Genomic DNA, 113421 nt, shown 5'->3' with positions numbered 1-113421 from the left:
CGCCCGCACCCTCGTCCAGCAGGCCCATGGCCGTGTGCACGGCGTCGACGTGGCCGAGCAGCCCGGCCGCCGCCTCGTCGTCCAGCCGGGTCACCGCGACGGGCAGGCCCACGCAGATCCGGTCGAGCATCGACCGCACGATCACCGTCAGCCCTTCGGCCGAGGTCCCGCGCACGTCGCCGTACCGATGCGCGCGCACCATCGCCGGCAGCGCCGCCATCAGCCGGGTGACGTCGGTGTCGAGCGCCGCCTTGGCGGACAGCGCGGCCAGCACGTCGGGCAGCGCCTCGGGCAGGTCGGCCAGCAGGCACTGCTCCACCAGCCCGGTCAGCTCCGCCAACGACACCCCGCCGGACCCACCGCCCTGCGACACCCCGCCGGACCCACCGCCCTGCGACACCCCGCCGGACCCACCGCCCTGCGACACCCCGCCCGGCCCACCACCGGACCCGGGAGAACCCCCTGCCGTCCCGCCGGGCCCCGGCGAGCCACCGGGCATCGGTCCGGGAACTGGCGTGCCGGTGGCGCGGTCGCGGGCGTGGCGGGTGGCGGCGGTCTCGACCGTGGTGCCGAGAGCCGCCCGCTCGATCAGCGCCAGGTCGAACTCCGGCTCCCACCGCAGCCGCCACGTCTCCCTGAACGTGCCCTTGCCCCGTGCCTCCCCCGGCTCCCCCCAGCCGACCCCGAGCAGCCGCAGCCGGTGCAGCAGATGGCTGCGCGCCAGGTCGAGCGGCTTGCGCAGGTCGAGATCGAGCTCACGGTCGAGGGCCTCGGGCTTGAGCCGCACCTTGCGCTGCTGGTCGCGCAGGTCACGCTGGAGCGGCACCATCGGCGTGCCGTCGGTGACCAGCCCCAGCCGGTCGCCGACGACCAGCCGCCGGTGGATCAGCTCGACGGCCAGGTCGTCGCCCTCGCACAGCACCGCCCGGGCCGCCTCGGTCACCTCGCCCAGCCCCGCCAGCGGCCGGCCGCGCAGCGCCGCCAGCCCGTGGGCGAGCCGCGACGCCTCGATCACGTGCGCCGGCGACACCGCCAGCCCTTCGTCGCGCAGCACCCCCGCCGCCCCGGTCAGCCACCGCTCGATCGGCCGGTCGGGGGCCGTGAACAGGTGGTCGTACCAGCCGGGCGAGGTGATGCCCGCCCCGTAGCCGCTCCACCAGGCCAGCCGCCCGTACGTCCACGGCACCCAGGTCAGCTCCGCCTTCACCCTGGGCATCCCGCGCAGCACCGCGTTGTCGTCCTTGACCGGCGGCAGCGGCCCGGACAGCGCTGGGACGTGCCAGGCCCCGCAGATCACGGCGATCCGCCCGTGCCCTTCCTTGATCGCCGCACGCAGGGTCTTGCGCATGTACGCCTCGCGCCTGGCCTCCCGCCCGGCCGGCACGTACCCTTCCCGGACGGCGGCCACGGCCTCGGCGATCACCTCGAACGGCGTGTCGCCCCGGTGCTCGACCACGTCCTCCCACCACCGCTCCGGGTCGTCGTATCCGGCGGCGTGGGCCAGCGCCCCGATGGGATCGAGCCGCGTCGTCTCCTCCGCGGACTCCGGAGCGGGCTCGGCGGGCTCACGGGGCTCCGCGAGGGTGTGGGCGGCGGGAAGGTCGCAGAAGCGGACCGGGACGCCCGCCCCGACCCCGTACAGGATCGCCTGCCATTCCGGGGAGAAGCGGGCGAACGGCCAGAAGGCGGCGCTGGACGCGCTGCCGGGGACGTGGGCCAGCAGCGCGACCGGCGGCTCCAGGTCAGGGGCGAGGCGGACGAGGGAGTCGGCCTCCGGCGGGCCCTCGACGAGGATGACGTCGGGGCGCAGGCGTTCGAGCTCGGCCCGGACGGCGCGGGCCGAGCCGGGGCCGTGGTGGCGGACGCCCAGGACGGAGACGCCGCTCATGAGACCTCGCGGCAGGCGCGGTAGAAGTCGCGCCAGTCGGACCGCTCGCGCACGACCGTCTCCAGGTACTCGCGCCACACCACCCGGTCGGACACCGGCTCCTGAACCACCGCGCCGACGATGCCGGCGGCCACGTCGGCGGGCCGCAGCACGCCGTCGCCGAAGTGGGCGGCCAGGGCGATGCCGCTGGTCAGCACCGAGATCGCCTCGGCGGTGGACAGCGTGGCGCTGGGCGACTTGACCTTGGTGCGGCCGTCCTCGGTCAGGCCGGCGCGCAGCTCGCGGAAGACGGTCACGACGCGGCGGATCTCGGACAGCGCGGTCGCCGTCTCGGGCAGCTCCAGCGAGCGGCCGAGCTGGGCGACGCGGCGGGCGACGATGTCGACCTCCTCCTCGGCCGTGGCGGGCACCGGCAGCACGACCGTGTTGAAGCGGCGGCGCAGCGCGCTGGACAGCTCGTTGACGCCGCGGTCGCGGTCGTTGGCGGTGGCGATGACGTTGAAGCCGCGTTCGGCCTGCACCTCGCGGTTGAGCTCCGGGATGGGCAGCGTCTTCTCCGACAGCACGGTGATCAGCGCGTCCTGCACGTCGGACGGCATGCGGGTGAGCTCCTCGACCCTGGCCACCCGCCCCTCGGCCATCGCCCGCATCACCGGGGACGGCGTCAGCGCGTCCAGGGACGGGCCCTCGGCCAGCAGCCGCGCGTAGTTCCACCCGTACCGGATGGCCTCCTCGGCGGTGCCGGCGGTGCCCTGGACGAGCAGCGTCGAGTCGCCGCTGACGGCGGCGGCGAGGTGCTCCGACAGCCAGGTCTTGGCGGTGCCGGGCACGCCGAGCAGCAGCAGCGCCCGGTCGGTCGCCAGGGTGGCGACGGCGACCTCGACGATGCGGCGGGCGCCGACGTACTTGGGGGTGACGCGGTCGCCGTCGCCGAGGATGTAGGTGGTGACCGCCCACGGCGAGAGCTTCCAGCCGGGCGGGCGCGCCCGGTCGTCCTCCTTGGCGAGCAGGGCCAGCTCGTCGGCGTACTGGTCTTCCGCGTGGGGACGCAGAACGGTCATGACAACTCCTTGAACATGTCGGCGCGGAAGCGCAGCGAGGCGGCCACCCGCTGGACGGCCGGCGCGGGCGAGTAGCTCTCGGCCAGCGGGGCCAGGCCGGGGTCGAGGCGTTCGCCGGCCAGCCGGACCAGCTCGTCGAGGTTCCACGGCTGGCTGGCGGCCACCTTGACGATCTTGTGCAGGACGGCCGAGGCGAGCGGCTCCCGCCAGTAGGGCGACACCCCGCCGAGCACCATGATCAGCTGGCTGTCGAGGTCGTGGCCCAAGGTGAACCCGGCGGCGAGCTCCTGCTGCTCGTCAGGGCCGAGCGCCTCCAGCAGGTCGGCGATCGGATCCCAGGCGAACATCGCCCGCGCCCACGCCGGGTCGCGCTGCAGCACCGCGGCGCGCACCCAACCGGCCTTCACCTCGCCGTCCCACTCGGGGATGCGGCGGGCGAGCAGGCTCTCGGGCGGCTCGCCCCACATCGTCAGCGGCGCGCGGGCGATCACCTGCTGCAGCCACCAGGCCCGCTCGCCGAACCCGCGCGGCGGCTTGGCCCTGATGCCGTCGCGCTCCATCACGCCGTCGCAGCCCGCGGGCGGCTCGACGAGGATCGCGGCGGGCGTGACGGTCAGGCAGGCGCGGGCACGTTCGGCCATCCGCCGCGACAGCCGGGACCCCGGCAGGCGGGTGAGCAGGTTGGCGGCCTCCTGGCGCACCTCGCGCCGCCGGTCGTCGAGCGCCGACTCCAGGAACGGCTCGTCGTCCATGGACAGCCCGTCGGCCAGCATCTCCGTGAACGCGGCCCGGTCGTCGGGCGTCTCGCGCTCCCACGTGGTCTCCAGCAGCCGCCGTGCCCCGGCGGGGTCCTGCTTCCTGAGCCGCCGCAGGTGGGCGCGCCGGTCCGCGGCGCTGCCCAGCTCCCACGTCTCGCCGGTCGGCTCGTCCAGGAGGTAGGCCCACGCGGGGTTGCGCGCGGCGAGCCACCGGCCGCGCCGTCCGGCGATCACCCCGAGGTGGGCACGCACGGATCGGTCCCACCGGCCGCGTTCGAGCAGCTCGGGCAGCACATAAGGGGGCACCCTGCGGCCCGTCGCGGCGGCGACGGCCAGCCATTCGGGCAGCAGCCTCTCGTGCTCGCCGCCCACGATGCGCGCCAGCCGCTCGGCGGCGCGCCTGCCGACCGGCTCCTGCTCCTCCCCGGGCGCGGCCTCCTCGCCCTCGGGCTCCACGGGCCGCCGCCCGGCGCGCCGCCGCACCGTCTCGACGGCGGCGGCGCCGAGCAGGTCTCCGGGGTACGGTCTGCGGTCGGTCCCGACGAGGGCCGTCGAGGCCAGCTCCTCCCAGTCGTTCGCCGTCGCCCGGAGGGCCGCCGAAGAGTCGCCGGTCTTCACAGGATCACCACCGTCCCGTCCTCGTCCCAGGTCGTCAGGGGGCGCAGGCCGCGCGGCGTCCACTCGGCGGCCACCGTCACCGGCCGCCCGCCGGACACGGCGAGCAGCCGCCACACCCCGCGCCACGAGGCCAGCAGCGGGAACCCGGCCAGCGTGGCCTCCCCCGGCACCACACCGGTCAGCACCAGCGGCCACGACTCGGTCCACGGGTCGGCGGCCAGCGCCGCGGCGACCTCCCCCATCGCGTCGTCTGCACTCATCCCCGGCACGACCCCGCCCGCTTCCGAAGAAGCCCCGTGCGCATCCCCCGCAGACGACCCCGTCTCAGCGCCCGATCCGCCCGTCAGAGGCGCCTCTGGGGCGTCGGCGCGCACGCCCGTACGAGGAGAGCCGGCTCCCGAAAGGGACGGCGACGCATGCCCCGCGAGCGTTCCCGAAGGAGCCGAGGGCTGCGGCGCGTGTTCTGCGACGGCTTCCCGAAGGGCGGGTGGGTGGCGGTGGGCGACGAGGGCGCGGAGGGGGGCGGCGCCGGGGTAGAAGGCGAGGTCGGCGTCGATGGCGGTGCCCGTCACCAGGGAGGCGTCGAGGGGCTGGCCGGAGGGGGCGAAGGACAGGATGAGCGCGGCGCGGCCGGTCGAGCGGCCGCGCAGCCAGACGCGGCGGGCCGTGAGCCGGTCCTGCTCCTCGTCGCGCCGGCCGAGGACGTCCCATCGGTCGCGCACCACCGGACGGGCCAGCACCTCCTCCCGGGTGACCGGGAACCCGACCCGCATCAGCACCGTCTCGGCCAGCTCCGGTGGCAGCTCGGCGCGCCTGCGGTAGGCGACGGCGAGGAGGTGGAGCAGGGCGTGCTCCTCCAGCAGCCGGCCCGGCCACTCGTCCTCGTCCCTGACCCGGGCGAGCCTGGTCACCATGCCCGCCGCCCCCGGCGCCTGGGCGTCGATGAGCCGTTTGGCCAGACCTTCCCAGTCGTGCGGCGCGGCCGCGGCCAGGCCCTGGCGGATCTGGTCGGCCAGCCACCGCTCCAGCTCCGCCAGCCCGGCCGCGACCCGCCCGTGCCGCAACGACTCGCCGTTGCGGGGCGGTGGGGACGGCGCGGCCTCGGGGCGGGCGGCCGAGCGGACGGCGCGGGCCTCGCGCTGGGCCAGCCACTCCCCCGCCCACGCGGGCAGCCCGTCCGCATGCGGGACGCCGTCAGAGGACCACAGGAGCAGCAGCCCCAGGGCGTGCTTGCAGGGGAACTTGCGGCTCGGGCAGCTGCACCGGTAGGCGGGCTCGCCCAGGTCGACGCAGGCCTGGTAGGGCGTGGCGCCGCTGCCCTCGCACTCGCCGAACAGGACCTCGCCCGTCAGGCCGCGCACCGGCCACCTGCCCGGCGCGGCGACCCCCTGGGCAGCCTTCCGTGAGGACGCGTCGGGGGCGAGGGAGAGGACCTGATCACGGCTCCACCGTTCGATCACTCGCCGCACATTAGCCAGGCCGACCGACATTCCGCGACCGTGCGAAGACGATCGACCGCGCCCCCGTAAAATCTGCCGGATGGAGCTGATGATCTATCCGGACGGGCCGGTGTTCGAGGTGGCCGGCGAGGAGGATGCGCTGGCGCGGGGGCTGGAGGGGCAGCTCGTGCTCGACGGGACGCGGTTCCTGCGGCGGGACGTGACCGGGGCGCCGGTGGGGTTCGAGCCGCGGCCGCCGGTCGCGCGGGCGCTCGACCTGCTGCCGCATCCTGAGGGTGGGTGGTTCAGGGAGACGTGGCGGGCCGGGGTGACGTTCCGGCCCGACGGGTACGAGGGCGCCCGGGCCTCCGCGACCGGGATCTACTTCCTGTTGCGGCCGGGCGAGGAGTCGGTGCCGCACATGGTGCGCTCCGACGAGGTGTGGCTGTGGCACCGGGGCGGTCCGCTGCGGCTGACGATCGGCGACGAGAGCGTGATCCTGGGGCCGGACGTCGAGCGCGGGCAGGTGCCGCAGGCCGTGGTGCCCGGCGGCGTGTGGCAGTCGGCCAGGCCCGCGGAAGACCGGGAGGTCCTGGTCAGTTGCGTGGTGTCGCCGGGATTCGACTTCGCCGACTTCACGGCGCTGCCGCCGGGCCGTCGGTGACCACCAGGTCGCGCGGCACCTGGCCGGCCGAGCCGAGGCCGCACAGGGTGAGCGCGTTGGCCAGTTCGGCGCGGAGCAGCGCCAGCACGTGAGCGACGCCGTCGGCGCCCGCCACCGACAGCCCCCACACCACGGGCCGGCCGATCGCGACGGCGCGGGCGCCCAGGGCGAGCGCCTTGACGACGTCGGTGCCGCGCCGCACGCCGCCGTCCAGCAGGACGGGCACGCGGCCGTCCACCGCGTCGGCGACCGCCGGGAGGCGGTCGATGGTGGCGGCGGCGGAGTCGAGCTGGCGTCCGCCGTGGTTGGACACGATGATCGCGTCGGCGCCGTGCGCGACCGCCAGGGCAGCGTCGGCCGGGTGCAGGATGCCTTTCAGGACGATCGGCAACGAGGTGGTCCTGCGCAGCCGGTCCACGTGCTCCCACGAGATCTCCGGTGAGAGCGTCACCTGCCGGATGTCACCGTCGCCGCCCAGGTTGGGGCACGACAGTCCCGCCGGCAGTTCCAGCAGCGCGCTCCTGGCCCGCTCCCCTGTCCGCAGCGCCGGTGAGTCGACGGTGATCACCAGCGCCCGGCATCCCGCCGCCTCCGCCCGCCGCACCAGGTGCTCGGTGTAGCCGGGGTCCGGCTGCAGGTAGAACTGGAACCAGAGCTCGGCGCCGGTGGCCGCCACCTCCTCCATCGCCACCGTCGACAGCATCGCGGTGATCATGATGCCCCCGGCTGCGGCGACCGCCCGCCCGGTGGCCAGCTCCCCTTCCGGGTGCGCCAGCCGGTGGAAGGCGGTGGGCGCCACCAGCACCGGCATCGACGCCGTCCGTCCCAGGATCGTGACGTCCAGCGCGGGCTCGCCGGCGCCGGTCAGCACCCGGGGCACCAGCATCAGCCGCCGGAACGCCGCCTCGTTGGCACGCAGCGTCACCTCGTCCTGGGCTCCGCCGGCGAAATAGTCGTAGAGATCGGGGTCTAATCTGTCCTTGGCCGCTTGCTCGTACTCGCGCAGGTTGACCGGATCCATGCGCTCAATGTGCCCGTACGATGCCGGGGCTGGCAATCGTGGCTTGCAGGACGTACGCTCCAGTAGCGCTGAGTCACATCGTTGACGCGCAGCGGCGAGATTAACGGGACTCGGCGCATGTTGGCGTTGTTTCTTGGGTACTGCCTGGATTCATTGCATTGTGCAATGGTGAGCTCAAGGGTGAAATGTCACACTTTAGGAGGGCGGAGACATGCAGCCCGGCTTCTCCTGGATCATCACCCCCAACGGCGGCGCCGCCGTCCTCAGCCTGTCGGGTGAGCTCGACATCGCTACGGCGGCCGAGTGCGGCCGCTGCATGGCCGAGGCCATCGCGAGCACCGAGCCCGCGAAGGTCGTCGTCGACATGAAAGGCGTCGAGTTCTGCGACTCGTCGGGGCTCAGCGTCCTGATCGCGGCGGCGAGCGGGGCCGAGGCGTCCGGCGGCGTCCTGGTCCTCTGCGAGCTCCATCCCCGCGTCCAGCGGGTGCTCGACGTCACGGGCCTGACCAAGCGGTTCAGGTCGTACGGCACGGTCCAGGAGGCGATCGCCGCCCTGCCCAAACCGATCACGTCCTAGCCCTCGGGCCAGCCCAGCGGGTGCGGGCCCTCCCCGGGAGGCTCACCGGCCGCCGTGTTGAAGGCGTTCATGGCCGCGACCAGCGCGCGGCACTGCTCCGGCGACATGCGCGCCACGATCGTGCCGATCTCGGCGCGGCGGCGGGCGGTCACCTCGTCCACGACGTGCAGGCCTTCCGGGGTGAGCCGCATCAGGCTCTCCCTGCGGTTGAGCGGGTTGACCTCGCGCACGATCAGGTCGGCGGCGGCCAGCCGGTCGGCCATCCGCATGGCCGTGGAGGGGTTGACGCTCAGCAGGTCGGCCATCGTGACGAGCTTGGTCTCCCCCTGGGTGGCCAGCACCACCAGCATCCTGAACTGCGACAGCGTGACCCGGTCCGCCACCGCGCCGAGCGAGCGGGCGGCGATGCCGACGAGCAGGCGGGTGCCCGTCAGCACCGCCGAGATCACCGCGGAGAGATCGTCCGCCCGCTCTGGCATAGCCCTCTTTGTACACGCTTCACATCACGGGCTGCCGAATGATGCGATATTTCACACAAGGCTGCGCTGGTGGCGGTAGGTCCTGCGGAACGTGTGCCGCTTCTTCCCCGAGCGGAAGGCCGCCGACCCGGTGACCAGGCCGCGCCCGGGAACCCGGAAGGTCGCGCTGGTCTCCTCGCCCGGCAGCAGCTCGGCCACCTCCTTGCGGGCCGTCACCTTGCCCCCGCGCGGCAGGGTCAGCCCGAGCCGCACCTTGCGCCACGTGACGGCCGAGCCGTTGACGAGCGTCACGGTGACGCGGTCGCCCGAGGCCGTCACCCTGAGCCCGTACGGGCGGCGCGGGTCGGGGCCGATCGACCGGTCGAGCAGGTCCATCAGCTCGGAGACCACGTCCGGCCTGATGGCGGCCAGGTCCTTCCGCTCGCCGAGGTCGTCGTCGAGGTCGTACAGCTCGATCCTGCCGTCGGGGCCCGCGCCCTCGACGCCGGGCGCGAACCTGATCGCCTTCCAGCGGCCTCGGCGGATCGCCTGCGCCTTGCGCGGCCGGTTCCAGATCAGGTGGTCGTGGTCGGGCCCGGCACCGCCGCTGAGCATGCCGCGGAACGAGCGGCCGTCGATCCCGTCGGGCACCGGCACCCCTGCCAGGTCGGCCAGCGTCGGCATCAGGTCCCAGTAGGCCACCGGCCGCGTCTCCACCCGGGAGCGCATCTTCGGCGACCAGGCGATCAGCGGCACCCGGATGCCGCCCTCGTACAGATCGCGCTTGTCGGCGCGGAACGGGCCGTTGGAGTCGAACAGCCGGGGCGTCACGCCCTTCTCACGGTGCGGGCCGTTGTCGCTCATGAACAGCACGATCGTGTCGTCGGCGACCCCGGCCTCGCGCAGCGCGCCCACGAGCTCGCCCACGTACGAGTCGAGCAGCGTGACCTGGGCGGCGTGGCGCCGGTTGGCGCGGCTCCACGGCTTGTCCTTGTAGCGGCCGGCGTTGCCGGGGACCTCGCTCGGCGAGTGCGGCAGGTTCGTCGGGAAGAAGAGCAGGAACGGCCGGTCGGACGGCTTCTTGATGAAGTCGACGGCCTGCCGCAGGAACAGGTCGGGCGCGTACTTCTTCCCGGTGATCGCCACCTTGCCGCCGTTGCGCCACAGGTAGCTGGGGAAGTACTGGTGGGCGTGGCGGTGGCTGATGTAGCCGAAGAACTCGTCGAAGCCGCGCTCGTTCGGATGCGACGGCTGGCCGGGCAGCTCGGGGCCGAACCCCCACTTGCCGATGCACGCCGTGCGGTAGCCGGCCAGCTGGAGCAGCTCGGCGAAGGTCAGGTCGCCCTCCCGCAGCGCGCGCTGGGGGCCGCCCTCCGGGTTCTCCCGTACGGTGGAGTGGCCGGCGTGCAGACCGGTGAGCAGCGAGCAGCGCGACGGCGCGCACAGCGGCGCCCCCGCGTAGGCGGCCTCGAACCGCACCCCGTCGGCCGCCAGCCGGTCGATGTTCGGCGTGACGATCTTCTTCTGCCCGTTGATGCCGATCTCACCCCACCCCAGGTCGTCGGCGAGGATGACCAGGAAGTTGGGCCGGGAGACGAGCGCGGCCTGCGCCGGCGACGCGGCGGCGGGGACGGACAGGCCGGCCAGCGCACCCGCCAGGAGGGTGCGACGTGAGGGAGCGGGGATCATGCAGGACACCTTTGGTGCAGTGTGAGATCGGGGTGCGAACCACGGGAGAACGGCAAGCGAACTCTGCCGGAGCCGGATAACGAAATGGCCGCGCTCGTCAGCAGTAGTCCCAGAGCCTGCAGATCTCCTCGAGCTCGGGAGGCAGCTCGTCGTTTGGGGGCAACGGGCGGCCAGCGACGACCGTACCGCTCTTGATCTTGTCGCGCCAGTCGCCCACCCCTTTCTGGAACGTCCCGTGATCCTTGTCTCCATAGTTGAGCATTCCGGGCTCCCAGGACACGCCGAGGAAGGCGCAGAGGTCCTTCAGCGTCCCTTCCGGCTCTGCTACCAGGTCCTCGTAGCGCAGGGTGTGGCCCTCCACCTGGGTGCGGGCCTCCTGGAGGTAGTTCATGTACGCGAGAGTCCGCGGCACGGCCTCCGCCATGGGCCGCTTGACGGGGTCGGCCTCGTGCCAGGACTGCACGATCGACATCGGGTGCCGCAGCAGGAAGATGAACCTGGCGTCCGGCCAGCACGTCCTGAGGCGCTTCCACACGAACACGTTGCTCGGCGTCTTCTCCACCAGGATCGGTTTGCCGCTGCGCGACAGCTCCCGGTGCAGCAGCCGGTCCCAGACGAGGTGCTCGACGTCCGCGTGCGTGTGGCCGAGCAGGCGCATCGCCTGCCGTACGGGGTCGGTGCCGAACGCCACGGTCATGCGGCGGAAGTGCGTCTCGATGGGCGAGTGGATCTGGCTGTGGGAGTTCAGGATCACCCGCAGCAGGGTCGAGCCGGACCGGACCGACGACAGCAGGAAGACGGGCTCGCGGAGCAGCCGGTCGTGCGCCGGGTCCACCGGCTCGCGCACCACGTCGTCGGGCAGCCGCTGCGTCTCCGGCGCCGGCCTGGGCGCGGGCCTCGGCTCGGGCGCCTTCGCCGCCCGCCGCCTCCCGGCGCGGGTGATCGTGTAACCGGTCAGTCCTTCTAGCGTCGCGTTGGCCCTGTACTTCCAGCTCATGGCCCGTCAACGTACGGGTGACCGGTGAACCCCCGGTTAACCCGCCCTGTGAGGTTCGGCCTGACCTTCCGGGTCCTCCCAGACCGCCAGGGTCCGGGCGGGTCCGCCTATGCGCTGCCAGGCGCCGGTGTCGCGGGTCCAGCGGAGGATCCGCGAACGATCCCGGGTCAGGACGTACACCGCCCGGCCGCCCACCCGCGTCTCCGCGCCCGCCGGGCCGATGTCCTGCCAGACCCCCGGTCCCGGCTCCGGCAGGACGCGCAGCCGCGCGCCCGGCGGGTCGGTGGAGAACAGGCCCGCGGCGCCTCCGTACAGCTCGCCCGCGGGGCCCGCCGCGTGGACCCATCGCCGCCGTGACGCCGGCGGCTCCCCCTCGGTCCAGCGGTTCACCGCGCCGCGATCCGGGGTGAGGCCGTACAGGCCCTGGCCGGTGACCGCGAACGAGGCGCCCTCGGTTCCGGCGAAGTCCCAGTGGCCGGGTCTGCCCCGGTAGAACCAGATCCAGCCGGTGCCTGGGGCGACGGCGAACAGGCCTCGCGTGCCGCCGTACAGGCGTGTCGCCGGCGCGCCGATCCAGGTCCAGGAGGTGCCCTTCCCGTCCCAGACGTGGACGGACTGGCGGTCCGCGGCCAGCCGGTGCAACCGTGGACCGGCTACGGCGAAGTCGGCGCCCGGCTCGCTGATGGGTGACCAGACGCCGGGACTCCCGCCGTACACGTAGAGCCGGTCGTCCATGCCCGTCGCGAACAGGCCCGCGGGACCGGCCCAGAGGCGTTTCGCGGCGTCCCCGATCTTCGTCCACTCCTCGCCGCCGTCCCACCGGAAGACGCCCCGGCCGCCCGGCCCGACGGAGAACACCCCGGCGCCCGAGGCAGGCTGGGCCGTCACGACGCCGCTCGCCGGGACGCCGGGCGCGCTCGGCGGCTCCCACCCGGCCAGGGCGACGAGCACGGCGAGCACCACGATCCCGGCGACGCCGATGAACAGCAGAGGACGCCGCCTACGCCGTCCCACCGGCACCCCACCGGACGCCGCCACGGGAACGATCGGCTCGACGGGCGCGGGTGAGGCGGGGGGCGGAGCCAGTTCGGCGGATGTGGGAGGGCCGGCGGGCAGGGCTGGCTCGGCAGACGTGGGATGGCCGGCGGACAGGGCCGCCTCGACGGACGAGGGAGAGGCGGGGGGCGGTTCCGTGAGGGCGGTGGAGGGCTGGGGAGTTGTGGCGAGGGCTGCCGCGTGCAGGCGCTCGGCGGTCTCCAGGCGCGTCCGGCGGGTGCGCTCGTCTGGAGTGCGGTCGCGTACCAGCCGCCGCAGCAACTCCAGCGGGATGATCTTCTCACCGGAACGGTACTCACCCCAGAGCGTCTTGCTCACGTGGTAACGCCCGGCCAGCTCGCGGAGAGTCGTCCCGCCGGTGAGCCCGAGCAGGAACTCCGCCAGCGCGTTGGCCTGCTCCGTGCTTCCTCTCGGCCGGCCCTGGGGTCTGCCCGCCCTGCGTTCCATCGCGACCGCCCCCTTCCCACCCCCTCTCCGATGATCATCTGACGAGAACCGGTTTGTCCACGGACAACTCGTTGTCCGCACTTCACGCCGGACGGTTCCGGACAATCGCTCCGCCCCGCACTCTCGTGATCACCGTCCACGACTCGGGAGGACATCTCATGATGAGCAGAACCACGGCAGGACTCGTCTCGGCGGCCCTGCTCGCCACCGCCCTGACCGCCTCACCGGCCGCCGCGCACGGCGGGCACACCCCCGAGCAGGTGTGCGGTCCCGGCTTCGGGAAGGTGGCGAACGGCACCCGGCCGGTGACCGACCGCGAGGGCGTCGTCTGGGCCCACGTCCACCTGCTCTACAGCGCGCGTACGGGAGAGAACTGCGTCGTCACCATCAAGTCGAGGCACGCGGGAGTGCCCACCTGGACCACCGCCACCCTCTGGGTCGAGACCCCCGACCGGACCTACCAGGACAAGAGTGACTACAAGTACTACGCGGGACCGGTGAAGGCCTACGCCAAGGACAAGTGCGTCGCCTTCGAGGGGACGACGCGGACCGGCAGGACCGGCCGGCACGTGTTCTTCGACGACCGGGCCACCGGCGGCTCCGACGGCTACGGCAACTGCGGCGCCCGGGCCAAGCGCCGGGGCGGCGGCTGACCCGCCGCCGGCTACGGCCGCACCGAAAGGGCGTGGCGGAAGACGTCGCGGGGGTCGTAGCGGCGCTTGACCCGCTGGAGGCGGGCGTAGTTCCCGTCGTAGTAGATCGTGGACCAGGGGACGCCGGAGGTGTTCCAGGCCGGGTCGGCGTGGTCGCTGTCGGGGTAGTTGATGTAGGCGCCGCCGCAGTTGCCGCCGGGGACCGGGACACCGCCGGTGCGCGCGAACGTGTCCCTGTGCAGGCCGCGCACCCACGCCACGCGGGCGTCGCCGTCCTGGCCCTCGTCCCAGGTGACGAGGTGCAGCGCCTTGAGCACCGACCGGCGTTCCGCGGTGGCGGTGGCCTCCGGCGGCACGGTGTTGACCTTCCCGCCGTACGACAGCAGCCAGAGCATGCCCTGGGAGGAGATCTCGCCCGGTTCGCCGAGATGGTCGTAGGCCACGTCGGCCTGCTCGTCGGTGAACCGCTCCCGCAGGTAGGCCGACTTGCCCTTGTACCGGCCCCGTTCGGCGTCCGCGCCGAGTGAGAGCTCCCGTACGGCCTCGTACCAGGGCTGGCGGACCAGCGGCGGGACGTACTGCGGCGGCGCGACCCCGTCGGCGACGAACGCGAAGTGGTCGCGCAGCAGCTTCTCGGCGCCGGGCAGGTCGCCGTCGATCTGGGTGGGCATGATCATCCCGCCCGGGTCGTCGCCCGCCTGCCTGCCGGGGATCATCAGGGAGCCCCACAGCGACAGGTTCGGGCTGCCGGGCTCGCTGTTGCGTACGTGCCAGTCGGCGTAGTTGCGCAGCAGCCTGCGGAACGAGGCGCGGTCCATCCCCTGCCACGACCAGATCGCCACTCCGGACAGGACGGTGCGGGGCGGCCTGGGCAGCAGCTGGGCCGGGTCGTTCCCGCGGGCGCGCGGGTCGCGCATCCAGTAACGGGTGACGACGCCGAAGTTGCCTCCGCCGCCGCCGGTGTGCGCCCACCACAGGTCGTGGTGCGGATCGCCGGGGTCCCGGGTGGCGACGACGGCGCGGGCGCGGCCGTCCCGGTCGACGACCACGACCTCGACGGCGTGCAGGTGGTCGACGGTCAGCCCGTCGCGGCGGGACAGCGGCCCGTACCCACCGCCCGCGATGTGCCCCCCGGCGGCCACGCCCCCGCATTGGCCGCCGGGGATTGTGACGCCCCAGCCCAGGTAGAGCGTCCGGTACGCGTCCATCAGCGTGGCTCCGGCCTCGATGACGAACGCGCCGCGCCTGGCGTCGAAGTACACGCCGGACATCTCACACAGGTCGATGACGACCTCGGTGCCGTCGCCGACGAAGTTCTCGTAGCAGTGGCCGCCGCTGCGCACGGCGATCCTGCGGCCGGCCCGCACCGCCTCCTGCACCGCCTTGACGACCTGCTCGGTGGAGCCGGCCAGGTGGAAGTACTCGGGCTCGTGCCGGAAGCGCAGGTTGGTCCTGCGGACCGCCAGGTACTCGTAGCGCGGGTCCCCCGGCCGCACCACGACGGGTCCTGACAGCGGTGCCTCCCGGGCGGGCGGCGCGACCCCGCCGGCCGCCGCCACGCCCCCGGCCGCAGCCCCGGCCCCGATGAACAGCCGCCGCGTGATCTCGCTCATGACCGGTCCCCCGTCTCGTCGAAGCCCTCGCTGACGACGCTAGGGATCGCGGCCCGCCCCGTGAATGGATTCAGGTGCACGACGGGGGTGGAGATGGCTCCACCCCTTGATCTCGGAGGGTCCAGCGGGTATGGTTTCGGCGTCCTTGTCGCCGACCCCTGAGGTGATCCTGTTGGAGATCTGAGGCCGAGACGCCGCGCCATTTCGCTGTGCGCATGCCCGACCTCAGACGATCGCCTCTCTTTCGGCCATCTCCTTTCCGGTCTTCCCGGTCTGCGCGCGCGGTGTCTCCACGTGTCCCGAAATTTCTAGACACGTCAGGGAGCCGCCCTTATGTCTTTTTCCATCGTCTGTGACGCCATCTCGTTCGAGTGGACCGACGGCACGCCCGTCCTGTCGGACCTCGACGTCGCCTTCGGCCCCGGCCGCACCGGCCTGATGGGCGTCAACGGGTCGGGCAAGTCGACCCTCCTCCGGCTGATCGCCGGCGAACTGCGCCCGTCCTCGGGCACGATCAGCGTGGCCGGCGAGATCGGTTACCTCCCGCAGAACCTCCCGCTGGCCACCGGTAGCACGGTCGCCGACCTGCTCGGCATCACCGCGCAGCGGGCCGCCCTGCACGCCATCGAGAACGGGGACGTCGCCGCCGAGCACTTCACCGTGATCGGCGACGACTGGGACGTCGAGGAGCGCGCCCGCGCCGAACTCGACCGGCTCGGCCTCGGCCACCTGGACCTGGACCGCACCGCCGCCACGCTGTCCGGCGGCGAGGTGGTCATGACCGGGCTGGCCGCGCTCCTCGTACGCCGCCCCGAGGTGCTGCTGCTCGACGAGCCCACCAACAACCTGGACCTGGACGCGCGCCGCCGGCTCTACGCCGCCGTCCGCTCCTGGTCCGGGGTGCTGGTGGTCGTCAGCCACGACCGTGCCCTGCTCGACCTCGTGGACCAGGTGGCCGACCTGCGGGACGGCGCCGTACGGATGTTCGGCGGCAACCTCACCGCGTACGAGGAGGCGCTGGAGACCGAGCAGGAGGCCGCCGAGCGCACGGTCCGCGCGGCCGAGGGCGACGTCCGGCGGCAGAGACGCGAGCTGGAGGAGGCGCAGACCAAGCTGGACAGGAGGGCCCGGTACGGCAACAAGATGAACGCGACCAAACGCGAGCCCAAGATCGTCATGGGCGGCCGCAAGCGGGCGGCGCAGGTCTCGGCGGGCAAGCACCGCACGATGCACGCGGAGAAGCTGGACCAGGCCCGCGACCGCCTCACCGAGGCCGAGCAGGCGCTGCGCGAGGACGACGAGATCAGGGTCACCCTGCCGGAGACGGCGGTCCCGGCCGGCCGCACGGTGCTCACCCTGCCGGACCTGACGGGCCTGTACGAGCTGCGCGGCGGGCCTGAGGAGGACGGCGAGCCGATCGCGGAGCTGGTCGTCCGCGGCCCTGAGCGGATCGCCCTGGTCGGCCCGAACGGGTCCGGCAAGACGACCCTGCTGCGGAGCGTCGCGGACGGCGACCACCCGGTCCCGACCGGCTATCTGCCGCAGCGGCTCGACCTGCTGGACGACTCGCTGAGCGTGCTCGGCAACGTCCGCCGCTTCGCGCCGTCAGCGCCGGTGAACGAGGTGCGGGCGCGGCTGGCGCGCTTCCTGTTCAGGGGCGAGCGGGCGGAGCGGGCGGCGGGCACGCTGTCGGGCGGCGAACGGTTCCGCGCGGTGCTCGCGGCGCTGCTGTCGGCCGAGCCCCCGCCGCACCTGCTCCTCCTGGACGAGCCCACGAACAACCTCGACATGTCCAGCGTCCGCCAGCTCTCCCAGGCGCTGTCGGCCTACCGGGGGGCGCTCATCGTGGTCAGCCACGACCTGCCGTTCCTGGAGACGCTGGGCATCACCCGCTGGCTGCGGAAGGAGCGGTGAACGCCGGGGCCTCGGTGATCATGCATGCGTCCTACGTGCCGGCGAACATGTCGTAGTGGTCCACGGTCAGCTCCTTGTCGACCAGGAAACGCTCGTCCTCGGGGTAGAAGACGGCCACGGACGGGTCCTCACCGGCGAACGCCTTCACCGCCTCCCACGAGTCCCACATGGTGATCAGGAAGAACTCGGTGCGGTCCCCGGCGTCGCGGCGGGTGAAGTAGGCGCCCTTGTTGCCGGGGGTGGCGGTGTACTCGGCGTATCCGGTGCGCATCAGGTAGGCCTCGTAGTCGGCCGCGTCGGCCGCCCGCGTCCAGCCTCTCCAGGTACGGATGATCATAAGCAGCACGCTAGCGCGACCGGCGCACGCCCGTGGCGAACCGGCGGGCCAGAGCCGGTGCTGAAAGTTTCACCCGCACCGCCGCGCGGACGCGACCGCGACGACACCGTCGCTCCCCGTCACGAGGCCCGCGACCGGCCGGTTGATCCGCCGGGCGAGGTCGCCGGGCGGATACGGGCCGCCCGGAAGCCGCGATACGACCACCAGGGCGCCGGTCACCACCCGAAATGGGCCTGTCCGGACCCGCGGTCGTCGTGTGACTCTCGCCCAAGAACCCCCCGCCCCAGCGGCAGTAGGGAGAGATGACTTCTTGAAACCTCACCATGCAAGGCGCGCCCTCGCACTCGGCGCGGCAGCCGCCCTGGCGCTCGGCGTGTCACCCGCCCAGGCGGCGAACGCGGCCAGCGCCTCGGCCCTGAGCTGCACCATCACCATCACCAACCCGACCCAGTTGTACACGACGAACGTGTACGCCTACGTCGAGGTCTCGTGCAACCAGAAGGTCTCGTTCATCGGCGGCTACCTCTCCCTGTACCGGGACGGCACCTTCCTGAACTACGCCGAGATCTACCAGTACAACCTCGCCTACGTCTACAAGCTCAACATGGTGTCCTGCGTGCCGGGGAACTACCACGTCATGGGTTACGGCTTCGCCAACCTGGACGGCGGGGCGCCCGACTTCTCCCAGCGCGTCGCCACTACGCCGATCGCCATCACCTGCACCTGAAGCACCCGAGCCCGTACCGGCTCAGCCGCCGGAGCTCACAGGGGCGGTTCGGAGCCGGTCCGGCCAGACCATGGCGTGCGCGAACAGAGCCGCCCCACCTGCTGCTCACCTCACGGGCCACGTCAAGGCGTACGTGGACGATGTCGTATCTGTACTCGCCACGCGGACGTGATCTGAAACTCCTGGCCGAGGCGTGAGCAACAAATCGCTGACGAGGGCAGACATCAGCGCGCACCCTGCGCCCGCACGACACCCGCCGTACCGTGCACGGTTGGGGGTCAGTCGAGATGACTGTCGCCGAGCGACGTCAAGCGGGCGGCCGCGTCGGGGTCCGCCTGGCCGATGCGGTCCAGCAGGCGGTGCAGGAGGCCGCGGAGGGTCTCGAACTCCTCGGGACTGGTCAGTTCGGCCCACCGCTGTTCGATCCTGTCTCCCATGCCCGCCGCCAGCGGCCGTACCGCCCTTCCCCGTTCCGTGAGGACGATCAACCGTGACCGGCCATCGCGGGGATTCGTGCGGCGTTCCAGATAACCGGCACGTTCGAGCTGGTCGACCGACTGTGCCATGGTCTGCTTGCGCACGCCGGCCTGGACGGCGAGCTCGCGTATCGCTATTCCCTCGGGCGGGACGAACGGGAAGACCTTGGCATCCCCCGAGCGAATGTCGCCGAAGCCCGCCTCTGCGAGGGACGCCTCGATGTCATGGGCGTATTCGCGGTGGAGGAGGCGCAGGAGGAGGGCGAGCCGCAGGCGCTTGGCGGACGGATCTCGGCTCATATTGACAGCCACCTGTCTAGTTCTAGTATGGTCAGGTACCTGTCTAGTATGCCATCTTCGCAGAGAGACCTGCCATGCCCGCTGCCCATGTTCTTGATTCCACGATCTTCTACCGGGAGGCCGGCGCGGGGACGCCGATGGTCTTCCTGCACGGCAACCCCACCTCGTCCTACCTGTGGCGGCACATCTTGCCCACCGTCAGCCAGTACGGCCGGTGCCTGGCACCCGACCTCGTCGGCATGGGTGAGTCGGGCAAGCCCGACATCGCCTACACCTTCCACGATCACGCCCGCTACCTCGACGCGTGGTTCGACGCGCTCGGTCTCGATCAGGTCGTGCTGGTCGGTCACGACTGGGGCGGCGCCCTGGCCTTCGACTGGGCCGCCCGCAATCCCGGACGGGTCCGGGGCATCGCGTTCACTGAGACGATCATCAGGCCGATGTCCTGGGCAGACTTCCCCACCGGTGCCCGCCCGCTGTTCGAGTCCATGCGCACGCCCGGTGTGGGCGAGGCCATGGTCCTGGACCAGAACGCGTTCATCGAAAAGGCGCTTCCTGCCACCATCGCCGGCGGGCTGAGCGAGGAGGACCACGAGGTCTACCGCCGCCCCTACCCGACCAGGCAGAGCCGGCTGCCGCTGCTGCAGTGGCCGCGGGCGATGCCCCTGGAGGGGGAGCCGGCCGACGTCGTGGCCAGGGTCGCCGCCTACGACGAGTGGCTGGCCGACAGCGCGGAGGTGCCCAAGCTCCTGCTCACCTTCGAGCCCGGACCGGGCACGATGACGGGTAAGGAGACCATCGACTGGTGCGCCGCCCACGTGTCCGCCCTGGAGATCGTGACGCACGGGCCCGCCGGCCATCACACCCCCGAGGACCAGCCCGAGGCCATCGCCGCCTCGCTGCTCGCCTGGCTGGTCAAGCACAACCTGCGCGGCGAGGGCTGAGCACGATGCGAGCGATCAGGCAGCACGCGTTCGGCGGCCCCGGGGAACTCCGGTTGGAGGAGGTGCCCGATCCCCATCCCTCCGACGGCGAGGTGCGGATCCGGGTCGAGTCGGCCGGTGTTCATCTCCTGGACACGGTGATCCGCCAAGGAGGAGGCGGGCCGCGGGTCGCGCCCCGCCTGCCCATGACTCCGGGCCGGGAGGTCGCCGGACTCGTCGACGAGATAGGCTCCGGCGCGGACGCGCACCTCATCGGCCGCCGCGTCGTCGCCGATCTCGGCTTGGCCAGTGGCGGGTACGCCGAGCTCGCGCTGGCCCCGTCGGCGGCCCTCCACGTCCTGCCTGACGACGTCGACGCCGACTCCGCCGTGGCCATGATCGGCACCGGCCGGACGACCATGGCGATCCTCGAACTCGCGAGCCCGGTCGCCGGCGACGTCGTCCTGGTCACCGCAGCCGCCGGAGGAATCGGAACCCTGCTGCTCCAGGCAGCGTTGGCCGTCGGCGCGACGGTCGTCGGCGTCGCGGGCGGCCCCGACAAGGTGGCGCTCATCCGCGGGCTGGGCGCCGACTACGCCATCGACTACAACCGGCCCGGCTGGCCCGACGCTGTGCGCGAGGCGTTGGCGGGCAGGCCGGTGACGCTGGTCCTCGACGGAGTCGGGAGCCAGATCGGCCGGGACGCGCTGGAACTGCTCGAGGTGGCCGGACGCCTGGTGATGTTCGGTTCCGCTTCGGGATCCCTGACCGAGTTGTCGGCCCACGACCTGTTCGCCCGAGGGATCAGCGCCGCCTCCGCCGTCGGGGCCCGAATCCTTCAGCGCCCAGGAGGCACCCGGGCGTTGGAGCTCAGCGCCATGGAAGCGCTGATCAGCAAGCGACTCATCCCCGTGATCGGCCGGCGGTTCGCCCTGGCGGACGCCGCCGCCGCGCACCTCGCTCTGCAATCGCGCGCCACCACCGGAAAGACGGTCCTGCGACCGTGACCCCTCTTCCCACGAAAGGGACCCTTGTGCTCCACCGCATCCTTCTCGCGGCCACCGCGGCCGGCCTGCTGGCTGGTCTGGTGACCGCTGCCCCTGCCGGCGCCGACACGTCCACGCCCACCGCGCGCTGCCGGGACGTCACCGTACCCGTGTCGATCGCCGCTGGGCAGCCACGGAGCTATCACATCTGGGGGCGACTGTGCACGCCTGCGGGCCGTGCCGCCTCAACGGTCCAGGTCCTGATCCATGGCCTGAACTACAGCCATGTCTACTGGGATTTCCCCTTCCGCGCCCACCGGTACTCCTACGTCAAGCGGGCGAACCAGACCGGTTACGCGACGTTCAACCTGGACCGCATCGGAGTCGGACGCAGTTCACACCCGGCGAGCAAGGAGGTGACGTTGCAGTCCAACGCGCTGACCATCGCACAGGTGGTGGCGGCGCTGCGGACGGGCAAGGTGGGCCCTCGGGCGTTCGCCGATGTGGTGCTCGTCGGGCACTCTTTCGGCTCTGAAGTGGCGAAGTTCGCCGCGTCGCGCTTCCAGGCCGCGGACGCGCTGATCCTGACGGGCAACGCGCACCGTGTGTCGCCGAGCGGTGCGGAGCTTGCCGGACGGTACGGCCAGCCGGTGAGCGAGGTTCCACGGTTGGCCGCGCAGGTTCCTCCGGGTGACGACGGCTACGTGACGGTCAAGGACGAGCAGCGGCCCGCGGTCATGTACTACGTGCCGGGCGCCGACCCTCAGGTCATCGCGCGCGACAGCGCCGGGAAAGAAACGAATACGATGAGCGAGATCTTCTCGCTCGGCGATGCCGGCGCACCCGGCGTGACAGAGGCGATTCGCGTGCCGGTGCTGTTCGTCGTCGGCAACCGGGACCGGCTGGTCTGCGCCGCCGACGCCAACGACTGCACCTCGCCGGCTGCTCTCGCGGCGGACGAACGGCCGCTCTACCCGGCCGCGCCCCGAGTGGATGCCGTGGTGCTGGACGACGTCGGCCACGCGATCAACCTGCACCGTCGCGCTCCTGCTGCCTACGCCAACGTACTGAACTGGCTCGACCGGAGTATGTGAACAACGGATCCCGGCAGCGACGGCGCAGGAAGCTCAAGGCGGCGGCGCAGTTCCAGGTTCTCCCCTTGAGCCACCTCCAATGCTCTGCTCTTCCTCAAGCTCGCGCGAGAGCACTCTCACGGCAGCCGAGGACGAGACACCGGGCTCGGCGAGCCTTGTCGGTCGGCTGCTGCTGTTCGCGCAACAGCCGATTGCCTCAGATGCCCGGGCAGGCTGTTCACTGCGTCGCGCCGTGGAGCTGGGCGTGAACCACATCGACACGGCGGGCTTCTACGGCCGGGGCGCGGTGCGGGCCAACGAACTGATCCGTACGGCCTTGACCCCCTACCGTGACGACCTGGTGATCGCCACGAAGGTCGGGCCGCTGCGCGGACCCAACGGTGTGCCGAGCGAGCAGGCGACGCCTGATCAGTTGCGCGGCCCGGTCGAGGCGGATCTGCGCTCTCTCGGCCTGGACCGGCTCGAGCTGGCATATCTGCGGGTCGGCGGGATGGGCGAGTCGATCGCCGAACGGTTCGCGGTAGTGGCCGAGCTCCGCGCGGAAGGGCTGCTCCGGCACCTGGGCGTCAGCGACGTTGACGCCGCGCAGTTCGCCGAAGCTCAGGCGATCGCGCCCGTCGCGGCGGTGCAGAACCGGCACACCGGTGACACCGCGCTTGGGAGGTTGTCCCTCGTGGGTTGGGGATTTTCCGGGGAGATGATTGTCTGTCCGGAGAAGCTACGAGGAGGGCACCCGTGACCCGTCAGATTGTTTCCGTCGTGGGTGGCAAAGATGCCGCCGGCTCGGACACGTACACGTCTGCCAACCCCGCGCGGCTCGACGAGGCGGTGGCCCGGGTGGGGCTGGCCGACGCCGGCACGTTCGCCGCCGCCTGCCGTACCGCCAAGGACGCCCAGCGGGAGTGGGCGAAGGTGCCGGCTCCGGTGCGCGGCCGGGTGATCGCGTCGATCGGCCGGCTGGTGGAGGCCAACGCGGAGAGCCTGGCCGCGCTGGTGACCGAGGAGATCGGCAAGCCGTACGCGGAGGCGCTCGGCGAGGTGCGGGAGATCGTCGACACGTGCGACTTCTTCCTGGGCGAGGGGCGCAGGCTGTACGGCCAGACGGTCCCGTCGGAGATGCCGGACAAGAATCTGTTCACCTTCCGCAACCCGGTCGGCGTGGCCACGGTGATCACGGCGGGCAACTTCCCGGTGGCGGTCCCGTCGTGGTACCTGGTGCCGGCCCTGCTGTGCGGCAACGCGGTGGTGTGGAAGCCGGCCGAGTACGCCGCCGCGTCGGCGCACGCGATGTACCGGCTGTTCGCGGCCGCCGGGCTCCCCGACGGCGTGCTGAACGTGGTCTTCGCCGACGGCGCGCAGACCTTCGAGGGCCTGGAGCGGGCGCTCACCGAGAGCACGGTCGACAAGATCGGGTTCACCGGTTCGAGCGAGGTCGGCAGGAAGATCGGCGAGCTGGCGGGACGTCACCTGCAGTCGCCCTGCCTGGAGCTGGGCGGCAAGAACCCGATGGTGATCATGCCGGACGCCGACCTGGACCTGGCGGTGGAGGGCGCGCTGTTCGCCGGGTTCGGCACGGCCGGCCAGCGCTGCACGAGCCTGGGCACGGCCATCGTGCACGAGAGCGTCCACCAGGACTTCACCGACCGTTTCGTACGGGCGCTGAAGGCGGCCCGCGTCGGCGACCCGCGCGAGGACGTGCTGGCGGGCCCGCTGCTCGACCGGAAGTTCGCCGACCGGTACGAGGAGTACCTGACTTGGATCCAGCCCCACCACCGGGTCGTCTCGGGCCCGACGGGGCGGATCACCGAGGACAACCCGCGCGACGGCTTCACCGGCGAGGGCGGGCTCTACTACCACCCGGTGGTGGTCGACGGGGTCCGGCCGGACGACCGGATCTTCCTGGAGGAGACGTTCGGCCCGATCGTCGGCGTCACCACGTTCTCGACCATGGCCGAGGCGGTCGAGCTGGCCAACCGGCCGGGATACGGCCTGTCCAGCTCGATCTACACGACGAACCCGAAGCACGCGTTCGCCTTCCGCGAGGGCGTCTCGGCGGGCATGGTCAGCATCAACAACTCCACCTCCGGGGCCGAGGCGCACCTGCCGTTCGGCGGCAACGGCAAGTCGGGCAACGGCAGCCGCCAGTCGGGGATGTGGGTGCTCGACCAGTTCACCCGCTGGCAGTCGATGAACTGGGATCACTCCGGCCGCCTGCAGAAGGCGCAGATGGACGTGGCGGAGATTACTCCCGATCACGGGTTCCGGCTCTAGTTCCTTCATACCGGGTGTAAAAGAAGCCACCCCGCCGAGAAGGGGGCCCTTCCCGGCGGGTGATGGCCGTGTCACGATGACGGCGCCTTCGATCACGGGGAGAAGCCGATGCGTGACTATCCGAGACCGTTACCTGGTCAGCCGGTCCTCCGCCTGCGGGCCGGCGTCCCATGCCGCTGGAGCGTCCGCACCCTCGACGGGCGCGGCTGGTGCCCGCCCGGCACGCCCCCGGCGCGCGATCTCGACGGCCTGCCGTACTTCCACGGCGACGATCTCGTCCTGCCGGTGCCCCGCGAGCCGGTCCAGGTCCGGGCGGCGCGAGGCGTGGAGCACGGGTGCGCGGAGACCACGCTGCTGCCGGGCGAAGGAGAGACGCTGGTGGAGCTGGCCCCGCCCCGCCTGTACGACGCGGCGGCGCGCGGCTGGTACGGCGCCGACCTGCACGTGCCGCTGAACCGGCCGCCCCGGTGGGTGGCCTCCGCCCAGCACGGCGAGGACCTGCACGTCGTCAACGTGCCGCCCGGCGACGGCGACACGCTGGCGCGGTGGTCGGGCCGCGACCTGCCGTGGTCGGACGGCGCGCACCTGGCCCGGGTGGACCTGGTCCACCAGGTGCTGGGCCTGGACTCGTGGCCGCTGTCCACCGTCGCGCTGAGCGAGCTGCACCGCCGGGGCACGCTGGTGTGTTACGCGAACTCCTGCTGCGGGCCGGCGGAGACGGCCGACCAGCTGATGAGCGGCGGCGATCCGGGGTTCGACGCGCGGCTGGCCGTGGTGGACGCGGCGCTGGGGCTGGTCGACGGCTTCCCGTCGGTGATCGGCTCGCCCTGCGCGTACCGCCGGCTGATCGGCGCGGGCAACCGGGTCGCGGCGACGGGCGGCCGCACGCACCGGCTGGGCCCGATCGGGCGCGAACGCACGTACGCGCACGTCGAGGGGCGGCTGACCGCCGGCGCGTACGCGGAGGCGGTGCGGCGGGGCCGCACGTTCGTCACCACCGGCCCGTTCCTGGAGCTGGAGGTGGACGGCCGGGGCCCGGGCGACACACTCGACCTCGCGCCGGGCGAGACGGTCCGGGTGTCGGCGCGGGTGCTAGGCGACGGGGCGGAGCGGGTGCGGCTGCTGACGGCCGACGGCGAGCTGGCGTCGGGGCCGCCCGGCGAGCTGGCCGCGCGCCTGTCCGTGGTGTGGCCGACGTACGTCGTCGCGGTCGCCGAGGGCCGCGGGCGGGTGCTCGCCCACACCAGCCCGGTCCACCTGGACGTGTGCCACCGGCGGGTGGCCAGGGAGGAGGACGTGACGTTCTGCCTGCGCTGGCTCGACCTGCTGGAGAAGCAGATCAGGGACCGGGTCGACGAGGACGGCCTGGAGGTGCTGGAGGAGGCGCGGCGCGTCTACCAGTCCCGGCTGCGCTGAAGAGGAGAACGCGGGCCTCAGGGGTGCCCGCGTTCTCTCCCCTCCTCGAACCCGGGTCAGACCTGGCCGGCCTTCTCCAGGGCGGTGCAGCAGGTGTCGACCAGGAGGCGGGCGACCACGTACGGGTCGACGTTGGCGTTCGGGCGGCGGTCCTCGATGTAGCCCTTCTTGTCGACCTCGACCTGCCACGGGATGCGGACGGACGCGCCGCGGTCGGAGACGCCGTAGGTGTACCTGTTCCACGGGGCGGTCTCGTGCGCGCCGGTCAGGCGGCTCTCGATGTCGGCGCCGTAGTGCCTGACGTGCTCCATCGGCTTGTCGCCGTCGCCGAGGGCCTCGCAGGCGGTGATGATCGCGTCGTAGCCCTCGCGCATGGCCTTGGTGGAGAAGTTGGTGTGCGCGCCGGCGCCGTTCCAGTCGCCGCGGGCGGGCTTGGCGTCGAGCGTGGCCTCCACGCCGAACTCCTCGGCGGTGCGGTAGAGCAGCCAGCGGGCGATCCACAGGTGGTCGCCGACCTCCAGCGGACCGGCGGGGCCGATCTGGAACTCCCACTGGCCGGGCATGACCTCGGCGTTGATGCCGGACACCTTCAGCCCGGCGGCGAGGCAGCGGTCGAGGTGGAGTTCGACGATCTCACGGCCGAACACGGCCTCGGCGCCGACGCCGCAGTAGTAGTGGCCCTGCGGGGCGGGGAAGCCGCCCTCGGGGAAGCCGAGCGGGCGGCTGCCCTTGAAGAACGTGTACTCCTGCTCGATGCCGAACCACGAGTCCTGCTCGGCGAACTGCTCGGCCACCGGGCGGAGCTGGGCGCGGGTGTTGCTCTTGTGCGGGTCGCCGCTGACCTCCTCGACCTCGCACAGCACGAGCACGTGGTCGCCGCCGCGGATCGGGTCGGGGCAGGTGAGCACGGGGCGGAGCACGAGGTCCGACTTGAAGCCCTTCGCCTGGTTGGTGCTGGAGCCGTCGAAGCCCCAGACCGGAGGCTCGGCCCCGTCGGCGAGGATCTTGGTCTTCGAGCGCAGCAGAGCGGTGGGCTCGGTGCCGTCGATCCAGATGTACTCAGCCTTGTAGCTCACAGCGGGTCCCTTTCCCATGTTCATCAGCCACGCCGAGTCTTATGGACCGCCGTTTCCCGGTTTTTGCCCTTATGTGAACGCCGTGTTAAGGCCGTCGCTTCTTGTCACCCGTCGTGAGGCGGTATTCCTGGCCGAGCTCGCGCCGTCCGTTCCCGTCGTAGCCGAGCAGCCGCATCGCGGTGTCCGGGTCCAGCGCCGCCGCCAGGAGCTGGGCGCGGGCGTGCGCCTCGTCCCGGTCCCGTTCCGCCTTGGCCTGGGCCACCCGGACGCCTTTGACGGCCACGGTGGTGAGCCCGACGCCGACGACCACCGCGACCACCACCACGAAGAGCGCGATCAGCAGCCACGGCGAGGCGATGCCCGGCGCGGGGCCGGGGGCGGCGGCCGCGCCGGTCTCCGTCCCCGAGGCTGGGCCTGCGGTCAGCACGCCGGTCAGCGCGAGCGCGAGGATGATCGCCAGCCCGACGAGCATGAACAGGCTGGCCGCGACCACCCACAACCGTCCGGTACGACCCCGCGGCGGCGGCTGCTCGACCGTGTCGTCCACGATCAGCGGCACTGCCCTCGGCGGTGGCGGCGGCTGCTCCGAACCCCACGGCACGATCTCGGGCCGCCCCTCGTCACCCTCACCCGCCGCCAGAGGGAGGGGCGCCGGACCCCTCACCACAGGAGACGCGCCGGACCAGCCAGCATCCGGAGGCGACGCACCGACCCCGGCGTGCGCCGCGGGCCAGGCCGGATCCGACCCGGAAGTGTCGCCGCCGGAGGCGCCGGGCCAGGCGGGATCCGACCCGGGGGTGTCGCCGCCGGAGGCGCCGGGCCAGGCGGGGGCCGTCCCAAGGGCTCCCGGCCAGGCGGGGGCCGTCCCAGGGGCTCCCGGCCAGGCCGGGGCCGTGCCGGGGGCGCCGATCCAGTCGGGATCCGTGCCGGGGGCCGCGAAGGCGAGGGGGGTCGCCGTTTCCGGGGCCGGCACCGTGGAGCCGTCGCCTGGTGGGACGGGGGTGATGGTCTCCGCCGCGCCGGGCAGGTCGCGCGCCACCGGGCGGTGTTCGCGGTGTGCGAGGGCGGCCTCCGCGTGGTACTCCTCCAGGTCCCGGTAGAACTCGTCGGAGGCGTACATCGTGCCGTCGACGACCGGCCCCCGACGCCGCCGGAGGATCGCCACCACGTCGTCGCCGTCCAGCGTCCGGTGCGTCTCCAGGGCGTGCGCGAGGCACAGCACGTCGCGGCGGTGCTCCGCGAGCAGGTCCCCGGTCTTGGCCAGCAGCCGCGCCAGGTTGTCCTCGACCCGCTCCCCCAGCACGCCGGGTCGTCCGCCCGTGATCCCCAGCTCCCGGAGGGCGGGCAGCGAGGTGACGCCCGAGCCCATCCCCCAGGACGACTCCATGAGCGCGCTCAGGCAGGTCGCCGCGTGCAGGTCCCCGCGGACGCCCGACGAGCTGTCCTCGCCGAAGAACATCCGCTCCCCCGCCAGGGAGGCGAGCGAGACCATGATGTCCGCCTCGTACTCCGACTTCCAGCGGGTGGACCCGTTCGACGGGCCGAGGTCGCCGGCGCCCTTCTCGATGGTGGCGAGGCCGATCTCCTGGTGGGAGCGCGTCACGTACGCGACCACCGCGTGACAGGCCTCGTGCACGGCCACGGCGTGGCGCTCGCGCTCGACGTGCTCGTCCGGGCCGAGCCGCTGCCGCCTGGCGCTCAGCACGTCCGGCCAGGTGATGGTCTCCCGCCCGTCGCGCACGGCGCTGATCAGCGACTCGTTGACCAGGTCCTTGATGGTGGCGCCGGTCGCGTACGGGGTGATGGCGGCGAGCCTGCCGATCTGTTCCGCGGTCAGCTCGTGCGCCACCTCGGCGAAGTACCCCTGGTAGGTGCGGAGCCGCCCGGCCCTGGACGGGTGGCCGACCCGGTGGACGCGGTCGACGCGCCCGGGCCCCAGCAGCGCCCGGTCCAGCGCGTCCGGCCGCTCGGTGGCCAGGATGACGAGGACGCGGTACGGGGGCGGCGGCTTGGGCCGCATCCCGAGCAGCCGCCTGACCGTCCGGTTGAAGAGCCCGCGCGGCTCCTTCAGCCCGGACAGCTCGGTGAGCAGCGCCCGCTGCGTGCGGGCGTCGCCGCCGCCTCCGCCGAGGGGCTCGCCGGGGAAGGCGAGCACCGAGCGGCTCTCCTCCGACAGGTAGTCCGGTCCGTGGCAGCCGGAGAGGCCGCCGCCCTCGGCGGGCGGTCCCGGCCGGCCGCGCCCGCCCAGCGCGTCGGCGTCGTCGAAGAGGATGACCACGCCTCCGTAGCGGAGCGCGAGCCTGCGCAGCTTCCTGAAGAGCGTCCTGACCTTCAGGACGCCGACGCCCGCGAACGTGCCGGTGAACGCGCCCGAGTCCACGACCACGTACGGCTTGCCGGTCTCCCCCGCGACGGCCTCGGCAATCAGCGTCTTGCCGGTGCCCGGCGGCCCCCACAGCAGCAGACCGCCCGGCACGTACCCCCCGCGCCGCTCGATCTCCCCGGGTCTCTCCAGGAGGACAAGGCTCTGCCTGATCCGCTCGACCACGTGGTCCTGCCCCCACACGTCGGCGAAGCGGGTCGTGACGTCGCCGGGGAAGTACGTCTCGACGCCGCTCCGGGACAGGAACCAGAGCAGACCGGCGAACACGACGATGATCACGACGAGCGGAACGGCGATCTGGACCACGAGCGGCAGCGCCCGGGACAGCAGCGCCGGAGCCTCGAACAGCGCGACCGCCGGGCTGGTGCCGAGCACCGCCGCGAGCACCAGGGCCAGCAGCGCCACCCAGACAGCGATCTTCGCCAGGCGGGCCACGCGGAACCTGGTCCAGTCGTCGAGACGCCGGTGCGACCAGCGCTCCCACCCGCCGAAGACCCGCCGGCGCCAGAACCGCCGGTAGCCCGGCAGGCGCTCGGCGGCCAGGAGGTGGAGCTGCCGTGCCGCCTCCGCGCCGAGCAGCCAGAAGATCCACTGATGGTCCCTGGCCACCACCCGGACCGCGTCGGCGAACGGCACGATGCCCGGGTGATCCGCCATCACCTTCAGGGCGAGCACCAGATAGACGGCCGTCAGGCCGGCCAGGAACCTGCTCCGGTCCCAGAGCCGCCGCCTCTCCGCCGTGGCGGCGTCCGGGTCGGCGGGCCCGCTTCCGGGGGCGCGCAGCCCTGCGTGGGGCGTGGTCTTCACGGGGTGCTCCCTCATCCGGGCAGCCTGAGCAGGTTGAAGGAACCCGCGATCTGGTCGAACTCGGCGGCGCGCCGGGTGAAGCAGGTCGCCTCGCACGCGAGGAACATCACCGACAGGCTCGTTCCCTGGCCGTCGAGGATGACCGTCTGGTCGAACGTCTGGATCTCGCCGCCGATCCGGTAGTTGTAGCGGACCCGGACCCCCCTGGCCCCGTCGCCGAGGGTGAGCTCCCTGTCCATGAGCGGCTCGAAGTGGCTGAACGCCGGCGCCCGCCCCGCCCGCAGCACGGACATCAGGTACGCCGTGCGCGTCTGCTCGGTCACCGGCAGGAGGAAGTCGCGCATCCGGTTGAGCGAGATCTCGTTGCGCTGCCCGTCGGTCAGCTTGCGCACGGTCACGTACACGAACGGGTCCCGCGAGCCGAACAGGTGCTCCACGGCGGGCCGGGCCGCCTGGTCGTAGGCCGTCGACCAGACCTGTTGCCTGCGCAACTGCGCCGCCGCCGAGCTCGGGTGGTCGTCCGACAGCAGCCGTTCGAGCGGGGACGCGTCGAGCCGGGAGAAGGAGGACGGCACCTTGAAGTAGGTGGTGCCGTCCCGGTCGCGCACGTAGTGGAACTCGGGCTGCCCGCAAGCGGACATGGTCGCCGCCGCGGCGATGAGCGCGATCCACGCCCGCGTCGTCTTCACCAGGGATTACCTCCGCATGACGAGGCACCGCAGTTGTTGTGCCCGTTTTCTCCCGACTGAGCCGTGCGCGGCATGAGAAATCTTGACCAAAACTTGGCCGTGCGTTGGTCTCACTTGTTACAGATCAACAGGTCTTCCTGTCGTCCAGGTCTGACTTCCGGCCGGGCCTCTTGGTCATCGCGCGGTGGGTGGCCGAAGATGAAGCCACCCCCCTCACGCGACCGGAGCGCACGATGACAGAACCGGCCGGACCGGCCACGGAGATCGTCGACTCGTACGGGATGACGGCGGAGCGCGCCTTCGCCGACCTCTGGTCGCGGGAGACGCTCACCCTCAGAGAACGCCGCCTGCTCCTGCTCGGCCTGCTCGTCGGGCAGGGCATCGACGACCAGGTGGAGCTGCAGCTCGACGCGGCGCTGCGCACGGGCGACCTGGACGAGGCCGAGCTGCGGGAGCTCGTCGTCTTCCTCACCCACTACGCGGGCTGGACGCGGGGGACCCGGCTCGGCAAGCAGGTCGAGGACCTGATCGAGCTGGTCAGGCGGGATCGATCCGGTAGACGGGGCCGGCCAGGCTGAGCGCGTACAGCTCGCCGTCGTGGTCCTCGCCGAACGAGGACAGCTGCTCCACCTCGCCCACGCGCCGGTCGCGTGCCGGCTCGTCGACGGGCGCCGCCCTGATCCACCCCGCGCAGAAGTCGCCGTAGAGGAACTGGCCCCGCAGCCACGGGATCTTCGCGCCGTGGTAGACGAACCCGGCGATCACCGAGCAGTTGCCGCCCTCGTTCAGCGGGTAGACGATCACCGGGTCGGTCAGCTTCCCGGCCGGGCCCTGGCGGAAGCGCTCCCTGCCCTCACGCAGGTTCCAGCCGTAGTTCTCGCCGCCTTCGGAGCCGGCCGGCTGGTAGTCGACCTCCTCCCACGCGTTCTGGCCGACGTCGCCGATCCACAGGTCGCCGTTGGCCCGGTCGAAGCCGAACCGCCACGGGTTGCGCAGCCCGTAGGCCCAGATCTCGGTCCGCGCGCCCTCCTTGCCGACGAACGGGTTGTCCTCCGGCACCGCGTAGGGTTTCCCGTCGCGCGGGTCGATGCGCAGGATCTTGCCCAGCAGCGTGCCCAGGTCCTGGCCGTTGCCCTCCGGGTCGCCACCGCCGCCGCCGTCGCCGAGCGCGATGTAGAGGTAGCCGTCGGGGCCGAAGGCGAGCTGGCCGCCGTTGTGGTTGGCGAACGGCTGCTCCTGCGTCAGCACGTCACGCCTGCGGGTGGCGCGGGCGCCGTCGTAGGCCCATTCGGTGACGTGGGTGGTGCCGGCCTTGTCGGTCCAGTCGAGGTAGAGCCAGCGGCCGGACGGGTGGAAGGCGACGCCGAGCAGGCCCTGCTCGTTGCCGCCGCTCACCTCTCCGGACAGGTCGACGACCGTGTCACCGTCGGTGGTGCGCAACCTGCCGCCCTGCTCGGCCACGTACAGCCGCCGATCCCCGCTCCGGACGGCGAACGCCACCGGCCGCTCCAGCTCGGCGATCCGCGTGAACCGCAGCCCGCCCTGCGCGGGCGTACTCTCCGCGGGCGAACCGGACGGACTCGCCGCCTCAGCGTCGGCCGGAACGGACGCGGACGGACTCGCCGCCTCAGCGTCGGCCGGAACGGACGCGGACGGACTCACCGCCTCAGTGCCGGCCGGAACGGACGCGGACGGCGGGACGGGGGCCCCTTCCGGCGGCGCGGCGGAGCAGGCGGTCAGGACGACGGCGAGCACGGCCACAGCGAGGCGCACGCCGCCCATCCTCGCACGCCCCAACCCCCCTCACCACCGCCCAACGCCACCACCCGCCCCAACCCGCAGTTTGCCACCACCACGCCGTTCCAGCCTGTAGTTCACCACCACGCCGTCCCAACCGCGCTCTTCGCCACCGCCGCGCCGTCCCCGCGCGCTCTTCGCGACCCGGCGCCACTACCCACGTGGTGCGGAGGGTACGTGGCCTCCCGCTTCTCCATGGCGAGCAGCCCGAACCCGGTCAGGCTCCGCGACCCGGACATGCACCCTCCCCACTCCGTTTTCCGGAGCTACGGCGGGCTGAGCGGGCCGTAAGGCACGCATGACGGCGCCCAGCCCGAGGGGGTTCCCGAAAAAGGTTGTCGATGTTCATTCTCCGGTCGCCGCCGGTCCGCCGCGAACGAACCGGAACGATCGGCTCCAGCGATCGCGCACCCCCGCCGCGTTAGGGTTCTTGGCATGCCTACCGCATTGATCACCGGCGCCACGGCCGGCATCGGCGCCGCCTTCGCCCGCCGGCTGGCAGCCGACGGTTTCACCCTGGTCCTGGTGGCGCGCGACGAGCGGCGGCTCGGCGAGGCCGCCGCTCAGCTGGAGCTGAGGTACGGGGTCGCGGTCGAGGTCCTGCCCGCCGACCTGGCGACCGACGACGGCCTGGCCCTGGTGGAGGCGCGCTGCCGTGCCGGGGTCGATCTGCTGGTCAACAACGCCGGGTTCGCGCAGCGGCACGACTTCCTCGACACGCCGGTGGAGGACGAACTGCGGATGCTCAAAGTCCACTGCGAGGCGGTGCTGCGGCTGACCCTGGCGGCGCTGCCGGGGATGCGCAAGCGCGGCAAGGGCGCGGTGGTCAACGTCGGTTCGGTGGCGGGCTTCTTCACCCGCGGCACCTACAGCGCGTCCAAGGCCTGGGTGGCCAATTTCAGCGAGTCCGCCGCGGCCGAGATCAGCGAGCCCGGCGTCAAGGTCATGGCGCTCTGCCCGGGTTTCGTGCGGACGGAGTTCCACCAGCGCGCTTCGATCGACATGTCCGGCATGCCGGGGTTCATGTGGCTGGACGCCGACAAGCTCGTCGCCGAGGCGCTGCGCGATCTGGCGCTGGGCAAGTGGGTCTCGGTGCCGAGCCTGCGCTACAAGGCGGTCGTCGCGGTCGGCAGGTTCGTACCGCGCCGCCTGGTCGCGGAGGTCTCCGCCCGCATCGGCCGCCGCTGACGGACGCCCCGGGAAACGGGTCGGGCCCTCTTCGCGGGAGGGGGTCGCGATGAGGGCCCGGACGGCCGCGGGCGGGCCCGCGGCCGGGAATCGGTAGCCGGAGTACGGCTGCGGTCAGCGGCCGACGTTGGCCGGGTGGCCGACGGCCAGGCCGGAGGCCGGGTCGAAGAAGTGCAGGTTGTGCGTGTCGACGACCAGGTCGATGGTCTGGCCGTGGCGCACGTGGCTGCGGGCGTTGACCCGGGCGGTCCACAGAGACTTGTCGCCGGCCAGCGGCAGCGTGGCCTCCTCGTCGTCGCCGGTGTCGGCCGCGGCCACGGTGTCCTTGTGCTCCACCGGCGGGGCGTCGATCAGGAACAGCACGTTGATCTCGGAGCCGAGCTCCTCGGTGACCTCCGCCTTGGCGGACAGCGTCGCCCAGCCGTTGTCGGCGTGGGCGCCGGCGGAGGCGGCGTCCTCGAAGTCGGACGGGCGGATGCCGAGGATGAGCTTCTTGCCGATGTACTGGTCGAGGCCGGGCTTCTCGGTGAACGTGGACTCGGGGATCGGCAGCTTGTAGCCGGCGAAGGCCACGGCGGCGCCGCCGTCGCGGACCAGCTCGGCGTTGACGAAGTTCATCGACGGCGAGCCCATGAACCCGGCGACGAACAGGTTGACCGGCTTGTCGAAGAGGTTCTGCGGGGTGTCGACCTGCTGGAGCAGACCGTCGCGGAGCACGCAGACGCGGTCGCCGAGGGTCATGGCCTCGACCTGGTCGTGGGTGACGTAGACGGTGGTGACGCCGAGGCGCTCGTGCATCTGGTTGAGCGAGGCGCGCATGGAGACGCGGAGCTTGGCGTCGAGGTTGGACAGCGGCTCGTCCATGAGGAAGGCCTGCGGCTCGCGGACGATGGCGCGGCCCATGGCGACACGCTGGCGCTGACCACCGGACAGGGCGGCCGGCTTGCGCTTGAGGTAGGTCTCGAGGCCGAGCATCTTGGCCGCGTCCTGGACCCGCTGCTGGATCTCGGCCTTGGGCATCTTGCGCAGCTTGAGGCCGAAGGCGAGGTTCTCCTCGACCGTCATGTGCGGGTAGAGCGCGTAGTTCTGGAAGACCATCGCGATGTCGCGGTCCTTCGGCGGCAGGTGGTTGACCACCTTGTCGCCGATGGCGATCTCGCCGCCGCTGATGTCCTCGAGGCCGGCGATCATCCGGAGGGCGGTCGACTTGCCGCAACCGGAGGGGCCGACCAGCACCATGAACTCGCCATCCTTGATCTCAAGGTTGAGCCCGTTCACAGCCTTGACGCCACCGGCGTAGATCTTGTCGACGTCGGTCAAAACGATGGATGCCATGACAGTCCTTCGCGCAGGGCGATGGCCCCGATAGTCGATGTTGCGTATGTGGATACGTTTTCAAGCATCTCATCGTGAAACGGATATCCCTGTCAAGGGTTCCCCTATGAACAGCCATCGCGGGACCGGCGGTCTTCCGGAAATCGGGAAAGCATGATGGAATCGTTTCCATGGATAAGCGGGCGACGATCAAGGACGTGGCCGAGGCCGCGGGCGTGGGCATCGCCACCGTGTCCCGGGTGCTGTCAGGCGGCTCGGCCAGCCCTCAGACCAGGGAGCGGGTGCTGGCGGTCGCGGCCCAGCTCGACTACCGCCCCAGCGCCGTCGGCCGCAACCTGCGCCAGCGCCGCACCGGCGGGCTCGGGCTGCTGGTCCCCGACCTGACCGACACGTTCTTCGGCCAGCTCGCCGAGGGGGCGCTCGCGTACGCGCGGTCGGCCGGCGAGCCGGTCGTGCTGGGCTCCACCGGCGACGACCCGGAGCAGGAGTCGGAGATGATCGGCATGCTGCTGGAGCAGAGCGTGGACCGGGTGGTCGCGGTGCCGTCCGGCGACGCCGAGACCTGGCAGCCGGCCCTCAGGGCGGGCATGACGGTGGTCTTCGCCGACCGCCTGCCGGTCGAGGGCGCCGATCCGGCCGGCGAGGGCCCCGACCGCGACCTCATGCTCCTCGACGGCCTGCCGCCGGCCCGGCCGTCGCGCCCGCTGGACGTGCCCGCGGTCCTCGCCGACGACCGGTCGGGCATCCGTACGGCGGTGCGCTACCTGAGAGGGCTCGGCCACCGGCGCATCGCCTATCTCGGCGGCCCCGGGCACGACCGGCGGGCGGAGGCGTTCCGCGAGGCGGTGGGGGCGCCGGCAGACGAGGAGCTGATCGTGTTCGCCACCGGGAGCCGCGACTCCGCCTACGCGGCCGCCTCCGGCCTGTTCCAGAGCCGTCCGGACCTGTCGGCGGTGGTGGCCGGGGGCAACGTGCTCGGCGAGGCCGCCGTCCTCGCCGCCCGCGAACTCGATCTGCGGGTGCCGAGGGACGTGTCGCTCGTGATGTACGACGACGTCCCCTGGGCGGAGCTCTGCTCGCCTCCCCTGACGGTGATCGCCCAGCCGGGGCGCGACATCGGCTACCGGGCGGCCGAGCTCGTCCTGCGCACGGGCGCCCGCCGCCCGCGCACGGTGGTGCTGCCCACGGAGCTGATCGTCCGGGGCAGCTGCGGGCCGTACCCCGGCCGGCCCGGGGCCGGGGTCAGGGCTTGAGGGTGCGGGCGGCGACGAGCCGCCCGGACTGGAAGCCCTCCACGCGGACGACCTGCGCGGCGGCGAGGCCGGGGACGGTCACGGTGACCGTCTCCTGGGTCAGGTCGACGGTGAGCCGCGGCCTGCCGTCCAGGTAGACGTCCGCCCGGTCCAGGAGGCCGGTCCGCAGGGTCAGCTCGTCCGCCGCCCCCGCGACGCGCACGTCCAGGCGGCGGGCCGGAAGGGCCGCGAGGAGCTCGCCCGCGCGGTCGAGCAGGTCCTGGTTGCCGGCCAGGATGTCCCGGCGGGTCAGGCGGTGGCGGTGGCCTGGCCGTACGCCGAGGTCCTCGACGGGCGTGCCGGCCAGCTCGTGGACGCGCAGCGTGCGGCGGACCGACACGCGCATGCCCGCTCCGCCGGGCAGCGGCCGGTACGGCGAGCCGGGCGCCGGGCTGGGCAGTTCGAGCAGGAGCTTGAGCAGCTCGTGCGTCCAGACGTTGGCGCCGCCCGCGCCGGTGTTGTCGTCCACGCCGAGGACGGGGCCGATCCCGTGGTCCTGGAAGCCGGCGGCGAAGATGTCCGTCGCCGAATAGCAGCGCGCGTCGGTGATCAGCACGACCGGGCCGTGATAGCACTGGCCGATGGCGTTGGCCCCGGCCTCGGGGGTGATGGCGAAGCCGGCCGAGTGGACGGCGCCGATCTCCAGGGCCTGGTTCATGGACGGGCACCACGGCCCGAGGTCGATCTGCCCGGTCGGGTTCTCCTCGTGCTGCGCGCAGATCCGCACGTTCAGCGGCGTGGTGACGAACTGGGTCGGCTCGGGCGTGATCCGGTGCGGCGTCAGCGTCTGCAGCAGGAACTCGGCGGCGTGGATGTGCCCGCCGCCGTTGCCCCGCACGTCCACCACGAGCCCGTCCCGCGGCAGCAGGCCGGCGAGCCGGACGAACTCGCCGACGAACGCGCCGGGGTCGTTGGTGTTGAAGGTGAACACGCGGATGTGGCCGAAGGTCCCCGACGGGGTCTCCACGGCCCGCGCCTTGAAGAACGCCGGCATGGACGTCGGAAGGTCCGCTCCCGGGGCGTCGGTCCCGGCGGCGTCGACGATCTCCGCCGTGAGCGTCCGGGGGACGTACAGCATCCTGAGCGCGCGGGAGATCGCGTCCGTGCCCAGGTCCAGCCCCTGCGACACGGCGGCCTCGGTGAGCGCCCCGGCGTCGACGAACGGCGGCGGGTTGTCCGTCACCCGCCACGGCTCCCGCAGCTCGTGGGCTATCCCGTCCCGGCCCAGATAGCCGAGCGTCACCCAGGACTCGTCGGGCGGCAGGTGGATCACCAGCGGCCGGATGGTCAGCGACTGCAGCCCGCGCGAGTGCCGCGCCGCCGGGTTGCCGCCGGCGTACCGTGCGGCGTTGGCGTCCACCGCGGCGCCGATCGGGGTCCCGTTCCAGTGGGTGACCTCGGCGCCCGGCTCCAGCCCCGGCGCGGAGAACCCCTCCACGAGCCTGGTCACCAGGTAGCGGGGTCTGCTGTCCTCGTGGCACTCCTCGACCAGGAACGGGAGGTAGGCGACCTTGCTCGCGTACGGCTGCGGGAGCAGGTAGTTCGTGTGCAGGTCGCGTACCGAGTGGAAGATCTCCGACAGCTCCGCGTGGAAGCGCGGCTCGGGGTCGGCGGTCGCGGCGGTCTGCCGGCTGAGCCTCAGGGCCAGCAGCCGGAGCCGCTGCACCGGGTTGACCGCGTACATCGCGATCTTCAGCGGGAGGTGCGCGTAGTTCTGCTCGATCAGCACCAGCGCCTGCTCCACGAGCGTGCGCCGGTCGGCGAGCGTGAGCGTGCCCGCCGTGTCCAGGAAGTCCCGCAGGTCCACGGCGTCGGCCAGCCGCTTGGCCTGCCCGGTCGCGCCCTCGCTGATCCCCATGCCGCCTCCCGGTCCGCGCGCCTGCCCGACAGGGGACAAGCTCTCAGAGCACGGCGGCGGCCGCGTCAGGAGGCGCCCCAGGGATTTCCCTAGGGCGCCTGCTCCCGAGCGGTCAGAGGACCTTCTCGATGGCGGCCAGGACCGCCGGGTCCGTCGGCACGGTGCGGGGGCGGAAGCGGGCCACCACCCGGCCGTCGCGGTCGACGAGGAACTTCTCGAAGTTCCACTGCACGTCGCCGCTCTCGCCCTCGGCGTCCGGCGCCTGCACGAGGCGCTCGTACAGGGCGTGCCGGTCGGGGCCGTTCACGTCGGCCTTGGCCAGCAGCGGGAAGTCGACCCCGTACGTGGTCGAGCAGAACTCCTGGATCTCCTCGGCGCTCCCCGGCTCCTGCCCCATGAACTGGTTGCACGGCATGCCGACCACGCTGAACCCGCGCGGGCCGTACTCCTGGTGGAGCTTGACGAGGTCGGTGTACTGCGGCGTGAGTCCGCACTTGGAGGCCACGTTGACGATGAGCAGGGCCTTGTCGCCGGCCACGCCGGCGAGGGTGGTGGGTTCGTCCGTCAGGGTGCGGACCGGGATCTCTCGAACGTTCATGGTCCGACCTTACGAGATGCCTGTCAGCCCCAAAACGTGACCTAATCCACATTTATCCCCTGAAGGCCCAGTAACAGGCATATATCGAGATCTTTACTGACGATCTACATTTCCATGGTCAATTCGCAGTAAAGGTGACAAGTCCGGCAGGGTGGCGCGGTCCCCGATTCCTGCGAAAGGGAACCCGAATGCCCATGCTCCGCCGTACCAGCGTCCTGCTCATGAGCGCCTCGCTCATGGTTGCGGGCGGCGCCACGGCCGCACAGGCGCAGAGCTCCCAGACGAGTGCGACCAGCACGAGCAGCAAGAACAAGTCCATGGCGAAGAAGATGGTGAACAAGCGCGGCTGGGCCGCCACCCAGTTCAGATGCCTGGTCAAGCTCTGGGAACGCGAGAGCGGCTGGAACCACCGGGCCGGCAACCGCTACTCCGGCGCCTACGGCATCCCCCAGGCGCTGCCCGCCGGCAAGATGGCCTCGCACGGGAGCGACTGGCGCACCAACCCCAGGACGCAGATCGCCTGGGGGCTGAGCTACATCAAGAAGAGGTACGGCACGCCGTGTCGCGCCTGGGGCCACTTCCAATCCCACCACTGGTACTGATCCAAACCTCAGGCTTGCGCGAGTTTCGCGGAAAGCGCCGGCCATCGAGGCGCCGGGCCGATCAATCCGGGCCCAACGAGAGCGCCCTTTATCCGCATCGATCCCGCAAACACCTGTCCTTGGCGTGTCCCGGGTTCTGACCGCGCGCGGTCGCGCGTACTAGAAACCGGCTCAGAGGACATGTCGTGGAGCCCTCCGGGCCGTCCGGCGAGAAGCCGGGCGGATCAAGGATCCCGGAGGGCCGCGCGGACCCTTCTCGTCCGAGCCACGGACGCGGACCGGCAGGGGCGCCGGGGAAGCGAGAGCGCCCGTCCGCACGCGACCCGACCGCGAGGATCGACTTGAACAGCAAGCGCACGCTACGCAGCACGATCGTGACCCTGGCCGCGCTCACCGCCGCACTCGGCGGGATGGAGGTCGCGGCCACGGCCGAGACGGAGGGCGCCGACGACGCGCCCATGGTGGTCCGTACGTGGCGGACCAGCGCGGAACCGCGCGTCCCCGCCCACCGTCCGAGAAGCACCAGCAAGCGTTTCGCCCTCGACCAGGTGGTGCGCAGGTCATGGGGCCTGCGCGAGTTCCACTGCCTGGACAACCTGTGGACCAGGGAGAGCGGCTGGAACCACCGCGCCGTGAACCGTTCGTCGGGCGCCTACGGCATCCCGCAGGCGCTGCCCGGCGGCAAGATGCGGGGAGCGGGCAAGGACTGGCGGCACAACCCGAGGACCCAGATCCGCTGGGGGCTGTCCTACATCAAGGGGAGGTACGGCAAGCCGTGCGGCGCCTGGGGGCACTTCAGGTCGCACAACTGGTACTAGCCGGATGCCGGAGGGCATCCGCGGGTCACCGGGTGCCCTCCCTCCTCGCCGGGTGCACCGCGATCGCCTGGACGAACAGCTCCACCCCGAACGCGAACTCCGCCTCGTGGTCGCAGGAGCCCAGCAGCTCGGACAGCGCGCTCACCTCGGGGAACAGCTCGGGATCCACCTCCTCGGGGTCGATCGTCGAGCTGCGGCCGGGGGCGAAGGCGGGCGTCACGCCGACCTCGCGCAGCAGCGAGCCGACGATGAACGCGATGAACAGCCGCAGCACCCGCACCGCGTCGGCGCCGTCGAACCCGGCGCTGCGCAGCGTGGCCAGGGCCCGCTCGACGGGCAGCAGCCCGGCGTGGCTGTGGAGCTGGCGGCTGACGACGAGCATGGTGCAGCGCGGGTAGTGGTGGGCGATCTGGCGGAAGGCGCACGCCTGCATGCGGACCCGGTCGGCCCAGTGGGCCTCCGGGTCGTCGGTGAACTCGATCTCGCTGAGCACGCTCTCGGCCACGCCGTCGAGCAGGGCGCCCTTGTTGGGCACGTGGTTGTAGAGCGACATCACGCCGACCCCCAGCTCGGAGGCGATGCGCCGCATGGAGACGGCGTCGGCGCCCTCGCGCTCGATCAGCTCGACCGCGGCGGCGACGATCCGGGCCCGGGACAGCGGCTGGGTGGTCACACTGCATTCTATTGACGCGCGTACAGCGTACGTGCAAGCCTCCAAGGAACGTACGGTGTACGTCACCCCCCTCCGGAGGTCCGATGTCGACCCACGAGCTCTACACCATCCCCGCAGGCCTGGCCACGTGGAACGTGGAAATGGCCGGAACCACGAAGTTCACCTGGGAGTACGACGACGGCAGGGACCGCATGCTGGCCTTGTACCAGAAGGGCAAGGACAAGCAGTGGGACTCCACCAAGCGGATCGACTGGGACCTCGAAGTCGATCCGTACGACATCCTCGGCATCCCCGACCAGACCATCGCCATCTACGGCACTCCCCTGTGGGAGCGGATGGACGACAAGCAGCGCAAGGACGTGCGGCTGCACAACGCGTCCTGGCAGTTCTCCCAGTTCCTGCACGGTGAGCAGGGCGCGATGATCTGCTCGGCCAAGATCGTGGAATCGGTGCCGGACCTCGACTCCAAGTTCTACGCGGCCACCCAGACGATGGACGAGGCCCGCCACGCCGAGACCTACGCCCGCTTCCTCCAGGAGAAGGTCGGCCTCGCCTACCCGATCAACCCGTACCTGAAGTCCCTGCTGGACTCGACGCTGAGCGACTCCCGCTGGGACATGCCCTACCTGGGGATGCAGGTGCTGATCGAAGGTCTCGCCCTCGCGGCCTTCGGCGTGATGCGCGACATCACCACCAAGCCGCTGCCCAAGCAGATCCTCGCCTACGTCATGCAGGACGAGGCCCGGCACGTCGCCTTCGGCCGGATGGCGCTGCGCGACTACTACCGGCAGCTGTCGGAGGCCGAGCTGCGCGAGCGCGAGGACTTCGTCATCGAGGGCTGCTACCTCATGCGCGACCGCCTGCGCGGCCGGGAGACCTGGGAGAACCTCGGCCTGACCAGGACCGAGGTGGACGAGGCCATGGTCGCGGTGGACCAGTCGGAGTACCTCCGGCTGTTCCGGTCCCTGCTGTTCAGCCGCATCGTGCCGTGCGTCAAGGACATCGGGCTGTGGAGCCCGCGGCTGCAGCAGGCGTACGCGGACATGGGCGTGCTGGAGATGGCCGGCCAGTCGCTGGAGGCGCTGATGAAGCAGGACGAGGAGATCGCCGACAAACTGGACGAAGCCCGCTTCGCGGAGGAGGAGGCCGAACGGCACGCCGAGGTGTCGCAGACCATCGCCATGGGCTCCGACGGCTGACCCCTCCAGGTGCTCTCCGCGTCGGTCCGGTCCGGAGTCAGGTAGCGATGAGGAGTTCGGCCTGGGCGGTCAACCGTGGTGGGAGCGGCTTGCGGCTCGCACTCTGCTGGGCGCGCCGGGCCAGACGAGCCGCTTCCAGGTCCTGCCCGGCTTTCTTCATGACGCGTGCGGTCCGCAGCAGGGTTGTGGCGTCGCTGTCCGCGTCCAGTCGTGGCAGCGCCCGGACCGCCGCGACCACGTCCCCGCTCAGCGCCAGGGCGAGCGCGTAGGCGGCGCGTGTCGAGGCCAGCTCATGAGGCCGGACCCGATCGAGATCGCGCAGCGCGGACTGAGGCGCGATGTCCGAGAGGATCTCGCCCCGGACCCGCAGCGCCTCGGCCGGGTTGTTCCCGGAGCGGAGCGCCGCGTCCAGCATGTCGACCGCGCCGCTTTCGTGCCCGATGTACCACAACGCCCAAGCCAGCTCCGTCAGGATCACGGGTTCCGGACTCCGCTTCACCGCCGCCCGCAGTTCCCTGATCGCTTCCTGGTAGGCGCCTTGATCGACCAGGATCCGGCCGATGGCGGCCAGAAAGGTGGCGACGATACGGTCGGTGCCGCGCATCGTGGCGTACATCATCGCCGCCTCGCGATAGTGCGCGATAGCCCCGTCGAAGTCATCCAGCAGGTAGGCGGCATCTCCGGCCAAGGACTCGGCACGAGCCCGTGATCTGCCGTCGGCGGAGTTCCGGAGAGCCCTCTCCGCCTGCTTCGCGGCGAACTCGAACCAGCCTCGCTGCAACGCGGCTTCGATGGTCGAAACGTGGTTGGGCGGTTCGGGCTGCTGCCGCCCGAACGAGGTGCTCAAGAAGGGTCCTACGAGGCGTGCGGGCATCTCGTAGCGCCCTTTCTCCCCGCGGCGCAGGATTCGGCCTCGTGTCAGCGCCTGCGCGACCCGGGGAGGAAGGTCCTCGCCATCCGTCCCGTTCGTCACGATCGGGCGCAGCAAGGCGACCAGCTGGTCCACATCCCCGTCCAGCAGGTCCCGCGCCACCTCCTGGATGGTCCGGTCGCAGTGGTCGGCCAGCACCTTGTCCACGTCCACCAGGTCGGCGTCGCCGATGGGGGTGTCCTTCTCGTTCGTGGACTTCCAGAGTGCCTCGCAGACCAGTTGCAGGTGAGCCGGTTCCACCGTGGTGGAGCGGTCGGCCCGCAACTCGTCGACGAGCTTCTCGGCCACCCCTGGAGCGAGGTCCCGGCCGCAGCTCACGAGTGGCCGTCGGCATGCCTCCAGCGCCGCGTCCACGGCGAAGGGCTCCAGCCGGATGAACGACTCAGAGGTCATGTGCGTGCGCATCCCCTCATGGCGCTGCAGCGGCTCGAGGTGCTCATCGGCGATGACGATGAGGAGGTGGAGCGGGGGATCGCCGCTGAGCGCGTCGCTCAACTGGTCGAGAAGATGGATGTGGCCGTCAGGATGCCGGCGGTGGGCGGTGAAGAGTTCCTCGGCGTGGTCGAAGACGGCCATGACCGTTCCGCCATCCGGGTTCCAGTGATGCCAGCGCAGGTAGGTGCTGATCGTGAGGCCGGAGAGCCGGAGAGGGTGCTCGTGCGGCGACCATGACGACATCAGCGCGAAGGCGTGTGGGTCGCTGTCGTCGAGGATGGCGGCAGCCGGTAAGACGGAGGGCCGCCGCACACTTCCCAAGGGCAGTACGTCAGAACCTGCGAGAAGAGGCAGCACACCGGCCGTCACCAGCGACGTCTTGCCCACGCCCGAGGGGCCGTGCAGGATCGTCACCCGGTGATTCCGCCACAGGTGCGCGAGAGCGGCGGCCTCGGCCTCGCGGCCGAAGAATCTCGTCGCGTCCTCCCGGCGATAGGCACTCAGGCCGACGTACGGCTCGAAGCCGCTGCCGCTGGAAGGCATTGCCACACCCGCCCGCAGATGTAATCGCACCAGTACGTCGTTCGTCATCACCGCTCATGACGAAGATCCCGCACCCAAGTTGCAGGGAGTTGCGGTGACTCAACCATACTTGGCCGGAGCACGCGAGTTGCGAAACGCGCAACCAGAAAGAGCACTCAGGCCGCATTCGATCGCCGGCCCGCGGCGGCCTCGGAGTCCCCTTACAGGTGATCACGGAATGTTGCCTTCATTCAAACCGGACAGTGCCCGAAGCGTGAGCCGGGTGTGGGGATGGTCGCTGCCCAGGACTTGCTGTTGCTGCTTCAACAGTTGGCGGAAAAGGCGTTCGGCTTCGGCCCGGTCTCCCTGCTTCACCAACACCCTGGCGATCTCATAACGCGTGGCCAATGTCGCCGGATGCTGGGGTTTCAGCCACGCTTCCTGGTCCCGGAGCACATCCCGGAAGCGATTCTCGGCCTCGGCGAAATCCCCCCGCCCCGCCAAGGTCCGTGCGATCTCGTACCGAGTGGCCAGCGTACGCTCGTCATCGGCGCCCAACGCCGACTCCTGGTCCCGCAGCAACTCCTGGAGAAGATTCTCGGCCTCGGCGAACCTCTTCTGCTCCGCCACCACCACCGCGAGATCAGCTCGTATCTCCAATGATTCCATGCTGTTGCCGTCCGACGCCGTGGACAACAACTCACGATAGATGCGATCGGCCTCGGCCAATCTGTTGACGAACTGGTACGCGCCTGCCTGTACGCGCCGCAACGGCCGCGTGACAGGGTGATCAGGGCCGAGACGGGTCAGGCGTTTCAGCGCGGCCTCCGAGATCTTCACAGAGGCGTTGTACGAACCGGCCCACAGCAGCATCGTCGCGGTGACGCATGCGGTGCAGACCAGGTTCGCCAAGACGGGTTCACGAACCAGTGGGCCGGCGGCGTTCAGCATTTCTTCAAGATGGGCCCACCATTTCTGCCAGGCCGGCCAATGCGCGGGCTTGTCCACCTGTAAATCCGCGGTCGCGTGTATCAGCAGTTCGGTGGCGGCGGATACGGCACGGTCGGTTTCCACGTGGTCGAGATCCTCACGGACCGTCTCGGCGACCAGCGGATGCACCATCACCCCGGCGATCGCCTCCGCCGTCGCGCCTTCTGCCGCGGGCAGCGAGGTCTGGATCAGCCCCACCGAGAGCAGGGCTTCCAGCCCTGCCACCACGCCGGCCGGATCAGGACTGTCACAGGCCCGGCCGAGTATCTCGTGATCCAAACCGCTGATCGGGATGGGAACGGCGGGCGCGAACCAGGCCAGCACCCGCAGCAGCCCTCGCGCCTGCCCCACACCCGCGGCGTCCAGCTGAGCCAGCGACAGTTCCCATGTCCGGCCCACCACGGCGCGATCGTCCACGTCGCCTGCCGTGCCGCCCAGCACGGCTGTTCCCTTGGACTCCAGGACCTGTTGGTAGCCGGAGAAGGATTGCCGCTGGGCGAACGGGGACGCCAGCTGCGATCCGGCGTGATGCAACGCGAGTGCGAGACCGCCCAGCCGCTCTGCCAGTGCTTCGGCCTCGGTGATGTCGCCGGCCCAGGGAACCAGGTCCACCAGCACCTGGCCGCCCTGCTCTTTGCTCAGCCAACCCACGGGATGGAGCTCGGCCCCACGGCCCCAGTGCCGCGGATCGCCGTCGCGCGTGCTGACCACCACCAGCCCGGACCTCGACCCGCGCACCCACCCGTTGCCGTCGCGCACCGTGCGACCTGCTGTCTCCAGCTCCGCGACGTCGTCGGCGTCGTCGATCACGAGCAGCCAGTCGCGATGGCGTTCCAACGCCTGCCACAGCACGTCGCATGCGGCCAAGCGGCCGGTACGCGCCGCGTCCACCTGCGCGTCGTCGGCTCCCAACGCCTGCGCCAGCACCAGCAGCGAGTCGGACAGGGCCGCCGCGTCCACCGCCGAGGCCCACCAGACCGGCCGGCGGGCCTGTACCGCTATATCGGCCAATTGCAGGGCCACAGTGGATTTGCCCGTGCCGCCCAGCCCCGCCAGCACGTGCACCCGGCCGTCCGGCGCCCCCAGCAACGTCCTCAGCTGCTCCAGCAGAGGTTCGCGACCCCGTACACGCTTCGGCAGGCGCCCCAGCGGAGGCCACAGCACCCCGTGCCCGCCCGGGACCACCGGCGTGCCCTCGTCGGCGGAGCGGTACGTGATGTGCAGGTCACGGCCGGCACTCAGCGCATCCCGCAGTGCGGCGATACCTTGCCGCACCCTGGTTTCATCTGCTGGGAAAGGCTCGTCAGTCATCTGGCGACGGCTTCGCGTCAGGACGCTGCTGCACGGTCATGTCCCGACCTGCCGTATACGCGTCCCGGCCGGCGCGCACGTTCTGCACGACCTTCCCGGAGGAAGCAGTCTGCCGAGCCCATTCGGCCATTTCATCGGCGAACGCCCGATCGCGCTCGGCATACCAGCGCAATGCCTCGGCCAGTTCATGAAGCGCGCTTTCGTCCTCAGGTGTCGCCACGGCGCGCTCCAGCGCGTCCGCCGACCGCGGGTCCCCGCCGAAAACGATGCGAATGCGTTCCCGGATCTTCGCCACCAGGCTCAGAAGCCCGCGACCCCGAGATGCGCGTACGTGCCCTGCAGCAGCCCCGCCAGCGGGCGGGGGTCGGGCCGCCAGGGCGCGTAGTACCTGCCGTCGTCGGGCTCCAGCAGTTCGACCGTGTCGAGCACCGCGCCGAGCTTGGCGTGCTGGACCTCGTGCGCGAACGTGGACGCCATCCAGCGCCAGTCCCGCGGCGTGGAGATCCCGATGGCGCCGAACCTGTCCCTGGCCGTGGCGCTGTTCATGCGGTAGGCCGGGCCGGTGATGGGCGTGAGCACGGAGATGATCGAGGCGGTCTCGCCGGCGAGCGTCCAGTGCCGGGCCTTCATGACCTGCCAGGAAATCCGGAGGTGCTCGCGCCAGACGTCCAGCTCGGCCGGAGGCAGCCGCCCGTCCGGCGCCTCGTCGGGAGACCAGCGGCACGGGTCCAGGTCGTCCACGCACAGGCTGAAGCCGTCCGCCGTGATGCGTCGCAGCGGAAGCCAGCCCGGTTCCTCCCGCTCTTCCGCCTGCCGTCCGGCCGTCCGCTCCGCCGCGCGTACGCGGCGGCCGCCCGCCTCCAGGGTCCCGTCGGAGTGGACGCGGAGGTCCACCAGGTCGGCCGGGTCGGCGGTCACGATCTGGCCGAGCGAGGGCAGCGTGATCCGGCCGTCCGGAGCGGGCGCCTCGACCCGGGCCGGAAGCCGGGCCAGGATCGCCGCCGCGGCGGCCAGCGCGCCGAGTTGGGTGGCGGTCCCCCGCGACCGGATGACGTGCGCCGCCCACGCGCCCACCGCCGGATGGCCCAGCACGGTCTCCACGGCCTCCGGCGCCTTCTTCTCGATCCAGGCGAGCAGGTCGTAGGCATGGCCCACGGCCGGGTGGGAGCCCGCGAGCCGGACGACGCCCAGCACGAGGAGCCGATGCTTGCTGCGCTCGGCGGCCACCAGATGGCGCGCGGCCTCCGCCCCGCCGCCACCGGCCGCCAGCCGGGCGAGGATGTCATCGGGCAACCGGTGGGGCCGCGGTCTCATGGGCGTCCCTTCGGGAGTCGGGCTCTGCGGAGATCGGCCAGGAGCCGGTCGCGGATGTGACCGATCAGCCGGTAGAGGTCGGGGCAGTAGACGGACGGGTTCAGGAAGCCGGTGCCGCGGCGGTAGCGGTGGGTGTAGAGGCCGGCCCCGCAGACCCTGCTGTACGGGCACGCCTTGCACGTGTCGCTCAGCCCCTCGAAGGCCAGTTGCCTGGCCACCACGCCGGGGTGCAGGAGCGCGTCGTCGAACGGATGGTCGACGACGTTCAGCCCGGTCGCCGGCGCGCCGTGCCGCACCGCCTTCAGCGAGTCCGTCTGCTCCATCGTCCCGTCGGTTTCGATCACGACCAGGGTGGACGGCGTGAGCCCGACCGCTTCACTGGCGGAGGCGCGGCCGAGGAGCAGGTGGATGATCTCCTGGAAGAGCCGGACGACGGTCTCCCCGCTGGCGCCGTACCAGCGGTCGAAGACGGCCACGAGCCAGTCCGCGTACGGCGTCGCGGCCGGATCCGGCACTCGGCCCGGGGGCGGCGCGTCCCAGGTGCCGTGCGGGAGGAGGAAGTCGATCACCGGCGGCTGGAAGTGCAGTAGCGCCTCGTACGTCTCGACGGGGTCGTTCGCCAGATCCACCGTGCACAGGAGGCCGTTGTAGACGTGCCGGAACTCCGGCTCCATGAGGAGGGAGAGCGCTTCGGCGACGGCCGGATAGCTGCTGCGCCCGTCCGCGTAGCGGCGGTTCCTGTCGTTGCCGCGCGGCGTGCCGTCCAAGCTCACCCCCACGTCCACGCCCTCGTCGGCGAAAGCGCGCAGCACGTCCTTGTCCAGGAGCACGCCGTTGGTCTGGACGACCGCCTCGACGCGCACGTCCGGGCCGGCCCTGTCACGGACGAGGCGGACGGCCCGCACGAGGTAGTCGGCGCCCGCGAGCAGGGGTTCGCCGCCGTGCAGGATCAGCCGGACGGAGTCGAGCCGGTGGGCCGCCGCGTGCTCGGCGATCCGGCCGGCGACGGCGCTCACCAGTTCCGGCGCCATGATCATCGGCCGGGACCGCCAGCTCTGGTCGGCCAGCGTGTAGACGTAGCAGTAGTCGCAGGCGAGGTTGCAACGGCTGTGCGCCTTGAGCAGGAATTGCCGGAAGGGGTGGGCACGCCACCCGTTTCTCAGCATTTCGGCGACGTCGAGGGTGCCGGGCCACTCCCTCCTCGGGTCTTCCACCTGGTAGGTCACCCTGGAACACCCCGCACCCGCCGGAAATATCGGAGTGATTCAAGATATTAACCGAGAAATCGAGCTATTGGGAGGAGCTGGTCGGCAGGCCATAAATGTCAGGACTTAATCACCATTATTGTATTAACGGCGGTGAAAGCGGCGGTGCAGCTCCCTGACCTCTTCCGCGAGCTCAGGCGCCGGCCCCTCCACCACCGCTTCCGGCACCACCTCCCGGATCGCCAGCGTCCGCACCGGCGGCGGAGCCACTCCCATCTCCTCCAGCCACCCCGACAGCTGCTCCGACGACGCCGCGTACACGATCCGGCCCAGCCCCACCCACCCGTGGGCCGCCGCGCACATCGGGCAGTGCTCCCCCGAGGTGTACATGGTGGCCGTCGCCCGCTCCTCCGGGCTCAGGTTGGCGGCGGCCCAGCGGGCCAGTTCGAACTCCGGGTGGCGGGTGTGGTCGCCGGTCGCTACCACGTGGTTGTGGTCCTCGCCCAGGACCGTGCCGTCCGCGCTCACCAGCACGGATCCGAAGGGCTCGTCGCCGGAGGCGAGGGCCTCGGCGGCGAGTTCGACGCATCTGCGCAGGTGACGAAGGTCTGTCTCGTTCATGAGATCCACCATGCCACGTCCGAAAATGGGTTGAGGGGCGGTACTAGCCTTAGAAGGATGCCTCCTGATACGCGCGCTCCTCGTCGTCCCCTGCTCGAAAACATCTCTCTATGGCGGTTACGGCGCTATCTCCGCCCGTATGTCGGAAAGCTCGTCTTCATCTGGCTGGCCGCGATCGTCGGCATCAGTGCCAGCATCGCGTTGCCCCTGGTCGGCGAGCGGGTCGTCGACGGGCCGGTGCGCGACGGCGACAGCCGGGCGCTGCTGCTGCTCGGGTCGCTGGCGCTCGGTCTCGGCGTCCTCGAAGCGCTTCTCATCTTCCTGCGCCGGTGGGCGCAGATCGGCCCGGTGCTGGGGCTGGAGACGCGCATCCGCGACGACCTGTACGCACAGCTGCAGCGGCTGCCGATGAGGTTCCACGGCGAGTGGCAGTCGGGCCAGCTGCTGTCGCGGGCCACCACGGACCTGTCGACGATCCGCCGGTTCCTCGGCTTCGGCATGCTCTTCCTGGTCATGAACATCCTGCAGCTGATCACGGTGACCGTGCTGCTGCTCAACATGTACTGGCCGCTGGGCGTGCTGGTGGCCGTCTCTGCGGTGCCGATCGTCCTGCTGTCGATGCGGTTCGAGAAGCGCTACATCCGCATCTCCCGGCAGGTCCAGGACGAGCAGGGCGACCTGGCGACGCTGGTCGAGGAGTCGGCCATCGGCATCCGTACGATCAAGGCGTTCGGCCGCCGTCACCACGTCTTCGAGCGCTACGACGAGGCGGCGCGCAGGCTGTACGGGACGTCGATGGAGAAGGTGCGGCTGTCGGCGCGGTTCTTCACCTTCCTGGAGGTGATCCCGAACGTCACGCTGGCGATGGTGCTGCTGCTCGGCGCGCTGGCCGTGGGGCAGGGCTCGCTGACGCTGGGCGCGTTGTTCGCGTTCACCACGCTGGTGCTGCAGCTGGTGTGGCCGATCGCCAGCCTCGGCTACATCCTGGCCATGGCGCAGGAGGCGATGACCGCCGCCGACCGGGTCCTGGAGGTCCTGGACACGGTCCCGGAGATCACCGGCGGCCGGGGGCGGATCGAGCGGCCCCGCGGTCACCTGCGGTTCGAGGGGGTGGAGTTCCGCTTCCCCGGCGCCGACCGGCCGGTCCTGCACGACCTGTGGCTGGAGGTGCGGCCGGGTGAGACGGTCGCGGTGGTGGGCGCCACCGGCTCGGGCAAGACCACGCTGACCGCGCTGGTCCCGCGGCTCCTCGACGTCACCGGGGGCCGGGTCACGATCGACGGTCACGACGTGCGCGACCTGGAGCTGCCCGAGTTGCGCTCCATCGTGGCGACCGCGTTCGAGGAGCCGACGCTGTTCTCCATGAGCGTGCGCGAGAACCTGACGATGGGCCGCCTGGACGCGACCGAGGAGGAGGTCGACGACGCGATCCGCACCGCGCAGGCGATGTTCGTGTACGACCTGCCGTGGGGTCTGGACACCCGGATCGGCGAGCAGGGCATGTCGTTGTCCGGCGGCCAGCGGCAGCGGCTGGCCCTGGCCAGGGCGGTGCTGAGCAGACCGAGGATCCTGGTGCTCGACGACACCCTCTCGGCGCTGGACGTGGAGACCGAGGCGCTGGTGGAGGCGGCGCTGCGGGAGGTGCTGCGCGAGGCGACCGGCATCGTGGTGGCGCACCGGGCCTCCACCGTGCTGCTGGCGGACAAGGTGGCGCTGCTCGCGGGCGGCACGATCACGCACGTCGGCCGCCACCACGACCTGCTGGCCGAGGTGCCCGAATACCGGCAGCTCCTGGCCCAGGACGCCGATCTGGACCCGTCGGAAGGAGCCTTGCGTTGACATCCGCCACGACCGGCTGGCGCGGGGTCGCCTCCGAGGACCAGGACGAGCTGCCGGACAAGGTGAGCGGCCTGCTGCGGGCCCGTTCGCGCAGGCTGCTGGGCGACCTGCTGGCCCCGCACCGCAAGGGCATCATGGTGCTCACCGCGGTCATCATCGCCTCCAGCGGGGCCGGGCTGGCCATCCCCTACCTGGTGAAGGTGGGCATCGACGCGGGCATCCCGCCGATGCTGCGCGGCGAGGGCACGGGCACGCTGCTGACGGTGGTGGGCGTGATCCTGGCGGCGGCCGCCGCGCAGGCGCTCACCCGGCAGGCGTTCCTCAAGATGTCCGGCCGGATCGGTCACCAGATCCTGCTGGAGCTGCGCAGGAGGGTGTTCGACCACTTCCAGCGGCTGTCGCTGAGCTTCCACGAGAAGTACACCTCGGGCCGGGTCATCTCGCGGCTCACCTCGGACATCGAGGCGATCGCCGAGCTGCTGCAGGCCGGTTTCGACGGGCTGGTCACGGCGGTGCTGACGATGGCCGGCACCGCCGTGCTGCTGCTCGTGCTGGACGTGGAGCTGGGGCTGGTGGCGCTGGTGCCGCTGCCGATCCTGCTGCTGTTCACCCGGTGGTTCCGCCGGCAGTCCGCGATCGTCTACCGGCGCACGAGGGAGACGGTGGCGCTGGTCATCGTGCACTTCGTCGAGTCGATGACCGGCATGCGGGCGGTGCAGGCGTTCCGCCGCGAGCCGCGCAACCAGGAGATCTTCGAGCGGCTGAACGACGACTACCGCCAGGCCAACGCGCGCAGCATGAGGCTGATCGCGGTGTTCATGCCGGGTATCAAGCTGATCGGCAACCTGACGGTGGCGGCCGTGCTGTTCTACGGCGGCTGGCTGGCCTTCCACGGGGAGGTCACGGTGGGCGTGCTCACCGCGTTCCTGCTCTACCTGCGCGGCTTCTACGAGCCGATGCAGGAGATCAGCCAGTTCTACAACACGCTGCAGTCGGCCAGCGCGGCGCTGGAGAAGCTGTCGGGCGTGCTGGAGGAGGAGCCGGCGGTGCCGGAGCCGCGCGCGCCGCGCCCGCTGCCGCAGGCGCGCGGCGAGGTGCGCTTCGAGGACGTACGGTTCGCGTACGTGGAGTCGATGCCGATCCTGCCCGGCCTGGACCTGGCGATCCCGGCGGGGCAGAGTGTGGCGCTGGTCGGCTCGACGGGGGCGGGCAAGACCACGCTGGCCAAGCTGATCTCCCGCTTCTACGACCCGACGGCCGGGCGGGTGCTGCTGGACGGGGCCGACCTGCGGGAGCTGGACGAGCCCACGCTGCGCCGGGCGGTGGTCATGGTGACGCAGGAGAACTTCCTGTTCAACGGGACCGTCCTGGACAACATCATGTTCGGCCGGCCGGGCGCGACCGAGCGGCAGGTGCGCGAGGCGGCGCAGGCGATCGGCGCGCACGACTTCATCGCGTCGCTGCCCGACGGCTACCACACGGACGTGGGCAAGCAGGGCGGGCGCATGTCGGCCGGCCAGCGGCAGCTGGTGGCGTTCGCGCGGGCGTTCCTGGCCGACCCGGCGGTGCTCATCCTGGACGAGGCGACCTCCAGCCTGGACGTGCCGAGCGAGCGGCTGGTGCAGCGCGCGCTGCGCACGATCCTGGCCGACCGCACGGCGCTGATCATCGCCCATCGGCTGTCGACGGTGGAGATCGCCGACCGGGTGCTCGTCATGGAGCGCGGCGAGATCGTCGAGGACGGGCCGCCGGACCGGCTGGTGGCCGCCGACGGCCGCTTCGCGGGCCTGCACCGCGCGTGGCTGGAGAGCCTCTCCTAGTGCGGCCTGACTAGTGCGGCCTGGCGGCTGCCATGACGCGATACACCTCGTACGCGGCCACCAGCACCGCCGGCACCCCGAGCACGACCAGCAGCCGGTGGTGGCGCGGCGTCCGGCCCGCCGCCACCGGTACGGGATCGGGGTCGGGCACCCGCGGCCGCTCCGGCTCAGGCTCGGGCGAGGACAGCAGCTCGGGGTGGCGGGCGAGGTAGCCGTCGGGGAACGACGTCACCGCGAACCCGCCGCAGGCCGGGCAGCAGGCGCCCGACCAGGGCGGCTGCACCACCACGCCGCCCATCAGCCAGATCTCGCCCCGGTCACCGAGCCTGACGGTGTAGGCCTCCTCCCAGACGTGCCAGCAGCGCAGGCACTCCAGCGGCCACAACCGGCGCCCACCGGTTCCTTCGTGCACCAGGACCACCCCCCGGGTCAGGGACCGTCATCCGCACCGAGTGTCCGCCCTGCCTATTGACACGGCAAGATGGCCCTTATAACACTCTCTGTTAGTCAAATATGACCATCTGTTACGTCTCAAGCCAACGCGGGCGTTTCCGCACCGGGCTGATGAGCGGGGTGGCGTCGGAGCCGGCGGGCCGCGTGGCCCTGATCAGCTCCGGGTGGTGGGCCAGGTAGCCCTCGGGGAACTGGACCGCCTGGTAGCAGCCGCACCTCGGGCACTTCTCGGCCGGCGTCGGGGGCGGCACAGGGACGTTTCCGCGCAGCCAGACCTCACCCCGGTCGCCGAACTTGATGGTGTATTCCTCTTCCCACACGTGCCAGCAGGCGCGGCATTCGAAGGGGACCTTCCGCAGTTCTTCTCTCATGAGGTCACCTCCCTCTCTTCGAGTGTCCGCCTTCCTCCCGCGGCCCCGCAACCCGCCCTCAGCGCACGGACAGCACGAACACCACTGCCCCGGCGACCAGGGCGAGCGTGCCGAGCCAGGCGAAGAGGGCGTCGGCCCGGTGGTCCAGCGGCCGGCCGCCGTGCAGCGCCTCCTGCACGCGGAGGAAGCGGGTGCCGGTGCGGATGAGCAGGACGGCGCCGCAGAGCGCCGCCAGCGCGAACGCGGCCGCCGCCGGGAGCGGCAGCCCGGCGCGCGCCGACAGCCCGGCCGCGCCGAGGCCGCCGGTGGCCAGCATGACGGCGGTGCGGACCCAGGCCAGGCGGGTGCGCTCGCTCTGCAGCCCCTGGTCCCAGATCTCGTGCGGATCGCCCACCGGTCAGGCCGCCAGCAGGATCATCACCAGGGCCAGCACCGCCACGGTCGCGACCCCGTACCCGAACACGGACGCCAGCGCGGGCGGCGGGAGCGGCGCCTGGGCACGCAGCGCGCGCTGGATGTTGCGCCAGCGCGGATAGGCCATGCCGGCGGCCAGCGCCGACAGCGTGACCAGGATGACGGCCAGGGTGGTGCGCAGCCATGGGACGAAGTCCGTGGAGGGCACCGCCGCCATGGCCACCCCGGCGGCGCTGAGCGCCAGGGCGGTGCTCAGCCAGGTGAGAAAGGTTCGCTCGTTGGCCAGGGTGAAACGCGGGTCAGGCTCCATGAGCCCCACGCTATTTCGCGACCATTCTCCCTAGAGAAAGCGGGGTTCAGCCTCCGGAGCAGGCCTCGGCGACCTGCTTGACGTAGGCGGCCGTGTCGCTGCCGACCTTCTGGGCGGCGTCGACGGCGTCGTTGACGGTTTGCACGTTGAGGCCGGACAGGGTGCCGGCGAGCTTGTCGGACGCTTCCTTGATGGTGGTGTTGGCGGCCGAGTCGGCGAGGTCGTTGAGCTTGGCGGCCGTGTCGTCGAGCGCCTTCTCCATGGCCTGCGGGTCGTTGACCAACTGGGTCAGCTGCGACGTCAGCTCACCGACGATCTTTGGGGCCTCCAGGCATGCCTGGGCTCTGTCGATCGTGGTGTTGACCTCGGCGCAGCCGGCCGCGGCGAACGCGAACGCGGGGATGACGGCGAGGGACGCGAACCGGCGGTAGCGGCGAGACATGTCCCGACCCTACCCAACCGACCGCGTCCCCCGCGTGATCACAGCTTGGCGAAACAGGGACCGTCGAAGGTGTAGGACTCGGCGGTGGGGCCGGTGAAGAAGTCCCGCACCTCGGTGACGCCGGTCGGCGCCGTCTCGTCGAGTTTGTTGATGAGCGTCTGGCGGAAGGTGGCGGTGTTGGGATCGTCGGCGTAATTTCCGGCCTCGGGCGGCAGCATGCCCTCGTAGTCGACGGTCTTGAGCGACTTGACGGCCGCGAGCAGGCCGGCGCGGCTCACGTCGCCGCCGGCGACCATCTTCTCCAGTGCCGCCTTCATCGGGTACGCCCACGCCCAGCCGGAGGTGTAGCCGTCGTTGGGGGTGACGCCGGGCAGCGCCTCCCGCATGGCCTGGTGGCCGGGCGTGTCGGCGTTCCACGGCTTGCCGGGGGCCGACTGCTCGTACAGGGCCTTGAGCGCCTCGGCGGCGGGCGACTGGAGCAGGGCGGGGTTCCAGGTCGGGCCGGTGCCGATGAAGCGGCCCTTGAATCCGGCCGCGGCGCTCTGGCCGACGATGGTGGCGGCGTCGGCCGGGCCGGTGGTGAGGATCACCAGGTCCGGCTTGACGCGGGTGATCTCGGTGATGGCGCGGCCCTGCTCGGTGGCGCCCGGCGGGGTCTCGACGCCGGTGAACTCCAGCCCGTGCGCCTCGGCCGCGATCTTGGCGCCGGCCGCGGCGTCCGCGCCGTAGTCGCCGGCCAGGTGCACGGCCATCACGGACTTGGGCTGGTACGCCTCCATGGCGTAGTCGACGGAGTTCATCGCCTCGACGCAGTAGTTGGCGCCGGTCTCGATCACCACGTCCTCGAACTCCCAGGCGGAGGTCCAGGAGGCCGGGGCGGAGACGACGCTGCTGGCCTTGAGGTCGCCGATGATGGCGGCGGTGGTGGGCGAGCCGAGCGTCTGGGCGAGGCCGAGCACCTGGTCCTTGATCTCGTTGTAGACCTGGCGGTGGACCTCCGGGTTGTACTTGTTGTCGCGGACGTAGCGGGTGACGTCCACCTCGTACGTGCCGCCGATGCCGCCGGCCTTGTTGACCCGGGCCCAGAACGCCTTCTGCGCCTCGGTGATCGGCACGGCCAGCGCCGCGAACGGCCCGGCGGTCAGGTCGGAGATGGAGCCGAGGTAGATGCATCCCTTGTTTCTGTCGGCAGCGGAGGGACAGGGCTCGCTGGTGACCCCTGTCGTCTGGGCGCTCTGTCCGCCCTCGTCGTCCCCCCGGAAGACGCCGCACGCGGACAGAAGGGCCACTGCTGCAGTGATGGCCACCACATAGCGACTCTTCATGAAATGACCCCTTCTAGTAGGAGAAAGGCCAGGCTTTCCAGTAGTTCCGTACGCGGATCCAGAGGCCGAACAGCCCCCGCGGTTCGAAGATCAGGAACAGCACGATCAGCAGGCCGTAGAGCACGGTCTCGACCTGGAACACGTTGGGCGTCTGCGTGGTGTCGCCGCTGATCACCGGCACCAGCGCGGGCAGCGTACGGGTGAGCGGCTGCAGCAGCGAGATGAACAGGGCTCCCGCGATCGCCCCCGACACGGTGGCCACGCCGCCGATCAGGACCATCGCGATGAACTGCACCGACAGCAGCAGGCTGAACGAACCCGGCTCGACATACCCGGACACGGTGAAGAGCAGCCCGCCCGCACAGCCCGCGTAGAAGGACGAGACGCCGAACGCGAGCACCTTGTAGCGGGTGAGCGGCACCCCGATGACGGCGGCGGCGATGTCGCGGTCGCGGATGGCCGCGAAGGCCCGGCCGACGCGGGAGCGGGCCAGGTTGCGCGCCGCGACCGCGAAGACCACGAGCAGGACGAGCATGAGCAGGTAGAGCTGCTGCTCCCGGGTGCCGAGCGCGCCGTCCTGGTCGAGCCTGACGCCGAGGAGCGCGGGCACGGCCGCCTCCCGGCCGACGCCGACGCCGCCGGTCAGCTCCTGCCACTCCTTGAAGACGTGCTCGCCGAGGAAGACCAGCCCGAGCGTGACGATGGCCAGGTAGAGCCCGCGCAGCCGGGTGGCCAGCGGCGCGACGAGCACCCCTGCCGCGGCGGCGACGAGCCCGGCCGCGGGCAGCCAGATCCAGATCTCGGAGATCCCGTACCCGATGGTGTCGCCGCCGGGCAGCCCGGACAGGGCGGCGGCGGTGTAGGCGCCGATGGCGACGAAGAACGCGTGCCCGAGCGAGACCTGGCCCGCGTACCCGGTGACGATGTTGAGCCCGATCGCCCCGATGGCGAGCACGTACGCGACGGCGAGCACCTCCAGCGCCGGGTCGGCGAGCACCGCCGACAGCGCGAGCGCCAGCAGGACGAGCGCGCCCGCCGACACCCGCTTGGCCCGGGTGTCGAGCAGCGCCATGTCCTGGGCGTAGGAGGTGTAGAGCAGCGGCCGCCCGCGCACCCTCCGGGACCGGCCGGTCGGTAAGGCCGGGTCTCCGGTTCGCGTTCCGGTCATACCCGCTCGACCTCCCGGGTGCCGAACAGCCCGTACGGCCTGACCAGCAGGACGACGAGCATGACCACGTACGGGGAGACGACCGCGAAGTTCTGCCCCAGCCACGGAAGGTAGGCGCCCTGGTAGGACTGGAACAGCGACTCGACCACGCCGATCACCAGCCCGCCCGCCACGGCGCCGCCGAGCGAGTCGAGCCCGCCCACGATGATCGCGGGCAGCGCCTTGAGCGCGACGATCCAGGTGGTCTGCTCGATGCCCTGCCCGGTGCCGACGAACATGCCGGCGACCGCGGCCAGGAACCCGGCCAGCGCCCACGACAGCGCGAACACCGCGCCGACGGAGACGCCCTGGGCCAGCGCGGTCTCCTGGTCGTAGGCGGCGGCCCGCATGGCGAGCCCGTACCTGCTGTAGCGGAAGAACGCGAACAGCAGCGTGACCAGCACCGCAGCGGCGGTCATCATGGCCAGCCAGCGCTGCTGCACCACGAGCGGGCCGAGCGAGACCAGGTCGAACCCCCACGGGTCGCCCACCTGGCGCACGTCCCTGCCGATGAGAGCGTTGACCACCACCCGCACCACCACGTCGATGCCGAGCGTGATGATCGCCACCACGAACACCGGCCGGCCCACCATCGGCCGGATCGCCGCCCGCTCGATGCCGAGCGCGACGGCGGCGATGAGCAGCGCCCCCAGCAGCGCCCCGAGGTAGAACCCGGTGACGGGGGCGAGGTAGCTGACCGCGACCGCGCCGGCCAGCATGAGCGCGGGCTGGGCGAAGCTGATCACCCGGGTGGCCTTGTAGATGATCACGAAGCCGAGGGCGAGCAGCGCGTACACCGACCCGTTGCCCAGCCCTCTGATGATCGTCTCCAGCGCGACGGTCACCGCGCGTACATCCCTTCGACCAGCTCCTCGAAGAGCTTGGCGACGGCGCTCCGCTTGACCTTCTGGGTGGCGGTCAGCTCGCCGTCCTCGTGGTCGAGCTCCTTGGGCAGGAACGCGAAGCGCTTGACCTGCTCGGCCCGCGCGAACCGGGCGTTGACCCCGTCGACGACGCCCTGCACCAGCGCCCGCGTCTCGGGCTTCTCGGACAGGTCGCGGTAGGTGGTGTACGGGATGCGCCGCCGCCTGGCCCACTCCCCCACCGTGTCCGGCTCGATGCCGATGAGCGCGACGAGGTGGGGGCGCTGGTCGCCGATGACGACGGCCTCCTTGACGTACGGGGACGCCTTGAGCGCGTTCTCGATCTCGCTGGGGGCGACGTTCTTGCCGCCGGCGGTGATGATGATGTCCTTCATCCGGTCGGTGATGCGCACGTGGGTGCCGTCGACCCATTCGCCGACGTCGCCGGTGTGCAGCCAGCCGTCCGGGTCGAGCACGTCGGCGGTGGCGCGCGGCTTGCCCCAGTATCCGGCGAACGTGCCCCGGTGCCTGGTCATGATCTCGCCGGTGGCCTCGTCGATCTTCAGCTCGACGCCGGGGTGCGGCTCGCCGACGGTGCCGAGGCGCACCCGGCCCGGCCGGTTGGCGGTGGCGATGGCGGTGTTCTCGCTCATCCCGTACACCTCGTGCATCGGGATGCCGATGCCCATGTAGAACTTGAGCACGTCCGGCGCGATCGGCGCGGCGCCGGAGGCGGCGTAGCGGACGCGGCGCATGCCCAGCCGCTCGCGCAGCGCCCGGTAGCAGAACACCCACCCCACCGCGTACAGCAGGCGGGTGGCGGCGGTGTGCGTGCCGCCGGTGCGCACCAGCGTGTCGCCGATGCGGTCGGCCACCCGCAGCCAGAACCGGCCCGTCGCCCTCTTGACCGGCGAGGCGGACCCGAGCCGGATGTCGACCTGGGCGAGCACCTTCTCCCAGATGCGCGGCACCCCGAACAGGATCGTCGGCTGCACCTCACGCAGGTTGGCCTGGACGGTGTCGATGGACTCGGCGAAGTTCACCTGGATGCCGGCGGCGGCGTTGAACCAGACCGTGAAGGCCCGCTCGGCGACGTGGCACAGCGGCAGGTACGACAGCGTCAGGTCGCGCGGCGAGGGCGGCGGGTCGGCGAAGCCGCCGCCCAGCACGAGCGTCTCGACGCCGAACTCGATGTTGCCGACGGTGAGCATCACGCCCTTGGGCGGGCCGGTGGTGCCCGAGGTGTAGATGAGGGTCGCCACGTCGTCGGAGCGCGCGCCGGCCGTCCGGCCGTCGAGCGCGCCGGGGTGCGCCTCGCGGTGCCGGGCGCCGAGCGCGAGCAGGTCCGCCCACGGCATCAGCCGCGGGTCGGTGTAGCGGCCGCGGATGCCGCGCGGCTCGACGTAGACGACGTGCCGCAGTTCGGGGCACTCGCCGATGACCGCCAGCGCCTTGTCGACCTGCTCCTGGTCCTCCGCGATGAGGATCTTCGCGCCGGAGTCGGCCAGCAGGTACGCGACCTCGGCGGGCGGGTTCGTCGGGTAGAGGCCGACGGTGACGCCGCGGGCCGCGACCGTGCCGAGATCGCCGTAGAGCCATTCGGGACGGTTCTCGGCGTGGATGGCGACCCGGTCGCCGGGCTCGACGCCGAGCGCGAGCAGCGCGTGCCCGACCAGCTCGACCCGTGACCAGTAGGCGGCCCAGGTCACCTCCTTCCAGATGCCGAAGTCCTTGTGCCGCATGGCGACCGCGTCCGGCGTCGCGGCGGCCCGGTCGCGGACCCTGGTGACGAGGCTGGTGAGCGTGGCGGCGACGGGGGTGGCGGTCATGCGGTCCCTCCCAGGTAGGCCTCGATGACCCGCGGGTCCTGCTGCACCTCGGCCGGGGAGCCGAGCGCGACCGGGCGGCCGAAGTCCAGCACCAGCACCCGGTCGGCCAGGTCCATCACGAGCCCCATGTCGTGGTCGACGAGCACGATCGGGATGCCGAGCTCGTCGCGGATGTCGAGGACGAACCTGGCCATGTCCTCGGTCTCCTCCAGGTTCATCCCGGCGACCGGCTCGTCGAGCAGCAGCAGCCTCGGCTCCATGGCCAGCGCCCGGCCCAGCTCGACGCGCTTCTGGACGCCGTACGGGAGCAGCCGCACGGGATGGCGGCGCCACGCCTCCAGTTCCAGGAAGTCGATGATGTCCTCGATCTCGGCGCGCGCGGCCAGCTCCGCCCGGCGGGCCCGGCCGAGCCACCACAGGGCCGACAGCGCGCCGTACCGGAAGTGGTGGTGGCGGCCGAGCATGAGGTTGTCCAGCACGGTCAGGTTGTGGAACAGCTCGACGTTCTGGAACGTCCTGGCCAGCCCCATGGCGGCGATCTCGTGCGGGCGGCGGGCCAGCAGGTCTTCGCCGAGGAAGCTGACCTGCCCGGACTGCGGCCGGTAGACGCCGGACAGCACGTTGAACACCGAGGTCTTGCCGGCGCCGTTGGGGCCGATGACGGCCAGCAGCTCGGCCGGCCCGACCTCGAACGAGACGCCGTCGATGGCCTTGACCCCGGCGAAGCCGAGGTGCACGTCCGCGACCCGCAGGATGCTCACGACAGCCACCGCTTCCTGCGCTTGTAGTGCTTGACCTCGCGGAAGGAGCGGACCGCGCCGAGGTAGAACTCCTTGATGTCCTCGTCGGCGAGCAGCTCGGCGGACGGCTTGTCCATGACGATCTTCCCGGTCTCCATCACGTAGCCGTGGCTCGCGATGGACAGCGCCATGGCGGCGTTCTGCTCGACGAGCAGCACCGTGGTGCCCTGCCTGTTGATCTCCACCACGAGGTCGCGCACCTGGGCGACCAGCGACGGGGCCAAGCCCAGGCTGGGCTCGTCCAGCAGCAGGTAGCGGGGGCCGGCCATGAGGGCGCGGCCGACGGCCAGCATCTGCTGCTCGCCGCCGGACAGGTAGCCGGCCACGCTCCCGCGCCGCTCGCGCAGCACCGGGAACAGGCCGTAGACCCGGTCCAGGTGCGACCGCGCGGCGGTGTGGCCGCCGACCCTGAGGTTCTCCTCCACGGTCAGCTCGGCCAGGATGCGCCGGCCCTCCATGACCTGACTGATGCCGCGCCGGACGATCTGGGCGGGCCTCAGCTGGTGGATCGGCTCGCCCTCAAGGGTGACCGCCCCCTTGGTGACCTCGCCGTCGTGCACGTCGAGCAGCCCCGACAGGGCGCGCAGCAGCGTCGTCTTGCCCGCGCCGTTCGCGCCGAGGAGCGCCACGATGGAGCCGGGCGGGACGGCGAGGCTCACGCCGCGCAGCACCAGCATGACGTCGTCGTAGACGACCTCGAGATTGCGGATTTCGAGCACCGCGGCTCCCGGGATTATGGTCCAGATCACTCCCCGATGAGCACAGAGTCCACGTTCACCCGACACGCAGCAAGAGCTGCGGCCGAAATCGCTGCGAACCTGTGTTTAGGATCGCGGACATGGCTATGTGCGAACATCTGATTCACGCGGACGATCCCCAGGCGCGCACGCCCGAGGGATGCGAGGAATGTCTGGCCGAGGGCGGCCGGTGGGTGCACCTGCGCCGCTGCCTCGACTGCGGCCACATCGGCTGCTGCGACTCGTCCCCGGCCAAGCACGCCACCGCCCACTTCCACGGCACCGGTCACCCGGTGGTGCAGTCGTTCGAGCCGGGTGAGACCTGGCGCTGGTGCTACGCCGACAGCCAGATGGGCTGACGCCGGGCGGTCACCACTCGCGGCGGTCGCGCGGGTCGTCGTACTGCTGGTCCGGGCGCAGGCGCTCGCCGGTCGAGAACAGCGGCTCACCGAGGTACGGGCGAGTCCTGTCGGGCTCCTGCTGGCCCATCGACAGCAGCGGGTCGACCGGGTTGGGGGCGCCACCGCCGTAGCGCTCCTGCCCGTAGGCGGCGTTCTGGCCGTAGCCGGGGTCCTGCCCGTACGAGGCGTCGTGCCCGTAGCCCGGATCCTGGCCGTACGAGGGATCCTGCCGGTAATGGGGATCCTGGCCATAGCCCGGGTCCTTGGCGTAACCGGGGTCCTTGGCGTAACCGGCGTCCTTGGCGTAACCGGCGTCCTTGGCGTAACCGGCGTCCTTGGCGTAACCGGGGTCCTGGCCGTGACCGTAGCCCGGGTCCTGGCCGTAGGCGGGGTCCTGCCCGTAGGCGGGGTCCTGGCCGTAGCCGGGCTCCTGGCCGTACGTGGGCTCCTGCCCGTACGTGGGCTCCTGGCCGCGGAACGGGTCCTGGCGGCGGCCGGCGCCCGGGATGCCGTGCATGGGCGTGCCCAGGCCGGCGCCGCCGCTCGGCGAGGTGCGCGGCTGCGCGGGCGGTGCGGGCGGTGCGGCCGGCTGCTGGTACTGGCCGCCGCCGTAGGAGTCGCCGCGCTGCTCGTAGGCGGGCTCGGCGGGGCGGGACTGCGACGGGAAGCCGAGCGGGTCGGTGTGCGGGGGCTGGCCGCCGGGCAACTGGTAGGCCGGCTCGTCGGCGTACTGCGGGCCGGCGAACGGCTGCGCGTCGTGCTGCACGTACTGCGGGCCCGAGTAGGGGTCGCGGTAGCCGGCGTCGACGGCGTACTGGGGGCCGGTGAACGGGTCGTTCGCCTGCTCGGCGTACTGCGGGCCGGCGAAGGGCTGGGCGTGCGGCGGGGTGGTCTCGGCGCGCGAGGCGACCAGCTTGTCCTGGTGGTTGGGGTTGCCTCGGGCGACGAGCACGTCGTTGGGGCCGAGCGGCGCGGCGGGCCGCTCGTCGTGGTGGGGCGGCTGGGCGGGCCGGTGGTAGGTGCCCGTGCCGGGGATGACCTCGGCGGCGGGGTCGGCGGCGGGCACGCCGGCCGCGTGACCGTCGGGCTCGTGCTCGCCGGTGGCCTCGGCGAATCCCTCGTCAAGGGTGTCGAGCAGCCTGCCGACGTCGTCGAGTGGCATGCGGAAGCTCGCGGTGCACATCTCTCCCCGCCACAGGCTGAGCACCAGGGTGCCTTCGTGCCAGGTGACCCTGAGGCACCGCTCCTGGCCTCGGGCATCGAAGAAGACTTCGCCGAACGACGGCAACGGGACAACTTCCGACATGGCAGACATACTGCTAGTACCAGCCTTTATCCGTCCACTCAACCCCGGAAAACCCTACCAAAACGGACTTCCCATCCCCACCGTGAACCCACTGATTCCCATGGTCCCCAGGTGGAGTTCCACCGCAAGTGTGCCACGGGACACGGCGGAGAGGTCCTCGAATTCCGGGATGCGCATGGCCGGACACCTCACGTCCGGCGCGACGGGCGCCGGAATGCGGGTACCGTTGACTGCCGTGCCGGACTCCCATCTCCCGTCAGCCGACTCCCTGCTCAGCGTCGCCGTCGACGCCCTCGGAGGGAGCGAGCGGCAAGGCCAGATCACGATGGTGAAGGCCGTGCAGCAGGCCATCGACGACGGCGACCACCTGGCCGTCCAGGCCGGCACGGGCACCGGCAAGTCGCTGGCCTACCTGGTGCCGTCGATCCGCCACGCCATGGACGCCGACAAGCCCGTGGTGGTCTCCACGGCCACGATCGCGCTGCAGCGCCAGCTCGTCGACCGTGACCTGCCCCGGCTCTCCGAGGCGCTCGGCAAGGAGCTGCCGCACGAGCCGACATTCGCCATACTCAAGGGCCGCCGCAACTACCTGTGCCGCTACAAGCTGACCGCCGCCTGGCCCGAAGAGGACGAGCAGGACCAGCTGTTCGACGCCCGCGACGTGAGCGCGACCGGCCGGATGGTGCAGCGCATCCAGGAGTGGGCCGAGGAGACCGAGACCGGCGACCGCGACGAGCTGGTGCCCGGGGTCAGCGAGCAGGCCTGGCGGCAGTTCTCCGTCAGCGCCCAGGAGTGCCTGGGCGCCGGCCGGTGCCCCAGCGGCGCCGAATGCTTCGCCGAGCTGGCCAGGGCGCGGGCGGGCGAGGTCGACGTGGTCGTCACCAACCACGCGCTGCTCGCCATCGACGCGATGGGCGACCTGCCGGTGCTGCCCGAGCATCGGCTGGTCGTCGTCGACGAGGCCCACGAGCTGGTCGACCGGGTCACCTCGGTGGTCACCGGCGAGCTGTCGGAGACCACCGTCGCCCTCGCGGTGCGCCGGGTGGGCCGCCTGATCGACCAGCCGGTCGCCGACCAGCTGATGGAGGCGAGCGAAGACCTCAAGGCGCTGCTGGCCGCCGCCCCGCCGGGCCGCGTCGACGAGCTGCCCGAGGTGCTCGGGCTGACCCTCGCGCTCGTCCGCGACAGCGCGGCCCGCTGCCTCACCGCGCTCGGGCCGCGCGGCGGCGACAAGGACGACCCCGACAGGGCGGGCCAGCGCAAGGCCGCGTTCACCGCGCTGGACGAGGTGCACGACACGGCCGTGCGCATGCTGGAGGCCTACGGGCACGCCTCGGAGACCGACCGCGCCGAGGTGGTGTGGCTCGACGGCGGCACCGACCGCCGGCCGCCGACACTCCGCGTCGCCCCGCTCAACGTCGGCGGCATGCTCCGCGACAAGCTCTTCGGCGACCGCACGGTCGTGCTCACCTCCGCCACGCTGGCGCTCGGCGGCAGCTTCGACGGCATGGCCCGCCAGTGGGGGCTCGGCGACGACGACTGGCAGGGCATCGACGTCGGCTCCCCGTTCGACCACCCGCGCGCGGGCATCCTGTACGTCGCCAAGCACCTGCCGCAGCCGGGCCGCGACGGCCTGCCGCAGGCCTACCTCGACGAGATCGCGGAGCTGATCGAGGCGGCCGGCGGGCGCACGCTCGGCCTGTTCTCCTCGATGCGCGCCGCCAAGGCCGCCACCGAGGCCCTGCGCGACCGCCTCGACGTGCCGCTGCTGTGCCAGGGCGACGACTCGACGATGCTGCTCGTCAAGCAGTTCGCGGAAGACGAGCCGACCTGCCTGTTCGGCACGCTGTCGCTGTGGCAGGGCGTCGACGTGCCGGGGCCGTCGCTGCGCCTGGTCATCATCGACCGCGTCCCGTTCCCGCGTCCCGACGACCCGCTCACCTCGGCCAGGCAGCGGCACGTCGCGGCCAAGGGCGGCAACGGGTTCATGACGGTCGCGGCCACCCACGCGGCGCTCCTCCTCGCCCAGGGCACGGGGCGCCTGCTGCGCTCCCAGGACGACAGGGGCGTGATCGCCGTGCTCGACCCGCGCCTCGCCACGGCGCGCTACAGCGGCTTCCTGCTGGGCTCGCTGCCCCCGTTCTGGCGCACCACCGACCCGGGCGTTCCCCGCGCCGCCCTGCGCCGGCTCTCGTCCGGCGACTGAACCTCAGGTCTACAGTCAAGATCTTTTCGGGAACCCCCTCGGGCTGAGCGCCGATAGCGAGCCTTCGGCCCGCCTGTCCCGCCGTCACTCCGGCGAAGAGCGTCGAACCTCCCGTCGTAGCCGGCCGCGGTCGGTGTAGAGGCGGTCTTCGGGGACGCCGGGGGTCGAAGTCCCCTCCAGGAGACGCTCCTTTTTGGGATCATCAACACCGACTGTCAAGATCTCAACGCGGAAAGCGGTGCCATGGCCAACCCCCTACGCGACGGCGACCCGACCCAGATCGGCCCGTATCGGCTGCACGCACGGCTCGGCGGGGGCGGGATGGGGCAGGTGTTCCTGGGCCGTTCCCCGGGCGGGCGCCTGGTGGCCGTCAAGGTGGTGCGCCCCGAACTGGCCGACAACGCGGACTTCCGGCGCCGCTTCGCTTCCGAGGTGGAGGCCGCCCGCAAGGTCGGCGGGTTCTACACCGCCCAGGTCGTGGACGCCGACACCGAGGCCGCCCGGCCGTGGCTGGCCACCGCCTACATCCCGGGTCCTTCCCTGCACCAGGCCGTCGAAGAGCACGGGCCGCTCCCCCTGGAGTCGGCCGCGGTGCTGGGAGCCGGGCTGGCCGAAGGACTCGCCGCCGTGCACGCCTGCGAGATGGTGCACCGCGACCTCAAACCCGCCAACGTCATCCTCGCCGAGGACGGGCCCCGCCTGATCGACTTCGGCATCGCCCGCGCCCTGGACGCCACGAGCCACACCCAGACCTCCACCGTGCTGGGCACCGCCGCGTTCATGTCCCCCGAACAGGCCATGGCCCAGAAGGTCGGGCCGCCCTCGGACGTGTTCTCGCTCGGCTGCGTGCTCGCCTTCGCCTCGACCGGCCGCAGCCCTTTCGGAACGGGGCCCGTCCACGCGGTCGTCTTCCGGGTCGTGCACGGCGACCCCGACCTGCGCGGAGTGCCCGCCCCGCTCGCCGCTCTGGTGGCGGCCTGCCTGGCCAAGGAGCCCGCCGCCCGGCCCGGCCTGGAGCACGTGCTGGCCCGGCTCACCGCGCTCGCCTCGCCCGGCCAGGGCCGGTGGCTGCCTGAGGCGCTCACCCAGGTCATCGCCGAGCGGCGGACCCTGGCACTGACCGCCCTCCATGACCCGGCCACCGGGACCGGCGGTGGCCACCCCCGGACCACGGCGCCACCCCCGCCCGTGCACGCGGATCAGCCGCGGGCGCCCCAGCCCTTGCTGGTCCACGAACGCCGCCTCATGCGCGGCCGCGACCCGGGGTCCCATGCCGCCGCCTACCAGATCGCCATCTATGTGCTCCTTGCCCTCTTCGCCGTGGTCTCCGTGAGCACGGTGGTTCACCAGTTCGACATCGCCGACGACGCGGGGCGGTGGCGCTCGGTGGAGACCTACGGCGACCTTCACGAGTCCGACGAACTGATCAGCACGATCACGTGGGTGGCCCAGATCGTCTCCGGCCTGGCGCTGACGGCGTGCTGGGTGCTCTGGTTCTTCCGGGTACGAGTCGTCGCCGAACAGTTCGCGCCTGGCCGGCTGCGCTACCGCCCGTCCATGGCGGTATACGCCTGGTTCATCCCCATCGCCGGCCTGTGGCTTCCCAAGCAGATCGCCGACGACGTCTGGCACGCCTCCAGCCCGCCCGGACGCGGCCGCGCGACAGCCCCGGCCGGTCTCCTGCACACGTGGTGGGCCATGTGGCTGGTCACGTTCCTGACCTGGCCCCTCTTCTGGATCGACTGGACGACACTCCTCGCGACCCAGTACGAACGCAGGGAGGACAACGACCTCTACCGGATATACGAGTTCACGCCGGTCAGCTGGGCCAGCCTGGCCCTGCACATGGCGGTCGTGCCGACGGCGATCGTCACCGCTCGGTTCGTGCGGCGGCTGAGCGCCATGCAGGCGGCCAGACTCAACAGCTGAGCGGGCCGCCGGGCAGAAATCCTCCGGGATGTGAGCGGGGTTCTACACCGTCCAGTGAGACAGCTCCGGACGCTTGGGAGACACCCCGTCGCCGGAGGAGACGCCGCGGACGCGGCGCGACACCCACGGGACGAGATACTCGCGGATCCACTGGGCGTCCTCGCGGCGGCGGGCGCGAGGGTCGACGACGCGCTCCGGCCACACCTTGTGCCACTCGTCGAACGGCACGCCGAGGACGTCGAGGACGCGGGCCGCCACCAGGCGGTGACCGTCGGCGTTCATGTGGAGGCGGTCCGGGCTCCACGCCCGCCAGTCGCGCAACCCCTGCATCGACCACTGGTCGACCAGCCGGCACCCGTAGAGGTCGGCGATCGAGCGGATGTGCAGGTAGTAGATGGCGAAGCGGCCGCGCAGGCGGCGCATCAGCGGCGTGTCACGCGGGTCGACCCCGGTGAACAGCAGCACGTCCGCGCCGGTGGCGCGCAGCGCGCGGACCGCGCCGGAGAGCTTCTTGGCCATCACGTCCGGGTCGCTGCCGGGACGCAGGAGGTCGTTGCCGCCGGCGCAGAGGCTGACCAGGTCGGGCGACATCTCGACCGCCTGCGGCACCTGGTCGGCCACGATCTGGTCGAGCAGCCTGCCGCGCACCGCCAGGTTGGCGTAGCGGAAGGACGAATCGTCCAGGGCGAGCCGTTCGGCGACGCGATCGGCCCAGCCGCGGAAGTGGCCGTTGCTGCCGGGGTCGTTCAGGCCTTCGGTGAAGCTGTCACCGAGAGCGACGAAGGAGCCGTAATGCCTCATGACCTGCTGTTCATCTCCGCGTTTCTCGTGCTGCGGCGTGGGCCCCACGACTGTAGTGGCTCGGCCGCGCCCGCGCGCGCCGCCACCCCGGCGCGCGCCCGTTTCATGACCGCCCGATGACCTTGTACGCGTCCTCCAGGAGCTCCTCGGGCGGGCCTTCCAGCCGGGCGGGCACGGCCAGCTCGTCGAGGACGACGAAGCGCTGCTTGGCCCCGCGGTTCTTCTTGTCGAGGCGCATGTGGTCGCGCAGCCGGGGCCAGGCGTCGGCGTGGTAGCCGGTGGGCAGGCCGACCGAGGTGAGGATGGCCCGGGTGCGCTCGACGAGGTCGGCGCGGCCGTCGAGCCTGGACAGCTCGGCCGCGTACATCATGCCGATGGCGACGGCCTCGCCGTGGCGCATCCGGTAGTGCTCGGCGCGCTCGATGGCGTGGGCGAGCGTGTGGCCGTAGTTGAGGATCTCGCGCAGGCCCGACTCGCGCAGGTCGGCGCCGACGACCTCGGCCTTGACCCGGATCTTGCGCTCGATCAGCTCGCGGGTGTGAGGCCCGCCGGGGCGGGCGGCGGCCTCGGGGTCGGCCTCGACCAGGTCGAGGATGACGGGGTCGGCGATGAACCCGCCCTTGATGATCTCGGCCAGGCCGGCCACGTAATCGGCGCGGGGCATGCCGTCGAGCACCGACAGCTCGCACAGCACCCCGGCAGGCGGCAGGAAGGTGCCGACGAGGTTCTTGCCCTCGGGGGTGTCGATGCCGTTTTTGCCGCCGACCGCGGCGTCGACCATGGCGAGCAGCGTCGTGGGCACCAGCACCACCTGGACGCCGCGCAGCCAGGTGGCGGCCACGAACCCGGCCAGGTCGGTGGTCGCCCCGCCGCCGACGCCGACGACCGCGTCGGACCGGGTCATGCCGTGGCGGCCGAACGCCGACCAGAGGCCCGCGGCCACCTCCGCGGTCTTGCACGCCTCGCCGTCGGGCACCGGCAGCGCCACCACGTCGTAACCGGCCTCGGCCAGGACTGCGGTGACGGGGCGGGCCAGCTCCGGCAGGCTCTCGGGGTGGATCACCGCGACGGTGGAGACGCCGGGCCTGAGCAGGCCGGGCAGCTCGCCGTGGACCCCGGTGCCGACCACGACGTCGTACGGGCTCTCGCCCTTCACGGTGATGCGGGTAGCCGCGGTCATCGGCCCAGCCCTTCCACGATCTCGTCGGCGAGCTCGGCGGGCTCGCGCTTGTCGGTCGCCACGGTGAGCACGGCGAGCCGCTCGTAGACGGGCCGCCGCTCCTCCATGAGCTTCTTCAGCCGGCTGCGCGGGTTGAGCACGAGCAGCGGCCTGGCCGAGCCGAGGCCGACGCGCTGGACCGCGTCGGCCAGGCCGACCTGGAGGTAGACGACGGGGCGGCCGTCGAGCATGGCCTGGGTCTCCTCGCGCAGCACGGCGCCGCCGCCGAGGGACAGGACGCCGTCGTGCTCGGCCAGCGCCCTGCGCACCGCCTCCAGCTCCAGCTCGCGGAAGTGTTCCTCGCCGTCCTCGATGAAGATGTCGCTGACGGGCTTGCCCGCGACGGCCTCCACGTCGGCGTCGGTGTCGCGGAAGGTGACGCCGAGGCGCTCGGCGAGCAGGCGGCCCACGGTCGTCTTGCCGGACCCGGGCGGGCCGATCAGCACGGCCTTGATCATTTGATCACCATGGATGAGAGGTAGCCGGACAGGTTGCGGGCGACTTCCTCGACGGAGTCGCCGCCGAACTTCTCCACCGCCGCGTCGGCCAGCACCAGCGCGACCATCGCCTCGGCCACGACGCCGGCGGCCGGCACGGCGCACACGTCGGAGCGCTCGTGGTGGGCCTTGGCCGCCTCGCCGGTCTTGACGTCGATGGTGGCCAGCGCCCTGGGGACGGTGGAGATGGGCTTCATGGCGGCGCTGACGCGCAGGATCTCGCCGTTGGTCATGCCGCCCTCGACGCCGCCGGCGCGGTTGGTGAGGCGCCGCACGCCGTCTTCGGAGGTGTATTCGATCTCGTCGTGGGCCTCGGAGCCGGGCCTGCGCGCGGTCTCGAAGCCGTCGCCGACCGCCACGCCCTTGATCGCCTGGATGCCCATGAGGGCGGCGGCGAGACGGGAGTCGAGCCGGCGGTCCCAGTGGGTGTAGCTGCCGAGGCCGGGCGGCAGGTTGTAGGCGAGCACCTCGACGACGCCGCCGAGGGTGTCGCCGTCCTTGTGGGCCCGGTCGATGCGCTCGACGATCGCGGCGCTCCCGTCCGGGTCGGCGCAGCGGACCGGGTCGGCGTCGATGCGGGCCAGCTCGCCGGGGCCGGGCAGGGTGGTGGCGGGGCTCTGGACGCCACCGATGGAGGTCACGTGGCTGAGGAGGTCGACGCCGAGCGCCTGCTTGAGGAAGCGCCTGGCGACCTCGCCGAGCGCGACGCGGGCGGCGGTCTCGCGGGCGCTGGCCCGGTCGAGGACGGGGCGGGCGTCGTCGAAGCCGTACTTCTGCATGCCGGCCAGGTCGGCGTGGCCGGGGCGGGGCCGGGAGCGCGGCGCGTTGCGGGCCAGGCCCTCCAGCTCGGCCGGGTCGACCGGGTCGGCGGCCATGACCTTCTCCCACTTGGGCCACTCGGTGTTGCCGATGCGGATGGCCACGGGGCTGCCGATGGTGCGGCCGTGGCGGACTCCGCCGACGATCGTCACCTCGTCCTGCTCGAACTTCATCCGGGCGCCGCGGCCGTAGCCGAGACGGCGGCGGCGCAGGGCCTCGTCGATGGCGGCCGTGGTCACCTCGACGCCTGCGGGCAGGCCCTCCAGGATGGCGACGAGCTCAGGGCCGTGGGACTCTCCGGCGGTCAACCAGCGCAACATGAGTCCAAGTCTTCCATGCGCGGCCGGGTGCGACGTCCGCGCGTTCACCTGCCGAGACGTTCCGGGATCGAGACTTTCGTCGACGGAGACGTTCAGGGCTGGAGACAGAGCGCGGCGAACGCTCCGAGCAGCATGAAAGGACCGAACGGGAACTCGGTGCGCCGGTCGCCGCGCCGGGTGACGAGCAGCAGGATCGCGTAGAGCGCGCCGAGCAGCTGCCCTCCGACGGCGGCGACGACCCATGCCTGCCAGCCGGCCGCGGCGCACGCCATGCCGATCAGCCCGGCCAGCTTGACGTCGCCGAGGCCCAGGTCGGCGGGCCTGATCAGCCAGAGCAGCCCGTAGCAGGCGGCCAGCGCGAGCCCGCCGAGCAGCGCCCTGGCCGGCTCGCCGGTGGGCAGCAGGGTGAGCGCGAGGATCGGGTACGAGGGCAGCGTGATCACGTCGGGCAGCCGGGTGGTGCGCCAGTCGACCGCGGCCAGCGCCGTCCCGGCGACGGCCGCGTACGCGTACGGCCATCCGGCCCGCCACACCACCAGCGTCAGCACGACGGCGGTGATCAGCTCGTACGTGGGCGGCCAGGCGGGGACGGGCACCGTGCGCAGAGTGGCCAGGAGCGCCCCGCGCCCCTCGGCGCGCGTGTCGGCCGGTTCCTGCTCGAACGCCCCGGCGAGCGTCCGCACATAACGCCCCGCCACGACCCCCAGCAGTACGAGGGCGGCGGGCGCGAGCCAGGACGACGGTCCGGCGAGCACCAGGGCGTCCGGCGAGAGGGCCTCCACCACCGGGTGTACGAGCACGCGCCGCACTCTAATGCGCGACGGCCCGCCCCGCCGGAAAAGCCGGGACTGGGCGCCTGACCACCACCACCCGCAACGAAGCCGAGACCGCCCGCTGCCAGCTCTCGCTTTCCAGGGGCCGGGATCGGGCACCTGACCACCACTGGCCTGCTGTCAGCTCTCCCCTTCCAAGGGCCGGGACTGGGCACCTGACCATCACCGGCCGCAGTGCAGTCGAGACCGGCTGCTGTCAGCTGTCGCCTTCCAGGCGCCGGGACCGCCGGTCGGGAACCTGGGACCGCGTGCTGGTCGCTAGCGCCCGCGGGCGACCTTTCTGGCGAACCAGCCGCGCTTCCTGACCGGCTCGGGTCTGGCCACGGTGAGGCCGTCGAGGGTGCCGGACTCGATCGCGGCCAGGGCGCGGAGCACCTCTCCCTCGATCACGAACTGGACCGGCCCGGCCACGTCGACGACCACGGCGGCGGCGCCCTCGGCGGCGGCGGCGCGGCAGACCTGGAGCGTCGTGGCCTGGATGGGCCGGGCGTCGGGCCGCCACAGGCGCAGCGGCTCGGTGCCGGTGAAGGCCAGCACCGCCTCGCGCCCGTCCTTGCCGACCAGCTTGGGGAGCGCCATCTCGCTCTCCTTCTCCTGCCGCACGCCGTGCGCCCCGATCTCGGACGAGGTCAGCAGGGCGACGACGGGCACCAGCAGCCGGCTCTCGCCGAGCGCGTTGAGCACCCGCTCGGGCCCCGCGGCGCCGGCCTGGTAGGCGGCCAGCGCGGCGCTCACCAGCGGCGGCGTGCTGCCGTCGTCGCCGGCGTCGAGGGGATCGGGAATGGTCAGCACGCCTCCGACCCTATCCGGACGCGGCCCCGCCCTCGTCCCCGGTGCGTGCGGCGTTCCTCGCCGGAAGACTGGAGCGCGCGGGCCGCCGCCCGGCCCACGGGATGAGCGGGTCGTGCGCCGCCACCTTCTCCCGCATCCCGTCCTTGAGATCCAGCAGCCGCTCGGCGGCACAAGGCTCATGTCAGGTCGTCGAGGCCCTTGCCCGACTCGCGCATGGCCCGCTCCATCGCCGCCCTGCCCTGGGTCCTGGGCTCCCTGCCGGGCTCCTCCACCGGCTCGCGGTCGTCCTCCGCCGGCTCCAGCAGCGGCTCGGCGTCGGTCTTCGGGGCGTTCTCGTCGGGCGTGCTCATCGGTCGTCCTCCCTGGTCAGAGCCGTTGACTGCGCTCTTCTACCCGTCGGGGGCCGAGGGAACCCGCACGCGGCCGTCAGCCGGCCACCGGCGGCAGTGCCGCGGAGCTCTCCTCCTGGTCGGATCCGGTCGCCCGCAGCAGGTCGACGACGATCGACCGCAGCTGCGCCACGATCACCGCGGAGGAGAAGCCGACGCCGTCGTCCGGCCGCTGCCGGGTGGCCACCGCCAGCAGGGCCTGCCGGGCGAGCACGGGCTCGCGGCCCGCCCCCAGCTCCAGCTGGAGGAGCAGCGCCGCCTCCGACACCTCGCGCATGGACTCGGCCAGCGACGCGGGCGGCGGCTGCGGCTCGCCGAGGGCGGCGAGTGTGCGGCGGGCCAGCACCCTGGCGTTCCTGAGCGCGTGGTCGACCGGCTCGGCGGCGGTCTCGTACCGCGCCAGGATGGCCCGCCGGTGCCAGTGCATCGGCGAGATCAGGATGATCTCCTTGCTGGTCTCCAGCGCCTGCTCGAACTCCGCCACCACCGCCTGCGTGCCGCGCGCCTCCTCCAGCGCCTCGGCGGCCAGGTCGGCGTCGCGTTTCTCGATCGCCTCGGCCGCCTGCTCCAGCGCGGTGGAGAGGGCGTCCAGCACCCCGGAGGCGTGCTTGGCCGCGAGGGCGAGCGGGCTGGCCGGCATCAGCGCGACCGCGGCCAGGCCCACGGCGCCGCCGACGAGCGCGTCCACCATCCGGTCCAGGCCGCCCATGTCGTCGCCGGGCAGCACGGCCGCGACGAGCACGGCGGAGGAGGCGACCTGCGCCACGAACAGCGCCCCGCTGTCGAGCAGCACCGCGGTCGTCATGGCCAGCGCCACCACGAGCGCGATCTGCCACGGCCCGGACCCGATCCAGGCCACCAGCAGGTCGCCCACGCCGACGCCGAGGCTGACACCCACCACCAGCTCGGCCACCCGGCGCAGCCGCTGGCCGAGCCCGATGCCGACGCTGATGAGCACCGCGATGGGCGCGAAGAACGGCCGGACGTGGCCGAGCAGCTGGGTGGCGACGAGCCACGCCACGCCCGCCCCCACGGAGCTCTGCGCGATGGCGGGGGCCATCAGCCCGAACGTCCCCACCCGGCCCCGCATGTGATCGCCGAGCTTCGTTCCCACCCTTGTCATCCTTGCCGATCATAATGACATTCCGGTCACCTCGGCCATAGTGGCCGATATCAGCCCAGTATGCGCGTGGCTATTGTCGTGAGCATGAGACCGAGGAGCCGGGAGGGGACCCGGCGGCGCATCCTCGACGCGGCCCGCCACCTGTTCGCCGAGAACGGCTACGACCAGGTGACGATGCGCATGCTCGCCGCCGAGGCGCACGCGAACGTGGCGCTGATCAACCGCTACTTCGGCTCCAAGCGGAAGCTGTTCGCGGAGGTGCTGGCCGAGCAGGGGCGCTTCCCCGGCGTTCTCGACGACGGCGGCGGCGACCTGGCGGCGCGGCTGGCCGAGTACGTCGCCGACCGGCTCGGCTCCGACTCCGACAACCCGGTGCTGGCGACGCTGACCCGCTCCGCCTCCAGCGCCGAGATCGGCACGCTCGCCGCCGACCGGGTGCGCACCGCCCTGCTGGAACCGCTGACCGCCCGGCTGGACGGCGGGCAGGCCGAGCTGCGCGCCTCCATCGCCACCGCGCTCATCATGGGCATCGGGCAGTTCCGCCAGCTCATGGGCCCGGTCACGCCGGTGGAGCGCGACGAGCTGGTGACCCGGCTGACCGCCGTGTTCCGCGCCTGCCTGGACTAACCGCCCAGGAAGTCGTCGACCGCCTGCCGGAAGGCCACGCGCTCGGTGGTGTGCACCAGGTGACCGGCTTCGATGGTGACCAGGCGGGCGCCGGGGATCCGCTCCGCCAGCAGGTCGGCGCGGAACGGGCTGGCCTGCCCGCCCGAGATCACCAGGGTGGGCGCGGTGATCCGGGCCAGCCCGCCGAGCCAGGCCGGGTCGGGGTGCAGGAACTGCCGCTCGGTGTCGTGCATCATGCGCCAGTCGAAGCCGGTGGAGTCGTCCTCGACCAGGGCCGGCCGGTCGCGCATCGGCACCGGCAGCGCCGAATCCTCCACCACCAGCCGCGTCACCCGCTCGGGGTGGCGCATGGCCAGGTGGTAGGCGACCATGCCGCCGAGCGAGTGGCCGATCACCGTGGCGGTCGCGGCGTCGTGCAGGTCGAGCAGGGCCGCGACGTCCTCGGCCATCTCCGGGATGGGGTAGGTGCCGGGGAAGTCGCTGGCGCCGTGGCCGCGCAGATCGGGGACGAGCACGTGGTAGCGGTCGGCGAAGTGGCGGGTGAAGCCGTTCCAGTCGTTGTGGTCGGCGGTCCGGCCGTGCAGCAGCACCAGCGCGGGCGCCGCCGGATCGCCTTCTTCCCGGTAGGCCAGCCGGATCCCGTTGACCTGGGCTTCGCGTCTCACAGCAGGGACCCTACGGCACCGGGATGCGCTCGACGCGGATGGAGAAGACCTCCTCGCGCGGCACCACGACCTCGTAGGCGCCATGATCGACCATCCAGTAGCCGAGCGCCTCGGCCTTCATCCCGCTGTGGCCGGTGTAGGCGATGTGGAGGCCGTCGTCGTCCTCGTCGAGCACGATGCAGGGCTCGCCGCCGAACGTGCCGACCGTGCGGATGAGCACCAGCCACTCCAGCTCGGAACGGGCGACCGTGCGCCGCCAGTAGCCGGAGGCGGGCTCGAACCCGTCGAGCTCCTCCTCGCTCAGCAGCACGACCCGGTCGTCGGGCCCGAGCGCCGCGGGCAGCGTCAGCTCTCCGAACCGGGCGACGAAGCCGGAGGCGACCGGCGTGATCTCCTCGCTCATGCCGAAGGCCGCCACGTCAGCCCGTCGTACTCGGCGAACGGCCGCTCGCCCGAGCCGGTGACATGCATGATCCGCGCGCCGGCCGGGATCGGCATCGGGACGGTGTGGAACTGCGGCACCACGTGCTCGCGCGAGGTGGTGAACCCGTTGCCGGCGAACGGCGGCGCGTCGCTCCAGTCGCCGCCCATGTGCGGGCCGTACGGGACGGAGTAGGTGTCGACGTCGCGGGCGTGCCAGCGCAGCACGTAGAGCTCCGGCACGTCGGAGGTCAGCTCCGAACCGTCGAACGACAGGTCGAGGCCATGGTAGAAGTCGCGTGGGGTGGTCAGTCGCGCGCAGTCCTGCACGCGGTAGACGTAACCGGAGATGACCGTGCGCTTGCCCGACAGGTAGGGGACGAGCAGACGCGGCGGGACCACCTTCTGCATCTGCGTTCCGCTCACGATGACCACTTTACGATCTGTTGACCCCGAGAACGCGATGTTCGAGGCAGGGCAGGGCGGACCTGGCCCGGACGGTGACCTCCGGGTCGAGCTCCACCACCTGCACCCCGGCGGAGGAACCGAGGTCGGCCCTGACCACGCCCAGCGGGTCGACCAGCATGCTCCGCCCCACCCCGTAACCGTCGGACGACTCGGCCGGGTTGGGCGCCTGGCCGACGGCGGCGGTCCACATGGTGTTCTCCAGGGCGCGGGCGCGCACCAGCGTCACCCAGTGGTCCTCCTTCAGCGGCCCCGAGCCCCAGGCGGCGATCACCGCGAACATGTCGGCGCCCTGGTCGACCAGCGCCCTGGTCAGCTCGGGGAAGCGGATGTCGTAGCAGGTGACCAGCCCCACCCGCAGACCCGCCAGCTCGACCACGACCGGCTCGGCGCCGGGCGCGACCAGCCCCGACTCCTTGGCGCCGAACGAGTCGAACAGGTGGATCTTGCGGTAGGCGCCCCTGAGCTCGCCGGAGGCGTCCAGCGCGACGGCGGTGTTGTGGACCAGGCCCTGGCCGGGCTCGAAGACGCCCGCGATCACCGCCACCCCGTGCCGTCTGGCGGCCTCGGCCACGCCGGTGACGAACGGCCCGTCGAGCGGCTCGGCCAGGTCGGTGATGCGTTTGCCGTAACGCGTGAGCGTCGCCTCCGGGAAGATCGCGAGGTCGGCGCCCTCGGCCCGGGCGAGCGCCTCGCGCACCCGTGTGAGGTTGACCGAAGGGTCAGGTGACACCGGGACCTGGCAGAGGGCGATTCTCGTCACGGCCCGACTCTAGCCGGTTGGGCACGCGGCGGAACCGGGTGAGCATGCGCCAGATCCATTCCAGCGGCCCGTAACGGAACCGGCGCAGCCACCACCGGCTGAACACCGCCTGCACGGCCACGGTGACGCCCGCCACGGCGAGCACGGACCAGCGGGTGGGATCGGCGTCCACCAGCCCGCCGGCGAAGAAGATGACGAGCGTGCCCGTCACGTAGTTGGTCAGCGCCATCCTGCCCAGCGGCTCCAGCACCGCCGACAGCCACGGCCGCAGCACCAGGACCAGCCCGGTCGAGTAGGCGGCCGCGCCGGCCAGCGCGCCGAGGGTGTAGAGCGTCCAGTCGCCGGACAACGACGCCGCCGCGGAGAGCAGCACGCCGCACACCGCGCTCACCCCGAAGGCGGGCAGCAGCAGCTCCCGCGGCGGCCGCAGCTGCATCAGCGCCATGCCGACGAGGAACATCCCCGGGATGAGCAGCACCCCGCCGCCCGCCATCACCCCCCACGCGGTCACGCCCAGCCCGAGCAGCAGCACCGGCACCCCGCGCCACAGGAACGAGGCGGGCAGCAGCACGATCAGCCCGTAGAAGGCGTAGTCGGTGAGCACCTCGCCCGGGTACCAGATGTGCTGGACCAGCCCGAAGACCATCAGCCAGAGCAGGCGCGACAGCAGCGACCACCGCCCGGCCCGCTGCAGGTAGAGCACGAAGCTGATGCCGAACAGCAGCGAGAAGATCGGGTAGAACCGGCTCTGGAAGAAGGACTCGACCGTCCAGTCGATCCCGGTGTAGGTCTCCTTGGCGGCGTGCTGCCACGTGTTGACCAGCATGATGCCGCCCACCGCGAAACCGCGGAGAGCGTCCAGCTCACGAATACGCGATGGGGAACTCAGGTGAACCACCCTACTGAGGGAACTCCGTGACCCGGCCCGCGCGCGTCGGCCCGCCCGGCCGACACCTTACTGTGAACATGTGACGGAACCACTTGTCTCCAGGATGCGCTCCTTCGGCACGACCATCTTCGCCGAGATGAGCGCGCTAGCCGTGCGGACCGGAGCGATCAACCTGGGCCAGGGCTTCCCCGACACCGACGGCCCGGCCGCCATGCTCGACCACGCCGTGCACGCGATCCGCTCCGGCGCCAACCAGTATCCTCCGGGCCCCGGCGTCACGGAGCTCAGGCAGGCGGTCTCCGAGCACCGCGAGGAGCACTACGGCCTCTCCTACGACCCCGACGGCGAGATCCTGGTCACCGTCGGCGCCACCGAGGCCATCGCGGCCGCGATCCTGGCGCTGTGCGAGCCGGGCGACGAGGTGATCGCCTTCGAGCCCTACTACGACTCGTACGCGGCCTCGATCGCGCTCGCCCAGGCGCGGCTGGTCGGTGTGACGCTCCGCCCGGACGGCGGGCGGTTCGCGTTCGACCCCGGCGAGCTGCGCGCGGCGATCACCCCGCGCACCCGGGTGATCCTGGTCAACTCGCCGCACAACCCGACCGGCACCGTGTTCACCCGCGAGGAGCTGACGCTCGTCGCGGAGCTGTGCCGCGAGCACGACCTGATCGCCGTCACCGACGAGGTGTACGAGCACCTGACGTTCGACGGCGTGGAGCACGTCCCGCTGGCCACGCTGCCGGGCATGCGCGAGCGCACCGTGATGATCTCCTCGGCGGGCAAGACGTTCTCCGTCACCGGCTGGAAGACCGGCTGGATCTGCGCCCCGGCCCCGCTGGTGGGCGCCGTGCAGACGGTCAAGCAGTTCCTCACCTTCACCGCGAGCGCGCCCTGGCAGGCCGCGGTGGCCTACGGGCTGCGCCACGAGCGCGAGTGGGTGGCGGCGCTGCGCGCCTCGCTGCAGGACAAGCGCGACCGCCTCATGGAAGGGCTGGCCGCGGCCGGGTTCGAGGTGTTCCGCCCGGCCGGCACCTACTTCGTGCAGACCGACATCCGGCCGCTCGGGTTCGACGACGGGGTCGCGCTCACCCGCCGGCTGCCCGAGCTGGCCGGCGTCGTCGCCATCCCCACCCAGGTGTTCTACGAGCACGCCGAGCGGGGCCGCCCCTTCGTCAGGTTCGCCTTCTGCAAGAAGGACGAGGTCATCGACGAGGCGGTCACCCGGCTCAAGCGGCTCTCGGGCTAGTCGGCGCCCAGGTCGGCGCCCAAGATCGGCGCCCAGATCGGCGATGGCCGCGACCGGGCCGCCGCCCGACGGGCCCTGGTGCACGGCGGCCACCGACACGAACACCGCCGGGTCGCCGGTGACCGCCGCGGCCACGCCGCCGACCGTCGCCTTGATCTGGCGATGCCAGTGCACGTCGGAGTCGTCGAGCATGATGTTGCGCCGCCCGCGCACCCGGCCCGACGGGTCGGCCTCACACTTCATGAACACGTTGACCAGCCGCCCGCTGAGGTCGGAGTGGTGGGGACGGTCCGGCAGCGGCAGGCCCGCGTCGCGGATCGCCTCCCAGATGCCGTCGGCGTCGAGCGCGTCGCGCATGACGCTGTGGCCGATGCGGTAGCGGCCGCCGATGCCGCGCACGTTGCCCACCAGCACGATCTGCGCCCGGTCCAGCTCGACGCCGGACGAGCAGGACGCCACCGACGAGTACAGCGAGAGGTCCTTGTGGATCTGGTCGGCGCGCGGCATGTCGATCTCGCCGAGCGCGACCGCGATGCCCAGCGCGGTGGTCGAGTTCGACAGGTCCATCGACGGGCCCGTCTCCTCGATCGCGGTGTCCTCGCCGCGGCTCTTGGCGTCGGTGATCGTGGCCAGCGTCAGCAGCGGCGTCTTGGTCTGCACGTAGTGGACGTCGCGCGGGTCGTCGATGCCGGCGATCTTCATGGCCTCGCGCACGCCCGCCGCGACCTTCTCCACCATGGCCGGCCTGCCGATGTCCTCCGGCAGGATCACCTCGCTCATCGCCACGCCGACCGACAGCCGCGGCTCGTCCGACGGCGGCGCCGACGCCGGGTCCACGCTCGCGAAGATCGTGGCGTGCGGGCTGAGCACCCCGTCGGTGCCGCCCGACCAGACCAGCGGCACGCTCTCCGGCGCCGGATGACCCTTGGCGGACAGCACGTCGCGGAACGCCCGATCGGCCAGGATGCGGGTGTAGTCGTTCACCCCGCCGTTGCCCTCGGTCTTCCCGATCACCGCGAGCACCCGCCGCGCCTCGATCACCCCGTCGTCGATGAGCCGCTCCAGCCCCGAGGCGTCCGTGACGCTCTCGATCGGCACCTTGCGCACGTCAATCGGATCCGGCATCCCGCGCCCCTTCTCACCAGTGCAACCGCGTCGAACGGCATACCCGGGGTTCACACTAATGACGCAGGAAACGGTCTTTCACTGGCAATGTCTGCCAACTAGCCGCCCAGGTTGCGGTAGCGCTCCAGCCGGGCGGCCTTGCGGTCCGCCGGGCTCCGCCGCAGCAGCATGGCGATCTCGTACTCCAGAGCCCGCCCCACCCGCTCGCTGAAGGCGTGGTGCTCGTACGCGGCGTCCGGGCGTTCCGGGATCACCCGGTCCACGATGCCGTCGCGGCGCAGGTCGGTGGCGCGCACGCGCTGGGCCTGGGCGATCTCGGGGGCGAAGTCGACGCTGCGGTAGAGGATCGTCGAGGCGCCCTCGGGCGGCAGCGGCGACAGCCACGCGTGCTGGGCGCTCAGCACCCGGTCAGCCGGCAGCAGCGCTAGCGCCGCGCCGCCCGCGCCCTCGCCCAGCAGCAGGCAGACCGTCGGCGCGTCCAGCATGACCAGCTCGGCGAGACAGCGTGCGATCTCGCCGGACAGGCCGCCCTCCTCGGCCGCCTTCGACAGCGCCGCGCCGGCCGTGTCGATCACCGTCACCAGCGGCAGCCGCAGCTCCTCGGCCAGCCGCATGCCGCGCCTGGCCACCCGGAGCCCGCCGGGGCCGAGCGGCGAGCGGGCCCGCTGCCCCCGCCGGTCCTGCCCCAGCACCACGGCCGGGGCCGCGCCGAACCTCGCCAGCGCCAGCACCAGCCCCGGTTCGTTCTCGCCCGCGCCGCTGCCGCTGAGCGGGGTCACCTCGGTGGCGGCCAGCTTCAGCAGCTCGCGCACGCCCGGCCGGTCGTCGCGGCGCGACCGGGTGATCGCCTCCCACGCCTCGACCGGCCGCAGGTCCTCCTCCGGCTCCTCGCCGGCCGGGACCCGCTCGCCGCCGGCCGTCAGCACGCCGAGCGCCCTGATCGCCACCTCGCGCACGTCCTCGGCCGGCACCACCGCGTCGATCAGGCCGTTCTCGTACAGGTTCTCCGCCACCTGCACGCCCGACGGGAACGAGTAGCCGTACAGCGACTCGAACACGCGCGGCCCGAGGAACCCGATGAGCGCGCCCGGCTCCGCCGCCGTGACGTGACCGAGCGAGCCCCACGAGGCGAACACCCCGCCGGTCGTCGGATGCCGCAGGTAGACCACGAACGGCAGGCAGGCCGCCCGGTGCTCCTGCACGGCCACCGTGATCTTGATCATCTGCGCGAAGGCCAGCGCGCCCTCCTGCATCCGGGTGCCGCCCGACGCCGGGGCCGCCAGCAGCGGCAGGCGCTCCCTGGTGGCCCGCTCGACCGCCGTGACCAGCCGCTCGGCCGCCGCCACCCCGATCGACCCGGCCATGAACGAGAACTCGCACGCCACCACCGCCACCCGGCGGCCGCCCAGCAGCCCCTCCCCCGTCACCACGGCCTCGTCGTAGCCGGACTTGGCCCGCGCCGCGGCCAGCTCCTCGGCGTAGGAGGAGCCCGGCTCGGCCGGCTCGGCGGGCGGCGCGTCCCATGACCGCCACGACCCTCTGTCGAGGACCGTCTCGATCATCGTGCGCGCGTCCGGACGGCTCACCATCGCTCCTTCGTGTCGGCCCTCGGGCGGAACCTGATCATCGCTCACGCTCTTGGAGCCAGTTCAGCACGGCCTCCTCGTCCTGGCCGAGCATCGGCGGCGCGGTGTGGCGCATCCCCGTCAGCCCGTCGAAGCGCAGCGGCGGCCCCGGCAGCTCGATCCTGCCCAGCACCGGGTGGTCCACCTCGACCAGCAGGCCCTGGGAGCGGGTCTGGTCCCACGCGTAGACCTCGTCGATCGAGCGGATGGCCCCCGCCGGCACCCCGGCCTCGCCCAGCCTGGCCAGCCAGTGGGCGCGGTCGTGGGCGCCCAGGGCCTTCTCCATGTCGGCGATCAGCTCATCCCGGTGCGCGAATCTGTCCCTATTGCTGGCATATTTCGCCATATCAGGATCGATGTCGAGTAGCTCGGCCACCTTTCTCCACTGGCCGTCGTTCGCCGCCGCGATCTGCAGCATCCCGTCGGCGCACCGGAAGGCGCCGTAGGGAGCGATCGAGGCGTGGTGGTTGCCGTTGGCCCCCGGCACCTTCCCGCCGACGGTCCAGGCCGTGCCGTGGTAGGAGTGCACGCCGGTGACCGCCGCCAGCAGCGACGTGCGCACCACTCTCCCCTCGCCCGTACGCTCCCGCTCGTACAGCGCGGCCACCACCCCGTACGCGCCGTGGATGCCCGCCAGCAGGTCGGCGATCGAGGCGCCGACGCGGTAGGGCTCGTCAGGCGACGGGCCGGTCAGCGACATCAGCCCGGCCTCGCCCTGGGCGATCTGGTCGTAGCCGGGGCGGCCGCCCTCCGGCCCGTCGTGGCCGAACCCGGTGATCGACAGGATCACCAGGCGCGGGTTCAGCTCGTGCAGCCGGTCGGCCGTGAAGCCCAGGCGGTCGAGCACGCCGGTGCGGAAGTTCTCCACCAGCACGTCGCACTGCCGGACCAGGCGCTCGACCAGATCCTTGCCCTCCGGGGTCTTCAGGTCGACGGCGATGGACTGCTTGTTGCGGTTCGCCGCCAGGAAGTATGTCGATATTTCGTGATCCGGGCCTACGAAGGGCGGGCCCCAGCCGCGCGACTCGTCCCCGCCCTCCGGATGCTCCACCTTGATCACCCGCGCGCCCAGATCACCCAGCATCTGCGCGGCATGAGGGCCCGCCAGAGCCCGCGACAGATCGAGCACCACGATGTCACCGAGGGGTCCGGGCAACGTCAACCTCCTGCGTGCGGGTCGGAGCGGGAGCACATTGTCTCAGCCCCACCACCCCAGTCATCTACCCTGGGCCCGTGGAATCCCTGGCCCGCCGCATCCGGGCGCTCCCCCCGTCATGCGGCACGGTTCGGCTGGTCGCCGTCGACGGCCCCGCGGGGTCCGGCAAGACCACGTACGCCAACGCGCTCGCGGCCACGCTCGGCTGCCAGGCCGTGCACGCCGACGACTTCCCCGTACCCTGGCACGAAGGCCCCGCCACCTGGTTCGCCGCCCTCTTCGACCAGGTTCTCGAACCGCTCCGGCAGGGACGGCCCGGCGGTTTCCGCCGCTATGACTGGGTTCGCGGCGCCTACGCCGAGCCGGTGGCGGTTCCCGTCGCGCCGGTGCTGATCATCGAAGGCGTGGGCACGGCCAGGAAGTCCGCCGCCGATCTGCTGGCCTACGGCATCTGGCTGGAGGCGCCCGACGACGTCCGGCTCCGGCGGGTGCTGGAGCGCGACGGGCCGGGGCTGGAAGAGCGGTGGCGGGTGTGGTTCGAGGCCGAACGCGCCTGGTTCGCCGCCGACGGCACGCGCGCCCGCGCCGACCTGATCGTCTCCACGGCGCCTCCCGGCGGCGGCCCCATGGGTGACGCGCCGCGTTGACGGCGGTCCTATAGGCGACGCGGCGCCTGCCGACGCCTTTACAAAGTAGATTCGCGCCCGGGACGCGGCGCGGCGCTCAGGACTTCAGCACCTTGGCCAGGGCCTCCGCGATGTCGGCGGCGCGGGCCGGGTCGTCCATGAGCATCGCCTGACGCACCCACACCACGCTCGCGGCCGCCGCGTCGGCGGCGGGGCACGGCCCGGTCCTGGCGCCCTCCGCGGCGAGCGCGGCCATGGTGCCGAGCGGCGGGTATCCCGCGTCCAGCGGCACCCCTTCGGCGGCCATGGCGGCCAGCAGGAAATCACGCTCGACGGGCGTGCCGATCCGCAGCATGACCAGGTGCCGCGAGTCCCGCGTCGTGCCCGGCGGCGGCCCCAGCATCGTCACCGGCAGACCGGCCAGCTCACGTTCGAGCGCGGCGCAGAAGGCAGCGCGGCGGGCGAGCTCGTCGTCCAGCCGGTCCAGCCACGGCAGCAGGAGCGCGGCCTGGATCTCCGTGAGGCGCAGGTTCCAGCCGACCGAGGGGTGGCCGTACCACTGGCCGCCGGGGCGGCGGCCGACGTTGCACACCGACCAGATCGCCTCGTACGCGGACTCGTCCCGGCAGACGACGAGCCCGCCCTCCCCCGCCGTCATGGCCTTGCTGGACTGGAAGCTGAACACGCCCGCGTCGCCCAGCCCGCCCACCGGCCGGTCCTTGTAGGCGGCGCCGTGGGCCTGGGCGGCGTCCTCGACCACCGTGAGGCCGTGCCGGGCGGCGAGGTCGGTGATCGGGTCCATGTCGGCAGGGCTGCCGGCCAGGTGGACGGGCATGACGGCGGCCGTCCTGGGGGTGAGCGCCTCTCGTACGGCATCCGGTGACAGGTGGAGGTGGGCCGGGTCCACGTCCGCGATCACCGGGACCGCGCCCGTGAGCAGCACGGCCGTGGCCGAGGCGACGAAGGTGTAGGCGGGCACGATCACTTCGTCGCCGCGGCCCACGCCCAGGCCCTTGAGCGCGGCGAACAGGCCCAGCGTGGCGTTGCCCGCGGCGACCCCGTACGGGACGCGGGCGGCGCGGGCGAACGCGGCGACCAGGTCCGTGACCACGGAGCCGCCCTGGGTGGCGCCCCACCGCCCGCTCTCCAGCACGTCCATGACGAGCTCGCGCTGGCGGTGGTCGAGCGGCGGCGGCCACGCGGGCCAGGGGTCGGTGCGGACCGGCGAGCCGCCGTGGATCGCGAGCGTCACGGGAGGTCCCTTCTTCGGCGCGGGTTTCGGTACGGGCGGGGGGTTCCGGCGTGGGCGAGCGCGGGGCGGCCGGCGTCTCCCGCCGGTCCTCCGCGATCTCGGGGTGCCGCGGAGGTCAGGGGAGGCGCGGGCCCAGGATGCGGGCCAGGTTGCCGCCCTGGATGAGGGCGCGGTCAGCGGGGGCGAGGGGAGCCAGGGCGACGCGGCCATAGCCGATCCTGAGGTCGAGGAAGCAGGCGTCCGAGCCGAAGACCACCCGTTCCGCCCCCGCCAGCGAGGCCAGGCGGGCGATCCAGCGGCCGGTCGACTTGGAGCCGCACACCTCCAGGAACACGTTCGGATGGCCAGCCACGAGGCGGGCGGCGCGGGCGAACCCGGACGGCCACAGGCCGGTGTGGCCCATGAGGATCGGCACGTCCGGATGCCGGGCGGCGACGGTGGCGAACTGTTCCGGGTCGCTCCACGGCGAGTCCGTCTGCCCGTGGGAGAGCACCGGCAGGCCGAGCTCCCAGACCGGGTCGTACCGAGGGTCGTCGAGGCGGCACTGGTGGACGTCCGGGTGCAGCTTGACGCCCCACACGCCGTCGCGGGACAGCGGGGTGCGGTGGTGCGGGTTGTAGACCTGCCAGACGCCGAACCGGCCGGGGTGGCGTTCGGCGATCTCGCGGGCCAGCCGGTTGCCGCGCCCGGCGTCGGGGCCGACGGCGAGCAGGTGGCTGATGCCCATGGCGGTGACGCCGATCCGGTCCATGGCGGCGACCAGGCCGCCGGCGGTGGGGTCGGGGATGAGGAAGTCGGGCCAGGTGCCGACGTGGCCGTGCGCGTCGAGGATCATGGGCGGCCTCCGAGCAGCCTTTCCAGGGAGCCCGCCGCGATCAGGTCGGTCTCGCGCGGGGTCAGGCCGAGGTGGTCGAGGAGGAAGCGCGGGCCGCAGTCGTCGGCCACGGGGGCGCCGGTGCCGAACACCAGCCGCTCCGCGCCGAACCGCTCGGCCAGCCACTCCACGCCGCCCTGGGTGTTCACCGTGCCGGTCTCCACCCGGACGCCCGGCGCCTCGGCCATCAGCTCGGCCAGCGCGCGCAGGCGGCGGTAGCCGGGGTTGAGCACGAGGATCCGCAGGCCGGGCAGCCGCTCGGCGAGGGTGCGGAGCTGCGCCGTCGAGGTCTCGTCGAGGTCGACGGCGACGGCGGGGCCGGGCGCCGCCCCCGCGCCCAGGGCGGCGAGCCAGCGGAGCGCGACCGGGCCGGTCAGGTCGAACCGGTGGCGCTCCGGGCAGAGCCGCACCATGCGCACCCCCCACGCCCGCACGGCGTCCGGCGTGGCGGGCGCGCACGCCCCCGGCACGCCGGGCACCACGACGGGCACCGGGACGAGCCGGGGGTCGCCGAGCGCGAAGAGGGCGTCGTTGCCCGCCTCCGCGTCGGAGTAGAGGCTGAGGGTGTGCGTCACCAGCGCCCTGGCGATGCCCAGACGGTCCAGGTCGGGCCGCGGGTCCACCGGCAGGTCGTCGAACGGCACGGGGCCGGCCAGCCGGTGGGCGTCCACGATCAATTTCGGCACAGACCGAAATCTAAGACCCGGGAGTGGGAACCGTCAAGGCGGGGCAGCGCGGGTCCAGCCGGATCCGCGCCAGGTCGCGGCCCGCTATCGCCCAGGCGTGCCAGGAGCCGGGCTCGAAGTGGAGCTGCGGGTTGGTGTGCCACTCGTCGCCGAGACCGGTGGCGAGCAGCGTGGCGCCGCGCTCCGCGTCGAGCTCGTAGGCGTTGCCTCCCTCCCGGAACACCGAGGCGAAGACCCGCCCGCGGTGCACGGTCAGCTCGCCGTACCCGGACAGTTTGCCCTGCTGGACGATCTGCCGGGTGGCCGGGTCCAGGGCGATCCAGGCGCCCGAGTCCCGCTTGTACGACGCGTACAGGAGCCCGTCGTGCACCAGGACGTCCTGGAAGGTGCGGTGGCCCGGCACCGGGTCGGCCTGCCACAGGACGGTGCGGGTGCGCAGGTCGAAGGCGGCGATGGACGCGGTCGGCGTGCTCGTGCCGAACACGTCGCCGGCCAGGTAGACCACGCCCTCGTCCGCGTCGAGTGACAGGCTCATGAGGTTCTGGCCGGGGATGACGTCCTGGTAGACGTCCGCCTCGCCGGTGCGGGGGTCCACGACGGACAGCGCGCCGGGGATGGACGCCGACAGCGACGATGTGGCGACCAGCAGCTTGCCGGTGCGCGGGTCGTACTCGATGTCCCAGGGCCGCTTCTGCTCGTGGCCCAGGTAGCCGAGGCTGCGCACCTCGTCGGTGCGGATGTCGACGGAGACGATCTCGCCGGTGGGGTACATGGCGGCGTAGATCTTGTTCCCGTGCCTGACCATGGCCTTGGGCTCGCCGGGGACGCGGATCCTGCGCTGCTCGCCGGTGCGGAGCGCGCGGACGTCCATGGCGAAGTGGCCGCCGACGTACAGGGCCCGGTTGGGGACGAGCACCATGCTCTGCGGCCGTTCGGCGCCGGCCGGCATCCCCGCGTCGATCAGGTCGGTGAACTCGGCGGCGCCGGTGCGGGCGTCCAGCGACCACAGTCCGCCGCTGCCCGCGAACGACAGCAGGGTGTCCTCGCCGGTCACGTGGAGCAGGCGGGTCTCGTCCCCGTAGGACGGCGGGTCCACCACGCGGGTCAGCGCGGTGTCGCCGGTCCGGTAGCGGTAGACGGTGCCGTCGGGGCGCGAGGCGGCGTAGACGGTGCCGTCGGCCGTCACGGTCAGGGCGTCGAGCAGGCCCGACTCGACGGTGACGCGCCGCAGGTCCGTGCCGTCCTTGCGGACGTCGATGAGCTCGCCGCCGGCGGCCGCGAGCACCCGGTCGCCGTTGAGCGTGACCACCCCGAACGCCGCGCCCGCGTCGGCGAGCTGCCTGATCTCGCCGCTCGCGCGGTCGATCCGCATGAGGAGCCGCTTCTCCAGCAGGCCGGCGTACACGTGGGTGTCGTCGGCCGCCACCGCGCGGACGTAGTGCTCGCCCGGGGCCAGCACGCCGAACCTGCGGACCGCGCCGCTACCCGGGACGTACTCCCAGACACGGCCGTCGGAGGAGGTGCCGGCGTACAGCGTGCCGTCGGGGGCCGCGGCCAGGCTCCACACGAAGCCGCCGACGGCGCCGAAGGAGTGCAGGTGCGCCACCTCGCCGGTGGCGATGTCGAAGCTGTAGAGGTCGGGCACCGGGTACGTGCCGACGTACACCTTGCCGCCGGACACGGCGACCGCCCAGCCGCCCTCGGGCTCACCCGTGGCCGGTCCGTCGGGCAGCGTGACGCTTCTGATCACCTTGCGCGTGGCCAGGTCGAGCTCGGCCAGCACCGGCGGCTTGGGGCCGCGGCTGACGAGGTAGGCGCGGCCCTCGTGGACGGCGGCGCCGACGATGGCGGCCGTCACCGAGGCGGGCCCGTACGTGGTCACCGCCGGGTCGCCGCAGCGCGACGGCGCGGCGGAGGCGGGCGCCGGGAAGACGAGCGCGGGTAAAAAGACCGCCGCCACGGCGAGCAGGGATCGGATCATGCCCATACCTCGTTCATTCGTGCTTGATTTTGGGCCAGACCGTAACTTTATGAACGGGATACGTCAATGGCATGATGGCCCGCATGTCGATGGAGGAGGGGGCCGCCATGGCTTTCGACGCGTGGAGTCTGATAGGCGACCTGGAGGTGGCGCTGGACGTGGACGTGCTGGTCGGGGCCTATCCCGACCGTGACGGGCCGCCCGGCGGCGCGGAGTCGGTGGGCGGCCTGCTGGCGGAGCACCGCACCGCGGCCGGGGCGGTGGCGAGCCTGCGGGCGGCCCTGTTCGACATGCGATCGGGCAACGACGAGGTGCTGGCCCTGGGCGGCGACCCGCGCTGGCTGCCCGTCGGCACGGTGGACCTGCGCGACCCGGTCGGCGCGGGCCGCGAGCTCGACCGGCTGGCGGGCGCGGGGGTGCGGGCGGTGCGGTTGTTCCCGGACGAGCAGGGCGTGGAGGCGTCGTTCCCGTCGGTCCGGCATGTCGCCCGGCGGGCCGCGGAACTCGGGCTGGTGGTGCTGACCGGCGGGGACGTGCGCCGCTTCTGGCAGCCGTTCGCGGGGCTCGGCGCCCGGGTCGTCTTCCTCGACACGCACTTCTACCATCTGGGCGACTTCCTGGTGGCGGCGCTGGAGGAGCCGGGGTTCCACACCTCGACCCGGCTGCTCAACTCCCCCGACGCGCTGGAGACGGTGGCCGCCGAGGTGGGCGCGGAGCGGCTGCTGCACGGCACCCGCGCGCCGCACTACGAGCCGATCGTGCCGCTGCTCCGGCTGGCGACGAGCGGGCTGGGTCCTGACGAGGTGGCCGCCGTGGCCGGGGGCAACGCGAGGAGGCTGCTTTCATGATCATCGACGTGCACGCGCACTGGGGGCCGTGGTTCTTCACCATGGACGTGGCCGGGGCGAGCCTGGCGACCATGGACCGCTACGGCATCGGCAAGGCGATCGTGTCGGCCACCGAGGCGGTGATCTACGACGCCCCGGCGGGCAACCGGGCGCTGGCCAGGGTGCTCGACGGGCAGGACCGGCTGTACGGGTACGTCACGGTCAACCCGCGGCGGCTCGGCGAGGCGGCCGGGGACCTGCGGGAGCTGACCGGCCCGTGGGTCGGAATCAAGATCCACACGGACTACACGGGCTCCCCGGTGACCTCGCCGCGGATGCGGGCCGCCCTGGAGCTGGCCGCCGAGGCGGGCCTTCCGGCGCTCGTGCACACCTGGGGCGCCTCGGTGCTGGACCTGGCCCAGGTGTGCCTGGACATCCCGGAGCTGCGGGTGATCGCGGGTCACATGGGCGCCGACGGTCACCGCCACGCGATCGAGGCCGCCAACGCCTGCGACCGCCTCTACCTGGAGCCCTGCTGGTCGCACGCGCCGGCGGGCCGGATCGCCGAGGTGGTGGCGGCCGTGCCCGACCGGCAGCTGCTGTTCGGCACCGACGCGACGCTGATCGACCCGTCGTCGGCGTTCGGCGCGGTCGCCGCGGCCGGGCTGACCGGCGTGACGGCGGAGCGGGTCGCCTGGCGCAACGCCGCCGAGCTGTTCAAGATATAGACATTACGGCCCAGTCCGTTATAGCGTGCGGCGAAACTTCACCTGGGAGCCGCACATGATCCCCCGCCGTCGATTCCTGCAGGCGGCCGCCGCGTCCACGGTGGCCGCCGCCCTGCCCGCCGCCCTGCCCGCCGCGCTGCCCGCCGCACCCGCGCACGCCGCGCCGGTCCCCGAGGGGACCCTCACCGACCTGGGTCCCGCCAGCGTCGCCAGCCCGCTCGGCAACGCCGAGTTCGTCGGCGGCGTGCTCTACGCCGGCTCGCGCGGGCTGTCGCCCAACGTGGTCGGCGCGTACGATCTCGCCGAGGATTCGGTCACCGCCCATTTCGACATCCCGACGGGCATCGGCGTGTGGGCGATGTGCAAGTCGGGCACCGACGTCTACGTCGGCACCCACTCCAAGTCCGACCTCTACAAGCTCGACACGGTGGCGGGCACGCTGACCAAGGTCGCCTCGGTGCCCGACCACTTCATCTGGAGCCTGGCCGCCTCCCCCGACGGCAAGGTCTATCTGGGCACCTCCGAGCCGGGCAAGGTCAAGGAGTACGACCCGGCCACGGGCGTCGTGCGCGACCTGGGTGAGGCCGCGCCCGGCGAGGCGTACGTGCGCGCCGTCCAGGCCGACGACCGCTACGTCTACGCCGGCGTCGGCGCCAACGCCCACCTCGTCGCCATCGACAGGGTCACCGGCGAGCGGCGCGACCTGCTGCCGCCCGAGCTGGCCGACCGCGACTGGGTGTCGAGCATGAGCGTCTCCGACACGCACATCGCCGGCGGCATGAACTCCCTGGCCGAGCTGCTGATCCTCAGCAAGTCCGACCCTTCCGACCACAAGGTCGTCAAGGCCACGGCGCCGGGCGAGAAGTACATCGTCTCGGTGCTCATCCACGACGGCTACGTGTACTTCGCGGGCCGCCCCTCCGGCACCTTCTACCGCTGCCGCCTGGACTCCGGCGAACTGGAGGTGCTCGGCGTGCCGTACTTCGAGGCCGCCACCCACCGCATCCTCGCCCACGAGGGCCGGATCTACGGTGTGCAGGACAACGCGGTGTTCGTCTACGACCCCGAGACCGGCGCCATCGACTACCGCAACCTGGTGCAGCGCGGGTTCAGGGCCGCGCCCGAGGAGCCGATGTCCGTGCACAGCGACGGCCGGCGCGTCTACGTGGGCGGCAAGAGCGGTGCCGACATCCACGACCTGGCGACGGGCGAGGTCACCAGGCTCGCCATCCCCGGCGAGCCGAAGACCATGCTCACGCTCGGCCACACCACCTACCTCGGCGTCTACACCCAGGCCGCGCTCTACGCGCACCGCTCGGGCCAGGCCGAGGCGGAGTTGCTCGCCCGGGCCGGCAACCAGCAGGACCGCCCGCGCGACCTGGCCTACGACGCCAGGACGGGCCTGATCGTGATGCCCTCCCAGCCGGAGCCCGGCCACATGAACGGCGCGCTGACCCTCTACTCCCGCCGCACCGGCGAGTACACCGTCCAGCGGCCCGTCGTCGAACGCCAGACCGTCTACTCGGTCGCCACCAGGCACGGCACCGCCTACCTCGGCACCCTGATCCAGGAGGGCCTCGGGCTGCCTCCGGTCACCACCACCGCCCGTCTGGCCGCCTACGACCTCGTCCGGCGCAAGCTGCTGTGGGAGCTCGAACCCCTGCCCGGCGCCCGCTCGATCATCTCGCTCTCGCTCGGCGTCGTGAATCTGTACGGCATCTCCAGCACGGGCGAGGTGTTCGAGTTCGACCTGCTGCGCAAGAAGGTCACCAGGACGCTCAAGGTCGGCAACCGCGGCAGCGACCTGCACGTCGTCGGCCGGGTGGCCTACTGCACGGACGGCGACAAGGTGTACAAGATCGACCTGGTCACGTTCACCGTCAAGCCGATCGCCGAGGGCCTGGCCGGGCAGTGGTTCGGCGGTGAGCCGAAGCTGGCGCTGGATCCCTCGCGCAAGGCGTTGTTCGGGGTGAAGGGCCGCGACCTGGTCCGCATCGCCATCACCGGCCGCCGATGAGGCGGCGTGAATCCTGTGGTTTCGGATGATCCACGGGTGATAGGACGAGGGGATGCGATATCCATCCCCTCTGCGCCCCGGTGACCGGATCGGCGTCACCTCCCCGTCCAGCGGCGTGGACAAGACCCTGCACGACCGGCTCCAGGTCGCGATCCGCACCGTCGAGGCGCGCGGCTACGAGGTCGTGACCGGGTCGTGCATGGACGGCGCCGGCCACGTCAGCGCGCCCGCGGCCGAGCGGGCGCGCGAGCTGACGGACATGCTCACCGACCCCGCGATCAAGGCCGTGGTGCCGCCGTGGGGCGGGGAGACCGCGATCGACCTGCTCCCCCTGCTCGACTGGGAGGCGCTGCGCGCGGCGGAGCCGACCTGGGTGGTGGGCTACTCCGACCTGTCGACGATCATCACCCCGCTGACCCTGCTGACCGGCGTGGCGACGATCCACGGCAACAACCTCATGGACACGCCGTACCGGGTGCCGGACGGGCTGCTCGGCTGGCTCGACATCGTGGCGCTGCCGTCCGGCGCCACGTTCACCCAGACGCCGCCGGGCCGCTACCGGGCGCAGGGTTTCGACGAGTGGCAGATCTCTCCCGAGGCGGACGAGTTCACCCTCGACACGCCCGGCGGCTGGACCCGGCTGGACGGCGACAGCCCGGTGACGGCCGAGGGCCGGCTGATCGGCGGCTGTGTCGAGACGCTGTGCGACGTCGCCGGGACGCGGTACGCCGACACCTCCTCCTTGTCCGCCGACGGGCTCATCGTGTACGTCGAGGCGGACCAGCACGACGCCGGCACCATCTGCCGCCACCTGCACGGGATGCGCCTGGCCGGGTTCTTCGACGGCGCCACCGCGATCCTCGCCGGGCGCACCCGCGCCCCCGGCCTGCTCACGCTGACCCAGCACGAGGCGGTGCTCGACGCCCTCGGCGGGCTCGGCGTGCCGATCATCGCCGACGTCGAGTGCGGTCATGTCCCGCCGTACCTGCCGCTGGTCAACGGCGCCCGCGCGCGCGTCTCGTACGCCGGAGGGCGGGGCGAGATCACCCAGACGCTGGCGTGACGCGCTCGTGCAGGGTCAGCAGGGTGTAGGCCGCGACCGACCCCGAGTCGCCCACCTCGCCGGCGCGGAGCATGTCCTCGAACTCGGCCCGGCTCACCCACCGCCGGCGCATGTCCTGCTCGGTGTGCTCGCGTTCGGCGGCCCCCGCCTCCAGGCCGGTGGCGAGGTAGACGTGCAGCCGCTGGGTGGCCAGGCCGTGGGCGTTGTCGAGCGCGCCCAGCGGGGTCCAGGTCCGCGCGCGCAGGCCGGTCTCCTCCGCCAGCTCCGTCCGCGCCACGTCCTCGGGGGTGGGCTCGGCGGCCGAGCCCTGCGGGAAGCTCCACGACCGGCGGCGCACCGGGTAGCGGTACTCCTCCACCAGGTGGAAGCCGTCCCGCTCCATCGGGATGACCAGGGCGAAGTCGGGCTTGTCGACGTAGCCGTAGGTGCCGCGTGATCCGTCGGGGCGTTCGATCTCGTCCTCCCGGACCTTCATCCACGCGTTGGCGTAGACCACCTTGGTCGAGAGCTGCCTGATCGTTCCGGCTTCCGCGTCGCGCATGATCCGATGCTAGCTGTCTGGTTTGTCCGCTGGTGGTGTGACGGATCGGAGTACGGTCTCGCGCTCGCCGACCGGCAGGGCGGGGCCGTACGGGTCATGGGCGTGATCGGGCGGGATGCGGCCTTCGGCGGCGGCGAGCCAGAGCATGCGCTGGACGTAGCCCTCCATGGGGTCGGTGAACGTGGCCGCCGCCATGCGGTCCAGGCGGGACGACGCCTCGTGGAAGGCGGGCAGGTCCGGCCCCCGGAAGGCGCGCATCACGGCGGCGGTCAGCCCGACCTGCGCGGCGGCGATGCCCACCAGGGCGGCTTCGGCACCCCACAGCAGGGACGGGGCGAACATGCGGTCCTCGCCGGTGATCGCGAGCCTGCCCGCGTCCCTGGTGAGGGCGATGGCGCGCTGGCAGCCCATCGCGTCCGAGAGCAGGGCCGTCTTGAGGCCCGCCACACCGGGATGGGCGAGGAGGCCGCGCATCACCTCGGGCGGGCAGGGCCGGGTGTAGAGGTCGAAGGCGATCATGGGGAGCCGGGCCGCCCGCCAGACGGCGTCATGGTGCGCGAGCCGGTCACCCGGCGACGGGAACACCAGCACCCCGGTGGCCCCCAGCTCCGCCGCGAGCCTCGCCTGCTCCGCGGCGCCGTCAGGCTCGCCGTCCCCCGGGATGGTGCCCTGTTCGGGCGTGCCGCCCACGCCGACCAGGACCGGGACGCCGAGGGCGACCGCGCGCCCGATCACGGCGGCGCGCGTGTCCGGCGTCAGGAAGGGGCCGCGGCCCGTGTGGGCGAGGACCGCCAGGGCGCCGGCGCCGTCCGCGACGAGGGAGGCCAGGTAGCGGGTCACCACGTCCGGGTCCACCTCGCCCGCGGCGGTCATGGGCGTGGCCGCGGCGGCGATCAGCGTGCCACGGAGGCGATCCCGGAGCTCACGTGCAGCAATATCCACATAAATGAGCTTATTTGAACCCGGTCATCGCGATGCTGTTCACCAGATACCGCTGCAGCAGGAAGAACACCAGCAGGCACGGGATCACCGAGATCGTCGCCGACGCCATGAGCATCGACAGCTGCATCTCCTCGGTGCGCAGCGTGGTCAGTCCCACGGTCAGCGTCCGGGTGGCGTCGCTCTGGCCGACGACCAGCGGCCAGAGGAAGTCGTTCCAGTGCCACAGGAACACGAACACGCCCAGCGTGGCCATGATCGGCCGGGTCAGCGGCACCACGATCGTCAGATAGACCCGCAGCTCCGACGCCCCGTCCACCTTGGCCGCGTCGAACAGCTCGTCCGGCAGCCCCATGATGAACTGCCGCATCAGGAAGACCGCCTGCGAGTTGGCCAGCGTCGGCACGATCAGGCCCCAGAACGTGTCCACCCCGTCCAAGCTGTTGACCAGCACGAACGTGGGGATGAGCGTGGCCTGGAACGGCACCATCATGGTCGCCAGGAACGTCCAGAACATCGTGTCGCGGCCGGGGAAGCGCTTCTTGGCGAACGCGTAGCCGGCCATCGACGCGGTGAGCAGGATGACCACCACGGACACGACGGAGTAGACGAGCGAGTTGACCGTCCACTCCACGAACCCCGACGCCGACAGCACCCTGGTGAGGTTGTCCAGCGTGAGCGTCTCGGGCCACCGCGCGGGCAGCGTCGGCTGACCCGCCGGCGACAGCGCCACGATCAGCATGGCCAGGAACGGCGCGACGGTCAGCACCGACAGCACGGCCAGCAGGACGGCGAGCGGCCACCTGGCCCGTCGGCGCGGCGCCCGTCCGGCGGCGCGGTCGCGGGCGAGCGGCCTGGATGCGGTGAGCGTCACGTGTTCCCCCGGTCCAGGAAGCGGCGCTGGATCAGCGACACGGCCAGCACGATCGCGAACAGCACCACGCCCCAGGTCGCGGCGTAGCCGAAGTCGAAGGAGCGGAAGCCGTGGTCGTAGATGCCGTAGATGAGCGTGTACGTGGCCCGCGCCGGGCCGCCGCCGGTCATCACGTAGATGGTGTCGAACACCTGGAAGGCGCTGATCGTCTCGATCACCAGGACGAAGAAGAGCGTCGGTTTGAGCAGCGGCAGCGTGATCCGGCGGAACTTCTGCCAGGCGCCGGCCCCGTCGACCGTGGCGGCCTCCAGGTAGCTGGCCGGGATCGACTTGAGACCGGCCAGCAGGATGAGCATCGAGTAGCCGAACCCCTTCCATACCGACACCACGGCCAGCGCGGGCAGCACCAGCGACGCCTGCTCCAGGAACGCCACCGGGCCGAGCCCCAGCTTGCCGATCAGGCCGTTGATCAGCCCGTCGAACTCGTAGATCCAGCGCCAGACGATGCCCGCCAGCACGAAGCTGGTCACGTACGGCAGGAAGAGCATGCCGCGGAACAGGCCGCGCATGAACACCACCTGGTTGAGCAGCAGCGCGGTGCCGAGCGCCACCAGGACGGTGAGCGGCACGTAGATCGCCGCGTACACCAGCGAGACCCGCAGGCTGAGCCAGAAGTTGACGTCGCCGAGCAGCCTGGCGTAGTTGTCCGCGCCGACGAAGCTCCACTCGCCGCCGATGTTCCAGTTCGTCAGGCTCATGCCCGCCGCCCCCAGTGAGGGGAAGATCCGGAAGATCAGGAAGAGCACGAACACGGGCAGCACGAACAGCAGCCCGGTGACCGGGTCACGCAAGCGATGACGCACGGCGTTCCTTTCTCGTTCAGCCGCCGTTGGCCAGCAGCGCGTTGGCCTCCTCGGCCGCCGCGTCGAGGGCCTGCTTGGCGTCCTCCTGGCCGAGCAGGGCCGCCTGGATGTGCGGCGCGATGAGGCCCATGACCTGGCGGGCCTGGGGGTGGGTGTCGCCGGGGAAGGCGTACTCCAGGGACTTGGCGAACTCCTTGGCCGACTCCGACTGGTCCGGCACGGTGACGTCGGTGCGGGCCGGGAAGAAGCCGGACTCCTTGGCCAGCTCTCCCGTGACCTCGGGCGAGGCCAGGTAGCCGGCCAGCTTCCTGGCGGCGTCCTTGTGCTCGGAGTGCTTGGCCAGCACGACCCCGCCGGGGATGCCGAACGCGACCCGCTTGGCACCTTCGAGAGGCAGGCCGATGCCGACGTTCTCCTCGCCGATGACGGCGCCGAGCTGGACGGCCTGCCCGGCGGTGGCCGCGTGGTACATGGCGGTCTTGCCCGCCGCGAGCGCGCCGCCCTCGATGTCGTTGCCCTTGCTGGCGGTGTTCTCCGGGAGCCCGCCCGCGGCCTTGAGGTCGAGCAGGAGCTGCAGGCTCGCCACGCCCTCCGGGCCGTTGAACGCCACGCTCTTGCCGTCGGGGGCGAACACGGTGCCGCCGTTGGCCCACAGGAAGGGGTAGAAGCTCTGGTTCAGGCTGACCTCGGGCTTGCCCGGGTAGTCCAGGACGGCGACCTTGTTCGCGGCGAGCTTGGGGGCGGCCGCCTTGAGCTCGTCCAGCGTCTCGGGGATCTTCTCGACGCCCGCCTCGGCGAACAGCTTCTTGTTGTAGATGGGCGCGGTGATCGTCTGGTAGATCGGCACGCCGTAGAGCTTGCCGTCGACGGTCAGCGCGGTGAGCGAGCTGGGCAGGTAGGCGTCCTTCGCCTCGGCCACCACGTCGTCGACCGGCTCGATCGTGCCCTGCTGGGCGTACTGCGGGATCTGGTCGGGGCCGAGGACGACCAGGTCGAAGCCCTTCTTCGAGACCAGGGCGGTGGTGACCTTCTCCTGACGGCCCTCCCACGGCTGCTGGTCGACGGTGACGTCGACGTCCGGGTTCTTCGCCTCGAAGTCCTTCTCGACCTTCTGCCAGAACGCCTGGCTCTTGGCCTGGTCGCCGATGACCGGATACATCCACAGGGTCACCGTGCTCTTGTCCGAACCGCTGGACGATCCGCACCCGGCGGCGGCGATGCTCAGCGCGATCGCGACGCCCAGGGTCGCTGTCTTTCTCATCGGCGGCAACCTTTCCTTAATACCGGTCCTGACCGAAACCTAGTAACGCGATCCGTCTCGGGTCAATCCCCGATATCCGACCGTGACGAGGACGGCGCCAGAAATCTGGTCATCTCACGCGCGATGAGGTGGACGTGATCGGGTGTGTAGTTCTCGTTCCAGTCGATGACCACCAAGGTCTCCGCGACCATCCGCTCGGCCTCCGGGCAGGGCCGGGGGGCGTACCCCTGCAAAGGGTAGCGAGAGGCCCCGTATATCGGCCCTTGCCATACGGGGGCGTGGTTCAGCGGCTCGTCCAGATATCCGGCCCGCGCCGGTATCCCGGCCGCCCGCAGCTTCCCGGCCAGCTCCGCCGCGCCGCCGCCGGGGAGCACGACGGGGAAGAGCCACCAGGCGTGGCCCTCCGGGCGCGGCAACCGTACGCCTGGAAGCCCCTGCAAGGCATCCAGGAGCTGTACGGCCGTGCGGCGGCGGGCGGCGACCACCCCGGGCAGCTTGGCGAGCTGGGCCCGCGCCACGGCGGCCTGGAGCTCGGTCATGCGGTAGTTCAGCCCGAAGGCGGCGTGCGAACGGCCCGCCGAGCGGTCCCAGCCCTTGTCGGCGAACAGCCGCATCCGGCGGGCCAGCTCGTCGTCGCCGGTCAGCGTGAGGCCGCCGTCGCCGCAGGTGATGTGCTTCCACTGCTGCAGGCTCAGGCAGGCGACGTCGCCGACCGTCCCGGCGAGCCGCACGTCCCTGCCGCCTCCGCCCGCCGGGTCGGGCAGTTCGGTGAGCCAGGCCTGGGCGCAGTCCTCGATCAGGGCCAGGCCGTGCGCGTCCGCCAGGGCGCGCAGCTCGTCCACCCGCGCCGGCGCGCCGAACAGGTGCACCGCCATGATGGCCCGCGTGCGCGGCCCGATGAGCGCCGCGACGGCGGCCGGGTCGAGATTGCCGTCGGACGGATCGACGTCGGCGAAGACAGGGACGGCGTTCTGCGCCAAGATGGGGGCCACAGTGCCGAAGTCCGTGATCGGTGTCGTGATGATCTCGTCGCCGGGGTCCGGCGCGGCGGCCACGACGGCGAGATGGAGGGCTGCGGTGCCCGAGCTGCACGCGATCGCGTGGCGCACGCCGTGCAGCTCGGCGATCTCGCGTTCGAGCGCCCGCGCCTCGGTGCCCCAGACGGAGTTGAGCATGCCCGAGCGGATCACCCGCTCCAGGGCGGCCACCTCCTCGTCGCCGAGCGTGCGGCCTTCCGGCTCGGCCATGGACGGGAACTTCACAGAGCACCTCACAGGATACGATTGCGGCCTTGACCGTAATGAGCGAGAGGGGGACATGGGTGGCGATCGTCATCGGCGTCGTCGGCCCGCATGACCTGGTAGACCAGGTCGCGGCCACCTGCGAGGAGCAGCCGGGCGTCAGCGCCCTGCGGCTGGACTACGACCACGAGTCGCAGGCGCCCGCGATCGTGGAGGCGCACACCGCGGCCGTCGAGGGATGGCTGTTCACCGGCATCGTGCCGTACATGCTCTCCCGCGACGCCGAGGCGCTGACCCGCCCCGCCGCGTTCGTCGACTACACGGGCGCGACACTGCTCAGCGCCCTGGTACGACTCCAGCACCAGGGCGTGGACGTGACCCGGCTGTCCATCGACACGCTGCCGGCCGCCGACGTCGTCGCCACGTTCGCCGAGGCCGGGCTGCCCACGGGCGAGCTGCGCACGCTCCCCTACCGGCCGGAGATGACGTCGGAGAAGGCCGTCGCCTTCCACCGGCGCGGCCCCGCCCACCCGGTGATCACCTGCCTCAGCAGCGTCCACGAGGCCCTCCGCGACGACATGCGCGTGCTGCGGCTGGCCCCGTCGACGCACTCGGTGCGGGTGGCGCTGCGCCAGCTCCTGCTGACCGCGCAGGGCCAGGCCCAGGAGGACGCGCAGATCGCGCTCGGCCTCGTCGAGGTGGCGAACGACGAGGGCCTGCTGCGCGAGGCCACCGCGCTGGGCGGCACCGTGGCCGCCTTCCGGGGCGGCACCCACCTGCTGGTGACCACCCGGGGCCCGCTGCACGACGCCACCGGCGGCTTCACCGGTCTGCCGCTGCTGGCCCGCCTGGCCGTCCAGAACAACGTGGTGCGCGTCGGCTTCGGCCTGGGCCGCAGCGCCGCCGAGGCGGAGAGCCTGGCCCGCCGCGCGCTCGCCCGCGCCCGCCGCATCGGCGACGTCGCGGCGGTCCTGTCGCTGCGCGCCGACACCGACATCGTGCTGGAGTCGGTTCCCACCGGGCAGGCCGGCGAGCAGAACCTCTCCGTCATCGCCCGCCGCGTCGGCCTGTCGGTGCCCACCCTGGAGAAGCTCCTGGAGGCGCGCAGGGCCGCCGGCGACGAGCCGCTGACGACCCGGGAGATCGCCGACCGGCTCGCCGTCCAGCAGCGCACCGCCCGCCGCATGCTCCACCGCCTGGAGCTCGCCGGCCTCGCCGAACGCACCGGGAATCTGACCAGCGGGTCCAGCGGGCGGCCGCTCACGCTGTACCGGCTGACACTGTGACACCCCGCGGCCTCCTCCCCTTCATGGACGGAAGCCGTCAGGACAGCCAGCGGGCCAGGCCCTCGGCCACGAAGTCGTCGTCCCTGAGCCACGGGTAGGCCGCCCAGACCCGGTCGATCTCCGCGAGCTGCCCCGGCGACAGCTCCTCCGCCGGGTCCAGGCACCAGCGCCCCTCCAGCAGACCCTGGCGGCGCAGCACCTCGTGGATCCCGGGGATGCACCCGTGGAAGCCGTTGACGCTGTCGAAGATGGCCGCGTTGGCGTCGGTGAGGTGCCCGTCGAGCGTCAGCAGCCGCCGGACGGCCGCGTCGTCGCCCGCCCTGGCCCTCTTGGCCTCCTCCAGCAGCTCGACCGCCCGCCGCACCCAGACCGCCCACTGGCCGAGCAGGCCGCCGACGAACTCGACCTCCACCTCCCGCCCGTCCACGACCACCCGGTGCGGGGTGATGAGGTCGGCCAGGATGTGGTCGTCGTTGCCGGTGTAGAGCGCGACCTCCTCGGCCCGCCCCGCGCGCACGACGCCGTGCAGCACGTCGAGCGTGCGGTAGCGGTCGAACGGCGCGACCTTGATGCCGGCCACCGACTCGACCGCCGCCAGCCTGGTCCAGAAGTCCCGCGACAGCGGCCGCCCGCCGACCGCGGGCTGCAGGTAGAAGCCGATCACCGGCAGCACCTCCCCGACCGCCCGCGCCCGCTCCACCAGCGCGTCCTCGCCGAGCTCCGCGTACGGGCTCAGCAGCACCATGTGGTAGCCGAGCGACCGGGCCAGCTCGGCCTCGGCCACGGCCTGGGCGGTCGGCCCGGTGGCTCCCGCTATCAGCAGCACCTCGCGCTCCGACTCGCGGGCGGTCTCCGCGGCCAGCTCCAGCACCGGCGGCAGCAGGTCGGTGCCGTGGATGGCGAACTGCGTGGTGTGCACGCCCACCGCGAGGCCGCCGGCGCCCGCCTCCACGTAGTAGCGGGTCAGGGCGCGCTGGCGGCGCTCGTCGAACGTCCGGTCCGCGGTCAGCGCCAGCGGGTGCGCCGGGATGACCAGGCCGCGCCTGAACAGGTCGCGCGCGGACGTCTTGGCCTCTGGAGCCGTGCTGAGCACGTGGGTCCCCCTCGTCATGTGATGTCGCCGGTCTCAGAAACGGCCGTCACGGCGTTCGAACTTGGTGGGCTTGCCCAGCAGCGGCCCGCCGCCGGCCACCCAGCCGGCGATGTGGTCGATCAGCTCCAGCGGCGTGATCCCGGGATACCCGAACAGCCGGTGGCACCGCGACGCGTCCGACAGCAGCGCCGTCGGCGCCTCCTCGCCGGTGAACACCGGCTCCACCCCGAGCCGCGCGCCCAGCTCCAGCGCGGCCCACCGTACCGAGATCCGCTCGGGGCCCGTCACGTTGAGCACGTACGGCGGGGTCGCGGCGAGCCGCAGGGAGCGGAGCGTCACCTCGTTCGCGTACCCCTGCCACACCACGTTGACCTGGCCGGTGGTCAGGTCGACGGGCTCGCCGGCCAGGACCTTCTGCGCCAGGTCGACCAGCACCCCGTAGCGGAGCTCGACCGCGTAGTTGAGCCGGATCAGCGCCATCGGGGTGCCGTGCGCCTCGGCGAAGTGCGCCAGCGTGCGCTCCCGCCCGAGGCAGCTCATCGCGTACTCGCCGACAGGCCCGGCGGGGTCGTCCTCGACGCTGCCCCCGCCGGCGACCGGGACGAGCGGGTAGACGTTCCCGGTGGACAGGGCGGCGATCCGGCTGCCGCGGAACCGGTCGGCGACCCGGCCGGGCAGGTAGGTGTTGGTGAACCAGGTGGCGTGCTCGCGCCCCTGGGTGCCGAACTTGGCGCCGACCAGGAACACCACGTTCGGCGCTTCGGGCAGCTCGCGCAGCGCCCGGTCGTCGGCCACGTCGGCGCTCACCACGGTGGCGCCCGCGCCGGCGAGCGCGTCGGCGAGTCCGGGCTCGGAGAAGCGGGAGACGGCGATGATCCGCCGGTCGCCCCCGGTGGCGTTCAGCGCCAGCCGCACCAGGCTGGGGCCGAGCTTGCCCCCGGCGCCGAGGATCATGATGTCGCCGTCCAGCGCGGCGAGGTCCGCCACGAGCCCGGCGCTCGGCCGCGCCAGCCGCTCCTCGAGTTCCGCTGTGGTCCGCACGCGGGGTCCCCCTTTGTCCTTATTTACGGTCCAGACCGTAACCGGGAGGGACTGCCGCTGTCAACGGACGGGCACGCTCTCGCGGGCCGAGACGAGGACGTCGAGGATGGCCCGGGTCTCCGCCCACGGCACCGGGCTGGGCCCGCCGCCCGCCATCTCCAGGAACGCCTCGATCGTCCCCGCGTAACCGAGGCCCAGCACCGGGTCGTCACCGGCCTCGATCACCACGTGCTCGTCCCCGCCGCGCCGGTGGACGGTGACGGCGTACGACTCCTCGTCGCTCACGCCGACGACCTCCACCACGCCCGTCACGCCGCTCCCCCACCGCAGCGCCATGACCCCGGTGTCCTCCGACCGGAGCGTCCCGTAGTGCCGGACGGCGCCCGCGGCGCCCGCCAGCCGCACGTCCGGGCCGAGCAGCGCCACCAGCAGCTCCACCCCGTGCACCCCCATGGTCACCAGCGTCCCGCCGCCCTCGGACGGGTTGTCCTGCCAGGCGTTGTAGCCGGTCGCCCAGAGCCCCACGTCATGCCGTACGGTCGCGCGCACCGACAGCACCCCGGCCGGATCCGCCGCCCACCCGGCGAAGGCCGGCGCGAACCGCAGCACGGACCCCGACATCACCCGGTCGTGGATCGGCAGCCGGTCCAGCCGGTCGAGCTGCTCCCTGGTGGCCGCCGCCGGCTTGTTCACGAAACACGCCGCCCCCGTCTCCAGCACCGCCGCCAGCGCCTCCGGCACCCGCGGGTTCGGCACGGTCAGCACCACCCCGTCCGGCCCGCCGTCCAGCGCCTCCCCCAGGCTTCCGGCCACCCGTGCCTCCGGGTGCTCCTCGGTGAACCTCCGCAGCCGTTCCCCGTCCGGCTCCCACACCACGAGCTCGGCATGCCTGGCCAGGGTCCTGGCGTCGGTGTACGGGTGGCTGGTGGCGAGCCCGGCGAGAGCGATGCGCACGATGTCCTCCGATGTCGCACTTCACGAAACGCGCCCATCATGGCAGCCACCGCATTCAGGTGACACTGGGTACGCAGACGGGTACGCTTACGACTGCCGCCTCCTACGGGGGGATGGGAAGTGAGCCCGGGTGGACCGCCGGACGACGGAAGCCCGGGCTTCGCGCTTCTCACCGCACGTCGATGCGCCGGACAGCCAGGTCACCGCTCACCAGGTCCCAGAACCGCTCGTCACCGCGTTCAGCGCGCGAGAGCGCGCCCGCGACGATGTCGGGGAGCCACAGAAGCGGCTCGGCCGCCGGGTCGCACCATGACAACCTCAGCCTCGGCGGCATCGAGTGACGCCCCTGGAGCACCGCGACCAGCTCATGGTCCCGCAGGTCGAGCTCACTGTGGCGACGTTCGAAGACTACGTCGAGCACATGGTGGCCACCCATATCCCAGAGCAGGTGCTCCACACACTTGCGACGCGCTCGTTCCTGACGTCTCCCGTCCAGACCCACGCCCACGACGACGACGCCCATCGGCCTCATCGCGGCCACCGCCTCGGCGAGCAGGGTGCGCCGCTTGTCGTTCTCGTCACGCCAATGCAGTTTCCGCTGGCGTCGCAGCAACAGGGACCGCAGGTCGGCGCGGTGACGCTCGGCCTCCGCAGGCGCCACGAGCACCGCCGCGAGGAGATAGAGCCCGCGCTGAAGAAGCATGGACTCATCGACATAGGCGGAGAACGGGGGGTTCATGAGGGGTCATGTTATCCCCGGCGATCACGTACGGTGATTGTCTTCTTACAGTTCGTCTACCTCCGCGAAGGTGCGGCCGCCGGACAGTTTCGGGTAGCCGGGGCCGCGGTCGAAGAAGCGGTCGGCCGGGGGACGCAGGCGGGCGCGGAGTTCGGCGGTGCCCTGCTCGTCGATGCGGTCGCCGTCGAGGACGACGCCGTAGTCGCCGAGCGCGCCGGCGATCGAGACCTTGCCGTCGCGGACGTCGGCCGCCACCGCGCGGGGGTCGCGGTCGTACGGGGAGCCCCAGCCGCCGCCGCCCGTGGTGCGGATGCGGATGGTCTCGCCCGCCTGGACCGGGTGGTCGTCGACCAGGCCTTCCATCTCCTTGCCCGCGATCTCCACGCGGAACGGCCGCCCGGCGAGGCCGCCGTTGACGCCCCAGCAGGACAGGATGGAACGGTCGGCGATCGACATGTAGGAGGCGTCGCGCAGCATCCGGATGTGCTTGTCGTAGCCGAGGCCGCCGCGGAACATGCCGGGCCCGCCCGAGTCGCAGGCCAGGCCGAGGCGCTCGACCCTGAAGGGCCAGCGGGCCTCGGCGAACTCGACCGGGATGTTGCGCGAGTCGGGGACGACGTGGATGGTGTCCTCGCCGTCGGCGTACCAGCGCCCGCCGGAGCCGCCGCCGAGCACCTCCCGCATCAGGTAGGGCTGCCCGCCGGCGTCCGTGCCGTACACGCCCGTGTAGCGGATCGTCTCCTGGTCGGCCGGCATCCGCCCGCCGGTGGCCTTGGCCAGCACGCCCGCCAGCACGCCGAGCAGGCGCAGGATGACGAACGTGCGGGCGTTGGTGGGCGCGGGGAAGACCGGGGTGAGCAGGGTGCCCTTCTCCGGGAAGACCATCTTGATGAGCGGCACGACGCCCTCGTTGACGTCGAGCTCGGCCATCCGCTCGGGCGTGTCGGCCAGGTTGCGCAGGATGGGCGCGAGCCACTTCTTGAGGAAGACGCCGTCGGCGTAGTCGCCCGCGTGGTTGATCGGCCCCTTGGCCTGCGGTGAGGTGCCGGTGAAGTCGATGGTGAGCGGCGCGTCCGCGGCGTGGTCGACCGTGAGGGTGATGCGCTGGGTGTGCAGGCGGGGCTCGTCGACGCCGTCGTGCTCGGCGTAGTCCTCCCAGACGTAGGTGCCCTCGGGGATCTTGGACAGCAGCTCGCGCCGGAACGTCTCGGTGGTCTTGCCGATGATGGCGTCGAAGCACGCCTCCACCTCGTCGCGCCCGTACCGGTCGAACAGCTCGCCCAGCCGCCGCGCGCCCATGAGGCAGGCGGAGCACTCCGCGTCCAGGTCGCCGGCGAGAGAGTCGGGCATGCGGGAGTTGCGGGTCATGATGCGCAGCGCGGCCTCGTTGGGCACGCCCTGGTCCCACAGCTTGATCGGCGGGACCATCAGCCCTTCTTCGAACGCCGACCGGGCGTGCGACGGCATCGAGCCCGGCACCGCGCCGCCGATGTCGTCGTGGTGACCGAACGCCTGCACGAACGCCACCACCTCGTCGCGGTGGAAGACGGGCACGGTGACGCACAGGTCGGGCAGGTGGCCGATGCCGCCTTCGGACAGGTAGACGTCGTTGTGGAAGTAGACGTCGCCGGGCTTCATCGTCTCGATCGGGAAGTCGCGGACGACCGGCTGGACGAGCGCGCTGTAGGAGCGGCCGGTCAGCTTGCGCATCTTCCTGTCGTGGATGCCGGCGCGGAAGTCGTGCGCGTCGCGGATCATGGGCGACCGGGCGGTGCGCGCGATGGCGGTCTCGACCTCCTTCTCCACGGAGGCGAGGGTGCCCTCGACGATCTCGATGAGGATCGGGTCAGTCACGACGGATCTCCACGTTGCCGTATTCGTCCACCGTGGCGGTGAACCCGGGGTGCAGGGGGATGGTGGAGCCGTACTCCTCGATGACGGCCGGGCCGTGGACGACGGCGCCGGCCTCCAGCGCGGCGCGCTGGAGGATCGGGGTGTCGTGCGGCTCGTCGAAGATCACGCGCCGGCTCGCCTCGACGGGCTCGGTCTTCGGGTACGGGTCGCGCCGGATCACCGGCCGGTTGATCGGCCCGATGCCGGAGACGCGCAGGTTGACCCATTCGACGGCGTGGCGTGGGTCGTCGCGGTAGGCGTAGCCGTACAGCTTCTCGTGCGCGTCGTGGAAGCGGCCGGTGACCTCGCGCAGCCAGTCCTCGTCGAGCGGGCCGGCCGGGGCGGGCACCCGGACCTCGTACGCCTGCCCGTAGTAGCGCAGGTCGGCGCTGCGCGCGAAGACGGGCTCGTCGAAGCCCTCGCGTTCGAGCTCGTCGGCGGCCTGGCTCTCCAGCTCGCCGAAGATCTGCGCGGCCTTGTTCAGCGCGAGGTCGCGGGTGACGTACGTGCGCACGTAGTCGTTCTTGACGTCGACGGTGAGCAGGCCGAACGCGGAGACGTTGCCGGGCTCGGGCGGGACGATCACTGCGGGCAGGTCGAGGATGTCGATGAGCCGGCAGGCCAGCAGCGGCCCGGACCCGCCGAACGTCACCAGCGGGAAGTCGCGCACGTCCAGCCCGCGCTTGACGGTGAGCTGGCGGATGGCGTTGCTCTGGTTGAACGCGCTGATCTCCAGGATGCCGGCGGCGGTCCGCTCGGGGGTGAGGTCGAGCTTGTCGGCCAGCGCCTCGACGGCCATCCTGGCGGCGTCGTAGTCGAGCGGGATCTCGCCGCCGAGCAGGTGCGGAGGGATGCGGCGCAGGTAGACGTGGGCGTCGGTGACGGTCACCTCGGTGCCGCCGCGGCGGTAGCAGATCGGGCCGGGGTCCGCGCCGGCCGAGCGGGGGCCGACCTTGAGCGTGCCCTCGGGCGAGATCCACGCGATCGAGCCGCCGCCCGCGCCGACGGTGACGATGTCGATCATCGGGATCTTGCACGGGAAGCGGCCGACGCTGCCCTCCGTGGTGACGGACGGGTCGCCGTCGACGACCACGGTCACGTCGGTGGAGGTGCCGCCGCCGTCCAGGGTGATCACGCTCCGGTGGCCGGCGGTGGCGGCGATCAGCGCCGCGCCGAGCGCGCCCGCGGCGGGGCCGGACAGGACGGTGGTGATGGGCTGGTTGACGACCTCGCGGGCCGACAGCACGCCGCCGTTGGACTTCATCACCGAGAACGGGCGGCCGAGGCGGCTGGACAGGTTGGCGATGTAGGCCCGCATGCCCGGCTTGACCGCGGCGTCGACCAGCGTGGTGACGGCCCGCTCGTACTCGCGGTACTCGCGCAGCACGTCGCTGGAGAGCGACACGACCGCCTCGGGGAACTCGCGGGCCAGGACCTCGCGCATGCGCCGCTCGTGTTCGGGGTTGGCGTAGGAGTGGAGGAAGCAGACGCCGAGCGTGGTGATGCCGCGGGAACGGTACCAGCGGGCGACCTCGACGGCCTGGGTCTCGTCGAAGGGGCGCACTTCGCCGCCCTGGTGGTCGAGCCGGCCGCCGACGGTCTTGACCAGGTGGACGGGCACGATGCGGGACGGCTTGACCCAGAAGTAGGAGTTGCCGTAGCCGTCGGGCACGCTCTGCCGGCCGATCTCCAGGATGTACTCGAAGCCCTCGGTGGTGATCAGCCCGAGGCCGGCGATGCGGTCCTCGAGCAACTGGTTGGTGGCCACGGTGGTGCCGTGCACGATGCCGGCGACATCCAGCTCGCCGAGCTTCTCGATGCCGGCGATGAACCCGTCGGCGGGGTTCGCGGGGGTCGAGGGGGTCTTGGTGGTGACGATCTCACCGGTCTCCTCGTCCACCGCCACGACGTCGGTGAAGGTGCCGCCGGTGTCGACTCCGATTCGGACGCTACGCATGGCTCCTCAGCTTCGGCGCTTGCCGAGCACTTCGTCGATGACCCGGGGCGCGTTGTCGGTGCCGACGTAGGCCGCCAGCCTGACCACGAGCTCCTGGGTCCTGCCGAGTTCGGCCTCCACCCTGGCCTTACCCGACTGGCCCGCCTGCACGCCGAAGTACGCCCCGATGATGGTGCCGACCACGCCCGCCACACCGGCGAACAGGGCGGCCGACTCCCCGGTGGCGTACACGGCCGCGCCGAACGCGACGAGGGTCGCCACGATGCCCGTCAGCACCACGTAGAAGCCGTACCGCCAGCGCGCCGCGTCGGCCTGGGCGGCGGTGAGGTCGTCCGGCGTCATCATGGCGTCGAGCGTGGGGGGTTTATCTGTGACCACTAGATTTTCCTCCTGATACTCCAGAGGAGAAATCTCCCATGAGGTCAGGGAACAAGCCAAGCGCTAAGGTGGCACCCCGTGACCGAACTGTCCGCGTTGTCTCCTGCACCCCATGCGCCACGTGATGCCGTGCTCAAGTTCTACTTCGGGCCGATGGACTGCGGGAAGTCCACCCTGGCCCTGCAGATGAACTACAACCACGGCCGTCAGGGCAGGAGAGGGCTGGTGCTGACCAAGCACGACCGGTCGGGCGAGCCCAGGGTCACCAGCAGGATCGGCCTGGGCCTGGAGGCCGTCGAGGTGGTGGACTCGATGGACCTGGTGGAGCTGGTGCGCGGGCACGACCGGATCGACTACCTGATCTGCGACGAGGCGTGCTTCTACACGGTGGAGCAGATCGAGCAGCTCGCCGACCTGGTCGACGGGCACGGCGTCGACGTGTACGCGTTCGGGCTGGCCTCCGACTTCCGCTCGGTGCTGTTCCCGGCCTCGCGGCGGCTGTTCGAGCTGGCCGACGAGGTGTGCCGGTTGCAGGTCGAGGTGCTGTGCTGGTGCGGGCGGCCGGGGCAGCTCAACGCGCGCGTGGTGGGCGGGGAGATGGCGCGTACGGGGGAACAGGTGGTGATCGGGGACACCGACGCCTCGCCGGTGCGTTACCAGGTGCTGTGCCGCCGCCATCACCGGGCGGGGCTGCTCGGCGAGGGCACCGGCGTCGGGGGCGGGACGGTTCAGACGGCTCCTCAGACGGCGCAGTAGCCGTCGTCGCAGCCGTCGGCGGGGGCGGCGAGCTGCTGGATCGGGGTCTCGCCGATGCGGTCGGCCACCTCGTCGATCGCGGCCGTCATCGTCTCGTACGGCTGCGCGCCGGACACCGCGAACTGCCCTTCGAACAGGAACAGCGGCACACCCGTGATGCCCAGCCGCCTGGCGCGGCCGATCTGATCGCGTACCTCGGCGGCGCCCTCACCGGTGTCGCGCACGCCCGCCTCGGCGGCGAGCTTGGCGAGCACCCCGGCGTCGCCGACGTTCAGGCCGTCGGTGAAGTGCGCGCGGAACAGCCGGTCGGCCATCTCCTCGCCCAGGCCCTGGCCGGTGGCGACCTCGACGAGCCGGTGCGCCTCCAGCGTGCCGGTGCTGATCGCCCGGTCGAAACGGAGGTCGAGCCCTTCCTCCGCGGCCACGTCCGTCACCCTGGAGGTCATCTGGGCCACGCCGGCGCCGAACTTGCGCTCCAGCACGGGCAGCAACGGCTCACCCTCGGTGGACGCGTCCGGGTTCAGCTGGAAGGGGCGCATGGTGACCTCGATGGACCCGCCCTTGTCGCGGAACGCCTGCGCGGCGCGGGCGAAGCGGGCATGGCCGACGTAGCACCACGGGCAGACGACGTCGGAGAAAATCTCAACCTTCATGTTTCTTGACAACGACTTGGCACAGCGGTCCATTCCGGTCCGCCGGTTCAGCCGCGGGCAAGGGCCGGGTCAGCCCGCGGCCAGCTCCTCCAGCCGGTAGGGAAGGTACGCGGAGTCGTCCACCAGCGCCGACGCGCCGCGCCACCAGCCGAACCACTCGCCGCTGCGCCACATCCAGTCGACCCGCTCGATCGCGGCCACCACGTCGCCGACGGTCTCCCAGCGCTCGCCGAGCTGCTGGTCGGTGGCACCGTGCCTGAGCGCCCAGGCGCGCAGGACGCGGGCCGCGTAAGCGTCCACGCGGCGCGCGTACGGGTCGGGTTTCTCCCCCGGCAGCCGGTGCGGCCCGAGACCGGCGGCCACCCCCCAGCTCCACTGCGCCTCGGCGGGGCGTGAGTAGCGCAGCGAGTGGAAGTCCAGGTTGGAGCCCAGGTTGTCGTCAGGCCTGCGCGTCACCACCGCGTCGAGGCGGCCGCCGGCGTCGAAGTGCACCACCAGCCGCTGCCCCGGCCGCACCCCCGGCGGCAGGCCGAACCGGTCCTCCGCCTGCCAGGAGTTCAGGTCGACCTGGGCGACGGGCCTGCCCCACAGCTCGTCGGCGGCGTCGTCGGAGATCCAGGCGGCCAGCATCTCCAGGGCGGTCAGGTCCGTCCACGGCTCGATCGCCACCGCCGTGTGCAGCACCTCGTCGGGCGCGGGCAGCTTGCCGCCCCTGGGCCGGGTCCACCACTGCCCGCCCAGCTCGCGGGTGCCGACCAGCAGGGCGGCGAGCGCGGCCAGCTCGGCCGAGCGCCGCGTCAGGGACGCGCCCAGCGCCAGCCCGACGCACCGGTCGCAACGCTCGTCGCCGATGACCGGCCGGGCTGCGGCGATCAGCGCGTCGGCGGTGGGGTGGTCCTCGCCCAGCAGGTTGCGGACAACCCGCCGGGCCTCGGTACGCGCGTCTTCAGCATGAGCCTGCCGCATATTGCCACGCTACGCCCGGAGATCCTTTTCCGCGAGAGGCTCTGACCTGGTCGTTTCCCGCATCCCCTGAGGGCGTGCCCCTGCCCTGCCGAGCCCGCCTTCCTCGAACGCGGACGGCCGCCGCGTTCTCGTCCACCACCCACTCCTCGACGCGCGATCCGCCTTTCACGGCGTCACATGGGCGAGGAGGGAGCGCATGCGAAAGGACGGGGTTCGAAGGAGGCGCGCCCACATCGGGCTCGCCTCCCTCCGCGACCGCCCGGCCGAGGAAGGGTCCAGGCCATCAACTCTCCGGCACCCCCATCCAAGAAACGGACCAGGCCAGCGGCTCTCCGGGACCGCCCGTCCGAGGGGTGGGCGGTCCCGCGCCGTCCGTCCGAGGGCGGGCGGGTTAGCGGCGGGCTCGGCCGAAGAGCCAGCCGATGGCCGCGCTGCCGAGCGCGACGCCGGCGCCCATGCCGAAGGCGGCCAGCATCACCCACGGCGGAGTCTCCGTACGGCGCTTCTCCGCGACCGGGGGGCGCTCGTAGACGGCGGGGCGGCTCGCCGCGGGTGTCAGGGCGGAGGGCTCCCGGAGAGGCCCGGGGCCTTCCGTGGTGGGGCGTGGGACCGGTACCACGGCCGGGGTTCCCGCAGGGGCCAGGGCTCCCTCCGAAGGCAGGGTTCCCGCCGGGGCCAGGGCTTCTGCCGGAGGCAGGGTTTCCGCAGGGGTGCACAGGTGGCGTTCGACGGCGGCGAAGAACTCGCCGGCCGTCTTCCGGGCCACCGAGCCCAGCATCCGCTGCCCCACCCCGCCGATCATCCCGCCGATGACCGCGTCGGCGTCGTACTCGACCCGGGTCCCGCCGTCGATCTCGCTCAGCCGTACCAGGACGGTGGCGTCCACCGTCCCTGGGGCGCCCTGGCCGCGCGCCCGCAGCACGAAGCTCACCGGGGCCGCCGGTTCCGCGAGGGCCACCTCGCCCTGGTAGACCCCTTTGAGCGAGGCCACCCCGGCGTTGACGGTCATCCGGTACGTGTCGGGCCCGCACTCCTCCAGGCGCTCGCATCCGGGGATGGTGCGCACCAGGACCGCCGGGTCCTGCAGGGCTGCCCACACGCGGTCTCTTTCGACGCCGATCTCGGCGCTGCCTGCGACTTTCACACCGTCACTCTAGAAAGCCACCGCCCGCCGGGATAAGGGCAACACCTGCCCAACGTCCCCGCGTCGCCCTGTGGCCGGGTCCACCGCCCGGTGTACGCGGGGATCCACCCGGCGGGTGACGCGGCGGGACGAGCCCGAACGGCATCGTGGGATGGGCTGAAGGGGGCCGGTGTGACCAAGGTCGCACCACATTGCTCTACAGCGTGTAGTACTACTTCAAGTAGATGTACTACAAGCCGTAGAGCTCGTTGACCCGATGAGGGGACATGGACGCACTTGATCTCGCACGGTGGCAGTTCGGGGTGACCACCGTGTACCACTTCCTGTTCGTGCCGCTGACGATCGGCCTGGGCATCTTCGTGGCCGGGCTGCAGACCGCGTGGCACCGCACCGGGAAGGACCACTACCTGCGGCTGACGAAGTTCTTCGGCAAGCTCTTCGTGATCAACTTCGCGATGGGCGTGGTCACCGGCATCGTGCAGGAGTTCCAGTTCGGCATGAACTGGTCGGAGTACTCCACGTTCGTCGGTGACGTGTTCGGCGCGCCGCTGGCCTTGGAGGCGTTGCTGGCGTTCTTCCTGGAGTCCACGTTCATCGGGTTGTGGATCTTCGGGTGGGACCGGCTGCCGAAGCGGCTCCACCTGGCCTGCATCTGGGCGGCGGCGCTGGCCTCCAACCTGTCGGCGTACTTCATCCTGGCCGCCAACGCGTGGATGAAGCACCCGGTCGGCTACGAGGTGGTCGACGGCAAGGCCAGGATGACGGACCTGTGGGCGGTGCTGACCAACTCGACCGCGCTCGCGCAGGTGCCGCACGTGGTCGCCGCCGCGTTCGTGGTGGCCGGCGGGTTCGTGCTGGCGGTGTGCGGCTACTGGCTGCTGCGGACCCGGGCGGAGATGTGGCGCGGCGCCGCCAGGGCGGCGCTGGTGATGACGGCGGTCGCGGGCGCGCTGGTCGCGGTCACCGGCGACACGTCCGCCAAGCTGATGTACGAGCAGCAGCCGATGAAGCTGGCCGCCGCCGAAGGGCTCGAACGCGACACCGCCGGAGCGCCGTTCACGGTCGCGCCCGGCATCGAGATCCCCAAGGTGCTCAGCTTCCTTTCCACGAACGACCCCGACGCCGTCGTCCAGGGCACCGAGGACCTGCAGCGGCGCTTCGAGCAGGAGTTCGGCCCCGGCGACTACCGGCCGGACCAGACGATCGTGTTCTGGTCGTTCCGGCTGATGATCGGGTTCGGCATGGCGACCGTCGGGCTGTCCGTGCTCGGGCTCTGGCTGACCCGCCGCCGGAGGCCGATGCCGCCCTGGCTGTCGCGGGTGTTCCTGCTGGCGCTCCCGCTGCCGCTGCTCGCGGTGACGGCCGGCTGGCTGCTGAGCGAGATCGGGCGCCAGCCGTGGACGGTCGCGGGCGAGCTGCTCACGGCGGCCTCCGTCTCACCCGGGGTGAGCCTGGCCGAGGTCGCGATCTCCCTGACGATCTTCACCCTGCTGTACGGCGCGCTCACCGTGGCCGAGATCGTGCTGCTGGCCCGGCACGTACGCAAGGGCCCCGAGGAGATCGAGCCCGCTCCCGCGGCCGAGAAGCGCCAGCCGTCGCTGATGTACTGAGGAGCAGACGTGATCGACCTGTGGTTCATCATCATCGCCTTCCTGTGGACGGGATACTTCGTCCTGGAGGGGTTCGACTTCGGCGTGGGGCTGCTGGCGCCGTTCGTCAGCGGCGACGGCGAGGA

106 protein-coding genes and 2 pseudogenes (2 of these 108 running past the window's edge) are annotated in these 113421 nt (G+C 72.0%); 34 read left to right on the top strand and 74 right to left on the bottom strand.

Annotation, left to right across the window (positions count from 1 at the left end; genetic code table 11):
• The 4 genes in view from ABD999_RS02260 to ABD999_RS02245 are tightly spaced (each overlapping or abutting the next) and all read right to left on the bottom strand, a layout consistent with a single transcriptional unit that may run on beyond the window.
• On the bottom strand, positions 1 to 1888 hold the 5' portion of the coding sequence (locus tag ABD999_RS02260) for a DUF5682 family protein (RefSeq protein ID WP_271280465.1). 557 nt of this gene lie to the left of the window's left edge; only the first 1888 of its 2445 coding nucleotides appear in the window; the start codon lies at positions 1886 to 1888; its stop codon lies off the left edge, out of view.
• A complete protein-coding gene (locus ABD999_RS02255) occupies positions 1885 to 2949 on the bottom strand; it encodes an ATP-binding protein (RefSeq protein WP_148030534.1) in 1065 nt (354 codons plus the stop codon). The genes ABD999_RS02260 and ABD999_RS02255 overlap by 4 nt, the downstream gene beginning before the upstream one ends.
• A complete protein-coding gene (locus ABD999_RS02250) occupies positions 2946 to 4325 on the bottom strand; it encodes a DUF5691 domain-containing protein (protein WP_345482528.1) in 1380 nt (459 codons plus the stop codon). Before ABD999_RS02250 ends, ABD999_RS02255 begins: the two co-directional genes overlap by 4 nt.
• Entirely contained in the window at positions 4322 to 5785 is a 1464-nt protein-coding gene (locus ABD999_RS02245) for an SWIM zinc finger family protein (protein WP_271280544.1), read from the bottom strand. Before ABD999_RS02245 ends, ABD999_RS02250 begins: the two co-directional genes overlap by 4 nt.
• Positions 5786 to 5864: 79 nt before the next feature.
• Between ABD999_RS02245 and ABD999_RS02240 the strand changes: the two genes are divergently transcribed.
• Entirely contained in the window at positions 5865 to 6428 is a 564-nt protein-coding gene (locus ABD999_RS02240; protein WP_271280545.1) for a cupin domain-containing protein, read from the top strand.
• On the opposite strand, the gene ABD999_RS02235 is transcribed toward ABD999_RS02240, so the two are convergent.
• Complete coding sequence (locus tag ABD999_RS02235) at positions 6400 to 7449, bottom strand: alpha-hydroxy acid oxidase (protein WP_345482527.1); 1050 nt, start codon at positions 7447 to 7449, stop codon at positions 6400 to 6402. The two genes, ABD999_RS02240 and ABD999_RS02235, sit on opposite strands and share 29 nt — an antisense overlap.
• Positions 7450 to 7660: 211 nt before the next feature.
• Between ABD999_RS02235 and ABD999_RS02230 the strand changes: the two genes are divergently transcribed.
• Positions 7661 to 8026 carry an anti-sigma factor antagonist gene (locus ABD999_RS02230; RefSeq protein ID WP_148030531.1) on the top strand — a complete coding sequence of 122 codons (366 nt, stop codon included), beginning with the start codon at positions 7661 to 7663 and terminating at the stop codon, positions 8024 to 8026.
• Here the strand turns inward: ABD999_RS02230 and ABD999_RS02225 are convergent.
• From ABD999_RS02225 to ABD999_RS02210, 4 genes are all read right to left on the bottom strand, one after another.
• Positions 8023 to 8505 (bottom strand): MarR family winged helix-turn-helix transcriptional regulator, encoded by a 483-nt coding sequence (locus ABD999_RS02225; protein WP_271274871.1) that lies wholly within the window; start codon positions 8503 to 8505, stop codon positions 8023 to 8025. The two genes, ABD999_RS02230 and ABD999_RS02225, sit on opposite strands and share 4 nt — an antisense overlap.
• A 51-nt stretch (positions 8506 to 8556) precedes the next feature.
• Positions 8557 to 10173 carry a sulfatase-like hydrolase/transferase gene (locus ABD999_RS02220; protein ID WP_271274872.1) on the bottom strand — a complete coding sequence of 539 codons (1617 nt, stop codon included), beginning with the start codon at positions 10171 to 10173 and terminating at the stop codon, positions 8557 to 8559.
• A 97-nt stretch (positions 10174 to 10270) separates the two neighbouring features.
• Positions 10271 to 11170, bottom strand: a complete 900-nt coding sequence (locus ABD999_RS02215; RefSeq protein ID WP_271274873.1) for a sulfotransferase family protein — start codon at positions 11168 to 11170, stop codon at positions 10271 to 10273.
• 36 nt (positions 11171 to 11206) lie between these two features.
• Positions 11207 to 12673, bottom strand: coding sequence for a hypothetical protein (locus tag ABD999_RS02210; protein WP_271274874.1), 1467 nt, complete (start codon positions 12671 to 12673; stop codon positions 11207 to 11209).
• A 158-nt stretch (positions 12674 to 12831) separates the two neighbouring features.
• Here ABD999_RS02210 and ABD999_RS02205 point away from each other — a divergent pair, with 158 nt between their 5' ends.
• The gene (locus ABD999_RS02205; RefSeq protein WP_271274875.1) at positions 12832 to 13326 is read left to right on the top strand and encodes a hypothetical protein; all 495 of its coding nucleotides are present in this window, start codon (positions 12832 to 12834) and stop codon (positions 13324 to 13326) included.
• 11 nt (positions 13327 to 13337) lie between these two features.
• Here ABD999_RS02205 and ABD999_RS02200 read toward each other — a convergent pair whose 3' ends face one another.
• The gene (locus tag ABD999_RS02200; RefSeq protein ID WP_271274876.1) at positions 13338 to 14939 is read right to left on the bottom strand and encodes an FAD-binding oxidoreductase; all 1602 of its coding nucleotides are present in this window, start codon (positions 14937 to 14939) and stop codon (positions 13338 to 13340) included.
• Between the two features lie 333 nt (positions 14940 to 15272).
• Here ABD999_RS02200 and ABD999_RS02195 point away from each other — a divergent pair, with 333 nt between their 5' ends.
• A complete protein-coding gene (locus tag ABD999_RS02195) occupies positions 15273 to 16853 on the top strand; it encodes an ABC-F family ATP-binding cassette domain-containing protein (RefSeq protein WP_271274877.1) in 1581 nt (526 codons plus the stop codon).
• A 31-nt stretch (positions 16854 to 16884) separates the two neighbouring features.
• On the opposite strand, the gene ABD999_RS02190 is transcribed toward ABD999_RS02195, so the two are convergent.
• Positions 16885 to 17190, bottom strand: coding sequence for a hypothetical protein (locus tag ABD999_RS02190; RefSeq protein WP_148030523.1), 306 nt, complete (start codon positions 17188 to 17190; stop codon positions 16885 to 16887).
• A gap of 310 nt (positions 17191 to 17500) precedes the next feature.
• Between ABD999_RS02190 and ABD999_RS02185 the strand changes: the two genes are divergently transcribed.
• Complete coding sequence (locus tag ABD999_RS02185; protein ID WP_271274878.1) at positions 17501 to 17917, top strand: hypothetical protein; 417 nt, start codon at positions 17501 to 17503, stop codon at positions 17915 to 17917.
• A 278-nt stretch (positions 17918 to 18195) separates the two neighbouring features.
• Here the strand turns inward: ABD999_RS02185 and ABD999_RS02180 are convergent, their stop codons facing one another.
• Complete coding sequence (locus tag ABD999_RS02180; protein ID WP_271274879.1) at positions 18196 to 18693, bottom strand: MarR family winged helix-turn-helix transcriptional regulator; 498 nt, start codon at positions 18691 to 18693, stop codon at positions 18196 to 18198.
• A gap of 74 nt (positions 18694 to 18767) precedes the next feature.
• Here ABD999_RS02180 and ABD999_RS02175 point away from each other — a divergent pair, with 74 nt between their 5' ends.
• The 6 genes from ABD999_RS02175 to ABD999_RS02150 all read left to right on the top strand — a co-directional run bounded on the left by ABD999_RS02175 (position 18768) and on the right by ABD999_RS02150 (position 25383).
• Positions 18768 to 19637 carry a haloalkane dehalogenase gene (locus ABD999_RS02175; RefSeq protein ID WP_271274880.1) on the top strand — a complete coding sequence of 290 codons (870 nt, stop codon included), beginning with the start codon at positions 18768 to 18770 and terminating at the stop codon, positions 19635 to 19637.
• A gap of 5 nt (positions 19638 to 19642) precedes the next feature.
• On the top strand, positions 19643 to 20623 hold the full coding sequence (locus ABD999_RS02170; RefSeq protein ID WP_271274881.1) for a zinc-binding dehydrogenase: 981 nt from the start codon (positions 19643 to 19645) through the stop codon (positions 20621 to 20623).
• 26 nt (positions 20624 to 20649) lie between these two features.
• Positions 20650 to 21696 (top strand): alpha/beta hydrolase, encoded by a 1047-nt coding sequence (locus ABD999_RS02165; RefSeq protein WP_271274882.1) that lies wholly within the window; start codon positions 20650 to 20652, stop codon positions 21694 to 21696.
• Positions 21697 to 21775: 79 nt separating this feature from the next.
• Positions 21776 to 22435, top strand: coding sequence for an aldo/keto reductase (locus tag ABD999_RS02160; protein ID WP_271274883.1), 660 nt, complete (start codon positions 21776 to 21778; stop codon positions 22433 to 22435).
• Positions 22436 to 22455: 20 nt separating this feature from the next.
• Positions 22456 to 23967 carry an aldehyde dehydrogenase family protein gene (locus ABD999_RS02155; RefSeq protein ID WP_271274884.1) on the top strand — a complete coding sequence of 504 codons (1512 nt, stop codon included), beginning with the start codon at positions 22456 to 22458 and terminating at the stop codon, positions 23965 to 23967.
• Positions 23968 to 24075: 108 nt separating this feature from the next.
• A complete protein-coding gene (locus tag ABD999_RS02150; RefSeq protein WP_271274885.1) occupies positions 24076 to 25383 on the top strand; it encodes a CehA/McbA family metallohydrolase in 1308 nt (435 codons plus the stop codon).
• Between the two features lie 56 nt (positions 25384 to 25439).
• On the opposite strand, the gene glnII is transcribed toward ABD999_RS02150, so the two are convergent.
• From glnII to ABD999_RS02135, 3 genes are all read right to left on the bottom strand, one after another.
• Positions 25440 to 26459, bottom strand: a complete 1020-nt coding sequence (gene glnII, locus ABD999_RS02145; protein ID WP_148030515.1) for a glutamine synthetase — start codon at positions 26457 to 26459, stop codon at positions 25440 to 25442.
• 85 nt (positions 26460 to 26544) lie between these two features.
• Positions 26545 to 29649 (bottom strand): AAA family ATPase, encoded by a 3105-nt coding sequence (locus tag ABD999_RS02140; RefSeq protein ID WP_271274886.1) that lies wholly within the window; start codon positions 29647 to 29649, stop codon positions 26545 to 26547.
• A gap of 11 nt (positions 29650 to 29660) precedes the next feature.
• Positions 29661 to 30338 (bottom strand): hypothetical protein, encoded by a 678-nt coding sequence (locus ABD999_RS02135; protein ID WP_271274887.1) that lies wholly within the window; start codon positions 30336 to 30338, stop codon positions 29661 to 29663.
• Between the two features lie 233 nt (positions 30339 to 30571).
• Here ABD999_RS02135 and ABD999_RS02130 point away from each other — a divergent pair, with 233 nt between their 5' ends.
• On the top strand, positions 30572 to 30916 hold the full coding sequence (locus ABD999_RS02130) for a carboxymuconolactone decarboxylase family protein (RefSeq protein ID WP_148030513.1): 345 nt from the start codon (positions 30572 to 30574) through the stop codon (positions 30914 to 30916).
• Here ABD999_RS02130 and ABD999_RS02125 read toward each other — a convergent pair.
• Positions 30876 to 32111: a PQQ-dependent sugar dehydrogenase gene (locus ABD999_RS02125; RefSeq protein ID WP_271274888.1), complete on the bottom strand. Its 1236-nt coding sequence runs from the start codon at positions 32109 to 32111 to the stop codon at positions 30876 to 30878. The genes ABD999_RS02130 and ABD999_RS02125 overlap by 41 nt on opposite strands.
• A 459-nt stretch (positions 32112 to 32570) precedes the next feature.
• Here ABD999_RS02125 and ABD999_RS02120 point away from each other — a divergent pair, with 459 nt between their 5' ends.
• Positions 32571 to 33323, top strand: coding sequence for an SDR family NAD(P)-dependent oxidoreductase (locus ABD999_RS02120; RefSeq protein ID WP_219545359.1), 753 nt, complete (start codon positions 32571 to 32573; stop codon positions 33321 to 33323).
• 114 nt (positions 33324 to 33437) lie between these two features.
• On the opposite strand, the gene ABD999_RS02115 is transcribed toward ABD999_RS02120, so the two are convergent.
• Positions 33438 to 34658, bottom strand: a complete 1221-nt coding sequence (locus ABD999_RS02115) for an ABC transporter ATP-binding protein (protein WP_271274889.1) — start codon at positions 34656 to 34658, stop codon at positions 33438 to 33440.
• A 170-nt stretch (positions 34659 to 34828) separates the two neighbouring features.
• On the opposite strand from ABD999_RS02115, the gene ABD999_RS02110 reads away from it, so the two are divergent.
• On the top strand, positions 34829 to 35911 hold the full coding sequence (locus tag ABD999_RS02110) for a LacI family DNA-binding transcriptional regulator (RefSeq protein WP_148030510.1): 1083 nt from the start codon (positions 34829 to 34831) through the stop codon (positions 35909 to 35911).
• Here the strand turns inward: ABD999_RS02110 and ABD999_RS02105 are convergent.
• On the bottom strand, positions 35901 to 37808 hold the full coding sequence (locus tag ABD999_RS02105) for a S41 family peptidase (RefSeq protein WP_271274890.1): 1908 nt from the start codon (positions 37806 to 37808) through the stop codon (positions 35901 to 35903). The genes ABD999_RS02110 and ABD999_RS02105 overlap by 11 nt on opposite strands.
• A gap of 112 nt (positions 37809 to 37920) precedes the next feature.
• A complete protein-coding gene (locus tag ABD999_RS02100) occupies positions 37921 to 38406 on the bottom strand; it encodes a glutathione peroxidase (RefSeq protein WP_219545355.1) in 486 nt (161 codons plus the stop codon).
• 311 nt (positions 38407 to 38717) lie between these two features.
• Here ABD999_RS02100 and ABD999_RS02095 point away from each other — a divergent pair.
• Together ABD999_RS02095 and ABD999_RS02090 are read left to right on the top strand one after the other, a co-directional pair.
• Positions 38718 to 39008 (top strand): annotated as a pseudogene (locus ABD999_RS02095) (aggregation-promoting factor C-terminal-like domain-containing protein); the annotation flags it as partial.
• Between the two features lie 341 nt (positions 39009 to 39349).
• Entirely contained in the window at positions 39350 to 39826 is a 477-nt protein-coding gene (locus ABD999_RS02090) for an aggregation-promoting factor C-terminal-like domain-containing protein (protein WP_315970602.1), read from the top strand.
• A gap of 25 nt (positions 39827 to 39851) precedes the next feature.
• Here ABD999_RS02090 and ABD999_RS02085 read toward each other — a convergent pair whose 3' ends face one another.
• On the bottom strand, positions 39852 to 40499 hold the full coding sequence (locus ABD999_RS02085) for a TetR/AcrR family transcriptional regulator C-terminal domain-containing protein (protein WP_271274891.1): 648 nt from the start codon (positions 40497 to 40499) through the stop codon (positions 39852 to 39854).
• Between the two features lie 83 nt (positions 40500 to 40582).
• Between ABD999_RS02085 and ABD999_RS02080 the strand changes: the two genes are divergently transcribed.
• Positions 40583 to 41698 (top strand): ferritin-like domain-containing protein, encoded by a 1116-nt coding sequence (locus ABD999_RS02080; RefSeq protein ID WP_271274892.1) that lies wholly within the window; start codon positions 40583 to 40585, stop codon positions 41696 to 41698.
• A gap of 37 nt (positions 41699 to 41735) precedes the next feature.
• On the opposite strand, the gene ABD999_RS02075 is transcribed toward ABD999_RS02080, so the two are convergent.
• The 6 genes from ABD999_RS02075 to ABD999_RS02050 all read right to left on the bottom strand — a co-directional run bounded on the left by ABD999_RS02075 (position 41736) and on the right by ABD999_RS02050 (position 49027).
• Positions 41736 to 43655, bottom strand: a complete 1920-nt coding sequence (locus ABD999_RS02075) for a tetratricopeptide repeat protein (protein ID WP_271274893.1) — start codon at positions 43653 to 43655, stop codon at positions 41736 to 41738.
• 162 nt (positions 43656 to 43817) lie between these two features.
• Complete coding sequence (locus ABD999_RS02070; protein WP_271274894.1) at positions 43818 to 45887, bottom strand: tetratricopeptide repeat protein; 2070 nt, start codon at positions 45885 to 45887, stop codon at positions 43818 to 43820.
• Positions 45880 to 46182 carry a hypothetical protein gene (locus ABD999_RS02065; RefSeq protein ID WP_271274895.1) on the bottom strand — a complete coding sequence of 101 codons (303 nt, stop codon included), beginning with the start codon at positions 46180 to 46182 and terminating at the stop codon, positions 45880 to 45882. The genes ABD999_RS02070 and ABD999_RS02065 overlap by 8 nt, the downstream gene beginning before the upstream one ends.
• 5 nt (positions 46183 to 46187) lie before the next feature.
• Entirely contained in the window at positions 46188 to 47201 is a 1014-nt protein-coding gene (locus tag ABD999_RS02060) for an aKG-HExxH-type peptide beta-hydroxylase (RefSeq protein ID WP_271274896.1), read from the bottom strand.
• Entirely contained in the window at positions 47198 to 48427 is a 1230-nt protein-coding gene (locus ABD999_RS02055; RefSeq protein ID WP_271274897.1) for an FxsB family cyclophane-forming radical SAM/SPASM peptide maturase, read from the bottom strand. The genes ABD999_RS02060 and ABD999_RS02055 overlap by 4 nt, the downstream gene beginning before the upstream one ends.
• Positions 48428 to 48550: 123 nt before the next feature.
• The gene (locus ABD999_RS02050; protein ID WP_271274898.1) at positions 48551 to 49027 is read right to left on the bottom strand and encodes a nucleoside deaminase; all 477 of its coding nucleotides are present in this window, start codon (positions 49025 to 49027) and stop codon (positions 48551 to 48553) included.
• A gap of 57 nt (positions 49028 to 49084) precedes the next feature.
• On the opposite strand from ABD999_RS02050, the gene ABD999_RS02045 reads away from it, so the two are divergent.
• Positions 49085 to 50866, top strand: coding sequence for an ABC transporter ATP-binding protein (locus ABD999_RS02045; protein WP_219545346.1), 1782 nt, complete (start codon positions 49085 to 49087; stop codon positions 50864 to 50866).
• A complete protein-coding gene (locus ABD999_RS02040; protein ID WP_187281057.1) occupies positions 50863 to 52686 on the top strand; it encodes an ABC transporter ATP-binding protein in 1824 nt (607 codons plus the stop codon). Before ABD999_RS02045 ends, ABD999_RS02040 begins: the two co-directional genes overlap by 4 nt.
• Positions 52687 to 52696: 10 nt before the next feature.
• On the opposite strand, the gene ABD999_RS02035 is transcribed toward ABD999_RS02040, so the two are convergent.
• From ABD999_RS02035 to ABD999_RS01985, 11 genes are all read right to left on the bottom strand, one after another.
• Positions 52697 to 53098 carry a hypothetical protein gene (locus tag ABD999_RS02035; RefSeq protein WP_148030497.1) on the bottom strand — a complete coding sequence of 134 codons (402 nt, stop codon included), beginning with the start codon at positions 53096 to 53098 and terminating at the stop codon, positions 52697 to 52699.
• A gap of 112 nt (positions 53099 to 53210) precedes the next feature.
• A complete protein-coding gene (locus tag ABD999_RS02030) occupies positions 53211 to 53510 on the bottom strand; it encodes a hypothetical protein (RefSeq protein WP_271274899.1) in 300 nt (99 codons plus the stop codon).
• 58 nt (positions 53511 to 53568) lie between these two features.
• Positions 53569 to 53904 carry a DUF202 domain-containing protein gene (locus ABD999_RS02025; protein ID WP_271274900.1) on the bottom strand — a complete coding sequence of 112 codons (336 nt, stop codon included), beginning with the start codon at positions 53902 to 53904 and terminating at the stop codon, positions 53569 to 53571.
• A 3-nt stretch (positions 53905 to 53907) separates the two neighbouring features.
• Positions 53908 to 54234: a YidH family protein gene (locus ABD999_RS02020; RefSeq protein WP_148030494.1), complete on the bottom strand. Its 327-nt coding sequence runs from the start codon at positions 54232 to 54234 to the stop codon at positions 53908 to 53910.
• 46 nt (positions 54235 to 54280) lie between these two features.
• Positions 54281 to 54676, bottom strand: coding sequence for a hypothetical protein (locus ABD999_RS02015; protein ID WP_271274901.1), 396 nt, complete (start codon positions 54674 to 54676; stop codon positions 54281 to 54283).
• 38 nt (positions 54677 to 54714) lie between these two features.
• Entirely contained in the window at positions 54715 to 56001 is a 1287-nt protein-coding gene (locus ABD999_RS02010; RefSeq protein ID WP_271274902.1) for an ABC transporter substrate-binding protein, read from the bottom strand.
• Positions 56002 to 56014: 13 nt separating this feature from the next.
• A complete protein-coding gene (locus ABD999_RS02005) occupies positions 56015 to 57169 on the bottom strand; it encodes a branched-chain amino acid ABC transporter permease (protein ID WP_271274903.1) in 1155 nt (384 codons plus the stop codon).
• Positions 57166 to 58053: a branched-chain amino acid ABC transporter permease gene (locus tag ABD999_RS02000; protein ID WP_271274904.1), complete on the bottom strand. Its 888-nt coding sequence runs from the start codon at positions 58051 to 58053 to the stop codon at positions 57166 to 57168. The genes ABD999_RS02005 and ABD999_RS02000 overlap by 4 nt, the downstream gene beginning before the upstream one ends.
• On the bottom strand, positions 58050 to 59900 hold the full coding sequence (locus ABD999_RS01995) for an AMP-dependent synthetase/ligase (RefSeq protein ID WP_271274905.1): 1851 nt from the start codon (positions 59898 to 59900) through the stop codon (positions 58050 to 58052). The genes ABD999_RS02000 and ABD999_RS01995 overlap by 4 nt, the downstream gene beginning before the upstream one ends.
• Positions 59897 to 60661 (bottom strand): ABC transporter ATP-binding protein, encoded by a 765-nt coding sequence (locus tag ABD999_RS01990; protein WP_271274906.1) that lies wholly within the window; start codon positions 60659 to 60661, stop codon positions 59897 to 59899. The genes ABD999_RS01995 and ABD999_RS01990 overlap by 4 nt, the downstream gene beginning before the upstream one ends.
• On the bottom strand, positions 60658 to 61449 hold the full coding sequence (locus tag ABD999_RS01985) for an ABC transporter ATP-binding protein (RefSeq protein ID WP_271274907.1): 792 nt from the start codon (positions 61447 to 61449) through the stop codon (positions 60658 to 60660). Before ABD999_RS01985 ends, ABD999_RS01990 begins: the two co-directional genes overlap by 4 nt.
• 89 nt (positions 61450 to 61538) lie before the next feature.
• Here ABD999_RS01985 and ABD999_RS01980 point away from each other — a divergent pair, with 89 nt between their 5' ends.
• Positions 61539 to 61796 carry a UBP-type zinc finger domain-containing protein gene (locus tag ABD999_RS01980; protein WP_271274908.1) on the top strand — a complete coding sequence of 86 codons (258 nt, stop codon included), beginning with the start codon at positions 61539 to 61541 and terminating at the stop codon, positions 61794 to 61796.
• Positions 61797 to 61806: 10 nt separating this feature from the next.
• Here ABD999_RS01980 and ABD999_RS01975 read toward each other — a convergent pair whose 3' ends face one another.
• A complete protein-coding gene (locus ABD999_RS01975; protein ID WP_271274909.1) occupies positions 61807 to 63144 on the bottom strand; it encodes a chromosomal replication initiator protein DnaA in 1338 nt (445 codons plus the stop codon).
• 214 nt (positions 63145 to 63358) lie between these two features.
• On the opposite strand from ABD999_RS01975, the gene ABD999_RS01970 reads away from it, so the two are divergent.
• Together ABD999_RS01970 and ABD999_RS01965 are read left to right on the top strand one after the other, a co-directional pair.
• Complete coding sequence (locus tag ABD999_RS01970; RefSeq protein WP_378525138.1) at positions 63359 to 65350, top strand: ATP-dependent DNA helicase; 1992 nt, start codon at positions 63359 to 63361, stop codon at positions 65348 to 65350.
• Positions 65351 to 65593: 243 nt separating this feature from the next.
• Complete coding sequence (locus tag ABD999_RS01965; protein ID WP_271274911.1) at positions 65594 to 67279, top strand: protein kinase domain-containing protein; 1686 nt, start codon at positions 65594 to 65596, stop codon at positions 67277 to 67279.
• Between the two features lie 42 nt (positions 67280 to 67321).
• On the opposite strand, the gene ABD999_RS01960 is transcribed toward ABD999_RS01965, so the two are convergent.
• The 8 genes from ABD999_RS01960 to ABD999_RS01925 form a co-directional block, all read right to left on the bottom strand.
• Positions 67322 to 68080, bottom strand: a complete 759-nt coding sequence (locus ABD999_RS01960) for an SGNH/GDSL hydrolase family protein (RefSeq protein WP_271274912.1) — start codon at positions 68078 to 68080, stop codon at positions 67322 to 67324.
• 103 nt (positions 68081 to 68183) lie between these two features.
• Positions 68184 to 69260: a 3-dehydroquinate synthase gene (gene aroB / locus ABD999_RS01955; protein ID WP_219543264.1), complete on the bottom strand. Its 1077-nt coding sequence runs from the start codon at positions 69258 to 69260 to the stop codon at positions 68184 to 68186.
• Entirely contained in the window at positions 69257 to 69757 is a 501-nt protein-coding gene (locus ABD999_RS01950; RefSeq protein WP_271274913.1) for a shikimate kinase, read from the bottom strand. The genes aroB and ABD999_RS01950 overlap by 4 nt, the downstream gene beginning before the upstream one ends.
• On the bottom strand, positions 69754 to 70935 hold the full coding sequence (aroC, locus tag ABD999_RS01945; protein WP_148030480.1) for a chorismate synthase: 1182 nt from the start codon (positions 70933 to 70935) through the stop codon (positions 69754 to 69756). The genes ABD999_RS01950 and aroC overlap by 4 nt, the downstream gene beginning before the upstream one ends.
• 92 nt (positions 70936 to 71027) lie before the next feature.
• The gene (locus tag ABD999_RS01940) at positions 71028 to 71735 is read right to left on the bottom strand and encodes a prepilin peptidase (RefSeq protein ID WP_271274914.1); all 708 of its coding nucleotides are present in this window, start codon (positions 71733 to 71735) and stop codon (positions 71028 to 71030) included.
• A 291-nt stretch (positions 71736 to 72026) separates the two neighbouring features.
• Positions 72027 to 72560 carry an SseB family protein gene (locus ABD999_RS01935; RefSeq protein WP_219543262.1) on the bottom strand — a complete coding sequence of 178 codons (534 nt, stop codon included), beginning with the start codon at positions 72558 to 72560 and terminating at the stop codon, positions 72027 to 72029.
• 176 nt (positions 72561 to 72736) lie between these two features.
• A complete protein-coding gene (locus ABD999_RS01930; RefSeq protein WP_187281055.1) occupies positions 72737 to 72910 on the bottom strand; it encodes a hypothetical protein in 174 nt (57 codons plus the stop codon).
• Positions 72911 to 72986: 76 nt separating this feature from the next.
• Positions 72987 to 74072: an FUSC family protein gene (locus tag ABD999_RS01925; RefSeq protein ID WP_271274915.1), complete on the bottom strand. Its 1086-nt coding sequence runs from the start codon at positions 74070 to 74072 to the stop codon at positions 72987 to 72989.
• A gap of 84 nt (positions 74073 to 74156) precedes the next feature.
• Between ABD999_RS01925 and ABD999_RS01920 the strand changes: the two genes are divergently transcribed.
• Positions 74157 to 74699 (top strand): TetR/AcrR family transcriptional regulator, encoded by a 543-nt coding sequence (locus tag ABD999_RS01920; RefSeq protein ID WP_271274916.1) that lies wholly within the window; start codon positions 74157 to 74159, stop codon positions 74697 to 74699.
• On the opposite strand, the gene ABD999_RS01915 is transcribed toward ABD999_RS01920, so the two are convergent.
• Genes ABD999_RS01915 through ABD999_RS01895 form a run of 5 tightly spaced genes read right to left on the bottom strand, consistent with a single transcriptional unit; the run spans position 74696 to position 77838 of the window.
• On the bottom strand, positions 74696 to 75364 hold the full coding sequence (locus tag ABD999_RS01915; protein WP_271274917.1) for an alpha/beta fold hydrolase: 669 nt from the start codon (positions 75362 to 75364) through the stop codon (positions 74696 to 74698). The genes ABD999_RS01920 and ABD999_RS01915 overlap by 4 nt on opposite strands.
• A gap of 10 nt (positions 75365 to 75374) precedes the next feature.
• Complete coding sequence (locus ABD999_RS01910) at positions 75375 to 75767, bottom strand: hypothetical protein (RefSeq protein WP_148030475.1); 393 nt, start codon at positions 75765 to 75767, stop codon at positions 75375 to 75377.
• Positions 75764 to 76210 (bottom strand): hypothetical protein, encoded by a 447-nt coding sequence (locus ABD999_RS01905; protein WP_261808420.1) that lies wholly within the window; start codon positions 76208 to 76210, stop codon positions 75764 to 75766. The genes ABD999_RS01910 and ABD999_RS01905 overlap by 4 nt, the downstream gene beginning before the upstream one ends.
• A gap of 10 nt (positions 76211 to 76220) precedes the next feature.
• Entirely contained in the window at positions 76221 to 77012 is a 792-nt protein-coding gene (locus ABD999_RS01900; RefSeq protein ID WP_271274919.1) for a carbon-nitrogen hydrolase family protein, read from the bottom strand.
• Positions 76972 to 77838 carry a DUF418 domain-containing protein gene (locus tag ABD999_RS01895; RefSeq protein ID WP_271274920.1) on the bottom strand — a complete coding sequence of 289 codons (867 nt, stop codon included), beginning with the start codon at positions 77836 to 77838 and terminating at the stop codon, positions 76972 to 76974. Before ABD999_RS01895 ends, ABD999_RS01900 begins: the two co-directional genes overlap by 41 nt.
• Before the next feature lie 142 nt (positions 77839 to 77980).
• On the opposite strand from ABD999_RS01895, the gene ABD999_RS01890 reads away from it, so the two are divergent.
• The gene (locus ABD999_RS01890) at positions 77981 to 79147 is read left to right on the top strand and encodes a pyridoxal phosphate-dependent aminotransferase (RefSeq protein ID WP_271274921.1); all 1167 of its coding nucleotides are present in this window, start codon (positions 77981 to 77983) and stop codon (positions 79145 to 79147) included.
• Positions 79148 to 79243: 96 nt separating this feature from the next.
• On the opposite strand, the pseudogene bar reads toward ABD999_RS01890, so the two are convergent.
• The 3 genes and pseudogenes from bar to ABD999_RS01875 form a co-directional block, all read right to left on the bottom strand.
• Positions 79244 to 80272: pseudogene (gene bar / locus ABD999_RS01885) on the bottom strand (barbiturase); the annotation flags it as partial.
• Between the two features lie 98 nt (positions 80273 to 80370).
• Positions 80371 to 81861, bottom strand: a complete 1491-nt coding sequence (locus tag ABD999_RS01880) for a carboxyl transferase domain-containing protein (RefSeq protein WP_271274922.1) — start codon at positions 81859 to 81861, stop codon at positions 80371 to 80373.
• Between the two features lie 34 nt (positions 81862 to 81895).
• A complete protein-coding gene (locus ABD999_RS01875; RefSeq protein ID WP_148030470.1) occupies positions 81896 to 83053 on the bottom strand; it encodes a CaiB/BaiF CoA transferase family protein in 1158 nt (385 codons plus the stop codon).
• Positions 83054 to 83130: 77 nt separating this feature from the next.
• On the opposite strand from ABD999_RS01875, the gene ABD999_RS01870 reads away from it, so the two are divergent.
• Positions 83131 to 83700: a uridine kinase family protein gene (locus ABD999_RS01870; protein WP_271274923.1), complete on the top strand. Its 570-nt coding sequence runs from the start codon at positions 83131 to 83133 to the stop codon at positions 83698 to 83700.
• A gap of 76 nt (positions 83701 to 83776) precedes the next feature.
• Here ABD999_RS01870 and ABD999_RS01865 read toward each other — a convergent pair whose 3' ends face one another.
• The 4 genes from ABD999_RS01865 to ABD999_RS01850 form a co-directional block, all read right to left on the bottom strand.
• A complete protein-coding gene (locus tag ABD999_RS01865; RefSeq protein WP_271274924.1) occupies positions 83777 to 84931 on the bottom strand; it encodes a DegT/DnrJ/EryC1/StrS family aminotransferase in 1155 nt (384 codons plus the stop codon).
• A 115-nt stretch (positions 84932 to 85046) separates the two neighbouring features.
• Complete coding sequence (locus ABD999_RS01860) at positions 85047 to 85766, bottom strand: amidohydrolase family protein (RefSeq protein WP_271274925.1); 720 nt, start codon at positions 85764 to 85766, stop codon at positions 85047 to 85049.
• Positions 85763 to 86491: an amidohydrolase family protein gene (locus tag ABD999_RS01855; protein ID WP_219543250.1), complete on the bottom strand. Its 729-nt coding sequence runs from the start codon at positions 86489 to 86491 to the stop codon at positions 85763 to 85765. Before ABD999_RS01855 ends, ABD999_RS01860 begins: the two co-directional genes overlap by 4 nt.
• A gap of 10 nt (positions 86492 to 86501) precedes the next feature.
• Complete coding sequence (locus ABD999_RS01850) at positions 86502 to 88472, bottom strand: outer membrane protein assembly factor BamB family protein (protein ID WP_271274926.1); 1971 nt, start codon at positions 88470 to 88472, stop codon at positions 86502 to 86504.
• 83 nt (positions 88473 to 88555) lie between these two features.
• On the opposite strand from ABD999_RS01850, the gene ABD999_RS01845 reads away from it, so the two are divergent.
• Genes ABD999_RS01845 through ABD999_RS01830 form a run of 4 tightly spaced genes read left to right on the top strand, consistent with a single transcriptional unit; the run spans position 88556 to position 93107 of the window.
• The gene (locus ABD999_RS01845) at positions 88556 to 89320 is read left to right on the top strand and encodes an amidohydrolase family protein (protein ID WP_271274927.1); all 765 of its coding nucleotides are present in this window, start codon (positions 88556 to 88558) and stop codon (positions 89318 to 89320) included.
• Complete coding sequence (locus ABD999_RS01840; RefSeq protein ID WP_271274928.1) at positions 89317 to 90027, top strand: amidohydrolase family protein; 711 nt, start codon at positions 89317 to 89319, stop codon at positions 90025 to 90027. The genes ABD999_RS01845 and ABD999_RS01840 overlap by 4 nt, the downstream gene beginning before the upstream one ends.
• A 55-nt stretch (positions 90028 to 90082) precedes the next feature.
• A complete protein-coding gene (locus ABD999_RS01835; RefSeq protein ID WP_271274929.1) occupies positions 90083 to 92044 on the top strand; it encodes an NHL repeat-containing protein in 1962 nt (653 codons plus the stop codon).
• Between the two features lie 52 nt (positions 92045 to 92096).
• The gene (locus ABD999_RS01830) at positions 92097 to 93107 is read left to right on the top strand and encodes a S66 family peptidase (protein ID WP_271274930.1); all 1011 of its coding nucleotides are present in this window, start codon (positions 92097 to 92099) and stop codon (positions 93105 to 93107) included.
• Here ABD999_RS01830 and ABD999_RS01825 read toward each other — a convergent pair.
• Both ABD999_RS01825 and ABD999_RS01820 read right to left on the bottom strand, forming a co-directional pair.
• The gene (locus ABD999_RS01825; protein WP_148030460.1) at positions 93088 to 93648 is read right to left on the bottom strand and encodes an NUDIX domain-containing protein; all 561 of its coding nucleotides are present in this window, start codon (positions 93646 to 93648) and stop codon (positions 93088 to 93090) included. The genes ABD999_RS01830 and ABD999_RS01825 overlap by 20 nt on opposite strands.
• Positions 93649 to 93657: 9 nt before the next feature.
• Complete coding sequence (locus ABD999_RS01820; RefSeq protein WP_378525151.1) at positions 93658 to 94542, bottom strand: dihydrodipicolinate synthase family protein; 885 nt, start codon at positions 94540 to 94542, stop codon at positions 93658 to 93660.
• On the opposite strand from ABD999_RS01820, the gene ABD999_RS43835 reads away from it, so the two are divergent.
• Complete coding sequence (locus tag ABD999_RS43835; RefSeq protein ID WP_364230404.1) at positions 94520 to 94594, top strand: hypothetical protein; 75 nt, start codon at positions 94520 to 94522, stop codon at positions 94592 to 94594. The genes ABD999_RS01820 and ABD999_RS43835 overlap by 23 nt on opposite strands.
• A 6-nt stretch (positions 94595 to 94600) precedes the next feature.
• Here ABD999_RS43835 and ABD999_RS01815 read toward each other — a convergent pair whose 3' ends face one another.
• From ABD999_RS01815 to ABD999_RS01800, 4 genes are all read right to left on the bottom strand, one after another.
• Positions 94601 to 95461 (bottom strand): carbohydrate ABC transporter permease, encoded by an 861-nt coding sequence (locus ABD999_RS01815; RefSeq protein ID WP_261808417.1) that lies wholly within the window; start codon positions 95459 to 95461, stop codon positions 94601 to 94603.
• On the bottom strand, positions 95458 to 96324 hold the full coding sequence (locus ABD999_RS01810) for a carbohydrate ABC transporter permease (RefSeq protein ID WP_148030458.1): 867 nt from the start codon (positions 96322 to 96324) through the stop codon (positions 95458 to 95460). Before ABD999_RS01810 ends, ABD999_RS01815 begins: the two co-directional genes overlap by 4 nt.
• Before the next feature lie 16 nt (positions 96325 to 96340).
• Positions 96341 to 97585, bottom strand: a complete 1245-nt coding sequence (locus ABD999_RS01805; RefSeq protein WP_219543243.1) for an ABC transporter substrate-binding protein — start codon at positions 97583 to 97585, stop codon at positions 96341 to 96343.
• A gap of 62 nt (positions 97586 to 97647) precedes the next feature.
• Positions 97648 to 98847, bottom strand: a complete 1200-nt coding sequence (locus ABD999_RS01800; protein ID WP_271274932.1) for a DegT/DnrJ/EryC1/StrS family aminotransferase — start codon at positions 98845 to 98847, stop codon at positions 97648 to 97650.
• A 59-nt stretch (positions 98848 to 98906) separates the two neighbouring features.
• Here ABD999_RS01800 and ABD999_RS01795 point away from each other — a divergent pair, with 59 nt between their 5' ends.
• Complete coding sequence (locus ABD999_RS01795; RefSeq protein WP_271274933.1) at positions 98907 to 100112, top strand: response regulator; 1206 nt, start codon at positions 98907 to 98909, stop codon at positions 100110 to 100112.
• A gap of 37 nt (positions 100113 to 100149) precedes the next feature.
• Here ABD999_RS01795 and ABD999_RS01790 read toward each other — a convergent pair whose 3' ends face one another.
• From ABD999_RS01790 to ABD999_RS01760, 7 genes are all read right to left on the bottom strand, one after another.
• Positions 100150 to 101223, bottom strand: a complete 1074-nt coding sequence (locus ABD999_RS01790; RefSeq protein WP_271274934.1) for a dihydrodipicolinate synthase family protein — start codon at positions 101221 to 101223, stop codon at positions 100150 to 100152.
• A 15-nt stretch (positions 101224 to 101238) separates the two neighbouring features.
• The gene (locus tag ABD999_RS01785) at positions 101239 to 102246 is read right to left on the bottom strand and encodes an NAD-dependent epimerase/dehydratase family protein (protein WP_148030454.1); all 1008 of its coding nucleotides are present in this window, start codon (positions 102244 to 102246) and stop codon (positions 101239 to 101241) included.
• Positions 102247 to 102306: 60 nt separating this feature from the next.
• Complete coding sequence (locus tag ABD999_RS01780; RefSeq protein ID WP_148030453.1) at positions 102307 to 103200, bottom strand: Gfo/Idh/MocA family protein; 894 nt, start codon at positions 103198 to 103200, stop codon at positions 102307 to 102309.
• Between the two features lie 169 nt (positions 103201 to 103369).
• Positions 103370 to 103939 (bottom strand): hypothetical protein, encoded by a 570-nt coding sequence (locus ABD999_RS01775; RefSeq protein WP_271274935.1) that lies wholly within the window; start codon positions 103937 to 103939, stop codon positions 103370 to 103372.
• Between the two features lie 45 nt (positions 103940 to 103984).
• Positions 103985 to 105793 carry a hydantoinase B/oxoprolinase family protein gene (locus ABD999_RS01770; protein ID WP_148030451.1) on the bottom strand — a complete coding sequence of 603 codons (1809 nt, stop codon included), beginning with the start codon at positions 105791 to 105793 and terminating at the stop codon, positions 103985 to 103987.
• Positions 105786 to 107789 carry a hydantoinase/oxoprolinase family protein gene (locus ABD999_RS01765; RefSeq protein WP_148030450.1) on the bottom strand — a complete coding sequence of 668 codons (2004 nt, stop codon included), beginning with the start codon at positions 107787 to 107789 and terminating at the stop codon, positions 105786 to 105788. The genes ABD999_RS01770 and ABD999_RS01765 overlap by 8 nt, the downstream gene beginning before the upstream one ends.
• A 6-nt stretch (positions 107790 to 107795) precedes the next feature.
• Positions 107796 to 108134 carry a hypothetical protein gene (locus ABD999_RS01760; RefSeq protein WP_246639159.1) on the bottom strand — a complete coding sequence of 113 codons (339 nt, stop codon included), beginning with the start codon at positions 108132 to 108134 and terminating at the stop codon, positions 107796 to 107798.
• 162 nt (positions 108135 to 108296) lie between these two features.
• Between ABD999_RS01760 and ABD999_RS01755 the strand changes: the two genes are divergently transcribed.
• Positions 108297 to 108923 (top strand): thymidine kinase, encoded by a 627-nt coding sequence (locus ABD999_RS01755; RefSeq protein WP_148034416.1) that lies wholly within the window; start codon positions 108297 to 108299, stop codon positions 108921 to 108923.
• Here the strand turns inward: ABD999_RS01755 and ABD999_RS01750 are convergent.
• The 3 genes from ABD999_RS01750 to ABD999_RS01740 all read right to left on the bottom strand — a co-directional run bounded on the left by ABD999_RS01750 (position 108908) and on the right by ABD999_RS01740 (position 111686).
• Positions 108908 to 109576: a DsbA family oxidoreductase gene (locus tag ABD999_RS01750; protein WP_271274936.1), complete on the bottom strand. Its 669-nt coding sequence runs from the start codon at positions 109574 to 109576 to the stop codon at positions 108908 to 108910. The two genes, ABD999_RS01755 and ABD999_RS01750, sit on opposite strands and share 16 nt — an antisense overlap.
• A gap of 69 nt (positions 109577 to 109645) precedes the next feature.
• Entirely contained in the window at positions 109646 to 110542 is an 897-nt protein-coding gene (locus tag ABD999_RS01745; protein ID WP_271274937.1) for a hypothetical protein, read from the bottom strand.
• A gap of 391 nt (positions 110543 to 110933) precedes the next feature.
• Complete coding sequence (locus tag ABD999_RS01740) at positions 110934 to 111686, bottom strand: SRPBCC domain-containing protein (RefSeq protein ID WP_271274938.1); 753 nt, start codon at positions 111684 to 111686, stop codon at positions 110934 to 110936.
• Between the two features lie 266 nt (positions 111687 to 111952).
• Here ABD999_RS01740 and ABD999_RS01735 point away from each other — a divergent pair, with 266 nt between their 5' ends.
• Positions 111953 to 113296 carry a cytochrome ubiquinol oxidase subunit I gene (locus ABD999_RS01735; protein ID WP_148030445.1) on the top strand — a complete coding sequence of 448 codons (1344 nt, stop codon included), beginning with the start codon at positions 111953 to 111955 and terminating at the stop codon, positions 113294 to 113296.
• A gap of 9 nt (positions 113297 to 113305) precedes the next feature.
• Positions 113306 to 113421, top strand: partial view of a cytochrome d ubiquinol oxidase subunit II gene (gene cydB, locus ABD999_RS01730; RefSeq protein WP_271274939.1) — the start only. Its footprint extends 763 nt past the window's final position; only the first 116 of its 879 coding nucleotides appear in the window; its start codon is at positions 113306 to 113308; the stop codon falls past the right edge of the window.

The sequence above is a fragment of the Nonomuraea ferruginea genome (assembly GCF_039540635.1).
GTDB lineage: Bacteria > Actinomycetota > Actinomycetes > Streptosporangiales > Streptosporangiaceae > Nonomuraea > Nonomuraea ferruginea.
Note: the sequence above shows the minus strand (reverse complement) of the source record. Positions and strands in the feature narration are given on the sequence as shown.

Bases quoted from the DNA above. Each gene is read 5' to 3' on its own strand.
- ABD999_RS02255 (WP_148030534.1), bottom strand. From the start codon at position 2,949: ATGACCGTTCTGCGTCCCCACGCGGAAGACCAGTACGCCGACGAGCTG.
- ABD999_RS02240 (WP_271280545.1), top strand. From the start codon at position 5,865: ATGGAGCTGATGATCTATCCGGACGGGCCGGTGTTCGAGGTGGCCGGC.
- ABD999_RS02235 (WP_345482527.1), bottom strand. From the start codon at position 7,449: ATGGATCCGGTCAACCTGCGCGAGTACGAGCAAGCGGCCAAGGACAGA.
- ABD999_RS02230 (WP_148030531.1), top strand. From the start codon at position 7,661: ATGCAGCCCGGCTTCTCCTGGATCATCACCCCCAACGGCGGCGCCGCC.
- ABD999_RS02225 (WP_271274871.1), bottom strand. From the start codon at position 8,505: ATGCCAGAGCGGGCGGACGATCTCTCCGCGGTGATCTCGGCGGTGCTG.
- ABD999_RS02220 (WP_271274872.1), bottom strand. From the start codon at position 10,173: ATGATCCCCGCTCCCTCACGTCGCACCCTCCTGGCGGGTGCGCTGGCC.
- ABD999_RS02215 (WP_271274873.1), bottom strand. From the start codon at position 11,170: ATGAGCTGGAAGTACAGGGCCAACGCGACGCTAGAAGGACTGACCGGT.
- ABD999_RS02210 (WP_271274874.1), bottom strand. From the start codon at position 12,673: ATGGAACGCAGGGCGGGCAGACCCCAGGGCCGGCCGAGAGGAAGCACG.
- ABD999_RS02205 (WP_271274875.1), top strand. From the start codon at position 12,832: ATGATGAGCAGAACCACGGCAGGACTCGTCTCGGCGGCCCTGCTCGCC.
- ABD999_RS02200 (WP_271274876.1), bottom strand. From the start codon at position 14,939: ATGAGCGAGATCACGCGGCGGCTGTTCATCGGGGCCGGGGCTGCGGCC.
- ABD999_RS02195 (WP_271274877.1), top strand. From the start codon at position 15,273: ATGTCTTTTTCCATCGTCTGTGACGCCATCTCGTTCGAGTGGACCGAC.
- ABD999_RS02190 (WP_148030523.1), bottom strand. From the start codon at position 17,190: ATGATCATCCGTACCTGGAGAGGCTGGACGCGGGCGGCCGACGCGGCC.
- ABD999_RS02180 (WP_271274879.1), bottom strand. From the start codon at position 18,693: ATGAGCCGAGATCCGTCCGCCAAGCGCCTGCGGCTCGCCCTCCTCCTG.
- ABD999_RS02175 (WP_271274880.1), top strand. From the start codon at position 18,768: ATGCCCGCTGCCCATGTTCTTGATTCCACGATCTTCTACCGGGAGGCC.
- ABD999_RS02170 (WP_271274881.1), top strand. From the start codon at position 19,643: ATGCGAGCGATCAGGCAGCACGCGTTCGGCGGCCCCGGGGAACTCCGG.
- ABD999_RS02160 (WP_271274883.1), top strand. From the start codon at position 21,776: ATGCTCTGCTCTTCCTCAAGCTCGCGCGAGAGCACTCTCACGGCAGCC.
- ABD999_RS02150 (WP_271274885.1), top strand. From the start codon at position 24,076: ATGCGTGACTATCCGAGACCGTTACCTGGTCAGCCGGTCCTCCGCCTG.
- ABD999_RS02130 (WP_148030513.1), top strand. From the start codon at position 30,572: ATGACAGAACCGGCCGGACCGGCCACGGAGATCGTCGACTCGTACGGG.
- ABD999_RS02120 (WP_219545359.1), top strand. From the start codon at position 32,571: ATGCCTACCGCATTGATCACCGGCGCCACGGCCGGCATCGGCGCCGCC.
- ABD999_RS02115 (WP_271274889.1), bottom strand. From the start codon at position 34,658: ATGGCATCCATCGTTTTGACCGACGTCGACAAGATCTACGCCGGTGGC.
- ABD999_RS02110 (WP_148030510.1), top strand. From the start codon at position 34,829: ATGGATAAGCGGGCGACGATCAAGGACGTGGCCGAGGCCGCGGGCGTG.
- ABD999_RS02105 (WP_271274890.1), bottom strand. From the start codon at position 37,808: ATGGGGATCAGCGAGGGCGCGACCGGGCAGGCCAAGCGGCTGGCCGAC.
- ABD999_RS02100 (WP_219545355.1), bottom strand. From the start codon at position 38,406: ATGAACGTTCGAGAGATCCCGGTCCGCACCCTGACGGACGAACCCACC.
- ABD999_RS02080 (WP_271274892.1), top strand. From the start codon at position 40,583: ATGTCGACCCACGAGCTCTACACCATCCCCGCAGGCCTGGCCACGTGG.
- ABD999_RS02075 (WP_271274893.1), bottom strand. From the start codon at position 43,655: ATGACGAACGACGTACTGGTGCGATTACATCTGCGGGCGGGTGTGGCA.
- ABD999_RS02070 (WP_271274894.1), bottom strand. From the start codon at position 45,887: ATGACTGACGAGCCTTTCCCAGCAGATGAAACCAGGGTGCGGCAAGGT.
- ABD999_RS02060 (WP_271274896.1), bottom strand. From the start codon at position 47,201: ATGAGACCGCGGCCCCACCGGTTGCCCGATGACATCCTCGCCCGGCTG.
- ABD999_RS02050 (WP_271274898.1), bottom strand. From the start codon at position 49,027: ATGAACGAGACAGACCTTCGTCACCTGCGCAGATGCGTCGAACTCGCC.
- ABD999_RS02045 (WP_219545346.1), top strand. From the start codon at position 49,085: ATGCCTCCTGATACGCGCGCTCCTCGTCGTCCCCTGCTCGAAAACATC.
- ABD999_RS02030 (WP_271274899.1), bottom strand. From the start codon at position 53,510: ATGAGAGAAGAACTGCGGAAGGTCCCCTTCGAATGCCGCGCCTGCTGG.
- ABD999_RS02020 (WP_148030494.1), bottom strand. From the start codon at position 54,234: ATGGAGCCTGACCCGCGTTTCACCCTGGCCAACGAGCGAACCTTTCTC.
- ABD999_RS02015 (WP_271274901.1), bottom strand. From the start codon at position 54,676: ATGTCTCGCCGCTACCGCCGGTTCGCGTCCCTCGCCGTCATCCCCGCG.
- ABD999_RS02010 (WP_271274902.1), bottom strand. From the start codon at position 56,001: ATGAAGAGTCGCTATGTGGTGGCCATCACTGCAGCAGTGGCCCTTCTG.
- ABD999_RS02005 (WP_271274903.1), bottom strand. From the start codon at position 57,169: ATGACCGGAACGCGAACCGGAGACCCGGCCTTACCGACCGGCCGGTCC.
- ABD999_RS01995 (WP_271274905.1), bottom strand. From the start codon at position 59,900: ATGACCGCCACCCCCGTCGCCGCCACGCTCACCAGCCTCGTCACCAGG.
- ABD999_RS01980 (WP_271274908.1), top strand. From the start codon at position 61,539: ATGGCTATGTGCGAACATCTGATTCACGCGGACGATCCCCAGGCGCGC.
- ABD999_RS01975 (WP_271274909.1), bottom strand. From the start codon at position 63,144: ATGTCGGAAGTTGTCCCGTTGCCGTCGTTCGGCGAAGTCTTCTTCGAT.
- ABD999_RS01970 (WP_378525138.1), top strand. From the start codon at position 63,359: ATGCGGGTACCGTTGACTGCCGTGCCGGACTCCCATCTCCCGTCAGCC.
- ABD999_RS01965 (WP_271274911.1), top strand. From the start codon at position 65,594: ATGGCCAACCCCCTACGCGACGGCGACCCGACCCAGATCGGCCCGTAT.
- ABD999_RS01960 (WP_271274912.1), bottom strand. From the start codon at position 68,080: ATGAGGCATTACGGCTCCTTCGTCGCTCTCGGTGACAGCTTCACCGAA.
- aroB (WP_219543264.1), bottom strand. From the start codon at position 69,260: ATGACCGCGGCTACCCGCATCACCGTGAAGGGCGAGAGCCCGTACGAC.
- ABD999_RS01950 (WP_271274913.1), bottom strand. From the start codon at position 69,757: ATGATCAAGGCCGTGCTGATCGGCCCGCCCGGGTCCGGCAAGACGACC.
- aroC (WP_148030480.1), bottom strand. From the start codon at position 70,935: ATGTTGCGCTGGTTGACCGCCGGAGAGTCCCACGGCCCTGAGCTCGTC.
- ABD999_RS01930 (WP_187281055.1), bottom strand. From the start codon at position 72,910: ATGAGCACGCCCGACGAGAACGCCCCGAAGACCGACGCCGAGCCGCTG.
- ABD999_RS01925 (WP_271274915.1), bottom strand. From the start codon at position 74,072: ATGACAAGGGTGGGAACGAAGCTCGGCGATCACATGCGGGGCCGGGTG.
- ABD999_RS01920 (WP_271274916.1), top strand. From the start codon at position 74,157: ATGAGACCGAGGAGCCGGGAGGGGACCCGGCGGCGCATCCTCGACGCG.
- ABD999_RS01910 (WP_148030475.1), bottom strand. From the start codon at position 75,767: ATGAGCGAGGAGATCACGCCGGTCGCCTCCGGCTTCGTCGCCCGGTTC.
- ABD999_RS01895 (WP_271274920.1), bottom strand. From the start codon at position 77,838: ATGCTGGTCAACACGTGGCAGCACGCCGCCAAGGAGACCTACACCGGG.
- ABD999_RS01880 (WP_271274922.1), bottom strand. From the start codon at position 81,861: ATGGTGAGCCGTCCGGACGCGCGCACGATGATCGAGACGGTCCTCGAC.
- ABD999_RS01860 (WP_271274925.1), bottom strand. From the start codon at position 85,766: ATGATCCTCGACGCGCACGGCCACGTCGGCACCTGGCCCGACTTCCTC.
- ABD999_RS01850 (WP_271274926.1), bottom strand. From the start codon at position 88,472: ATGATCCGATCCCTGCTCGCCGTGGCGGCGGTCTTTTTACCCGCGCTC.
- ABD999_RS01845 (WP_271274927.1), top strand. From the start codon at position 88,556: ATGTCGATGGAGGAGGGGGCCGCCATGGCTTTCGACGCGTGGAGTCTG.
- ABD999_RS01840 (WP_271274928.1), top strand. From the start codon at position 89,317: ATGATCATCGACGTGCACGCGCACTGGGGGCCGTGGTTCTTCACCATG.
- ABD999_RS01835 (WP_271274929.1), top strand. From the start codon at position 90,083: ATGATCCCCCGCCGTCGATTCCTGCAGGCGGCCGCCGCGTCCACGGTG.
- ABD999_RS01830 (WP_271274930.1), top strand. From the start codon at position 92,097: ATGCGATATCCATCCCCTCTGCGCCCCGGTGACCGGATCGGCGTCACC.
- ABD999_RS01825 (WP_148030460.1), bottom strand. From the start codon at position 93,648: ATGCGCGACGCGGAAGCCGGAACGATCAGGCAGCTCTCGACCAAGGTG.
- ABD999_RS01805 (WP_219543243.1), bottom strand. From the start codon at position 97,585: ATGAGAAAGACAGCGACCCTGGGCGTCGCGATCGCGCTGAGCATCGCC.
- ABD999_RS01790 (WP_271274934.1), bottom strand. From the start codon at position 101,223: ATGACGAGGGGGACCCACGTGCTCAGCACGGCTCCAGAGGCCAAGACG.
- ABD999_RS01775 (WP_271274935.1), bottom strand. From the start codon at position 103,939: ATGAACCCCCCGTTCTCCGCCTATGTCGATGAGTCCATGCTTCTTCAG.
- ABD999_RS01765 (WP_148030450.1), bottom strand. From the start codon at position 107,789: ATGCGTAGCGTCCGAATCGGAGTCGACACCGGCGGCACCTTCACCGAC.
- ABD999_RS01760 (WP_246639159.1), bottom strand. From the start codon at position 108,134: ATGATGACGCCGGACGACCTCACCGCCGCCCAGGCCGACGCGGCGCGC.
- ABD999_RS01750 (WP_271274936.1), bottom strand. From the start codon at position 109,576: ATGAAGGTTGAGATTTTCTCCGACGTCGTCTGCCCGTGGTGCTACGTC.
- ABD999_RS01745 (WP_271274937.1), bottom strand. From the start codon at position 110,542: ATGCGGCAGGCTCATGCTGAAGACGCGCGTACCGAGGCCCGGCGGGTT.
- ABD999_RS01735 (WP_148030445.1), top strand. From the start codon at position 111,953: ATGGACGCACTTGATCTCGCACGGTGGCAGTTCGGGGTGACCACCGTG.